General features: G+C 33.3%; 101 protein-coding genes (1 of these 101 only partly in view). 40 read left to right on the top strand and 61 right to left on the bottom strand.

What is annotated here, in order from left to right:
- Positions 1-654, top strand: the 3' portion of a protein-coding gene (locus ACEN2I_RS00805) for an N-acetylmuramoyl-L-alanine amidase (RefSeq protein ID WP_441764217.1). Its footprint begins 252 nt before the window's first position; 654 of the gene's 906 nt are visible here — the last part of the coding sequence; its start codon lies off the left edge, out of view; the stop codon is at positions 652-654.
- Between the two features lie 586 nt (positions 655-1,240).
- Here ACEN2I_RS00805 and ACEN2I_RS00800 read toward each other — a convergent pair.
- The 7 genes from ACEN2I_RS00800 to ACEN2I_RS00770 all read right to left on the bottom strand — a co-directional run bounded on the left by ACEN2I_RS00800 (position 1,241) and on the right by ACEN2I_RS00770 (position 12,192).
- Entirely contained in the window at positions 1,241-2,266 is a 1,026-nt protein-coding gene (locus ACEN2I_RS00800) for an outer membrane beta-barrel protein (RefSeq protein WP_441764216.1), read from the bottom strand.
- A 563-nt stretch (positions 2,267-2,829) separates the two neighbouring features.
- Positions 2,830-3,795 (bottom strand): glycoside hydrolase family 5 protein, encoded by a 966-nt coding sequence (locus ACEN2I_RS00795; protein WP_441764215.1) that lies wholly within the window; start codon positions 3,793-3,795, stop codon positions 2,830-2,832.
- 11 nt (positions 3,796-3,806) lie between these two features.
- The gene (locus tag ACEN2I_RS00790; RefSeq protein WP_441764214.1) at positions 3,807-5,039 is read right to left on the bottom strand and encodes a glycoside hydrolase family 27 protein; all 1,233 of its coding nucleotides are present in this window, start codon (positions 5,037-5,039) and stop codon (positions 3,807-3,809) included.
- 83 nt (positions 5,040-5,122) lie between these two features.
- Positions 5,123-6,178, bottom strand: a complete 1,056-nt coding sequence (locus tag ACEN2I_RS00785; protein WP_441764213.1) for an IPT/TIG domain-containing protein — start codon at positions 6,176-6,178, stop codon at positions 5,123-5,125.
- 17 nt (positions 6,179-6,195) lie between these two features.
- Complete coding sequence (locus ACEN2I_RS00780; RefSeq protein ID WP_441764212.1) at positions 6,196-7,794, bottom strand: RagB/SusD family nutrient uptake outer membrane protein; 1,599 nt, start codon at positions 7,792-7,794, stop codon at positions 6,196-6,198.
- A gap of 11 nt (positions 7,795-7,805) precedes the next feature.
- Complete coding sequence (locus ACEN2I_RS00775; RefSeq protein WP_441764211.1) at positions 7,806-11,000, bottom strand: SusC/RagA family TonB-linked outer membrane protein; 3,195 nt, start codon at positions 10,998-11,000, stop codon at positions 7,806-7,808.
- A gap of 313 nt (positions 11,001-11,313) precedes the next feature.
- Positions 11,314-12,192 (bottom strand): AraC family transcriptional regulator, encoded by an 879-nt coding sequence (locus tag ACEN2I_RS00770; RefSeq protein ID WP_441764210.1) that lies wholly within the window; start codon positions 12,190-12,192, stop codon positions 11,314-11,316.
- Positions 12,193-12,557: 365 nt separating this feature from the next.
- Between ACEN2I_RS00770 and ACEN2I_RS00765 the strand changes: the two genes are divergently transcribed.
- The 6 genes from ACEN2I_RS00765 to ACEN2I_RS00740 all read left to right on the top strand — a co-directional run bounded on the left by ACEN2I_RS00765 (position 12,558) and on the right by ACEN2I_RS00740 (position 20,985).
- Positions 12,558-13,631, top strand: a complete 1,074-nt coding sequence (locus tag ACEN2I_RS00765) for a glycoside hydrolase family 26 protein (RefSeq protein ID WP_441764209.1) — start codon at positions 12,558-12,560, stop codon at positions 13,629-13,631.
- Positions 13,632-13,665: 34 nt separating this feature from the next.
- The gene (locus tag ACEN2I_RS00760; protein WP_441764208.1) at positions 13,666-15,057 is read left to right on the top strand and encodes an MFS transporter; all 1,392 of its coding nucleotides are present in this window, start codon (positions 13,666-13,668) and stop codon (positions 15,055-15,057) included.
- Between the two features lie 28 nt (positions 15,058-15,085).
- A complete protein-coding gene (locus ACEN2I_RS00755) occupies positions 15,086-16,276 on the top strand; it encodes a glycoside hydrolase family 130 protein (RefSeq protein ID WP_441764207.1) in 1,191 nt (396 codons plus the stop codon).
- Positions 16,277-16,282: 6 nt separating this feature from the next.
- Positions 16,283-17,494 carry an AGE family epimerase/isomerase gene (locus tag ACEN2I_RS00750; RefSeq protein ID WP_441764206.1) on the top strand — a complete coding sequence of 404 codons (1,212 nt, stop codon included), beginning with the start codon at positions 16,283-16,285 and terminating at the stop codon, positions 17,492-17,494.
- Between the two features lie 126 nt (positions 17,495-17,620).
- Positions 17,621-18,910: a glycoside hydrolase 5 family protein gene (locus tag ACEN2I_RS00745; protein ID WP_441764205.1), complete on the top strand. Its 1,290-nt coding sequence runs from the start codon at positions 17,621-17,623 to the stop codon at positions 18,908-18,910.
- A 95-nt stretch (positions 18,911-19,005) separates the two neighbouring features.
- Complete coding sequence (locus ACEN2I_RS00740; protein WP_441764204.1) at positions 19,006-20,985, top strand: glycoside hydrolase family 97 protein; 1,980 nt, start codon at positions 19,006-19,008, stop codon at positions 20,983-20,985.
- A 27-nt stretch (positions 20,986-21,012) separates the two neighbouring features.
- On the opposite strand, the gene ACEN2I_RS00735 is transcribed toward ACEN2I_RS00740, so the two are convergent.
- Positions 21,013-21,969, bottom strand: a complete 957-nt coding sequence (locus tag ACEN2I_RS00735) for an aldo/keto reductase (protein ID WP_441764203.1) — start codon at positions 21,967-21,969, stop codon at positions 21,013-21,015.
- Between the two features lie 110 nt (positions 21,970-22,079).
- Between ACEN2I_RS00735 and ACEN2I_RS00730 the strand changes: the two genes are divergently transcribed.
- A complete protein-coding gene (locus tag ACEN2I_RS00730; RefSeq protein ID WP_441764202.1) occupies positions 22,080-22,310 on the top strand; it encodes a DUF433 domain-containing protein in 231 nt (76 codons plus the stop codon).
- Positions 22,310-22,645, top strand: a complete 336-nt coding sequence (locus ACEN2I_RS00725; RefSeq protein WP_441764201.1) for a DUF5615 family PIN-like protein — start codon at positions 22,310-22,312, stop codon at positions 22,643-22,645. Before ACEN2I_RS00730 ends, ACEN2I_RS00725 begins: the two co-directional genes overlap by 1 nt.
- Before the next feature lie 65 nt (positions 22,646-22,710).
- On the opposite strand, the gene bglX is transcribed toward ACEN2I_RS00725, so the two are convergent.
- The 3 genes from bglX to ACEN2I_RS00710 form a co-directional block, all read right to left on the bottom strand.
- Positions 22,711-25,005: a beta-glucosidase BglX gene (gene bglX / locus ACEN2I_RS00720; protein ID WP_441764431.1), complete on the bottom strand. Its 2,295-nt coding sequence runs from the start codon at positions 25,003-25,005 to the stop codon at positions 22,711-22,713.
- Between the two features lie 388 nt (positions 25,006-25,393).
- Positions 25,394-26,770 (bottom strand): sialate O-acetylesterase, encoded by a 1,377-nt coding sequence (locus ACEN2I_RS00715; RefSeq protein WP_441764200.1) that lies wholly within the window; start codon positions 26,768-26,770, stop codon positions 25,394-25,396.
- Positions 26,760-27,854 (bottom strand): GDSL-type esterase/lipase family protein, encoded by a 1,095-nt coding sequence (locus ACEN2I_RS00710; RefSeq protein ID WP_441764199.1) that lies wholly within the window; start codon positions 27,852-27,854, stop codon positions 26,760-26,762. Before ACEN2I_RS00710 ends, ACEN2I_RS00715 begins: the two co-directional genes overlap by 11 nt.
- 220 nt (positions 27,855-28,074) lie before the next feature.
- Here ACEN2I_RS00710 and ACEN2I_RS00705 point away from each other — a divergent pair, with 220 nt between their 5' ends.
- The gene (locus tag ACEN2I_RS00705) at positions 28,075-28,584 is read left to right on the top strand and encodes a C40 family peptidase (RefSeq protein ID WP_441764198.1); all 510 of its coding nucleotides are present in this window, start codon (positions 28,075-28,077) and stop codon (positions 28,582-28,584) included.
- 10 nt (positions 28,585-28,594) lie between these two features.
- On the opposite strand, the gene ACEN2I_RS00700 is transcribed toward ACEN2I_RS00705, so the two are convergent.
- Both ACEN2I_RS00700 and ACEN2I_RS00695 read right to left on the bottom strand, forming a co-directional pair.
- On the bottom strand, positions 28,595-30,172 hold the full coding sequence (locus ACEN2I_RS00700; protein ID WP_441764197.1) for a L,D-transpeptidase family protein: 1,578 nt from the start codon (positions 30,170-30,172) through the stop codon (positions 28,595-28,597).
- A gap of 172 nt (positions 30,173-30,344) precedes the next feature.
- Positions 30,345-30,758: a DUF1573 domain-containing protein gene (locus tag ACEN2I_RS00695; RefSeq protein WP_441764196.1), complete on the bottom strand. Its 414-nt coding sequence runs from the start codon at positions 30,756-30,758 to the stop codon at positions 30,345-30,347.
- A 164-nt stretch (positions 30,759-30,922) separates the two neighbouring features.
- On the opposite strand from ACEN2I_RS00695, the gene ACEN2I_RS00690 reads away from it, so the two are divergent.
- On the top strand, positions 30,923-32,191 hold the full coding sequence (locus ACEN2I_RS00690; RefSeq protein ID WP_441764195.1) for a sensor histidine kinase: 1,269 nt from the start codon (positions 30,923-30,925) through the stop codon (positions 32,189-32,191).
- On the top strand, positions 32,178-32,870 hold the full coding sequence (locus ACEN2I_RS00685; protein ID WP_441764194.1) for a response regulator transcription factor: 693 nt from the start codon (positions 32,178-32,180) through the stop codon (positions 32,868-32,870). The genes ACEN2I_RS00690 and ACEN2I_RS00685 overlap by 14 nt, the downstream gene beginning before the upstream one ends.
- Here ACEN2I_RS00685 and ACEN2I_RS00680 read toward each other — a convergent pair.
- The 5 genes from ACEN2I_RS00680 to ACEN2I_RS00660 form a co-directional block, all read right to left on the bottom strand.
- Positions 32,865-35,051, bottom strand: a complete 2,187-nt coding sequence (locus tag ACEN2I_RS00680; RefSeq protein WP_441764193.1) for a B12-binding domain-containing radical SAM protein — start codon at positions 35,049-35,051, stop codon at positions 32,865-32,867. The two genes, ACEN2I_RS00685 and ACEN2I_RS00680, sit on opposite strands and share 6 nt — an antisense overlap.
- A gap of 118 nt (positions 35,052-35,169) precedes the next feature.
- Positions 35,170-35,694: a hypothetical protein gene (locus ACEN2I_RS00675; RefSeq protein WP_441764192.1), complete on the bottom strand. Its 525-nt coding sequence runs from the start codon at positions 35,692-35,694 to the stop codon at positions 35,170-35,172.
- 32 nt (positions 35,695-35,726) lie between these two features.
- Complete coding sequence (gene prfH / locus ACEN2I_RS00670) at positions 35,727-36,416, bottom strand: peptide chain release factor H (protein WP_441764191.1); 690 nt, start codon at positions 36,414-36,416, stop codon at positions 35,727-35,729.
- A gap of 2 nt (positions 36,417-36,418) precedes the next feature.
- Positions 36,419-37,810, bottom strand: coding sequence for an RtcB family protein (locus ACEN2I_RS00665; protein WP_441764190.1), 1,392 nt, complete (start codon positions 37,808-37,810; stop codon positions 36,419-36,421).
- A 773-nt stretch (positions 37,811-38,583) separates the two neighbouring features.
- Positions 38,584-39,861 carry an MFS transporter gene (locus ACEN2I_RS00660; protein ID WP_441764189.1) on the bottom strand — a complete coding sequence of 426 codons (1,278 nt, stop codon included), beginning with the start codon at positions 39,859-39,861 and terminating at the stop codon, positions 38,584-38,586.
- A 263-nt stretch (positions 39,862-40,124) separates the two neighbouring features.
- On the opposite strand from ACEN2I_RS00660, the gene bshC reads away from it, so the two are divergent.
- The 3 genes from bshC (at position 40,125) to ACEN2I_RS00645 (ending at position 43,752) form a co-directional block, all read left to right on the top strand.
- Complete coding sequence (bshC, locus tag ACEN2I_RS00655; protein WP_441764188.1) at positions 40,125-41,714, top strand: bacillithiol biosynthesis cysteine-adding enzyme BshC; 1,590 nt, start codon at positions 40,125-40,127, stop codon at positions 41,712-41,714.
- Positions 41,715-41,826: 112 nt separating this feature from the next.
- Positions 41,827-43,098, top strand: a complete 1,272-nt coding sequence (locus ACEN2I_RS00650; protein ID WP_441764187.1) for an acyltransferase family protein — start codon at positions 41,827-41,829, stop codon at positions 43,096-43,098.
- Between the two features lie 234 nt (positions 43,099-43,332).
- Positions 43,333-43,752: a nucleoside-diphosphate kinase gene (locus ACEN2I_RS00645; protein WP_035640013.1), complete on the top strand. Its 420-nt coding sequence runs from the start codon at positions 43,333-43,335 to the stop codon at positions 43,750-43,752.
- Positions 43,753-43,921: 169 nt separating this feature from the next.
- On the opposite strand, the gene ACEN2I_RS00640 is transcribed toward ACEN2I_RS00645, so the two are convergent.
- Both ACEN2I_RS00640 and ACEN2I_RS00635 read right to left on the bottom strand, forming a co-directional pair.
- Positions 43,922-44,218, bottom strand: coding sequence for a DUF721 domain-containing protein (locus ACEN2I_RS00640; RefSeq protein ID WP_441764186.1), 297 nt, complete (start codon positions 44,216-44,218; stop codon positions 43,922-43,924).
- Positions 44,199-44,639, bottom strand: coding sequence for a hypothetical protein (locus ACEN2I_RS00635; protein WP_441764185.1), 441 nt, complete (start codon positions 44,637-44,639; stop codon positions 44,199-44,201). Before ACEN2I_RS00635 ends, ACEN2I_RS00640 begins: the two co-directional genes overlap by 20 nt.
- Before the next feature lie 225 nt (positions 44,640-44,864).
- On the opposite strand from ACEN2I_RS00635, the gene ACEN2I_RS00630 reads away from it, so the two are divergent.
- The gene (locus ACEN2I_RS00630; RefSeq protein WP_441764184.1) at positions 44,865-45,932 is read left to right on the top strand and encodes a serine hydrolase domain-containing protein; all 1,068 of its coding nucleotides are present in this window, start codon (positions 44,865-44,867) and stop codon (positions 45,930-45,932) included.
- Between the two features lie 297 nt (positions 45,933-46,229).
- On the opposite strand, the gene ftsY is transcribed toward ACEN2I_RS00630, so the two are convergent.
- The 11 genes from ftsY to ACEN2I_RS00575 form a co-directional block, all read right to left on the bottom strand.
- Positions 46,230-47,183: a signal recognition particle-docking protein FtsY gene (gene ftsY, locus ACEN2I_RS00625; protein WP_441764183.1), complete on the bottom strand. Its 954-nt coding sequence runs from the start codon at positions 47,181-47,183 to the stop codon at positions 46,230-46,232.
- Between the two features lie 266 nt (positions 47,184-47,449).
- Complete coding sequence (locus ACEN2I_RS00620; protein WP_072961632.1) at positions 47,450-47,602, bottom strand: DUF4295 domain-containing protein; 153 nt, start codon at positions 47,600-47,602, stop codon at positions 47,450-47,452.
- A gap of 70 nt (positions 47,603-47,672) precedes the next feature.
- Positions 47,673-47,855: a 50S ribosomal protein L33 gene (rpmG, locus tag ACEN2I_RS00615; RefSeq protein WP_007805817.1), complete on the bottom strand. Its 183-nt coding sequence runs from the start codon at positions 47,853-47,855 to the stop codon at positions 47,673-47,675.
- A 27-nt stretch (positions 47,856-47,882) separates the two neighbouring features.
- Positions 47,883-48,119, bottom strand: coding sequence for a 50S ribosomal protein L28 (gene rpmB / locus ACEN2I_RS00610; RefSeq protein WP_007805815.1), 237 nt, complete (start codon positions 48,117-48,119; stop codon positions 47,883-47,885).
- Positions 48,120-48,190: 71 nt separating this feature from the next.
- Positions 48,191-49,444: a CinA family nicotinamide mononucleotide deamidase-related protein gene (locus ACEN2I_RS00605; protein ID WP_441764182.1), complete on the bottom strand. Its 1,254-nt coding sequence runs from the start codon at positions 49,442-49,444 to the stop codon at positions 48,191-48,193.
- A 210-nt stretch (positions 49,445-49,654) separates the two neighbouring features.
- Positions 49,655-50,002, bottom strand: a complete 348-nt coding sequence (locus tag ACEN2I_RS00600) for an Hpt domain-containing protein (RefSeq protein WP_441764181.1) — start codon at positions 50,000-50,002, stop codon at positions 49,655-49,657.
- Entirely contained in the window at positions 50,002-50,613 is a 612-nt protein-coding gene (locus ACEN2I_RS00595; RefSeq protein ID WP_441764180.1) for a fumarylacetoacetate hydrolase family protein, read from the bottom strand. Before ACEN2I_RS00595 ends, ACEN2I_RS00600 begins: the two co-directional genes overlap by 1 nt.
- 63 nt (positions 50,614-50,676) lie before the next feature.
- Positions 50,677-51,447 carry an exonuclease domain-containing protein gene (locus tag ACEN2I_RS00590; RefSeq protein ID WP_441764179.1) on the bottom strand — a complete coding sequence of 257 codons (771 nt, stop codon included), beginning with the start codon at positions 51,445-51,447 and terminating at the stop codon, positions 50,677-50,679.
- Positions 51,448-51,615: 168 nt separating this feature from the next.
- The gene (locus ACEN2I_RS00585; protein ID WP_441764178.1) at positions 51,616-52,938 is read right to left on the bottom strand and encodes a dihydrolipoamide acetyltransferase family protein; all 1,323 of its coding nucleotides are present in this window, start codon (positions 52,936-52,938) and stop codon (positions 51,616-51,618) included.
- Between the two features lie 83 nt (positions 52,939-53,021).
- Positions 53,022-54,185 carry a glycosyltransferase family 2 protein gene (locus ACEN2I_RS00580; protein WP_441764177.1) on the bottom strand — a complete coding sequence of 388 codons (1,164 nt, stop codon included), beginning with the start codon at positions 54,183-54,185 and terminating at the stop codon, positions 53,022-53,024.
- Between the two features lie 30 nt (positions 54,186-54,215).
- Positions 54,216-55,400: a hypothetical protein gene (locus ACEN2I_RS00575; protein ID WP_441764176.1), complete on the bottom strand. Its 1,185-nt coding sequence runs from the start codon at positions 55,398-55,400 to the stop codon at positions 54,216-54,218.
- Between the two features lie 178 nt (positions 55,401-55,578).
- Between ACEN2I_RS00575 and ACEN2I_RS00570 the strand changes: the two genes are divergently transcribed.
- Positions 55,579-56,316 (top strand): tyrosine-protein phosphatase, encoded by a 738-nt coding sequence (locus ACEN2I_RS00570; RefSeq protein ID WP_441764175.1) that lies wholly within the window; start codon positions 55,579-55,581, stop codon positions 56,314-56,316.
- A gap of 87 nt (positions 56,317-56,403) precedes the next feature.
- Here ACEN2I_RS00570 and ACEN2I_RS00565 read toward each other — a convergent pair whose 3' ends face one another.
- The 21 genes from ACEN2I_RS00565 to ACEN2I_RS00465 form a co-directional block, all read right to left on the bottom strand.
- Positions 56,404-58,791, bottom strand: coding sequence for a GumC family protein (locus tag ACEN2I_RS00565; RefSeq protein WP_441764174.1), 2,388 nt, complete (start codon positions 58,789-58,791; stop codon positions 56,404-56,406).
- 24 nt (positions 58,792-58,815) lie between these two features.
- Positions 58,816-59,607 (bottom strand): polysaccharide biosynthesis/export family protein, encoded by a 792-nt coding sequence (locus ACEN2I_RS00560; RefSeq protein ID WP_441764173.1) that lies wholly within the window; start codon positions 59,605-59,607, stop codon positions 58,816-58,818.
- A 148-nt stretch (positions 59,608-59,755) separates the two neighbouring features.
- Positions 59,756-61,174: an undecaprenyl-phosphate glucose phosphotransferase gene (locus tag ACEN2I_RS00555; protein WP_441764172.1), complete on the bottom strand. Its 1,419-nt coding sequence runs from the start codon at positions 61,172-61,174 to the stop codon at positions 59,756-59,758.
- Positions 61,175-61,215: 41 nt separating this feature from the next.
- Positions 61,216-61,962 carry a glycosyltransferase family 2 protein gene (locus ACEN2I_RS00550; protein ID WP_441764171.1) on the bottom strand — a complete coding sequence of 249 codons (747 nt, stop codon included), beginning with the start codon at positions 61,960-61,962 and terminating at the stop codon, positions 61,216-61,218.
- 22 nt (positions 61,963-61,984) lie between these two features.
- A complete protein-coding gene (locus ACEN2I_RS00545) occupies positions 61,985-62,818 on the bottom strand; it encodes a glycosyltransferase family 2 protein (protein ID WP_441764170.1) in 834 nt (277 codons plus the stop codon).
- Between the two features lie 36 nt (positions 62,819-62,854).
- Positions 62,855-63,400, bottom strand: a complete 546-nt coding sequence (locus tag ACEN2I_RS00540; RefSeq protein WP_441764169.1) for a putative colanic acid biosynthesis acetyltransferase — start codon at positions 63,398-63,400, stop codon at positions 62,855-62,857.
- A gap of 44 nt (positions 63,401-63,444) precedes the next feature.
- Entirely contained in the window at positions 63,445-64,017 is a 573-nt protein-coding gene (locus ACEN2I_RS00535) for a CatB-related O-acetyltransferase (protein WP_441764168.1), read from the bottom strand.
- Positions 64,018-65,193: a glycosyltransferase family 4 protein gene (locus tag ACEN2I_RS00530; protein WP_441764167.1), complete on the bottom strand. Its 1,176-nt coding sequence runs from the start codon at positions 65,191-65,193 to the stop codon at positions 64,018-64,020. It lies immediately after the preceding gene.
- Positions 65,194-65,287: 94 nt separating this feature from the next.
- Positions 65,288-66,505 carry a hypothetical protein gene (locus ACEN2I_RS00525; RefSeq protein WP_441764166.1) on the bottom strand — a complete coding sequence of 406 codons (1,218 nt, stop codon included), beginning with the start codon at positions 66,503-66,505 and terminating at the stop codon, positions 65,288-65,290.
- A gap of 8 nt (positions 66,506-66,513) precedes the next feature.
- Positions 66,514-67,671 (bottom strand): glycosyltransferase, encoded by a 1,158-nt coding sequence (locus ACEN2I_RS00520; RefSeq protein ID WP_441764165.1) that lies wholly within the window; start codon positions 67,669-67,671, stop codon positions 66,514-66,516.
- Entirely contained in the window at positions 67,664-68,221 is a 558-nt protein-coding gene (locus ACEN2I_RS00515) for an acyltransferase (RefSeq protein WP_441764164.1), read from the bottom strand. Before ACEN2I_RS00515 ends, ACEN2I_RS00520 begins: the two co-directional genes overlap by 8 nt.
- A gap of 34 nt (positions 68,222-68,255) precedes the next feature.
- On the bottom strand, positions 68,256-68,936 hold the full coding sequence (locus ACEN2I_RS00510) for a CatB-related O-acetyltransferase (RefSeq protein WP_441764163.1): 681 nt from the start codon (positions 68,934-68,936) through the stop codon (positions 68,256-68,258).
- Between the two features lie 225 nt (positions 68,937-69,161).
- Complete coding sequence (locus ACEN2I_RS00505; protein WP_441764162.1) at positions 69,162-70,352, bottom strand: hypothetical protein; 1,191 nt, start codon at positions 70,350-70,352, stop codon at positions 69,162-69,164.
- A 15-nt stretch (positions 70,353-70,367) separates the two neighbouring features.
- Complete coding sequence (locus ACEN2I_RS00500; protein WP_441764161.1) at positions 70,368-71,486, bottom strand: polysaccharide pyruvyl transferase family protein; 1,119 nt, start codon at positions 71,484-71,486, stop codon at positions 70,368-70,370.
- A 10-nt stretch (positions 71,487-71,496) separates the two neighbouring features.
- Entirely contained in the window at positions 71,497-73,020 is a 1,524-nt protein-coding gene (locus ACEN2I_RS00495) for a lipopolysaccharide biosynthesis protein (protein ID WP_441764160.1), read from the bottom strand.
- 133 nt (positions 73,021-73,153) lie between these two features.
- Complete coding sequence (locus ACEN2I_RS00490; protein WP_441764159.1) at positions 73,154-74,119, bottom strand: hypothetical protein; 966 nt, start codon at positions 74,117-74,119, stop codon at positions 73,154-73,156.
- Positions 74,120-74,124: 5 nt separating this feature from the next.
- Positions 74,125-75,252: an MBOAT family O-acyltransferase gene (locus ACEN2I_RS00485; protein ID WP_441764158.1), complete on the bottom strand. Its 1,128-nt coding sequence runs from the start codon at positions 75,250-75,252 to the stop codon at positions 74,125-74,127.
- Positions 75,253-75,851: 599 nt separating this feature from the next.
- Positions 75,852-76,934 (bottom strand): GDP-mannose 4,6-dehydratase, encoded by a 1,083-nt coding sequence (gmd, locus tag ACEN2I_RS00480; protein ID WP_441764157.1) that lies wholly within the window; start codon positions 76,932-76,934, stop codon positions 75,852-75,854.
- A gap of 82 nt (positions 76,935-77,016) precedes the next feature.
- Positions 77,017-77,967: a GDP-L-fucose synthase family protein gene (locus tag ACEN2I_RS00475; protein WP_441764156.1), complete on the bottom strand. Its 951-nt coding sequence runs from the start codon at positions 77,965-77,967 to the stop codon at positions 77,017-77,019.
- A gap of 144 nt (positions 77,968-78,111) precedes the next feature.
- Entirely contained in the window at positions 78,112-78,537 is a 426-nt protein-coding gene (locus ACEN2I_RS00470) for an adenylyltransferase/cytidyltransferase family protein (protein ID WP_441764155.1), read from the bottom strand.
- A gap of 223 nt (positions 78,538-78,760) precedes the next feature.
- Positions 78,761-79,378 carry a hypothetical protein gene (locus ACEN2I_RS00465; protein WP_441764154.1) on the bottom strand — a complete coding sequence of 206 codons (618 nt, stop codon included), beginning with the start codon at positions 79,376-79,378 and terminating at the stop codon, positions 78,761-78,763.
- 655 nt (positions 79,379-80,033) lie between these two features.
- On the opposite strand from ACEN2I_RS00465, the gene ACEN2I_RS00460 reads away from it, so the two are divergent.
- Positions 80,034-80,999, top strand: coding sequence for a T9SS C-terminal target domain-containing protein (locus tag ACEN2I_RS00460; protein ID WP_441764153.1), 966 nt, complete (start codon positions 80,034-80,036; stop codon positions 80,997-80,999).
- A gap of 669 nt (positions 81,000-81,668) precedes the next feature.
- On the opposite strand, the gene ACEN2I_RS00455 is transcribed toward ACEN2I_RS00460, so the two are convergent.
- From ACEN2I_RS00455 to ACEN2I_RS00445, 3 genes are all read right to left on the bottom strand, one after another.
- A complete protein-coding gene (locus ACEN2I_RS00455; RefSeq protein WP_441764152.1) occupies positions 81,669-81,848 on the bottom strand; it encodes a hypothetical protein in 180 nt (59 codons plus the stop codon).
- A 585-nt stretch (positions 81,849-82,433) separates the two neighbouring features.
- On the bottom strand, positions 82,434-83,228 hold the full coding sequence (locus ACEN2I_RS00450; protein ID WP_441764151.1) for a DUF7003 family protein: 795 nt from the start codon (positions 83,226-83,228) through the stop codon (positions 82,434-82,436).
- 250 nt (positions 83,229-83,478) lie between these two features.
- Positions 83,479-84,039, bottom strand: coding sequence for a hypothetical protein (locus ACEN2I_RS00445; protein ID WP_441764150.1), 561 nt, complete (start codon positions 84,037-84,039; stop codon positions 83,479-83,481).
- 720 nt (positions 84,040-84,759) lie between these two features.
- Here ACEN2I_RS00445 and ACEN2I_RS00440 point away from each other — a divergent pair.
- The 3 genes from ACEN2I_RS00440 (at position 84,760) to ACEN2I_RS00430 (ending at position 88,326) form a co-directional block, all read left to right on the top strand.
- Positions 84,760-86,622 (top strand): ABC-F family ATP-binding cassette domain-containing protein, encoded by a 1,863-nt coding sequence (locus ACEN2I_RS00440; RefSeq protein WP_441764149.1) that lies wholly within the window; start codon positions 84,760-84,762, stop codon positions 86,620-86,622.
- Positions 86,623-86,826: 204 nt separating this feature from the next.
- Positions 86,827-87,369 carry a hypothetical protein gene (locus ACEN2I_RS00435; RefSeq protein ID WP_441764148.1) on the top strand — a complete coding sequence of 181 codons (543 nt, stop codon included), beginning with the start codon at positions 86,827-86,829 and terminating at the stop codon, positions 87,367-87,369.
- A 177-nt stretch (positions 87,370-87,546) separates the two neighbouring features.
- Positions 87,547-88,326, top strand: a complete 780-nt coding sequence (locus ACEN2I_RS00430) for an O-methyltransferase (protein WP_441764147.1) — start codon at positions 87,547-87,549, stop codon at positions 88,324-88,326.
- A gap of 53 nt (positions 88,327-88,379) precedes the next feature.
- Here ACEN2I_RS00430 and ACEN2I_RS00425 read toward each other — a convergent pair whose 3' ends face one another.
- A complete protein-coding gene (locus tag ACEN2I_RS00425; protein WP_441764146.1) occupies positions 88,380-89,030 on the bottom strand; it encodes a DUF6565 domain-containing protein in 651 nt (216 codons plus the stop codon).
- Between the two features lie 289 nt (positions 89,031-89,319).
- Between ACEN2I_RS00425 and ACEN2I_RS00420 the strand changes: the two genes are divergently transcribed.
- From ACEN2I_RS00420 to ACEN2I_RS00370, 11 genes are all read left to right on the top strand, one after another.
- Positions 89,320-90,006, top strand: coding sequence for an ABC transporter ATP-binding protein (locus tag ACEN2I_RS00420; protein ID WP_441764145.1), 687 nt, complete (start codon positions 89,320-89,322; stop codon positions 90,004-90,006).
- Positions 90,007-90,087: 81 nt separating this feature from the next.
- A complete protein-coding gene (locus tag ACEN2I_RS00415; RefSeq protein WP_441764144.1) occupies positions 90,088-90,657 on the top strand; it encodes a cob(I)yrinic acid a,c-diamide adenosyltransferase in 570 nt (189 codons plus the stop codon).
- 247 nt (positions 90,658-90,904) lie between these two features.
- Positions 90,905-91,126 carry a DUF2795 domain-containing protein gene (locus ACEN2I_RS00410; RefSeq protein WP_007138072.1) on the top strand — a complete coding sequence of 74 codons (222 nt, stop codon included), beginning with the start codon at positions 90,905-90,907 and terminating at the stop codon, positions 91,124-91,126.
- 89 nt (positions 91,127-91,215) lie between these two features.
- Positions 91,216-94,557, top strand: coding sequence for a preprotein translocase subunit SecA (gene secA, locus ACEN2I_RS00405; protein WP_441764143.1), 3,342 nt, complete (start codon positions 91,216-91,218; stop codon positions 94,555-94,557).
- A 273-nt stretch (positions 94,558-94,830) separates the two neighbouring features.
- On the top strand, positions 94,831-95,208 hold the full coding sequence (locus tag ACEN2I_RS00400) for a hypothetical protein (RefSeq protein ID WP_441764142.1): 378 nt from the start codon (positions 94,831-94,833) through the stop codon (positions 95,206-95,208).
- Between the two features lie 114 nt (positions 95,209-95,322).
- On the top strand, positions 95,323-96,126 hold the full coding sequence (locus ACEN2I_RS00395; protein WP_441764141.1) for an MbnP family protein: 804 nt from the start codon (positions 95,323-95,325) through the stop codon (positions 96,124-96,126).
- A 150-nt stretch (positions 96,127-96,276) separates the two neighbouring features.
- On the top strand, positions 96,277-97,317 hold the full coding sequence (locus ACEN2I_RS00390) for a cytochrome-c peroxidase (RefSeq protein WP_441764140.1): 1,041 nt from the start codon (positions 96,277-96,279) through the stop codon (positions 97,315-97,317).
- 130 nt (positions 97,318-97,447) lie between these two features.
- A complete protein-coding gene (locus ACEN2I_RS00385; protein ID WP_441764139.1) occupies positions 97,448-98,407 on the top strand; it encodes a transporter in 960 nt (319 codons plus the stop codon).
- 73 nt (positions 98,408-98,480) lie between these two features.
- Positions 98,481-98,825, top strand: coding sequence for a hypothetical protein (locus ACEN2I_RS00380; RefSeq protein WP_441764138.1), 345 nt, complete (start codon positions 98,481-98,483; stop codon positions 98,823-98,825).
- Positions 98,826-98,917: 92 nt separating this feature from the next.
- Positions 98,918-101,077, top strand: coding sequence for a TonB-dependent receptor (locus tag ACEN2I_RS00375; protein ID WP_441764137.1), 2,160 nt, complete (start codon positions 98,918-98,920; stop codon positions 101,075-101,077).
- A gap of 93 nt (positions 101,078-101,170) precedes the next feature.
- Positions 101,171-102,766: a PepSY domain-containing protein gene (locus ACEN2I_RS00370; RefSeq protein WP_441764136.1), complete on the top strand. Its 1,596-nt coding sequence runs from the start codon at positions 101,171-101,173 to the stop codon at positions 102,764-102,766.
- A 75-nt stretch (positions 102,767-102,841) separates the two neighbouring features.
- Here ACEN2I_RS00370 and ACEN2I_RS00365 read toward each other — a convergent pair whose 3' ends face one another.
- From ACEN2I_RS00365 to ACEN2I_RS00355, 3 genes are all read right to left on the bottom strand, one after another.
- Positions 102,842-103,507, bottom strand: a complete 666-nt coding sequence (locus ACEN2I_RS00365; RefSeq protein WP_441764135.1) for a TrmH family RNA methyltransferase — start codon at positions 103,505-103,507, stop codon at positions 102,842-102,844.
- Positions 103,508-103,596: 89 nt separating this feature from the next.
- Positions 103,597-104,040 (bottom strand): hypothetical protein, encoded by a 444-nt coding sequence (locus tag ACEN2I_RS00360; protein WP_441764134.1) that lies wholly within the window; start codon positions 104,038-104,040, stop codon positions 103,597-103,599.
- Between the two features lie 3 nt (positions 104,041-104,043).
- Entirely contained in the window at positions 104,044-104,679 is a 636-nt protein-coding gene (locus tag ACEN2I_RS00355; RefSeq protein WP_441764133.1) for a hypothetical protein, read from the bottom strand.
- 201 nt (positions 104,680-104,880) lie between these two features.
- On the opposite strand from ACEN2I_RS00355, the gene ACEN2I_RS00350 reads away from it, so the two are divergent.
- The 4 genes from ACEN2I_RS00350 (at position 104,881) to ACEN2I_RS00335 (ending at position 111,020) form a co-directional block, all read left to right on the top strand.
- Positions 104,881-106,191 carry a BNR repeat-containing protein gene (locus tag ACEN2I_RS00350; RefSeq protein WP_441764132.1) on the top strand — a complete coding sequence of 437 codons (1,311 nt, stop codon included), beginning with the start codon at positions 104,881-104,883 and terminating at the stop codon, positions 106,189-106,191.
- Positions 106,192-106,294: 103 nt separating this feature from the next.
- A complete protein-coding gene (locus ACEN2I_RS00345) occupies positions 106,295-106,993 on the top strand; it encodes an SIR2 family NAD-dependent protein deacylase (RefSeq protein WP_441764131.1) in 699 nt (232 codons plus the stop codon).
- Between the two features lie 210 nt (positions 106,994-107,203).
- Positions 107,204-108,550, top strand: coding sequence for an adenylosuccinate lyase (purB, locus tag ACEN2I_RS00340; RefSeq protein ID WP_441764130.1), 1,347 nt, complete (start codon positions 107,204-107,206; stop codon positions 108,548-108,550).
- Positions 108,551-108,782: 232 nt separating this feature from the next.
- Positions 108,783-111,020, top strand: a complete 2,238-nt coding sequence (locus ACEN2I_RS00335; protein WP_441764430.1) for a cation:proton antiporter domain-containing protein — start codon at positions 108,783-108,785, stop codon at positions 111,018-111,020.
- An 82-nt stretch (positions 111,021-111,102) separates the two neighbouring features.
- Here the strand turns inward: ACEN2I_RS00335 and ACEN2I_RS00330 are convergent, their stop codons facing one another.
- Both ACEN2I_RS00330 and ACEN2I_RS00325 read right to left on the bottom strand, forming a co-directional pair.
- Positions 111,103-111,741, bottom strand: a complete 639-nt coding sequence (locus tag ACEN2I_RS00330; RefSeq protein WP_441764129.1) for a peroxiredoxin — start codon at positions 111,739-111,741, stop codon at positions 111,103-111,105.
- 109 nt (positions 111,742-111,850) lie between these two features.
- The gene (locus ACEN2I_RS00325; RefSeq protein WP_441764128.1) at positions 111,851-112,762 is read right to left on the bottom strand and encodes an AEC family transporter; all 912 of its coding nucleotides are present in this window, start codon (positions 112,760-112,762) and stop codon (positions 111,851-111,853) included.
- Between the two features lie 105 nt (positions 112,763-112,867).
- Between ACEN2I_RS00325 and ACEN2I_RS00320 the strand changes: the two genes are divergently transcribed.
- The 4 genes from ACEN2I_RS00320 to ACEN2I_RS00305 all read left to right on the top strand — a co-directional run bounded on the left by ACEN2I_RS00320 (position 112,868) and on the right by ACEN2I_RS00305 (position 115,216).
- Positions 112,868-113,434 (top strand): Crp/Fnr family transcriptional regulator, encoded by a 567-nt coding sequence (locus tag ACEN2I_RS00320; RefSeq protein ID WP_441764127.1) that lies wholly within the window; start codon positions 112,868-112,870, stop codon positions 113,432-113,434.
- A gap of 61 nt (positions 113,435-113,495) precedes the next feature.
- Positions 113,496-113,969 carry a DoxX family protein gene (locus ACEN2I_RS00315; RefSeq protein WP_441764126.1) on the top strand — a complete coding sequence of 158 codons (474 nt, stop codon included), beginning with the start codon at positions 113,496-113,498 and terminating at the stop codon, positions 113,967-113,969.
- Between the two features lie 107 nt (positions 113,970-114,076).
- The gene (locus tag ACEN2I_RS00310; RefSeq protein WP_441764125.1) at positions 114,077-114,517 is read left to right on the top strand and encodes an RrF2 family transcriptional regulator; all 441 of its coding nucleotides are present in this window, start codon (positions 114,077-114,079) and stop codon (positions 114,515-114,517) included.
- Between the two features lie 57 nt (positions 114,518-114,574).
- Positions 114,575-115,216 carry an NAD(P)-dependent oxidoreductase gene (locus tag ACEN2I_RS00305; protein ID WP_441764124.1) on the top strand — a complete coding sequence of 214 codons (642 nt, stop codon included), beginning with the start codon at positions 114,575-114,577 and terminating at the stop codon, positions 115,214-115,216.
- Positions 115,217-115,343 lie beyond the last annotated feature (127 nt).

Genomic DNA, 115,343 nt, shown 5'->3' with positions numbered 1-115,343 from the left:
AGTACAGAATGGATAGGAACGGTCAATTTTAATTTAAGAAAGCCCAGCTTTATCATTATTCATCACACTGCACAAGATTCCTTACAGCAAACCATTAATACCTTTACAAAAAGCAGAACACAGGTAAGTGCTCATTATATAATTTCTGAAAACGGAAAAGTAGTTCAGATGTTAAATGATTACTTAAGAGCCTGGCATGCCGGGGCATCTACCTGGGGAAAAAATACAGATTTAAATTCTTCATCAATAGGAATTGAGCTTGATAACAATGGTTTCAAGCCTTTTACTGAAGCTCAAATTGGAAGTTTAATTGCTCTTTTGACCAAATTGAAAAAAGAGTATAATATTCCAATGCAAAACATATTAGGACATGCTGATATTGCTCCGGGCAGAAAACAGGACCCGAGCGCTTTATTTCCATGGAAGACATTAGCTCAAAAAGGATTTGGAATATGGCCTGATGAAATTTTAGAAGAAGCTCCTTTTGATTTTAGAATTGAGCCTGCCTTGCGAATCATTGGCTACAATACCAAAAATCTTTCAGCAGCCATAATCGCTTTTAAATTACATTATATTCAAACTGATGTTACTGCTATTTTAGATCGAAAAACAATAGATACCATTTATTCAATTTACAAAAAGCAACTTCAATAACAAACAATACCATAGAAATATTAAAAAATGCATTCCTAATAAGTTTAGAGAATGCCTTTTTTTAAGTCTATTCTATATTTCTAACCAACCTATAGACATTTGATTGGTACATATAGAGTTTAAAGCCCTTGAAATAACTAAAAACAACCACAATCGTATAATAATATGTTATTATATCATATCATTAAACTTAAATCAGTAAGTAATAGTTTTTCGTTTGTAAATTTTAGTTGTTAACATAAAAGCTACGCTATTTTTCAGAAACTGAATAAAGCCTTCAATTAAATTTATAGACATTCCGCAATTTAAATTGTTTAATTTCAATACTGTTCTTAGATGTAAAAAATCATTCTCAATTTACTGTAGTGATATTAGATCTTCATTTAAACTTAGAAACATTCACATTCAAAAGAACGAGATTTTCATTTGGAATTATTTTAACCAATAAAAAAGCTGCCAAAAATTTCACAATTTTTGACAGCTTCCAAAAAAAAAAAAAAAATATCAATCTTTATCTCTAAAAAGAGTATGTTGTAGTAATTAATCCAAAGAATAACTCTTCGATTAGAGCATTGTATTGTAAATTTTAGAACCCGTAAACTAATGCTATAAGAACTTGAGAAGCAGATTTAGCAGGAGCTAAATCAGAATCTACGAAAAGAACTTCATCTGAATTAGAATCTAGTCTAAACTCTGGAATAATAGTCAATCCATTTATTTTGTAATTTCCTGACAAAGTAAAAGCAGTAACACCTGTATCTCCAGAACCTTCTTTAAATTTAAAATATTCTCCGCGCAATCCTAAAGCAAAAGCATCACTGATCGCATAAGATGGGTATAAAGCCGCTCCTGAATAACCAACATCGCCTTCGTTTGAAAAATCAGCAGCATTTAAACCCAATTTGAATTTGTCAGTTAATTGAAAAGTTGCAGTCAAGTCAACAATAGTACCACTTACAGAACCATCCATAAAATTCAAATAAGCACTTGCTTTATCAGTTACAAAAGACAATTGACCTCCTACGGCATTTAATCCTTTTACTGGATCAGCATTATAGTAATTCCAAGAGTCATTAAAAACACCTACCATTGCACCAAATTTCTCCGTTATAGCATAATTCGCTTTTACACCTGCATTTTGGAATGGTCCGTATGAAAACAAATAAGAAGTAGAGTAGTGAAAATTAGCTACAGGAGAGATTACCTCATACCCAATAAATGTACCCATGTAACCCGCAGTCATATTAAATTTATCAGTAAACGCATAAGTCGCATACAAATTTTGGATGTGGAATGAATTCTCCTCATTTGCAGCAGCTCCATCACCATTTGGTATTGATTGGTATTGCCCTCTTGGCCCAAAAGAAAGTTCACCTACAAAAGACACATTTTTTATTGTTTTCTTCAATGCAATATCTAACATGCCTAAAGAAACAGAATTCTGATCTGTTGCGAAACTTGTTGGGATATTAGACACTTTAGCAAAATCATATTTGTAATATACATCTCCTGAACCTGAAATTTCTAAAGGAGTAGTTTCTGGTGCATCATCTTGTGCAAATGCAAAACTTGTTGTTAAGGCTAATGATAAAATACATAATACTTTTTTCATGTGTAAATTGGTTTTAGTTATTAATTGATTCTGGTTAGTTAAATTTTTATCTCTATTTATATATACGATTTCATATTTTGAACTTCAAATCCCGTCTAAATCATCATCATTTTCTTCAGCGAATTTATTAACTTTTGTATGAGTAGAATAATCGAAATCTATTTTTTTGATGTTTTTGAAGCAGAATTATGGATTACAAAAATTAAATTAAAAAAAATCGTTATTTCACATTTATGCGGATTGGTTTTTAAAAATACAATAATGATTTTTACTCTTTTGAACAAAAAAAATAGGGGTGTAAAAAATAAAAACAAACAAAAATACTATATTTAACGCATTTTTAATTAAAAAAAACAAAACACTCTATTAAAAAAAGGGGTGCGTTAAAAATAAAAATAAAAATTACCAGAAAGCATTTTTGTTAAGCACAAATTGACAACTACCTTAATTCCTACAAAAAAAACAATCAAAACTACACAGAAAAGTGAATCTGTAAGACTGATTGAAACGCAGAAAGCCTGCTCAAAGCAAGCAGGCTTTCATAATAGAAGAATAGACAGAACTTACTCCTGACTATTGTATTTTCTTAAAAAATCACGAACTTTAATTCCAGATTCTTTTAAATCTTTTTCTTTCCAACTGCCTTCTGATTTAGCTGATTTTTGCAAAATAGAGCAGGTTTCATCTTTATCAGAAACTGACCATGTAATCCAGCTTAATTTTCGGGACTCCATCCAATCTATATATTCCTGCCATGCTTTCATATTCAGAGGTCCGTTTCCCGAAGCTTCCATACCGGCTGATTCTGAAACAAAAATTGGCAAACCGCTTCTTATTGCATTATCAGTTCTGTCTCTTAATTCTTTTCCATGTGTAGCTGCATAAAAATGCATGGTGTACATTAAATTATAATATCCACTGATTGGATCAGCAGCAGGGAGATCAACATCCTGATCCCAATGAGGACATCCAACTAAAATAATATTATCTGGATCATTTTCCCGAATTACCTTTATTACTTCTTCTGCATACGATTTAACTTCCCACCAAGTTTCATGATCGGGCTCATTAAATATCTCATATATAATATTTGGATGTTTACCATATTTTTTAGATATCTCCCCAAAAAAAGCTTTTGCTTCTTCTAAATTTATATTGTGGCTATGCCAGTCTATAATTACATAAATATCCGATTTTATTGCCCCTTTTATGACTGATTCAATTCTCTCTTTTGAAAACTGCGGTTCCTTTATATAAGACATCTCTCCTAATTCAATTCCCATAGCAGCACGAACTACGTTACAGTTAAAATCTTTTTTTAACCAGTTAACCGCTTTTTCATTGTAAAATCTTGGCCACATACTATGCCAGCCAAAACTCATTCCGCGCAAGACTACCGGGTTATTATTTTTATCTACCAATTGAGTCCCCAGGACACTTAACTGACCATGTTTATTTACAAATTGGGCATTTGCAAAACAAAATATTAATAATAAGGTTACGACAAAAAGTTTATTTTTTGATTTCATACTAATGAATGCTATGGAATTAATCTGAGTGTAATCACATCATGAGAAGCAATATCGGCTATAAAATTCTTTTTTGTGCTTCCTGCTTCTTTATTCTTCCAAAGATCCTTTAACTTGAAAACCTTCTTATTAAAATCGGCTTCATAACCAAAATCTGCATCTTTGATTAGGTGTTTTTTCCAATCAAAATTGATTTTTTTAGTTACATCACTTCTATTTAAAAAAGTAACTGCCCAATTTCCATCTGATAAAGGCTTCACCCAGACTTCCAATCCATCTTCTGCCAGATATTTAAAACCCTGAACACCTAGCTTATCCTGATTTACTTCAATTAATTGTTTGTTGGTTAAAATTGCCAATGTTTCTTTTGACATTTTTCTGTAATCATTTCCGCTAAATAAGGGTGATGCCAGCATGCACCATAAGCTAAAATGCGCCTTATCTTCGGTATCATTCATTTCATTCCCTACTTCCATCATATCAAAATCATTCCAATGGTCAGGACCTGAATATTTACGAATGTCTTTACGTATGTCTGCAATTTTCATGAATCCCCATGACGACCAATTTTCCGGATGTTTGAATTCGCAATCAAAGCACGGATAAATATCCCCTGAAATTCTCCAAAGATTCCCAACAGGTTTCCCCCACTCCCATGGTTGGTTATCGCCCCATTCGCAAAGACTAAAAACGATTGGTCTGCCGGCAGTTTTTAATGCATTGCTCATTGTTGTATAAGCTTCGGGTGCCGTAATTCCTTTTGTGTTACACCAGTCGTATTTAAGAAAATCGATTCCAAGCCTGGCATAAAAGCGCGCATCCTGATATTCATAACCCCGGGTTCCGGGATATCCGGCACAAGTTTGAGTTCCGGCACAATTGTACAAGCCAAATTTCAAGCCTTTGCTGTGCACATAATCTACGACAGCTTTCATTCCGTTAGGAAATTTAACCGGATCAGGAACTAAATCGCCATTCGCATCTCGTTCTTTAGCCATCCAGCCATCGTCTAATACTATATAATTGTAACCTGCTGCAGCCATTCCTGATGAAACCATAATATCAGCGGTTTCTTTTACTAATTTCTCATCGATATTGGTTGCGAATGTATTCCATGAATTCCATCCCATTGGCGGGGTCATTGCCAGACCTTCAAATTTTCCAGCTGTTTGATTGTGTGTATTTCCCTGACTGAAAGCTAAAATGGATATACTTAGAGCAAATACTAAAATTATTTTTTTCATTCTTTTAATTTTTAACTACTTTATAAAAAATGTTCCCTAATTTTTAAACCAGGGAACATTTTAGACTAATTCAAATTAAACTTTTATTTTAATACAAAACCTATATCATCAAATAGAACAGTATTTCCACCGTCACCATTAGATTCCTGGAATGTCAGCATCGAAATATTGGTAGGATTTCCTAATTCAGTAAATGGAATTTCCATATAAACCCAGCTAGTAGTTACATTCAGCACATAATTAGCGCCTCCATTTATATTAAAATTAACCCTTCCGTTTTTACTTCCCTTAATAGCTATTCTCATGGCTTTGTATGGAGTCACATCAATATTAAAACCCCAGTTTCCACCATCCCATTGTCCAAATTCCCACTGCCATGATTTTTCACCTTGATAAGCATCACCTGTAAAAGCAAAATTCACACCTTTACCAGCCCAGGGACCACCCCATTGTACCCCATACAATTCTTCATCATACAATGCGGTACCTATTGCTTCAACAGCAGTAGCAGAACCCGAAATATTAGCTACTGATAAATATCTTCTGTTAGCATTAGCCGGTATTTTGACAACAATTTGCTCTAAAGTTGAAGACATTACAGTAACAGGAACAGCTGGAAGTGTAGCTGTTTTAGCAAGGGTCACAACTGGATTCAGAAAATATTTCCCTTTAATAGTTACTAAATCTCCTTCAGCAGCATTGATGCGATTAAAACTGGTAAAGGTAGGAACCGGAGGAGCAATCATAAAATCAAATTCTGCAGTTCCTTTTTGGGTTACAACTTTTAATTTATTCGAGGCATCCGCATAAGGCGTATCTTCATCAATTAATACAACAATATCAGTATCAGTTACAAAAGTCGGTCTAAAATAAGTATCAAAATCATTAAAATAGATTTTTGTAGTAGTAGATAATCCCTTACCATGAATGATGTAGTAATTTTTAGGATCTCCAATCGTAGCAGGTGTAGAAGGTAAAAGATTACCGGCTTCATCATAACCTGATTTTGATACCGTTTCAATAACCGGAGCGCCTGAATAAACTGACTCACTATCATCATTGGAGCATGAAGTAAAAAACATTAGAGATAACATCCATACCATACATGCTGCTAACGAAACAATTTTTATATTTTTCATATTTTTATTTTTAAAAATTATTTAAAAGTATAAGGTGCTACTTCTGTCAATTTTGGATTTTTAATCAAGTCGTCAGACGGATAAGGCAATAAGAGACTAGTGGCAGAAATAGTGATGTGTTTCACATTATCTTTATCTCCTCTGTTTTGTGCTTCTAATATGGCTTTCGCTTTAGCAAACGGCAAACGTCCTAAATCGAAGTAATAATCTCCTTCACAAGCTAACTCCGCACGTCTTTCTTTAAAAACATCATCAAAAGTGATAATCGTTTTTTCAGAAACTCCAGCTCTTCTGCGTACCGCATTAAAAGATTTAAGTGCATTGGCATCCGTAGTGCTTCCGGTCTGCGAACCTATAATTGCTTCTGCATGTATTAATAATAATTCAGCATAACGCATCATATAACTATTCATACTGCTTTCGCCATTAAAAGGCGGATTAAAAGGTCCTGTTATAGGTAAATTTTCTTTACCTATAACGTATTTTTTTAAGCCTGCTCCTGAATTTTGCGCTTGATTTTCCAATTCAAATGTATAACCTAAAGCTTTTGGAGATCCTGTATCCAAAGTTAAAGCATACGTTAAATTAGGATAAAAATCGCCTGGCAGCATAAAAGTTTCTGATCTTCTCCTGTCACCGTTTTCATAAACATTGTAAATTAAATCCTGTGATGGCGCAATCTGACCTGAATAAGTGGTCTCAACCAATCTATTTTCAGGAGCAAATAAAGTATTGGAAAAGTTACCTTCAAAGTAAGTTCCTGCTCCTGTCCATTGCCATGAAAAAATAGACTCTTCGTTATTATTATTTTTTTGTAGCCACAAATCAGCAAAAGATTTTGAAGGTAATGCATCACCTCCTAATAATTTAAACTCACCGCTATTAATCACTTCCTCAGCCATTTGTTTAGCTAGATCATATTTTTTTTGATATAAATATACTTTTGCAAGTAAAGCTTTTGCAGAACCGCTTGATACGTGGGCATTTGCTTCGTAATCTCCACCTCTGTTCTTTATTTTTAAATTATCAATCGCAAATTTTAAATCATTCTCGATAAATTTATAAACATCTTCTGTTGGATTACTTGGAATAACAAAGTTTTTAGAGTAATCGGCATTATTTTCAATAATAGGCACATTACCCCATAATCTTACTAAAAAGAAATAAGAAAAAGCTCTGATAAAGTGCATTTCTCCTAAAGCATTGTTTAAAGATTCTTTACTCACATTTGGACCAACACTCTGTGGCAGCGTATTAATAAAAGAGTTACAGTTAGCCACAGCACCATAACAAGATCTCCAGGAATCAGAGATAAAAGACTGTGTATTAGTAAAACTTAAATCGGTGAATTTCCCAAACTCATTATAGGGACCGGCATACATATTTCCGGAAATAACATCTGTGATACCATAAAACCCATCTTTATTCATATTAAACCATACAATACCATATAAACCGTTACTAGCATTATCAACTTTTACATCAGAATCATAATAGTTACCAATGGTAGGAACACCTTCTGCCGGCACATCTAAGAAATCTTGAGAACAAGACGATGACATCAAAAACACGATTGCTATCGCAAGAATACCGCTTCTATTTATTATATTTTTCATATTACTACGTATTAAAATTCAACATTAAAACCAAAAGTGATCTGTCTAGGCACTGGGTAGCGGCCATTATCTACACCCGATAACAGAGCATCCTGATTATAAGAACCAACCTCTGGATCATATCCTTTGTATTTGGTAAAAGTGAACAGGTTTTGACCCGAAGCATAAAGCCTCAACCTTGATAAACTTAGTTTTGAAATCATATCTGCTGGAAAAGAATATCCTAATGTTACATTCTGAACTCTTAAATAGGAACCATCTTCAATAAAACGAGTAGACACCGCGTTATTAATATCGTTATATGCTGATGGTCTTGGCAAATTACCGTCTAAATTGGAAGTAGAGTAAAAATCAGCAGCTTCGGTCAAATAATTTGTTCCTAAACCACTGTTCAAGGTACCAGACATACGAGTTAAATTCATCAGTTTATTTCCTGCAGTACCCTGAACGAAAATAGACAAGTCCACATTTTTATATTTGAAATTATTTGTAAATCCGTAAGTTAATTTTGGATTTGGATTTCCAATGGTTACCACATCTTTTAAATCGATTACCCCATCATTATTTTGATCTTTATAAATCACATCTCCTTTTTGAAAGTTAGGAAGCAGCGAGTTCGTTCCGTTTTTCAAAACCACTCTATTACCAGCAGCATCAGTATGTCCATAAGCCGTAAGATCTTCATCTGTCCTGTAAATACCTATAGCCTGGTACCCTATAAAAGAACCTATCGGCAAACCTTCTTCAGTTCTTGAAACCGTTACAGTATTATAAGCTAAAGTTCCCATTGTTTTAACTATATTTAAACCTGCCATATTGGTAACCTCATTTTCATACTTAGTCAAATTCAGACTACTGTTCCATGAAAAATTTTCTGAAAATTTCTCTGTATAACCTAGTGTAAATTCAACACCTTGATTTTTCATACTTCCAAGGTTAAAAGTAGGAGGATTTACACCACCTTCGTAATCTCCACCACCAGAAAGGAAATTTGGCAATGGGATTTGATATAAGAAATCTTTAGAAATTTTTCTGTACAAATCTAGTGACGCAGTAAGTTTAGATTTAAACATAGTAAAATCCAATCCTAAATTCGTTTGATCCTGAGTCTCCCATTTCAAAGCTGTATTGGCACTATTTGAAGGTAAATAAGAAGTTCCCATAGAGCTGTTAATCAAATGCAAATTAGAATCATATAAATTATTACCAATTTGATTGTTTCCTGTTTGTCCCCATCCCACTCTTATCTTTATATCATCTACATATTTTTTAGTATTTTCCATAAATGCCTCATTTGAAAGTTTCCATGAACCACTTACAGAACTAAATACACCCCATTTATTTCCATAGAAAAATTTTGAAGATCCATCAGTTCTTATAGACCCCGAAAGTCCATATCGGTCTCCGTAATCATACACAACCCTTCCTAAATAAGAAGCCAAAGTCTGTGTTCCTGAATACACACCGCTAGTTACTGCCTTTGGTAAATCAGATGCGGCTAAAGATTTGTCATTATTATCTTTATATCCTTTACCCATTATATTGTATCCTTCCCAATGTGCTCTGTTGGATTCCTGCACAGCCAGAATAGTAAAATTATGTTTTCCAATAGTATTTCTATAAGTAAGCATATTTTTTAAGTTCCAGGAATTACCACTAGAAGGATTGTATGACAATGTCGCATAATCTTTTACAGCATTTCCTAATGAATACATAGGATCAAAATTTTGTCCTAAATTATCATACAGATAACCACCTGCTTCAAAGCGATATTCCAAACCTTTAAAAAGATCAATTTGAGTATAAAAATTCCCGGAATAGTTTTTTCTAACTAATGTATTTGAACCTAATAATGAAGTCGCTACCGGGTTTACAAAGGAAGTAGCACCACCAGAAGGAGGTCCTGAAAAAGCTCCTGATAATTCTCTAACAGCTACATCAGGAGTAGCTAATAATGAGGTTGCAACAACACCATTAAACTGACCGTTCAACGTCAATTTTTCATCTGTTATAGCACCACTAATGTTAACACCAACTTTAATAAATTTATTAACTTTAGCATCAATATTAGATCTGAAGTTATATCTTTTGAAACCAGATTCGATTACAATACCTTGCTGGTCTAAAACCCCTCCGGAAATATAATAATTGATCCCCTCTTTACCACCTGAAAAAGACAATTGATTGGATTTCATCACACCGGTTTCATAAATTGCATCTTGCCAGTCGGTTCCATTTCCTAAAACTTCTGGATAAGCAAATTCAGGACGTTTGTTAACAAGATAGGCATCTGATAAGGCATTTTGATGTGTAGCATACTGCTGCAAATTCATTGAATCCAGTTTTTTAGGAAGATTACTGAAAGAATAAGAATTTTCAAAAGTTAATTTACCTGTTCCTTTTTTACCAGATTTAGTCGTTACGATCACAACACCATTTGCACCACGAGAACCGTAAATAGCTGTAGCAGAAGCATCTTTTAGAATATCAATAGACTCAATGTCATTAGGATTAATAAGTGCTAAAGGACTTAAAGTAATATTACCATTGTTTGAAAAATTAGTATTTCCAGATGCATTTCTTCCTGAAGTAGAAGAGTTTCTTGCATCCCCAGAAATTGGTACACCATCAATAACATATAAAGGCTCATTTGTACCCGTTAAAGATGAGACCCCTCTAATTCGAACCGAAACATTGCTTCCAGGCTCACCAGAGTTACTATTAACTACTACACCAGCCGCTTTACCCTGCATCATTTGATCAAAAGATACCACTTTTAAATTTTCAATATCTTTAGATGCGATACTCGAAATAGCGCTGTTTACATCTTTTCTTTTCTGAGTTCCATACCCAATTACAACCACATCTTTTAGATCTTCAGCACTTGATTTTAAAACAACATTAATTGAAGTCTTACCAGCTACAGCCACCTTTTGAGTACTAAATCCAATAAAGGAAAACTGTAGTGTGGCATTTGCAGGAACATCAATAGCATATTTCCCATCAAAATCAGTAGACACCGAAACCTTTGATCCTACAACCAAAATATTTGCACCCGGTATAGAAAGACCTTTGTCATCAGAAACTACTCCTGATACCTTAACCTGAGCTGTAATAAAATTACTTGTCAGTAACAAAAATAATATCAAAGGAGCGGCTCTGTGGTTAGCCTTCCAATGAATGAAGCTAGTCATTAGTTTTTTCATAATAAATGTTTGGTTAGTTTAAGTTTAATACTTCTAAAACACAGTAAAATCAAGTTCGATTTTTTTGATGTTTTATTTTAACAAATCTATAACAGAAGTTCATATGAAGTTAATAGTATTATATCATTTAATGATAATATTTTAACTTTGCTAATTTAAAAAAACATATAGTGAAATAATAATATAGTTTTTTTGAATTATTCGTAAAAGATATCTATATAAACCTAACAACTAATAAATATTAATTAAGGAATATCTGAAATTTAAAACTATTTCGTTAAAAATAATACTTATTGATGACAAAAAAGTATCATTATAAAATACGTTTTAATCCAGAAAAATCTTCCCTATACTGACTAGGCGTACAGTTTTTAATAGCTTTAAAACTACGATTAAAATTGGCAATATTATTAAAGCCAGATTTAAAAGCCACTTCAGAAACACTCATATCCTTTTCAACAAGCCAACGAGCAGCATACCCAATTCGGATATCATTAATATAGTTTACAAAAGTTTTTCCGGTCCGTTTTTTTATAAATCGGTTAAATGAAATTATAGACATATTTGCCACATTTGCCACATCCTCTAAAGTTATTTTATCAGCAAAATGCTTCTGAACATATTCATATACCGTTTTCATTTTATCGTAATCATCGAAAGTATCATAATCAACTGTATAAGTAGAAAGTAAACGCTGATTTCTAGAGTTTGCTAAATCATACAATAAAGAAGTTATTTCTAAAAAATAATCCATTCCGTCTAATTTTGAGAGACTTACCAATCTTGGAGTTAACTGTTCGGCTACTTTTTTAGAAAATAAAATTCCGTGTATCGATCTATTAAACATATCCCGAATAGGATTCATAATACGCCTTGACAATAAAGATTCATGAAACAAATCATTATGAAATTGTATTGTGATCTCATGTATTTTTTTACTTGTACACTTATTTAGCTCCCATCCGTGATATAAATTTGGCCCAATTAAAACCAATTCAACATTATCAATTTCTTCAATATTATCACCCACAACACGTTTCACACCTTTTCCATTTAAGATAAAATTAATCTCAAATTCCGGATGATAATGTACCGGAAAATCAAAATTATCTTTTACCCTATCAAAGACCAAAAAACTATCACCACTTGATAAAGGTGCAATTTCTCTATAAAAATTTTTAGCTGTGCTCATCTTATTTTATACTTTTAAGAATATGAAACAATAAATTTATTTGCAATAATATGATATATAATTGATAAAATAATATTAATTACGCGATAAACATCTATTTATCTTTGAAAAAATAATTAGCATTTTTTCAAAAACAACTCTAATAATAAACATTAATCGTTTTAAATCTAAAGTCTTTTTATAGTTTTGACAATTTAAAACCAAAAACAGTATATAATAGAATTCTATAAAGCACATTGTTAATTTAGAAATTATACTTTATATTTTGGAGAAAAATAAGCTCATAATAATATAAATAAATTATGAAAAACACGCATATAATCCTTATTTTAGTTGGCTTTGTTGAACTTTCATGCTCCACAAAAATGAAAATAATTGATACAAATTTGTCACTTTCGGATAAAAAATCGACAATTGAAACTATTATTCTCTATAAAAAACTACAAAAACTGACTCAAAAGGGATTTCTTTTTGGGCATCAGGATGACTTAGCCTACGGTGTAAACTGGAAATACGAAGATCATCGCAGCGACATAAAAGATATTGTTGGAGATTATCCTGCTATATATGGATGGGATATTGCCGGTATTGAAAACGACAAATCCAATAATATTGACGGAGTTCCTTTTGATAAGATGAAACAATATATTAAAGAAGCAAACGAACGAGGCGGCATTTCGACCATAAGCTGGCATTTTGACAATCCTGCAACCGGAAAAAATGCCTGGGATAACGCTCCAAATTCTTTAAAAACAATTTTACCAGGTGAAAAAAATAATGAAAAATTTACTTCCTGGCTTGATAAAGCGGCAAATTTCTTTTTGTCTTTAAAGGATAAAAAAGGAAAAAATATTCCGATTCTTTTCAGGCCTTATCATGAACTTACAGGCGGATGGTTTTGGTGGGGAAAAGGAAACGGAACACAAGAAGAATTTAAAGCTGCATGGAAATTCACCTTCGACTATCTGCAGAAAAAAGGAGTTCATAATTTAATTTATATCTATAACACCAGTAGTTTCAGTTCGAAGGAAGATTATTTAGCCAATTATCCGGGTGATAATTATGTCGATATTTTAAGTTTTGATTCCTATCAAAATGGCGATGATAAAAGTGGTGAAAAATTTATAGCCGAAGTTCAGCATCAGCTTAAAATTATTAATGAAATTGCTATTGAAAAACATAAATTAATTGCCGTTGCCGAAGCCGGATACGAAGCCATTCCGGACTCCAAATGGTGGACAGGAACTTTGACAAAAGCGATAGGCGATTCTAAAATATCCTATGTTTTACTTTGGAGAAATCATGGCTGGCAGGAAAAAGAACAAAAGATGCATTATTATGTTCCTTATTCAGGTCAGATGAGCGAGAAAGATTTCATTGATTTTTATAATCTTGACAAGACTTTATTCGAAAAAGACATTAAAAAAGAATTAAATTAACTAACTAAACCTAACAATCTTAAAAAGAATTTAAATGCACGACAAAATCAGTTTAAAAGAAAAAATAGGATATGGACTTGGAGATGCGGCTTCTTCTATGTTCTGGAAAATTTTCAGCATGTATCTTCTATTTTTCTATACCGATGTTTTCGGACTGGCGCCTGCAATAGTAGGAACCATGTTTTTAATTACCCGAATCTGGGATTCCTGTTTCGATCCAATCGTTGGGATTATCGCAGACAGAACCAAAACGAAATGGGGAAAATTCAGACCATATTTACTTTGGGTTGCTGTTCCATTTGCTGTCATTGGGGTTTTAACTTTTTATACACCTGATTTTGATGAAAAAGGGAAAATAATTTATGCCTACGTAACCTATTCGGCTATGATGATGATTTATTCCTTAATCAATGTACCTTATGCTTCTCTTTTGGGCGTAATGTCTTCTGACAGAAAAGAAAGAACAACTTTATCATCTTACCGCATGGTTTTTGCATTTGGCGGAAGTCTTCTGGCCCTTTGGTTAATTGAGCCTTTGGTAAATTATTTCGGCGGAAGTCTTAACTCTAAAACAGGCTGGCTGGCAACAATCGCTGTATTTGGAGTCATAACTACTGCTTTTTTCTGGGCATGCTTCTTTTGGACAAAAGAAAGAGTAAAACCAATCGACGATGAACAGACAAATTTAAAAGAGGATCTAAAAGACTTATTAAAAAACAAACCCTGGTGGATTTTACTAGGAGCCGGAATTGGCGCTTTAGTTTTCAACTCTATTCGTGACGGAGCAGCAGTTTATTACTTTAAATATTATGTAAGCAGTAGTGTGAATTTTGATTTCACCCTTTTTGGGACCGATTTTCATATGACACCAACTTCTATTTATTTGGTTTTAGGGCAAGCGGCAAATATCATAGGAGTTATTATTGCAACGCCAATTGCGAATAAAATTGGTAAAAAGAAAACCTTTTTTGGCGCTATGGCTTTAGCTGCCATTTTGAGCCTGATTTTCTATTTCTTTGGAAAAGAAGATGTTTTCCTAATTATGAGTTTTCAGCTTTTAATCAGTATTTGTGCCGGATGCATCTTCCCGTTAATATGGTCAATGTATGCTGACAGTGCTGATTACTCTGAATGGAAACAAGGACGCAGAGCAACAGGATTAGTGTTTTCAGCATCATCTATGTCTCAAAAATTTGGATGGACTATTGGGGGCGCAGGCGCAGGATGGCTTTTAGGTTACTACGGTTTTCAGGCCAATGTCGAGCAAACTGCCACAACTCAAAATGGAATTCAATTAATGTTAAGCATACTGCCTGCAATCGCTGCAGCAATATCCGTAGCTTTTATAGCATTCTATCCTTTATCTGAAGAAAAATTACAAACGATAGAACAGGATTTAAACGAAAAAAGAGCCCCGATAAATTAGAAAATTACAGATTTAGAAATCGATTCATATGACAACAATAGCGACTTCAACTACATTTCAGGATAGAAAAGTAGCATTAGAAAAAGAACATAAAACGCTTACAGAGCAAAAAAACGAACTTCAAAATACAGTCGGAAACGGTATTTACCAACGTTACAAAAATCCGGTGGTTACAGCTGCACATGTCCCTTTGAACTGGCGTTACGATCTAAGCGAAGAAACGAATCCCTTTTTGCAGGAACGTATTGGAATAAATGCTGCCTTTAATGCCGGTGCCATCAAATGGAAAGATAAATATGTATTAGCTGTTCGAGTAGAAGGAATTGACCGCAAATCTTTTTTTGCCATTGCCGAAAGCCCAAACGGGATTGATAATTTTAAATTTTGGGTAAAACCATGCATAATTCCACAAGCCGAAGAACCAGATACTAACGTGTACGATATGCGTTTGATTCATCATGAAGACGGTTGGGTTTATGGAATTTTTTGTACAGAAAGAAAAGATCCGAAATCGCCTAAAGGCGATACAAGTTCGGCTGTAGCAAATGCAGGAATTGTCCGCACCAAAGATTTGATAAATTGGGAAAGACTTCCTGACTTAATTTCGAATACAGGTCAGCAACGAAATGTTGTTTTACATCCTGAATTTGTAAACGGAAAATACGCTTTATACACGCGTCCGCAAGACGGTTTTATTGATGTTGGAGCCGGTGGCGGAATTGGTTTGGGTTATGTTGATGATATGTTAAATCCGGTTGTAAAAGAAGAGAGGATTATTTTTGGAAAACAGTACCACACTGTTTATGAATTAAAAAATGGTCTTGGACCCGCTCCCATTAAAACAGAAAGAGGCTGGCTGCATCTGGCACACGGCGTTCGCAATACGGCTGCAGGCTTGCGATATACGCTTTACATGTTCATGACAGATTTGAATGATATCACCAAAGTAACTCACGTTCCTGCTGGTCATTTTATGGGTCCGGAAGGCATTGAGAGAGTTGGTGACGTTTCGAATGTGTTGTTTTCTAACGGATGGATTGAAGACACTGATGGAACTGTTTATATCTATTACGCTTCATCTGATACGAGAATGCATGTGGCTGTTTCATCGGTAGCGAAATTAGTAGATTATGTAACGAATACGCCTGCTGATACTTTTATCTCTGCTGGATCTGTAAAAACGATTATCAGTCAAATCGAAAAAAATAACGCAATATAATTCATCGTGTCTCCAAAACTACAACAACTTAAAACCGAATTATCAACCGAACTTAACTCTATTTTAGAGTATTGGACAAAAAACACAATCGATTTTGAAAATGGTGGTTTTGTTGGTCAGATTGACTCTAATGATGAAGTAATTTCAAATGCTGACAAGGGTTCCGTATTAAACGCCCGAATTTTATGGTCATTTTCTGCAAGTTATCAGGTTACGAAAGAGGAATCTCATAAAGAAACTGCCAAAAGAGCTTTTCAATATCTTTCAGAATATTTTTATGACCCTGAATTTGGCGGTTTGTTTTGGAGTATCGCAGGAGATAAAACTCCAAAGGATACCAAAAACCAAATATACGCTTTAGCTTTTGCTATTTATGGCTTATCTGAATATTATATTATTTCAAAAGATGAAAAAGCACTAGCCATAGCCATTAATTTATATTTAAGAATACAAAAACACAGTTACGATCCGGTAAACAAAGGTTATTTAGAAGCTTTTACACGCGATTGGCAGCCTGTTGAAGATTTACGTTTGAGCAGCAAAGATGCCAACGAAAAGAAAACCATGAACACACATTTGCATATTGTTGAGGCGTATGCAAATTTATTCAGGATCTGGAAAGATCCTAAACTGAAAAACGACATTATCGAATTATTACAAACAATTGAGAAGCATTTTATCAATACCAAAACGGGTCATTTGCATTTATTTTTTGATGAAAACTGGATTGAAAAACCGGATGTTATCTCCTACGGACATGATATTGAAGCGGCCTGGCTTTTATTACAATGTGCCGAAATTTCAGAAGACGGAAATTTGATTGCCAATTACAAAAAACATGCGATTCAAATAGCAGAAGCTACTCAGGAAGGTTTAGATAGTGACGGAGGTTTGTGGTATGAATTTGACCCAAAAACAAACGAACTGGCAGCAGAAAAACATTGGTGGGTTCAAGCCGAAGCTTTAATTGGTTTTTACAATACGTATCAATTAACCGACGATGAAAAATATTTAGAACTTGTATTGAAAAACTGGAGATTTATAAAAACTCATATTATAGATCAACAAAACGGAGAATGGTTTTGGGGAATTTATAAGGATTACAGCGTTATTGAAAAAGATAAGGCTGGCTTTTGGAAATGTCCTTATCACAACAGCCGCGCCTGTCTGGAACTTATACAAAGAATAAATCTCTGTCGAGATGACAAGATTATATAAAACTGAACAAAAGCTTCTTATAAAAACCTACAGCCCTAGCCCTGATAGAAGCGGCATCCTTTTGTTTTTTTCTTTAAAAAACAAAAGATACAGCGGATAGCAGGAAACAGCTTCTAAAAATATACTATGAAAAACAGACTTTTAAAAACACTTGGATTAGCTTTAATTTTTTCAACCTTTTCTTGCCAGGCGCAGGAAAGAATCACGGTAAAAGGAACGCAATTTTATAAGGGTGATAAACCTTACGCCTACATTGGGACCAATTATTGGTATGGAAGTTTATTAGCTTCTAAAAAAGTGGGGGACCGCAAAAGATTGCTTCGCGAACTGGATCTGATGCAAAAAAGTGGAATCGATAATTTGAGGATTTTAGTTGGCGCCGATGGCGGAAAGTATGATTTTACCGTTCGTCCAGCATTGCAATATGAGCAGGGCAACTATGATGAAGATTTGCTTGATGGCTTGGATTTCCTGATGAATGAAATGAGAAAACGAAACATGTATGCGGTTTTGTATTTGACTAACAACTGGGAATGGTCGGGTGGCATGTCGCAATATCTGGAGTGGAATGGCAAGGGAGCGATTCCAATTCCGAATATCACTCCCAATACATGGCCGCAGTTTATGGACTATACGCAGCAATTTTACAGCTGTGCCCCTTGTATGGAAGGTTTGGAAAATCATGTTAAGTTTATCATGACACGTACAAATACTTATTCGAAAAAGAAATATTCTGAAGACAATACAATCATGGCGTGGCAAGTTGGCAATGAGCCAAGACTTTTTGCCGTAGAAAATGAAGAAAAATTCACTATTTGGCTTAACAACATTGTTAATTTAATGGATAGTTTAGATAAAAATCATTTGATTTCTACCGGTTCTGAAGGATTAAACAGTTCGAATGATATCATAGAAATTTTTGAAAGAACACATCAAAATACAAATATTGATTACTTGACGATGCACATCTGGCCAAAAAACTGGAACTGGTTTAAGGCTGATGATACTGAAAAAACATTGCCGATTGCAATAGAAAATGCCGGAAAATATATTGACAAACATATTGCGGTTGCCAATCATTTAAATCGCCCCATTATTATTGAAGAATTTGGTTTGCCAAGAGAGAACGAAAGTCTTTTAAGCACTTCATCTGTTGCAAACAGAGATGCTTTTTATAATTATATTTTTGACAGAGTTGCTCAAAGTGTTACCAATAATGGTCCTTTGCAGGCAGCTAATTTTTGGGGATTTGGCGGTGAAGGAAAACCTGTAAATGAAACAGGAAAATGGAAACCCGGAGATCCTTTAACAACTGATCCACCGCAGGAACCACAAGGATTGAATTCGGTTTTTTCTAGTGACAAATCGACTTTGGAGATTGTAAAAAAATACAATTTAGAGTTGAAGAAAAAATAATTTATTTTACCATATAAGTGATTATAAGTTCATTTAACAAACTAATTCTAAAGTTTGACGGAACCTAATCACTTATATGTTTTAAAAAAATAAAAATGAAAACACTATTTACTGCCTTTTTGATTTTACTTTTTAACTCTTCTTTTTCGCAAAAGGTTCAGGACTTTACTTTGGAATCTCCAAACCGAAAAATTAAAATCAGCATTGTAATTAATGAAAAAATAAGCTGGTCGGTTACACATGAAAAGGATTTGATTCTTGCTCCATCGGCTGTTTCGTTAACCTTAGATCAGAAAGAAGTTTTAGGAAAAAAACCTTTGCTATTGAATTCAAAAAGAGAAAAAGTAAATCAGATATTTGACGCTCCTTTGTACAAAAAAAGTTTCGTAAAAAACCAGTATAATCTTTTGGTTCTGAATTTCAAAAATGATTTCAGTATTGAATATCGTGCTTTTGATGATGGTGTCGGGTACAGATTCATCACTAAAAAGAAAAAAGATATTACGGTAAAGTCTGAGGAAGTCAATTTAAATTTTGATCAGGATTACTGCACTTTAATGCCTTATGTCCGCGATTTAAGAAATCCAAAAGATCCTTATATTTCTTCATTTGAGGCACATTATGAAAATAAAAAAATTAGTGAATTTGCAAAAGACACACTTGCTTTTTTACCCTTTTTGATTGATTTTAAAAACCATAAAAAAGCGGTTTTTCTAGAAGCCAATTTAGCAGATTATCCGGGATTATTTGTAACAAATAATCATTCAAAAACAGGTTTTGAATCTCGTTTTTCAAAATATCCCTTACAGGAAAAAAATGGCGGATTCAATAATATCAACCGATTGATTACAGAACGGGCAGATTATTTAGTCAAGACAAAAGGAACAAGAAATTTTCCGTGGAGGATTCTGGTAATCTCTGAAAATGATGCCGATTTGGCTAATAATGATATGGTTCAGAAATTATCAGAACCTTCAAAAATTAAAGATATATCCTGGATAAAACCCGGAAAAGTAGCCTGGGACTGGTGGAATGACTGGAATATTTATAATGTCGATTTTAAAGCCGGAATCAATACGAAAACCTATAAATATTACATTGATTTTGCATCCAAAAACAACGTTGAATATGTAGTTTTGGATGAAGGCTGGAGTCTGGAAAATGACATTATGAAGCACAATCCAAATGTAGATCTGGAAGCTTTGATTGCTTACGGAAAAGAACATAATGTTGGTATTATTTTGTGGAGTTCCTGGATGGCTTTGACAAAAAACACAGCCGGAATTTTTAAAAATTATGCCGATTTGGGAATCAAAGGCTTTAAAGTTGATTTTCTCGATCGTGATGATGCTAAAATGGTAAATTCGGTCTACGATATTGCCCAAAAAGCGGCTTATCATAAATTGCTTTTGGACTTTCATGGTATGTACAAACCGACCGGAATTCAAAGAACTTTTCCGAATATCCTCAATTTTGAAGGTGTAAAGGGATTAGAAAATAATAAATGGACGCCTAATGATGATGTTCCTTTGTATGATTGTACAATTCCGTTTATACGGATGTTGGCCGGACCAATGGATTACACTCCTGGCGCCATGCGAAATGCTACAAAAAGCGAATTCAAACCAAGTCACTCCAATCCGTTTAGTCAGGGAACGAGATCTCACCAACTGGCACTTTACACGATTTTTGAAGCACCATTGCAAATGATGGCCGATAGTCCGACTGCTTATATGAAAGAACAGGAAAGCACTGATTTCATTACTAAAATCCCAACTGTTTTTGATGAAACCGTGGCTTTGGATGGTGAAGTTGGAAAATTTGTTTCAATTGCCCGCAGAGAAGCAAATACCTGGTACTTAGGCGCAATTACAAACTGGGATTCCAGAGACATAACAATTGACTTTTCTTTCCTTGAAAAAGGCAAAAAATTCGAGGCGGAGATTTTCTCTGATGGCCTAAATGCAGATAAAGCTCCGAATGATTATAAAAGAGAAGTTATTATTGTCGATTCAAATACCAAATTAAAATATAGATTGGCAAGTGGTGGTGGAGTGTCCATGATTATAAAATAAAAAATGGGACAAATTGTCCCATTTTTTTTATGCTAAAATCTTCTCAATTGCATTCAGTTCATCTTGCGTAAAATCTAAACCTTGCAGACATTCTATATTATTATTCAACTGTCTTACTGAACTTGCTCCAATCAAAACCGATGTAATTCGTTTGTCTTTTTGCAGCCAGGCCAATGCCATTTGTGCTAAAGACTGGTTTCTGTTTTTGGCAATTTCATTCAGCTGCACTAACTTCTGAATTCTTTCAACTGTAACCTCATCTTCCTTTAAATGCCCGTTTGGATTGTGAGCACGTGAGTTTTCCGGGATTCCGTTTAGATATTTATCCGTTAATAGTCCTTGCGCCAAAGGTGAAAACGCTATACAGCCTACTCCTTTTTCCTCCAAAACATCCAATAAACCTTCTTCAACCCAGCGTACCAACATGGAATATTTAGCCTGATGAATCAAACATGGCGTTCCTAATTGTTTTAAAACATCAACCGCAACTCTGGTTTGTTCTGCCGAATAATTACTGATTCCAACATACAGTGCTTTTCCACTTCGAACAGCGTAATCAAGCGCCATCATCGTTTCTTCAATGGGCGTTTCAGGATCAGGACGATGTGAATAAAAAATATCAACGTAATCCACCTTCATTCTTTTCAAACTTTGGTCTAAGCTCGATAATAAATATTTTCGGGAACCCCAATCACCATAAGGTCCATCCCACATGGTGTAACCCGCTTTTGTAGAAATGATAATTTCATCACGCAGATTTCCCTGAAAATTATGCCATAATATTTTTCCGAAATTGGTTTCTGCAGAACCCGGAACCGGTCCGTAATTGTTAGCCAGATCAAAATGGGTAATTCCCTTGTCGAAAGCCTCTACAGCTATGCTTTCTGCATTTTCAAAATCATCTACTGATCCGAAATTATGCCATAATCCTAAAGAAATTTCAGGTAATAATAGTCCGCTTTTGCCACATCTGTTATATTTCATTATTTTTATTTAAAGGTTGAAGATTTAAAGTTTTTAAAGATAAAAACAAACCTATTATTTTAAAACCAAATAGTATTTAATTTTTGTAAATTTGTTAAAATAATAAAATTATGGAAAATAACTGGCAAAATTTAATTTCGATAAATCCAGACATCCGATTTGGTAAACCTGTTATTGCTGAGACAAGAATTTGTGTTTCGGATATTTTATCATGGCTTGCAACGGGAATGTCTTTTGACGAAATCTTAGAAGATTTTCCTGAATTAAAAAAAGAGCATATTCTGGCAGCATTAGCTTTTGCAGCTAACAGAGAGAATATTACAAAAATAATTGCTGCGTAATGAAATTACTTTTGGATGCTAATATTTCATGGAGAATTATAAAATTAGTTGAAAATGATTTTTCAGATTGTCTGCATACGAAAGATATTAAGATTACCCAACCAGCAAAAGATCTTGAAATTTGGGAATTTGCAAAACAAAACAACTTCACCATACTTACTCACGATGATGATTTTGAAAAATTATTACTTTTAAAAGGAGCTCCTCCTAAAGTCATCATCTTAAAAACATTCAATAAGAATACAAAGCAGATTGCTGAACTGCTGATTTCAAAAAGAGAAATAATAGAATCATTTATTTCCAATCAAGATTTAATGATTTTAGAAATTTATTGATTGTTCAAAAACAAACCCGATAGATTTTAAATTTATCGGGTTTGTTTTTTGAATACTATTGGATTCTACTTCAACTCAAAACTACCTTCCAAACCTTTATCTGAGCTTCCTCCTACTTTAAGTTGAAAAGTTCCTGGCTCCACTAAATAGTTTCCGTTGTTATCATAAAAACCAAGTTCCTTGTTTGTTAAGGTAAAAGTTATCGTTTTGGTTTCTCCTTTTTTAAGGTGCACCAATTCAAAACCTTTTAATTCGGCAACCGGCCTTGCTATACTGGCAAAATCATCGTGAATATACAACTGAACTACTTCTTTTCCGTCATAATTTCCGGAGTTGGTAACCTCAACAGTTACTTCTACAGGATCATTTTTAGCAAACGATGTTTTATTTATTTTCAGGTTTTTATATTCGAAAGAAGTATAACTTAAACCAAAACCAAAAGGAAACTGAGGTGTTTTTTCAACATCTGAATAATGTGACCAGAATACGTTTTTATCTGCATTTATTGGTCTTCCTGTACTATAATTGTTATAATAAATCGGAACCTGTCCTACGTTTCTTGGAAAAGAAATAGGCAGTTTACCACTTGGATTATAATCTCCGTATAAAACCTGTGCTACCGCATTTCCGGTTTGCGTACCTAAATGCCAGGCCTCAACAATCGTCGGAATATGTTCTGCTGCCCACGGTATAGTTAACGGACGTCCATTATTTAAAACCAATACAATATTTGGATTCACTTTATAAATTTCTTCAAGTAATTCCTGCTGCAATCCCGGTAGATCCAGATTCGTTCTGCTTCGTCCTTCCCCACTCTGAAAACCATGCTCTCCTAAAACCATTACGACAACATCAGCATTTTCTGCGGCCATTTTAGCCGCTTCAAATCCGCTTCTGTCGGTTGTATTAAAAACAATTTCATCTATAAAAGCAGCTTTTCCAACAATCAAATCAGCTCCTTTTTCAAAAACCAGCTGATTGTCTTTGTATTGCTGCATGCCTTCCAAAACTGAAACCGCAGTGTTATCATCTGAAGCAATTCTCCAGCTTCCCAAAGGACTGTTTTTGTCGTTTGCCAAAGCTCCGATCAAAGCAATTTTTTGTCCGGATTTTTTTAGCGGAAGCAAATTTTTATCATTCTTTAATAAAACGATTGACTTCTTTGCCATATCCAGAACACCATCATTATTAGCTTTATTTCCAATTGTGGCTTTCTCGCGTTTTTCATCGCAGTATTTATACGGATCATCGAATAATCCCAATTCAAATTTTACACGCAAAATTCTGCGGACAGCGTCATCTATCAAAGTTTCTTTTACTTTTCCTTCCTTAACTAATTTAGCCAATTCGGTAACATACAAATGTGATTCCATATCCATATCAGAACCTGCCGTAACCGCTTTTAAAGTGGCATCTGCACCGTCTTTCGCATAACCATGCGCAATCATTTCACGAACTGAGGCCCAGTCAGAAACTACAAATCCATCAAAGTTCCATTTACCTTTCAAAATATCTCTTTGCAGAAAAACATTTCCCGTTGCCGGAATTCCATTCACTAAATTAAACGAATTCATAAACGTTCTCACACCTGCATTTTTTGCCCCTTCAAAAGGAGGTAAAACAGTATTGAATAATTTCGAATTGCTGATATCTACCAAATTATAATCACGTCCTGATTCTACATAACCATATGCAGCAAAGTGTTTGGCACAGGCTGCAATAGTATTTATTTTAGCCAAATCTTCCTTAGCGTCTCCCTGAAAACCTGTTACTCTCGCAACAGCAATTTTGCTTCCCAAATACGGATCTTCTCCTGCGCCTTCCATCACTCTTCCCCAGCGGGCATCGTTGCTGATATCTACATTCGGCCCAAAGGTCCAGTTAATTCCGGATGCCGATGCTTCATCTGCCGCAATGGCTGCTGATTTTTTTATCGCTTCCAAATCCCAACTCGCTGCTTCTGCCAACGGAATCGGGCTTAACGTCTTATAACCGTGAATTACATCAAAACCAATAATCAGCGGAATTCCCAAACGCGTTTCTTCAACTGCAATTTTCTGTACAGTACGAACCTCTTTCACACCCCGAACCGTCAGCATACTTCCCACCCATCCTTTTCGTAAATGTTCGTATTTTAACTCGGCATTACCCCCTTTTGGAGCAGGACCTGTAACATCCCAAAAACCATTGTATTGGTTCATTTGCCCCACTTTTTCCTCCAAAGTCATTAAGGGCAAGAGCAAGTCAATTCGCTGTTCAATCGTTTTATTTTTATCCAGATATGGTTTCTTCTGTGCATTCATATTTCCAAAAGTAAACAGGGCAAAAAACCCCATAATTAGTATTTTTTTATTTTTCATAGTGGTTAATAGTTTCATGTTTTGGGCGTGTCCCTCCGGGTCGGGCTATCCGTTTCAAGTCCTCGCACTTCCTTCGTCAGGCTGTGGGCTTTCCTCTTCTATCCCTCACGTGATTTACGGTAACGAGAAGTTCTTCGGTTTTTTCACAATATTGTCATTCGACGGAGGAGACAACAGACGAAGTAAATCATATTACGCTATACAGTTCGTTGCTGTCCGGATGAGATTTACTTCGTCTGTTCGCTATCGCTGGGGTCTCCTCCGTCGAAATGACAAAAAAAAGCGGCAGTCTTTGCGGGACTTCGACTTCGCTCAGCCTGACAAAAAAATCTGCAAAAAAAATCTAAAGTCTAAAATCTTTACTCTTTGTTCTTTCTTCTTTATCCTCTCACTCCGAAATAAAACAAGAAGCCGGCAAATTTACCTTATTAAACAAATCAGACTGAATCGTATTTCCCCACGCAAATCTCACTTTCGCAGGATTGACTACTTTTTTACTCGTTAAAATCACCTGATTGTTTTTTATCGAAGCCTCAGCAGGGTAAAACGTTCCGTCTACACCAGCCACTTCAAATTGATTCGAAGTTTTAGTTGCAAAATGCAATCCGTCAGCATAATCAAAAGAAACGATTACTTTATTTTTATCAACTTTAACTTCTTTAAAAAGCGGACCATTAACCAAATTGGGATTGTTTTTGTACGTATTTGCCAACGCCAGATTTGCTAAACGAATTCCAACCGATTTTTTATCTTTTGGATGAATATCGATTGTATCCGAAACGTCGCTAATCACAACCATCCCGGTATTATTGACTTGCTTTAAAACTTTTCGTTGCGAATTTCGAACCGTAACATTAGAGAAGTTGTTGCTTCCGGTTTTATAAGGTGCAATCTGTACAAAATAAAATGGAAATTCATCCTGCCAGACTTTCCTCCAAGAAGTAATCAAAGCCGATAATGTTTTATCATAAACGGCTGAACCCACATTCGATTCCCCCTGATACCAAAGAGCGCCTGCAATTTTAAAACCAACAATAGGATAAATCATGGCATTATAAGCTCGTCCGGGCTGTCTTGGTCCGTATTCCTGCTCGTTTAGTTTTTTGGCATTTTCTAATAAAACAGCATCATTCTGAACTACTTCTTCGGGCATCCAGATTTCTGCTGGAGTTCCACCCCAGTTTGAAGAAATTAATCCTATGGGAACATTTTTTAAATCCTCCTGTAAATGTTTGGCAAAAAAGTAACCAACGGCGCTAAAGTTCTTCATCGTTTCAGGAGTCGATTCGACCCAGTTTCCCAATAGATTATTTTGAGGTGTTGTTGCCGTTAATTTTGGAACGGTAAAAAAACGAATATTAGGATTTGTAGCCTTTTTAGCTTCCTCCTCCCCATTATCGATTCCCCAGCTTACTGACATTTCCATATTAGATTGGCCTGAACAAATCCAGACTTCCCCAATCAAGATGTTTTTCAGCAAAACTTCGTTGTATCCTTTTATAGAAATCGTATAAGGACCTCCAGCTTCAGGCGTCTTGATGTTGAGTTCCCATTGCGCCTGATTGTTTGCGGTAACTTTATATTCCTGATTGTTCCAGCTGGAAACTAATTTAATTTCCTCTTTTGGATTCGCCCATCCCCAAATCTTGACTTCAGCATTACGCTGCAATACCATATTATCTCCAAATATATTCGGAAGGGAAACATTTGCCATCATAGTACCAGAAATCAGAATGAAAACAAACTTAAAAATATTATTTTTCATTTAGCAGATTTTTTAAAAAAGGACCATATTCAGCAGCCATGACTTTATGTTCAGCAATATTTGGATGTCCCAAACATCCGCTTGGTGCCATAGGCTTAAACTTAAAAATAAGGATAGGCTTATGTGTTTTATCAGCATCAAATTCGGCTTTGATCTTATTTAGGCATTCTTCAAAAACAATAGCTTTTTCCCCATTTACCATCGGGCTGTTGGTCAAAACCACCTGAGCATTTGGATTATGCTGATATAACATTTTAATGAAGTTGATGTAATTTGAAACGTACTTTTCAGGACTAAAAGGCAAGCGTTCTTTTGTTCCATCTCCATTCGAAAAATCATTGGTTCCAATAGCTATACTGATAATATCGGGCTGAAAAGCAAAATCATATTTAGGCTTTGAAATATCTTTTGTGAGGTACAAATTTTCATAAACGGCGGGCATAATTGGAACCTCAGGGCCTTGATCATTCCAATTGCGATAGATTCCGATTCCGGAAACAGAACTTAACAAATAGTGTACATCAATATTTCTGGAAATAATAGGGCCATACGCAAAATAGCCATTATGATGATCAAAATATTCGCCTTGATCACACGGAATCGTTGACGGATCATTTGCTGCACCACTGGTTATAGAATCTCCAATATATTCGATTTTCTTTTTCTTTACAGAAGTTATAGTCATCAATTTTGCCGTTGTTCCGGTAAACAACACATTTCCCATAGTAGCTTCTGTACCTTTATAAATAGTTAGTGTATGCACTTTTTGATTAGAAGGAACTTTAATATTAAAAGATTGGACAGGACCTTTTTCTACTCTGACTTTACCCATGTATTGCCCGTCTAATTCTAAAACTACATAGTTATGATGTTCCCAGGAGTCAATGCTCTGCAAAGAAATTGCACATTTTTTTCCAGAAAAATTGAATGACACTGACGCAGCAGTTCCTATTAAAACAACATGATCATTCTGCAAAACATCTACTCTTCCTGCATACAAAAAAGTTTTTGTCGTATTTTGCGAGATTGAAACAATCGAAATCAGTAAAAATAAAATTAAAAGCGGTATTTTTTTTAGAAACATAATTTATGTGTTAAAATATAAATGCAATTCACAAATATATTTGAATCGACTTATAAATAAAGATACTAAAATGTCAAAAAGCAATAAAAAAACACCACAAAAACACATCTACATTTATACTTTTTACTTTATTCGTAAAAGTCATCTTACTACTCTTTCTTTGAAATTCAAAATCAACAGCCTATCTTTATAAATTAAACATCCTCAAATGCTTCATAAAATGAAATCAAGTCTCTATATTTTATTTATATCCGCTATTTCATGTCTGTCTTTTACTTGTAAAAAAGAACATCCAAAAGATATTAATCTAATTCAGAAAACACAAGCAGAAACAGAGCGTGATGCTATTATCACTTATGCGAAACAATATTTGGGAACACCTTATTTATATGCAGGAAATAATCCTGCTAAAGGATTTGACTGTTCTGGATTTGTGAGTTACGTTTTTCATCATTTTGATGTTAGCTTACCCAGAAGTTCCGGCCAGTATAAAAACATCGGCATTGAATTAAGTCCTGAAGATTTTAAAGTGGGAGATATTTTAGTTTTTTACGGTTACAAAGACAAAACAATTATTGGTCATCTAGGCATCATCTGCGAAGCCAATGGTATGCAGTCTAAGTTCATACATGCTTCTTCAGGCAAAGTAAATAGTGTTACTATTACCTCACTGGATACAAAGCATTATACCAATCGTTTTTATAAATGTATTGATGTTTTATCGAAATAGTTTTTAAATTCTACTCTTCTGTCAATAATTTTATCAAACTTTCATCTCTTTGGTAAATATCTTTAAAGAAATTTAGTTGGCCATCTCTATCTACCCAAGCGGTAAAATAGCCAATATAAACGGGAACTTTTTTCTTCAATGTATACCAATTCTCTTTTCCGGCATGCATGGCTTTATCAATTCTTTCAGGTGTCCATTTAGGGTCGACTTTTAATAATTCAATTGCTAATTCGCGAGGTTTTGCAACTCTCACACACCCATGACTGAAAGCCCTGCTTTCCCTTTCGAACAAACTTTTTGAAGGCGTATCATGTAAATAGATATTACTTGAGTTTGGAAATAAAAACTTAACCAATCCCAGGGAGTTGTTTTTTCCCGGAAGCTGTCTGACCGCTCCGTTATTCCATTCCAGATTTTTCTTTGCCAGATAGTTTTTATCTTTTGCCATCCCTGGTTTAATTTCGCTCTTGATAATACTTGGCGGAACATTCCAATACGGACTAAACACAATATTATTCATCATCCCACTGAAAACAACGGTTTTCGTCATAGCTCTTCCAACAACAACCGGAGAAGTAAAAGCAATTTCACCATCTTCAATTAAGTACAATTTAAATTCCGGAATATTGACTTCGATGTATTTTTTACCTTTTTCCAAGTCAGGATCAATCCATCGGCAGCGTTCCATGTTGGCAATAATTGTTTTTATCCTGTCTGAAACGGGAATATTCAAGTCGTTAATATGCTCTAATAAAATGTTGTTTTTTTGCGTGTAGCCATGACGCAATTCGTAATTTTTAACTGATTTCATTAAAACCGAATCACAAATCGCACTTTTATTATCTTCCTTAATATCTCCGGTTACAAAAAGCCTTTCCCTGATTTGGGCTATTATTGCTGAAGAATCTCCTAACTTTAGACTTTTATAATCTTCACTAATTTCAATTGTTTTCCAGCCTCCCTTTTTTTCAATCTCCCTATATTGATGAAGTGCATCGCGAAGTTTATAATATTGACTAAACATTTTACTCTTCTTATCGTCACTTATAGTTGATTTTTTAAAAATAGAATCCGTTAAAACCTGATAGTTCAGTTTTTTTCGGGGAAGCAGCCATTCTAATGAAATAGATGTTTTTTCATCAAATCCTCGGTATACTTTCTCTGCATAATAGAAATACAGGTTGGTTATCATCAAATCAGTATTGACTTTTGAAAGCTTATTTATCGCATTATTCTCGAAAATCGAATTGATTTCCTTGTACGGAAAGTTAGCTTTCAAACCTTCATTTTCCAAGCCTTTGTATTTATCATACAACGTATTTCCAAACTCAACAATTCCTTTATTATCAAGCCATAATTGGGTAGATTGTTTTTTATTGTACAAGACAGAAACCTTATCTTCAAAATTTTTAAGTTTTGGATAATTTTTATAAAATCCTGCAATCTCTAAACTATCAATTGAAAGTTTAAGTTCTGGTATAACAGCTTTTGCTTTCTTTTGGTCTTCTTCTTTTTTATTTCCTTTCGAGTTACATGAAACAAGAATAAAAAGAAGCATAATAACAGCTAACCGGCAACAAATTTTCATAATAATATTTTTAATAAAAATAAAAAAGTTTTACTGAAAACAAGCTCTTTTAAATAGAATAATATTGAATTTAAAATCGTAATTTTTTCTGTGTTTTTGAAAATTTTTAAAAAAAACTCCGGTCACATAACACGACCGGAGTTTTTCACCTTTATATAATCAACCTTTTATTTTAGATAACAGTTCCTTTTAAAGTAAGTATTTTAGGAGTCGTTTCTGCACTTGTTGTAACCGTTACTGTTTTTGAAAAAGCACCTTTATTCGCTGCGTTATAAGTTGCTGTTACTTTTGCAGACTTTCCCGGAAGAATTGGTTCTTTGGTATAATCTGTTGCTGTACATCCACATGAACCTTGTACATTTGTAATTACGACAGCCGTTTTTCCTGTATTTTTAAATTCATAAACAATCGCTTTTGGAGTTCCTTGTGGAATTTCTCCCACATCGATACTTTCCGTTTTCCACACAATAGTAGAAGCTGAAAACTCAGCTACGGGTTCTGAAACAATTGCTTTTATGGGCACAATTGCAGAAAATGACATTAAAGCCATGGCTGATGCCAACATTGAAATTTTAATAATCTTCATAATATAGTTATTTAACTGGTGAATGGTTTAATTTTATATTTCAAATGTAATCCGCATAAAAACAATTCGCTGTTAAGCGGTTTCAAATGTTTGTTAATGACTTGTTAAGTGGTGTTTTTAATTTAAAATTTGATTAATATTACATTTTCTTAAAGCAAATTTTCTTGAAAATAAACAAACTCAACAGTATTATAATTCTGGGACTGATAGCCATCGTAGGCATATTAGTCGCACAATTGCTGTGGACAAAAGAAGCTTTTACTTTAGAACAAAAAAAATTAAGTCAAAAAACACATATCGCTTTACTTGAAGTTGCCAAAAAACTGTACGAAGGCACCAATCACGAATTGCCAGCACAAAATCCTGTGCAGAAAATTGCCAATGATTACTACATCGTAAACATTGATAACGATTTTGAACCTGATATTCTGGAGTTTTATTTGAAAACTGAATTCAAAAAAATGAATATCACCACAGATTTTGAATATGCCATGTACAATTGTCAAAGTGATGAAATGATTTACGGAAATTACATTTCCTTATCTGAAAAAGGAAAAGCAAAGCAATCTGTTTATTTTCCGAAACATAAAAATCTGGTTTATTATTTTGCTGTCCGCTTTCCCAATGAAACCAGTTATTTATTTAGTTCGATGCGTTTTTGGTTTGTACTTTCCATAGTTCTGATTTTTATTTTACTCATTTATGTTTATTCGATTTTTACTCTTTTGCAACAAAAAAAGTATTCCGAATTGCAGCGGGATTTCATCAATAATATGACGCATGAGTTCAAAACACCCTTGTCTTCTATTTTAATTGCGTCAAAATATTTAAGCGAGCAGAATTTAATTAAAGAGGATAAAAAACTCCACACTTATACCAATATTATTGTCAATCAGGGTCATAAGCTAAATAGTCATATTGAAAAAATCCTAAACATTGCCAAATCTGATTATACCACAATAGAATTAAAAAAAGACTACATTTCAATTAATCTTCTGATTGAGGAAACAATTGAAAATATTGCATTGAAATATCCTGAGGCTAAAATTGAAATCATAACCTTAGAAGATTATAAAATTGAAACAGATGCTTTCCATTTTACCAATCTGATTTATAATTTACTGGATAATGCCGTAAAATATTGTGATGTCAACCCAGAAATAACAATTACAATAAAGGTCGAAAATTCTATTTTAAAATTGGAATTTACCGATAACGGAATTGGAATCTCTCCGAAAAATATCTCTTTTATTTTTGACAAATTCTATCGTATTCAAAACGAAAAGAGTAATGAAGTCAATGGTTTCGGACTCGGCTTGTATTATGTGAAAAAGATTTGCGAACTGCAAAACTGGAAAATTTCAGCTAAAAATAACTTAGACAAAGGCACCACAATAACCTTGTCAATTCCTTATAAAAATGATAAAAAGTAAAATTCTTTATACCGAAGATGATGAAACTTTGGCATTTTTAACCAAAGATAATCTGGAGCAAAATAATTATGAAGTAATTCACTGTTCTGATGGGAAATCAGGATTAGATCTTTTTAAAAACGAAGATTTTGACATTTGTATTCTCGACATCATGATGCCAAAAATGGATGGTTTTGAACTTGCTACTGAAATCAGAAAAACCAATACCGATATCCCGATTATTTTTCTTTCGGCTAAAACCTTAAAAGAAGATCGTTTAAAAGGATTGCGTTTGGGTGCCGATGATTATTTGGTGAAACCTTTTAGTATAGAAGAATTACTTTTGAAGATTGAAATTTTCCTTAAGCGTTCTCAAAAAAATACGGTAACACAAAAAACAATTTACGAAGTTGGAAAGTATCAATTCGATACTCAAAACTTCTTTCTCTTTAATCAAAATGAAAAAATTGGCCTCACGCAACGTGAAGCTGAACTTTTAAAATTATTTCTGGATAATAAAAACTCCGTTTTAAAAAGAGAACAAATCTTAACATCACTTTGGGGAACTGATGATTATTTTATGGGTCGTAGTCTTGATGTTTTTATTTCCAGACTACGTAAAATTCTGGTCAACGAAAAAGGAATTTCAATTGAAAATTTACACGGAATTGGTTTTAGGTTTGCAATTGTAGAATCATAAAACTAATAATCCAAATTCACGCAAAGTATTGATTGGTTTAGAATACCAGAACAATTCAAAATCATCTAAACTGATTTCAAAATCATTTTTCACTTCCTGAAAAGTATAGTTTTTTGCATTTGAAATAGTGATTTTTTTTAAAATTTCGATAAGCCATTCGCCTTCATTTTTATTGGTCTGAATATTGAAACTTTCTTTTTTGTCATGAAAAGTAAAAGCCATCATTTCCCAGGTTTGTCCTTTTTTGGATTTTGTAAAATATTCAACTGAAGGTTTCCTTCCTAACCAAACTATTTTTGCATTTGGTTTCGTATTGAAATCATTACCTTCTTCAAGTGCATTAAAAATAAAATCAGGATGGATTTTCGTTTTCGGAATTTTAAAGTCAAACCAATCCTGCAGTTCGTAATCAAAACAGATTCCGTGCATGAAATTAAAAAGCGACTTCTTTAATCCGAAACTGAATTTATCGTGATCGATTCCGGTCGAATCCGTATAATCGATGTCGTTATTAGCAAAAGTTCCACTATTTTCAGTCACTTTTTTTACACCAAATTTCTCCGGATACAAACCAACCGGACTGTGAGCTGTCATTGCAAACTGATGCCAAAAACCCGATTGTAAAACACCCGCTTCAAATAATTGACGCACCATTTCGAGGCTGTCTACCGTTTCCTGATTGGTCTGTGTTGGATATCCGTACATCAAATACGCATGAACCATGATGCCGGCTTCGGTGAAATTGCTGGTTACTTTTGCCACTTGCTCTACCGTTACTCCTTTGTCAATTAATTTCAATAATCGGTCAGAAGCTACTTCCAATCCTCCTGAAACCGCAATACAGCCGGAAGCTTTTAAAAGCAAACATAAATCTTTCGAAAAGCTTTTCTCAAAACGAATATTGGTCCACCATGTAACGGCCAATTTTCGACGTAAAATTTCTAATGCCAAAGCTCGCATCAAGGCAGGAGGCGCTGCTTCATCAACAAAATGAAATCCATTCTGACCCGTTTGCAGCATCATATCTTCCATTCGGTCGCACAGTAAATTGGCAGCTACAGGTTCGTAAACCTTTATATAGTCTAATGAAATATCGCAAAAAGTACATTTTCCCCAATAACAGCCATGTGCCATTGTGAGTTTATTCCAGCGTCCATCGCTCCACATTCGATGCATCGGATTTACTATTTCTATAACCGAAATATATTTATCCAAAGGCAAATCAGAGTAATCAGGCGTTCCAACAAATGCTTGTTTATAATCGTGTTTTAAAGAATTGTTTTTATAAACAACTTCTCCATTTTCTAATAAAAATGTTCTTTTGTAAGAATTGTAATCTGGATTTTCAATATTGGCAATTAACTCCTCGATTGGCACTTCGCCATCGTCTAAAGTGATAAAATCAAAGAACTCAAAAACACGTGTATCAGAAAGAGAACGTAATTCGGTATTTGGGAAACCGCCACCCATAGAAATTTTTATTTCGGGATGATTTTTTTTGACCCATTGCGCACATCGAAAAGCACTGTACAAGTTTCCCGGAAAAGGAACAGAAATTAAAAAGAATGTCGGTTCTACTGCTTCAATTTTAGCTTTTAAAAGTGAAATTAAAATTGCATCAATATAAGTTGGCTGCTGCTGTAAAGCCTCATACAATTCGTCAAAAGAATTCGCACTTCGTCCTAAACGTTCTGCATAACGGCTAAAGCCAAAATTCTCGTCGACACATTCTACAATAAAATCTGAAATATCTTCAAGATATAAGGTTGCTAAATGTTTCGCTTTGTCCTGTGTTCCCATTGTTCCAAAAGCCCAGTCGAGTTCTTCTAACTGAGCAAAACGAGAAGCTTCGGGCAGGAAATCTTCCTGACAGATTTGTAAGGCCAAAGTTGGATTTTTTCCCTGCAGAAACTGAATGACAGCATCTATAGTTTTGATGTATTCGTCCTGCAAAGCAAAAATTCTTTTACAGTTGTCAGTTGTTGGTTGTTTGTTGCCAGATTGAAATAAATCCTGCAAACCTTTCTTCGAAAACAACTCCAAAATCACATCAATACCCAAATCTGCCTGAACCGATTCGATGTTTTTGGTATTCAGAAAACCTTTTATATACGCTGTTGCCGGATACGGGGTATTCAGTTGGGTAAAGGGCGGTGTGATTACAAAAAGTTTTGTTTTCAAGGTGACATTATTTTCTGCAAAAATACGGGATATTTATTTTCTTTTCAGGAAAAGATTTATTGTCTTTCTATTGCAATTTTGAAACAAAAAAGGATGCCGTAATGACATCCGTTCTTTTTTACTTGTTCTTCTTTTTCTTCCTGGTCTGCTTCTCTTTTTTAGAATCACCATTGCATTTTTTGTTCAGTCTTTTTTCAGTTTCTTCTATAGTGTAATCATACGAAGTATTAATCGTTGAAAGTTTTACTTTTTTTATGACCTTCAAAGCTTTCTTAAACTCTTGCTGACTTTCTAAAAGCAGTACTTTCTTCAAAAGAATTTCTGTTTTATTGATTCCTTTAATGGTCAATGCAAAATCAATAAGTTTTGTTGCTTCCTCATAATCTTCATTTAAAATTAGCGTATGAATATAAAAAGGATACACTTCTAAAGCATAAATATTAATTGAAAGCGCCTTTTGAAAATACTCTTTAGCTTCTTCATATTTTAATAACTGATCTGAAAAAACCTGGCCATATAAACATAATGCCATGGTATTTTTATGATCATAAGACAAGGCATAATCCAATGATTCGATGGTTTCTTCCAGCGAATAAGGATAACTGTCTAATGCCTGAAAAAGATATTTATCTACTGTTTTCATAACTTATTTTGTTTGGGACTCAAAGCCAGGAATTATTCATTGTCGAAATAATCTTCCCGTTTTAATCTTTGCCGTTCCTGTTTGTAATTTTTTACTTGTTTTTGCTTTTTAAAATCTGAACCCTGAAAAACCCGAATCGGATTGCCTCTTTGAATCTGCAGTTGATTCATCCATTGTGACTGAAATTCGGCTTTGAATTGTTTAACGGTTTCATCCTTAAATTTTTGCAATAATCTTTCGGCAGCCAGCTTTTTATTCTGATGCTGGGAACGTGAATCCATAGCAACTACACTAATTCCGGTAGGAAGATGAGTCGCCCTGACTGCCGAACTGACTTTGTTTACATGCTGACCTCCCGCTCCGGAACTGCGCATCGCCTGATACTGAATATCCTTTTCTGCGATTTCGGTCCTTGTCGTTTTATCAACTTCAAAAATGCCGATAAACCAGTTTTTACGTTTATGAAATTTTCTAAACTGACTCTGCCCAATCCACTGAATTGTACCGACCCAGGAGTTGACAAATTCGTTTAAATCATTACTCTCCAATAAAATGGTAGCCGTTTCTACGGTTCCATTTTCGATTCCTTTTTCACGCTGAAGCAAAGTCGTTTTTATATTTTTAGCATTTGCTTCTTCCAGAAAAATTTTCAGCACCTGAGCCACAACCCAGCTGCATTCTGCCGGGCCGCGACCTGATGTTATTTGAATTATTTTTTCCATAATTATCTGTCCATTCTAACGATTTTTGGTGTAAATGTGCCTAAAACATCCACCAGCTCCGTTTGGTTTGCCATTACTTTATTAATGTCTTTATACGCCATTGGTGCTTCATCTATATTACCGCCAATCAAAGTCACTTCGTTTGCTTTCAGGACTTTTTTGATCTCGCTTTGAGTGAAGGATTCTTTGCATTTTCTACGAGAGAACAATCTGCCGGCACCATGCGAAGCGGAGTTTAAGCTTTCTGCATTTCCTTTGCCTTGCACAATAAATCCGGGAGCCGTCATCGAACCCGGAATGATACCCAATTCGCCTTCATTTGCAGGAGTTGCTCCCTTTCGATGTACAATTGCTTCCTTGCCGTTCACCATTTCTTTCCAGGCAAAATTGTGGTGATTTTCGATTGTTACTACTACCCTTTTGCCAATGGCTTTTGCGATACGACGATGAATATCATCATGACAGGCTTTTGCATAATCACCGGCTAAGTTCATAGCCAGCCAGTATTCCTGACCATCGTGTGTATTGAGATCCAGCCAGGCCAGATGCTGTACATTTTTAGGCAACGGACATTGTTTGGTGGCGAGATACGTATAATGTTTTGCAATATTGGCACCAAAGCCTCGTGAACCGCTATGGGAAAGGACTGCAAAATAGTCGCCCACACCAATTTTCCATTCGTTAAGCGGATTCGTGATTTTTGCAATTCCGAATTCTACAAAGTGATTGCCTCCACCAGAGGTTCCCAATTGTTTGTATGCTTTTCCTAAAAGATTTTTTAAAAGCGGAATGTCCTGAAACTCACTTCGGCTGAACAATTCATGATCAGCTTTTATGGTGTGTGTTTCATACATTCCAAACTTGGTATTGTCTTTTAAAATAGCTTCCAGCTGATGGTCTTTTCCTTTAAAAAAAGAAGCCGGAATATCAAAAATTGACAAACTCATTCGGCAACCGATATCTACCCCAACGCCATACGGAATTACAGCATTTTCTGTTGCCAAAACCCCTCCGATTGGTAAACCATAACCTGAGTGCGCATCGGGCATCAAAGCACCGGCAATCGAAATTGGTAATTTTAAGGCATCATACAATTGATACTTCGCCTGTTCATCAATTTCATTTTCTCCGAATATCGAGAAAGGCGCTCGTGTATTATTAAGCTGATGCATTCTCACCTGTACCGGATTTACTAGTCCTTCAGCCACTTTTCCCCATGTTCCGTGTCCCGTAAATTTTTCCGGTGTCAGCAAAACTTCTTTGGCTTCGGTTAATATACTTTCTTTTTTTTCTCGTTTTCTGTATCGGTTTATCTGCCCTAAAGCAATATTGATACTATTATTTTTTGGAAAGCCTATTTTAATCAGGTCTTTTCCGGATAATTTATTTCCCATTTTATTTTTAATATTGATATTCTATCCAAAATCAATATTGCCTGATTTTTTGTCCCCAAAAATGAAATACAAAACATCCTAAATCAGTAAAGAAATAAGAATATCGAGTAAAGCATATTGCAGATTTACAGCAATAAGATTTTGATAAACATTTTATCTGAAAAAGATAAATTTAGTTCGGGTATCGGGAATTTTTGAAGTGTCTAGAATAAAAAAAGCCCGAAAGTTAGTTTCCTTCGGGCTTGTTCATATCTTTAAAATTGATTTGCTATGATTGAGAAAAGCCACGAAGACACATGCCAACAGAATCTGATTCTGATGCGATGTTTTGAGAGGTAAGGTTTAATACAAACATTGTCTTCGTTATTAATAGTTAATTATTATTTTCTGATGCAAATTTTGTGAAATATTTTTTTAATAAACAAATTAAATCATAAAATTTTCTTAAAATAATTTTTAATTTATTTAATATCAACTACTTAATGTGTAAAATAATAATGGTTATCTGAAAGTTATTGGTACTTAAAACCTGAACTGGTTTAGTTAAAGCTAAAGTAATGTGTTATGATTTTTTTGATAGTAACAAAAAAACGAAATTTTCCCATTTAGCCCCGATTGAAGTGGAAATCCTTTTGTGCCGGGGTTCGGCATAAAAGATTGCAACGGAAAGCGGGACGATGTTTACTGAAAACCTAATTTTTTCTGCTTCTAAATCAATCAATAAAAAGAGGCAACGAATATTTCCACTGCCTCCATAAAATTACTTGTTGATATCAAAACTGATGTACTTTCTTAGAAATTACTATAAAGGAAACCAAAGAAATTATAGCAGCACCAGTCAGATAAAAACCAACATAACTTAGACCATACGTACTGGCCAGGTAAATTGCAATCATAGGTGCAAATGCAGCACCTAAAATTCCTGCCAAATTAAATGTTAAGGAAGCTCCCGAATAGCGAACAGTCGTTGGAAACAACTCCGATAAAAAAGTTCCAAGCGGTCCATAGGTAAATCCCATCAAAGACATTCCGATACAAATAAAAGCGGTTACTAAAAACGGACTTCCGGAATTAAGGAATAACGAAAAGAAAAATCCAAAAAAAGCAATAGCTATTGTAGTAAAAATTAATATTTTCCGACGGCCAATTTTATCGGCCACCAATGCTGAAATAGGAATAAAAGCTGCAAAAAACAATACCGAAAATAATTGAATCAATAAAGCATCCCGTTTTACATAACCTAAATCTGAAGTAACCCAGCTCAAAGTAAACACAGTCATTAAATAGAATACTAAAAAGGTCGTAACAGCACCTAATGTGCCAAAAATCAATTGATTTTTATAGGATTTAACCAAAGTTAAAAACGGAACTTTTACTTCTTCGTGCGCCTTTTTAGAATTTTCAAACGATGGTGTTTCTGTGATTTTTGTTCGGATATAAAACCCAACTATTACTAAAAGTGAACTGGCAATGAACGGAATTCGCCATCCATAATTCATAAAATCTTCATTGCTCATTGAATCGGTCAACAACAAAAAAGTCCCTCCTGAAAGCAACAATCCAATTGGAGCACCCAATTGCGGAAACATGCCATACCAGGCACGTTTATGTGGAGGTGCATTTTCTATTGCAAGCAAAACAGCTCCTCCCCATTCACCTCCCAGTCCAACTCCTTGCCCAAATCTACATAACATTAACAATAACGGTGCAGCAACACCAATACTGGCAAAACCTGGCAAAAATCCAATAGCAACAGTAGAAATACCCATAGTCAGCAAAGCAGCAACCAAGGTAAATTTACGCCCGATTTTATCTCCATAATGCCCAAAAAAAGCGGAACCCAATGGACGTGATAAAAAAGCAATCGAAAAAGTAGCTAACGACTCTAAGGTCGCCATAGTAGCATCGGAACCCGGAAAAAACAATTGTGGAAAAACCAACACGGCTGCATTGGCATAAATATAAAAGTCAAAAAATTCGATTGTGGTACCAATTAAAGATCCAAAAAGAACATGCTTTAAGGAGTTTTTTTTACTAGGGTTGTTTTTCATATTAATGTGATATAACTTTTTTTATCTGCAAAAATAGAATTTCATTACTTATAATTTAGTTTTAGATTAATTAGTTTCACAACACTATTGTTTTTTAACAAATTTAGTACGTTTTTAATGTTACGCAACTTTTTAAAACTAAAAACCTGATTACAAAGTTTTTAAAACTAAAATTAAAAATCAAATCATAAGCAATCGTTAAAACCGCTTTTAACTATATATTTTCATTAAATTTACAGCTGTCAAAAATAAATCTAAAAATTATGCCAACCGACTGTATCAGCTACCAAAACTCAGGATATTTCTCTAAATTGATACACGATTATTTAGATCAAAAAATCGAATTACAGTCACTATACAATTATTTTCCAACCTCAGAAAATTTCGAAAAACAAATCATTGAAAAACAAACTAATTTCGATAATAACATCCGAATCCCATTGGTTGAAACTTTAAAAAAACAATACCAGAACATCGAAATTTCTGATTCAACCAAACAAAACATTACCCTTTTAGCACTTCAAAATACGTTTACCATTACAACCGGACATCAATTAAACTTGTTTACCGGTCCTTTGTATTTTTTATATAAAATTATTTCCACCATTAATCTGACCAAAGAATTAAAATTAAAATATCCAGCCTGCAATTTTGTTCCAATTTACTGGATGGCGACTGAAGATCATGATTTTGAGGAAATTAATTATTTTAATTTTAAAGGAAAAAAATTCAGATGGAACAAGGAAAGTACCGGTCCGGTTGGAAGACTCTCAACAGAAGGTTTAGCGGAATTCTTTGAAATTTATTCTAAAGAATTAGGATTAAGTACAAATGCGGACTTCATAAGAAAACTATTTCAAGAAGCTTATTTAAAACATGAAAAGCTGGCTGATGCAACTCGTTTTTTAGCAAACAGCTTATTTGCTGATTATGGCTTGGTCATTTTAGATGCAGACGACACGGATTTAAAACGTGCTTTTATTCCATACATTAAAGAAGAATTAGAACTTCAAACTTCTTTTAAAACTGTTGAAAAAACAATTGAACAACTCAAAAATTACACCGTTCAGGTAAATCCGCGTGAAATCAATTTGTTTTATATAGAAGACAATCTGCGTGAGAGAATCATTTTTGAAAAGGATAAATACTTCGTAAACAACAGCAGGATTTCATTTACAAAAGAAGAAATTCTGAAATTATTGGAAAATAATCCTGAAAAATTCAGCCCAAACGTGATTATGCGACCGCTTTATCAGGAAGTTATTTTGCCTAACCTATGCTATATTGGCGGAGGAGGAGAAATTGCGTACTGGTTGGAATTAAAAGCATTATTTGATGCTGTAAATGTTACTTTTCCAATGCTTTTAGTTCGAAATTCTGTACTTTTAAACACTGAAAAGCAAGCAAAAAAAGCGGATAAACTAGGTTTAAGCTGGGCTGATTTATTTACAAAACCGGATGATTTAGTGAATACAATTACACATAAACTATCGGCTTTTCCAATTGATTTAACGCCACAAAAGGAAACATTAGAAAAACAATTTGAATACCTTTACGAACTGGCTCAGCAAACCGACAAATCATTTAGCGGCGCAGTAAAAGCACAGGAAGTTAAACAGAAAAAAGGATTGGATAACCTTGAAAAAAGATTATTAAAAGCCCAAAAACGAAAATTGGATAATGAACTGCAGCGTGTTACCGATTTACAGTCCGAATTATTTCCGAATAAAAGTCTGCAGGAACGTCAGTCAAATTTTTCAGAATTTTATTTAGAAAAAGGCGAACAATTAATTCCGCTTTTGATCCAAAAATTAAAACCATTAGAAACTAATTTTAATATTATCACGATATAAAACAAAAACAATAAAGTAATAGTCTTCAGAAATAAATAACCACTCGCTTCTGAAATTATTGCTTCTCAAACCAAATAGAAAATTTAAAAACTAACCTATTTACAAAAAACTAATGGTAAGAGAACGTTTAATTTCGCTTGATGTCTTTCGTGGACTCACTATTTTATTAATGACAGTTGTAAACAACCCGGGAGACTGGGGAAATGTTTACTCACCTTTACTACATGCCGATTGGCACGGCTGTACGCCAACTGATCTGGTTTTTCCTTTCTTTATTTTCATTATGGGAGTTGCTGTACCATTAGCAATGCCTCAGAAATTGTATGACAGTACTACTTTTAATAAAATTTTAGTTCGTTCTTTACGAATGCTGTGTTTGGGGATTTTCTTCAATTTTTTTGGAAAAATTCAATTGTTTGGACTTGAAGGAATTCCACTTTTAATTGGACGTTTAGCTATTACCATAGTAGTTGGATATGCATTAATGGGGAGTTTCAGCCCAAAAGTCAAAAATATTCTGGCTCTTTCAATTCTTTTTAGCTATCTCTTTTTAGCTTACAGTGGTATCCAAGCCTATCACGATGTAAGACTTCCGGGAGTTTTACAACGAATTGCTGTTGTATATTTTGTCGTTTCCCTTTTATATTTAAAGACTCCTCAAAAAACGCAGATCGTTACAGGAGTGGTACTTTTATTAGGATATTGGGGATTAATGACACTAATTCCTGTTCCGGGAATTGGAGCTCCCAATTTGGAAAAAGGGACAAATCTGGCATCGTGGCTGGATAGTATTTTGCTGAAAGGACATATGTACTCAGCAACCAAAACCTGGGATCCGGAAGGGATTCTAAGCACTATTCCATCAATTGTAAACGGTATCATTGGTTTATTAGTCGGTCAAATATTACTTAGGGAAATAGCTAAAAATCAAAAAGCCATGAAAATGACAATAATTGGTGTCGCACTAATTGTAGCAGGTTTATTTTTGAATATAATTTTCCCGATCAATAAATCACTTTGGACAAGCAGTTATGTTTTGTATACCACAGGATTAGCCACTACATTTTTATCAATCTTATATTATGTCATTGATATTGCTGATTATAAAAAAGGTTTCAAACCCTTTTTAATTTGGGGAATAAACCCGATGATTGTCTTTTTTACTTCACAAATTATTCCGCAGGCATTAGTGATGATTCAGTTTAAAAACCCGCATAATACTGAGCAGCAAATCAATCTTTTAGACTATTTGTACAGTTTTGGAATTGCACCTTTTTTTAACAATCCAAAGGCTGCTTCTCTAGCCGGAGCTTTGGTATATGTTGCCATTTGGACATTTATTTTATGGATATTCTACAAAAACAAATTAATATTCAAGGTCTAAGAAATAGTATACCATTAATGTAGAGAAGACGCACAGCAGTGCGTCTTTTTTTTTGCATTTTGTTAGTTGCACTGCAGCGCATCTCTACAATTTGCATGAACTTACACCACTCATACGTTTAAAAAAAAGATTTTCTTATTTAAAACATCATTCTACCATGTTTTAATTATGAATTTATTAAAATCAATTCATGAAAAAGTTCTATTTTTGCATCAAATTTAAAAAAACACAAAAATGGCTACAAATAGAACTTTTACAATGATTAAGCCGGATGCAGTTGCAAACGGACACATCGGGAACATCTTGGCAATGATTACAAACGGAGGTTTCAAAATCGTTTCATTAAAATTAACGCAATTAACTGTAGCTGACGCTCAGGCATTTTATGCTGTTCATGCGGCAAGACCTTTCTACGGAGAATTAGTTGAATTCATGTCACGCGGACCAATCGTAGCTGCTATTTTAGAAAAAGAAAACGCAGTAGAAGATTTCAGAACTTTAATTGGAGCTACAAATCCAGCTGAGGCTGCTGAAGGAACTATTCGTAAAGCATACGCAACTTCTATTGGAGAAAATGCAGTTCACGGTTCTGACAGCGACGAAAATGCTGCTATAGAAAGCGCATTTCACTTTGCTGGTAGAGAGCAGTTTTAATTTTAGACTTCTTAGATTATTTGATTTTAGACTTACTTAGATTTCTTAAAATCTCATAAAGCAAAACCCACTTCAGCTGAAGTGGGTTTTGCTTTATTTAATTATTTGTGTGTGTTTTTTATCAATCCAAGAATCTAAAATCTAAGTCAGTCTAAAAACATAAGAAGCCTTAACGCAAAACCACATCCTTCACCACTTCCCTCCCCAATTCTTCATTAATCATTTTAACGATTTTAGATTTTCCGTGGCTTAATTCTTCACGTAAAACAGCTGATCCCAGTTCTACATACAGCGTACTTCCTTTCAAAACAACGTTTTTAGTATATGTCTTTACACCATTCCCCATTAAGTTTCCCCAAGCGTCTTTTACATCAATTTGGTCCATGCCGGGCTGCAATTTATTTACCTGAATAATCTGCTGCAAAACAGCCCCAATCGTACTTTGATTATTTAGTCTCTTTGCCATCGTTTAAAATATTTATTGGTCCTGCTTTTATATAATGATATTCCTTATTCTGATTGTTTTTCACCACAAATGTTTCATCCGAAATCGAAATCAATTCCTCGCTCCATTTGGCATAATCGGTTTTATAATCCAGAAAAGTCCCTTTGTCTGTAAATCGAACCGAAACATTTTCAAAGGTATCGGTGGTCAGGAAAGTTCCGTCAAGCTGCGCCATAACCTTCGTTCGCGTTCCTATAGTCCCTTTAATCTGAAAATAATCAAAATTCTCATTCATTCCGTATACCTTGTCCTCTCCTTTATCAAAAACTACTTTTTCAATTTCCCAATAACCATTCAGTTTTGCAATATCAGCAGGTTTAATCTCTTGCTTACAGCTCATAAACAAAAGCGATAAAACCAAAATCATAAAAGTATTTTTCATAATGTACATTTTAATAAGAAGCTGTTTCCTGCTGTCCGCTATATCTTTTATGGCAAACACTGCCACAAAAGGATGCCGCTTCCATCAGGGCTAGGACTCCTGTTTTCAAAAAAAATTAGAGAATACAAAGTTAAGTTTATAAAATTTAAAAGAAGTAAAAATCTGTATCACAGTTTAAACTATTTTACATATTTTTGGTCAAACCCCAAACCAAAAACAGCAGTCATGACCAAAACAATTTGTAAAATCCTGATCCTATTATTTTTTATCAGTTGCAGTGATAATAACACTTCTGACACTGATCCTAATCCAACTCAAGCTATGTATTTCCCTCCCTTAACCGGTAATACTTGGGAAACAACATCAATTTCAGATTTAAAATGGAATCAAAGTGCCGTAAAGCCACTTTTGGATTACTTAGAACTCAAAAATTCTAAATCTTTTATCGTCTTAGTTAATGGCCGAATCGTTTTAGAAAATTATTTCAACGGACATTCCACAAGTACAAATTGGTACTGGGCAAGTGCCGGAAAAACATTAACTTCAACCATGACCGGAATTGCGCAACAAGAAGGCTTACTTAATATAAACAATAAGGTTTCACAATATATAGGCGCAGGATGGACAAGCGAAACTCTGGCGAAAGAAAATCTGATAACCTGCAAGCACTTACTTACCATGACATCAGGTTTAGACGACAGCACAGACGAAGTCGATCCTGCAAGTCTTATCTACAAAGCCGATGCAGGTTCACGCTGGGCATATCACAACATATACGTAAAATTGCAGGATGTTGTTGCAGCTGCAGGCAACCAAACCTGGGGAACTTATTTCAATACCAAATTAAGGGATAAAATTGGCATGAATGGTACTTGGGTTCAGCTTGGCGTAAATAGCGTTTACACCAGTACTACAAGAAGCATGGCACGATTTGGACTTTTAATGCTTAATAAAGGAAAGTGGGAAAACAACACAATTTTAAACGAAACGTATTTTTCTGAAGCAACAACTACATCACAAAACATCAATTTAGGATATGGCTATTTGTGGTGGCTTAACGGTAAAGCAAATTACCATTTACCGCAATCTCAATTCACATTTCCGGGAAGCATTATCCCAACTGCACCAAACGATATGTTTATGGCATTAGGTAAAAATGATCAGAAAATCTATGTAGTTCCAAGCAAAAATATGGTTATTATCAGAATGGGCGAAGCAGCAGACGATGTTAACTTGGCCTTATCTGATTTTGATGAAACCTTATGGAAGAAAATTAGTGCTTTGTATCAATAGTTTTGCTTATTTCTCATAAAAAATCCCAAATTCCAATTTTAATAGTTAGAATTTGGGATTTAAAAATTGAATCTTTTTAGTAAGATCCCATAGTTTTAATTTTATTTTTTAGTACGCATTCTTTTTAACATACCTGCAAAAAAGAATCCTAAACCTAAAATTAATAAAACGTAATAAAAAGAAAGGCTCTTGTCTTTTAGAACATTTGCCAGAACGAAACATACAACGCTTGCAAAATAAAAAGTAACAGGCGTTAGATTTTTTAAAGAAGAAAAACTCATTGAATTATCTAAAAAATTATTTGAAAAAACTGTCTACGAATTCATATTTATTAAAGACTTGCAAGTCTTCAATTCCTTCACCGACACCAATATATTTTACAGGAATCTGAAACTGATCTGAAATACCAATAACCACGCCGCCTTTTGCGGTTCCGTCTAATTTAGTTACAGCAAGAGAAGTTACTTCGGTTGCCGCTGTAAATTGCTTAGCCTGTTCAAAAGCATTCTGACCTGTAGAACCATCCAAAACCAAAAGAACATCGTGAGGGGCATCTGTAACTACTTTTTGCATCACGCGTTTTACTTTGGTCAACTCGTTCATTAAATTAATTTTATTATGAAGACGTCCTGCAGTATCAATAATAACAACATCAGCATTTTGAGCAACAGCTGATTGCAACGTATCAAAAGCAACAGAAGCCGGATCGCTACCCATATTTTGTCTAACGATTGGAACATCAACACGATCAGCCCAAACCTGTAATTGGTCGATTGCTGCGGCTCGAAAAGTATCGGCTGCTCCTAAAACCACTTTGTAACCTGCTTTTTTAAACTGATAAGCCAATTTACCAATAGTAGTTGTTTTACCTACCCCATTAACACCAACAACCATTAGAACATATGGTTTTTTATCCTTCGGAATTTCGAATTCTGTTGCCTCACCAGTATTAGTTTCAGACAATAAAGCACCTATTTCATCACGAAGGATCTGATTTAACTCGTCAGTTCCTAAATATTTATCTTCAGCAACACGCTTTTCAATTCGGGTAATGATTTTCAGGGTAGTATTTACTCCAACATCTGATGCAACCAGAATTTCTTCAAGATTGTCCAAAACATCATCGTCGACTTTAGATTTTCCTGCAACAGCTTTGCTTAACTTTGAGAAAAAAGTAGTTTTAGATTTTTCAAGACTTTTATCTAACGTCTCTTTTTTATCTGTAGAGAATAATTTTTTAAAAAAACTCATTTTTTGTAGGTTATTAGATTTGTAGATCTCCAGATTATTAAACAGTCTGAAATCCTGATCTTTAAAGAAAGTAAAATTGCTTTTAATTAGCCCCGATTATAACGAAAATCCTTTTATTCTGGAGTTCAGAATAAAAGATTGGCGGAAAGCAGGAAACCCTAATTAAAAAAAGCTAATTGTTATGCTCCTTCAAATTTTAAACAAATATAAAAATAAAAAAGCTACTTTCGAGATGAAAGTAGCTTTTCTATATGCTGTGATTGTTACTATTTCTTTTTCAAGAAAGTATCAACTTCTTCAGGAGCCATAATAGATTCTACGAATGTATATGCACCAGTTTTTGGAGATTTTACCATTTTGATGGCTTTTGATAATCTCTTAGAAGCTGTTTGTAACGATGCTACGGTTTTCTTTGCCATGATTCAAATGTTATTGAAATTAATAAAATTTCAAATGTTACCATCTGAGATTTTATCAAACCTCTAATTATTACTTAATTTCTTTGTGAACAGTTACTCTTTTCAAGATTGGATTAAATTTTTTAATCTCTAATCTGTCAGGAGTGTTTTTTTTGTTCTTTGTTGTGATGTATCTTGAAGTCCCTGCAACACCAGTAGTCTTGTGCTCAGTACATTCTAAAATTACCTGGATTCTATTACCTTTCTTTGCCATCTTGCTATATATTTATTTAGGAAAAGATTATTTGATAAATCCTTCTGACTGCGCTTTTTTCAAAACTGCAGAAATTCCATTTTTATTAATTGTTTTTATCGTAGATGCTGCTACTCTAAGAGTAATCCATCTATCTTCTTCTGGAAGATAAAAACGCTTTTTAACTAAGTTTACAGAAAATTTTCTCTTAGTTTTGTTCATAGCGTGAGAAACGTTATTTCCTACCATCGCTCTTTTACCTGTAAGGTCACAAACTCTTGACATTATACTTATCTTTTATCGTTATTCAAAATCAGGGTGCAAAGAAAAGAAAAATAAACCATTGTAGCAAAAAATTAATGCACATTTTTTAAAATTTCTTTCTGCACTATTTCCAAACTCTTAATCACAGCTCTATCTACCACTTTTTCACGTGGTTGACCAAAGTTAAATTCCTCCACAACAACTTCAGTGGGAGTCGCCAAAGCGATAAAAACAGTGCCAATTTCAGCATCTGAATCTCCTTTTGTTGGTCCGGCATTACCGGTTGTAGCAATTGCATAGTCTGTTTTTAGTAGCTGTTTCACATTCAAAGCCATAGCCTTTGCTAGCTGTGCACTAACTACCGAATATTCGTCTACTAAATCTTGTGAGACACCAAGAACATTCACTTTCACATCTGTTGCATACGAAACTACACTGCCTTTAAAATAATGAGATGCTCCTGGCACAGCTGATAAAAGAGAAGCTATTTTCCCTCCTGTAAAACTTTCCGCAGTAGAAATGGTTTTATTTTGTTTTGCCAGTATTTTCCCAACAGCTACTTCGATCGTTTCATCATCATCAAAGCCAACAATAATATCATGAATAATAGCATCTAACGATTTTACGTTTTCCCCGATTGCTGATTCAAGCATCTCTTTATCAGTTCCTCTGGCTGTTAATCGCAAACGTACTCTGCCGGGATTTGGCAAATACGCTAATTTAATAAAATCAGGTAAGTTATTTTCCCAATTTTCGATACGTTCTGCCACTAGACTCTCGCCCTGACCGTACGTTAAGATAGTTTTATGAATAATATAGGGACGCTTGTATTCGCGCATTATTTTAGGAATTATCTCTTCTTCCACTAAATATTTCATTTCATAAGGAACTCCCGGAAGTGAAATAAACACAGTATTTTCTTTCTTCATCCACATTCCCGGTGCTGTACCAACCTGATTATGCAGAATTATACAAGTTGACGGAACAAGAGCCTGATCTTTGTTCATTTGAGTGATTGGCCGTTTAAAATAACCTTCTATCAACTGCGTTACATGTGCCAATACTTCAGGATTAACTACAAGTTCATCATCAAAATATTCGCAAAAAGTTTTCTTAGTAACATCATCTTTTGTCGGACCTAAACCTCCGGTAACAATTACTACATCAACCTTATTCTGCAACTTTGCAAAAGTCTCTAAAATATGCTTTTTATCATCGCTTATAGAAATCATCTCGGTAACTTCGACTCCTATTCTATCAAGTGATTTTGCAATGAATCCTGAATTTGTATCTACAATCTGACCAATTAAAATTTCATCTCCAATTGTTATTATGGTTGCTTTCATGCTAGTAGAATATTTCACTTACAAACAGTAAGTTTTTTATTTAGAAAGTAGTTTTTTGTCGCAGCGATTAGCGTGAGGGGTAGAAACGGCATCCTTTTGTGACAGGAAAAACATATAATTAACCGAAAATTTTCCGGAACAAAAGATATAGTGGATGACCCGACCCTGTTTTTGACCAAATTTAAAAAAGGGCAAAAATTGGGTCACGCCTTAATTAAGATCAAAGTCTTTTTTTATTTCTTTAACAGCATCATTTACCTGCTTTTTGATACTTTTAAAAGTTTCGATGATATCTTTCTTTTTTCCTTCTGCCTTTGTCCAGGCTTCTACTTGTAAAATCTCTTCAAAGGCAACATTTAACCCCATTAAATCAAGAGTAGGCTTTATTTTATGTGCATAAGAATAGGCGTGTTTGTGGTCTTTTTTCTTAATACCTTCTTTTATTTGCTGTAAATCCTCCGGTACTTCAGTAACAAACAGCCTTAGAATTTCATTTACAAACTCCGAATCATTGTCTGAAAGTGCGTATACTTTTGATAAATTGTATTTTAATGCCATTATTTTACTTGTATTCTGAATAATTTTTTACTTTCCAAAAAGCCTTCTAAAACATCATTTGGCTTAACTGCCGCAACTCCTGCCGGTGTTCCGGTAAAAATAATATCTCCTATTTTTAATGTAAAATACTGTGATACATACGAAATGAGCTCGTCTATTTTCCACAACATGAGACTTGTATTGCCTTTTTGAACTGTTTTAGCATTATTTGTCAGCTCAAAAGTAATATTTTCAACGGAACTAAAAAGTGTCTTTGGCAAAAAATCCCCAATAACTGCTGATCCGTCAAATGCTTTTGCTTTTTCCCACGGCAATCCTTTTTCCTTTAGTTTTGTCTGTAAATCCCTAGCTGTAAAATCAATACCTACGCTTATTTCGTCATAATATTTGTGTGCGAATTTTGGTTCAATGTACTTCCCTACCTTGTTAATTTTTACAATAATCTCAATTTCATGATGAATATCTTCTGAAAATTCAGGAATTACAAATGGATGCTGTTTTAATAAAACCGCCGAATCCGGCTTCATAAAAATAACAGGCTCCGTTGGTCTTTCATTTTTTAGTTCCTCAATATGATTGGTGTAATTTCTACCGATACAGATTATTTTCATTCTTTTGGTTGTTGGTTATGAGTTGTTGGCTGCTAATAAAAACATCAATAAACAACGATCAGCTTATTTCGTATTTAGTTTTCTTAATTTAATACCGGTCAGGACTTTTTTGGTATACAAAGGAAAATCGGCATTCTGGATCCAGCTGAAATAACCGGGTTCTGTTTCCAGGATTTTATCTACTTTAGCACCTTTGTGTTTTCCGAAGGCAAAAATTTCTTCGTTATCTTTATCAAAAGCAATCATTCCTGCAAAATCAGCAATTTTTTTACGAGTTGTAAACTCTGACAACACTTTCATATCATTTTCTAATTCCGGATAACGATCTAATTGTGCTTTTAAAATCTCATAAGTTGCCATTGTATCAGCTTCTGCAGAATGTGCATTTTCAAGACTTTTACCACAATAAAATTTCAAAGCAGCACTTAAAGTACGCTCTTCCATTTTATGAAAAATAGTCTGAACATCAACAGAAACCTTGTTTTTCATGTCAAAATCAACACCCGCGCGAAGCAATTCTTCTGCCAATAACGGTATATCAAAACGATCTGAGTTAAAACCTCCCAAATCACTATCTTTAATCATATTATACACCTGTGGTGCCAACTCATTAAATGTTGGCTCATTTGCTACTTTTTCATCTGTAATTCCATGCACCTCGGTTGTCTCTGGTGGAATTGGGATTGTTGGATTCACTAACCAGGTTTTACTTTCTTTATTTCCGTTTGGAAAAACTTTAAATATTGAAATTTCTACGATTCTGTCTTTTCCGATATCAATTCCTGTGGTTTCTAAATCGAAAAAGCAGATTGGTCTGCTGAGTTTGAGTTCCATTTTTTTGTTTTTGAATTTTACAAATGTAATTTTTAAAGACGACTTATCACAAATTTATTTAGGGTAAACAATTGTTAAAATTACTTTTTAACAAGTTATAACGGATAAAAAACGAAAATCCGACAAAATTTAAAATTCTGTCGGATCTAATATTGCTAATGCCTTTATTTAGAAATCCCTATCTACATCAAAAGCCTCTAAATACTCTGCTACACGCTTCACAAAGCTTCCTCCTAAAGCACCATCCACCACTCTGTGGTCATATGAATGCGATAAAAACATCTTCTGACGAATTCCGATAAAATCACCTTCCGGTGTTTCAATAACTGCTGGTACTTTACGAATTGCTCCTAAGGCCAGTATTCCAACTTGTGGCTGATTGATAATTGGTGTCCCAAAAACACTTCCAAAAGTACCAACATTCGTGACAGTGTACGTTCCTCCCTGAGTATCATCTGGTTTCAGTTTTCCGGTTTTGGCGCGATTTGCCAAATCATTTACCGCTTTTGCCATCCCAACAAGGTTTAACTGATCTGCATTTTTAATAACAGGAACAATTAAGTTTCCATTTGGCAGAGCAGCAGCCATTCCTAAATTTATATTTTTCTTTTTAATGATATAGTCGCCTTCAACAGAAATATTGATTCCTGGAAAATCTTTTATTGCTTTTGCAACGGCTTCCATAAAAATTGGAGTATAGGTAAGTTTTTCACCTTCTCTTTTTTCGAAAGCTGTTTTAATCTTGTCTCTCCATTTTACAATATTTGTTACATCAACCTCGATAAACGACTGAACGTGTGCAGAAGTTTGAAGCGAAGCTACCATATACCCTGAGATCAGCTTGCGCATTCTGTCCATTTCAACGATTTCATTTTCTCCGTTTACAGAAACAGGAACTGCTTGCTGGCTTTTTTGAACCTCGGCTACCTGTTCTGACCCCTTTGGTGTTTGAACAACTGCTTGTGAAACTTCATCAGCACCTGATTGGCGATTATCAACATATGTTAAGATGTCTTCTTTTGTAACACGTCCCTCTTTTCCCGAACCTGCAATACTTTCTAATTCAGTAAGAGAAATCCCTTCTTCTTTAGCTATGTTTTTCACTAGGGGAGAAAAGAATTTATCCGAATTAGAGAAATCCTGCGGAGCTGTAACGGTTTCTTTTGCTGCTTCTATTGTTTTTTCAATTTCAGCCACCTCTGCAGGGGCTGCAATTTCTTCAGGAGATTTAACCTCTGACACATCAGCTCCTTCTGTTTCAATAATCGCTATAACTTGTCCAACCTGAACCAGATCATCTTTGCTAAATAATTGTTGAACCAAAACTCCTGACACTTCACTTGGCACTTCACTATCAACTTTATCAGTTGCAATTTCAAGTACTGCTTCGTCAGCTTCAATTTTGTCTCCCACTTCTTTCAACCAGTTTGTAATGGTTGCTTCAGCTACACTTTCTCCCATTTTTGGAAGTCTCAATTCAAATCTTGCCATATTATTAACCTAAAAGGTGATTTTGATTTTCAGATTGCGAAATTACTGAATATTTTATAAATAAATTACATAAAATATAATTTTTACTTAATTTTTACCATTTTACCACGTTCATTTTTAGAATCACTTCCAATAATAAAATGGGTACTTTTTGGTAAAATTTTAAAAGTAACACGCTTATGCTTTAAAGTTTCTAAGATTTCGATACATTTTTTAAAAGAAATATATTGATTATCCAAAATAACCTCAACTCTTTTATTCTTTGAAACGAGGCACGAATTTACCATTTTTTCTTTTTTTAAATCTAAAAAAGCAACTTTATTTTTTAAAACGGAACACAATTGTTCACACAAAATTTCATTTGAAGAAAAGAAAATATAGCTTTCAGGTAATGGATTTGCTTTGGGTTTCCCCTGTAACATTTTTACAACCGAAAAAAAGAGAATCCCGATTTTGATAACAACCAAAAAAAACAATGATTTCCTAAAATGCTTTTCATAAAAAAATTCCATTGCTTCCTGAAATCTTTTCATATATCTCCCATCCTTAACTGTACTTTCGCCTTTGTAATGTATGACTGAAGTTTCATGAAAATAATAGTTGTTCTTTTGTTTCTGCAAAACAGAATACGATAAATCAATATCATCAGCATACATAAAACAATCTTCATCAAAACCACCTATTTCTAAATACAAATCACGTTTCATTACCATAAAAGCACCTACCAGAATATCAACTTTTCCTGTTTGGTTTTCTTTTAGATGCTGTGCATAATACTGATTGAAAAGTCTTTGGTTTGGGAAAACTTTATACAATCCAAAAATTTTGGTAAAAGCTACCCATGGCGTAGGAATACCGCGTTTGCTTTCCGGCAAAAAATTACCTGTCCCGTCAATAAGTTTACAGCCTATAATTCCAAGATTGTCTTGTTTTTCGGCGAAAGCCAAAATTTTAGAAAATGTATCTTCTGAAACCACTGTATCCGGATTAAGAATGCAGATATACTTTCCTTTAGCTTGCTCTACTCCTAAATTATTTCCCTTAGGAAACCCTGAGTTTTCTTTATTTTGAATCAGCTTAACCTCCGGAAATCTGTTTTTCATCATCTGACAACTATCATCATCCGAATTATTATCAACTACAATAACTTCTCCATCAATTGCAGCAAGTGCTTCCTGAACACTTAACACACACTGTTCCAAAAAGTAACGTACATTATAATTAAGAATAATAACCGATAAATGCATGACTATTAAGTTGAAATATTTTTGGGGAAGTTAAAAATTTTCGATCAAACCTAAACGTAATGACCAATCGTTTTTACTGACACCAAAATCCAATGCCAAATTACTGTCGTTTTTTTTATTCCATTTAATGCGTATACCAGTTCCTACTGCCGGATGCCATTTGTTAAACTGATAGGTATCTAATTTAGAAACAGACAAAATATTGGTAAAAAAAACAGCACCAAAAAAACCATTCTTAGAAATATCGGTTCTATATTCTGTTTCAAAATACATGAGAGCATTACTTCTAAATCTATTTCGTGTAAAACCTCTCCCGGTTCTCCCATCACGATCCCATCCAATACTTGGTAAATCCAAATAATGAGGCTTACCATCAAAGGCTGACCAGTAAAAAGCCCTGTATGCAAAAACCTTATGTCTGGTTTTGCTAAATGAATGATATTTTCTCGCATCAAAGTAAATAGATTTCCATTTCTTATTTTCTACTCCGCTCGTATTGAATCTAAAATCTGTTTCAACATACAGTCCCTCCTCAGGATTTATATTGCTTTTTCTGGAATCAAATAAAGCCTGAACTGCAATTCCAAAGGAACTGGCATCAGTAAAATCACCGTTCATATATTTTGAATAATCAGTTTCAGTAACACTAGATGACTCTTCCCTTATATTTTGATAATTATCGAATAAAAAACCTAATCCTATTTGAAGGTTACCTTTTATTTTTCTGGTAACAAACTGATAAAAACGCCATTGCTGGTAATTCAATATTGACATTTCTTCATCAGTTGAATGATTTCCCAATCCATACGTGGGCTGTGGATAAATTAAAAATCGATAATCTCCAATAAAGTTCCATTCGTTATCTTTAGTATAAATATAGGACAGAACAGGAAATACATACTGATTGGTAAAACTAAAATAAGGAGCAAAGGAAACCTGAGACATTTTTGTGGTTTCAGACCCGCCTAAATAAAAGGTAGTTAAAAATGAAATCACTAATCCTGAATTAGAATTTACATTCGCCGGCGCAGGCAATAAGGAAAATGCAATTTTTTTATCTCCGCCTGTTTTTAGTGTATCTTTTTTATGATAGATTTTATAAATTACATCTAAAATATCCTCTTTTTCTACCTGAAAATTCTCATTCTGAGCATAACAAAAAGGCATTAAAAAGAAAAAAATCCAAATTTTAGAAAATTCATAAAGTAATTTCATGGGTTTGTAGTATATCTTCTTACAAATTTAAAGCTTTATAGACAATAACACCTTAACTACTAGTTAATTAAAAAAATACAAACCTAAAATCAAAAATGTATTATTCAAACAAAAATATTTTAAATCTTTTTGAAGCATTGCCAGCAATATTTCTGTCAATTTCTTTATTTTTGTCGTTATGTTATCATTCTTAAAACAAAAGCCTTACTTAAAAGATCTTTTATCCGGCGATTATATCGATATTCATTCTCATCTACTACCCGGAATTGACGATGGCGCAAAAACCATATCAGATACTGAAAGACTAATAAAATCATTTGAAAAAATAGGTGTTTCACAATTTATAACCACCCCACATATTAGTCATTATATTTGGAATAATTCGCCTCAGGCAATTCTGGACAAACATTCTGAAACCACTATATTATTATCTGAAAACAACATTCAAAAACCTTTTCAGGCCGCTGCAGAATACTTTATGGACGATTGGTTTGAAAAACACTTTAAAACTGAAAAACTTCTTACCTTAAAAGACAATTATGTATTAGTCGAAATGTCATATATAAATGCTCCTATACAATTACATAAAATTTTATTTGATCTGCAGGTTGCCGGATACATTCCGGTTTTAGCGCATCCGGAAAGATATTTGTTTTATCACAAAAATTTCACTGAATATGAAAGATTAAAAAAAGCAGGATGCCTGTTTCAGTTAAATTTATTGGCAGTTGTAGGTTATTATGGTGAAGAAATCACTAAAATTGCCGAAGAGCTTCTAAAAAAAGGAATGTATGATTTTGTGGGTACCGATGTACATCATGATAACCACATCTCAGCATTTGAAAAAAGAATAAAAGTAACTACAACTGATGCGCTAAAAAAAATAATAACTAACAATCAGTTTTTTAAATTCTAGTACTTAATTCTCGAAATATAATCTCATAAAAAAAGGTCCAAATTAATGTTGGACCTTTTGTTTTTATAAAAAATTGATTTATTTAACTTAGTTTTTTTTGAATTTATTAAACCAGGATTTTTTCTCTACTTTAACTCCATAACCATATCCATAACCATATCCTTTAGTCGAATCTGTATCATTAAGTACCAAACACATATTTGGTAATTTCTTCTCCCTGTAAAAAGTATTCGCAATAGCCAGCATACGCTTTTCTAAAACATTCGCACGCATTACGTACACAAAGGTATCCGCATTTTTAGCTATCAATACTGTATCTGCAACCAAACTTACTGGAGCAGTATCCACAATAATATAGTCATATTCCTTTTTTAATGTTTCAAAAAGTGTATCTACCTTTTTACTCATCAACAATTCAGCAGGATTTGGCGGAATTATGCCTGAAGGCAAAATGTAGAAATTTTCATAATCTTTATGCTTAATAATGTATTGGTTTATATCAGTATCATTTGATGACAGATAATTAGTTAATCCAACATTTGGCATCGCAAAATAATCCAAAAATTTTGGATTTCTAATATCCATTCCTATTAATAAAACTTTTCTCCCGGACAATGCGAATGTAGCCGCCAAATTTACAGATACCAATGTTTTTCCTTCAGCAGGAAAAGTAGAGGTCACAAAAATAGTTTTAGCCCTTCCGTCCGGAACACTTGTCAGCATAAATTCCAGATTCGTCCTGACAATCCGTATCGCTTCGGCAGAACTTGTCCTACTGTCTGTTTTAATTAATTCGTTAGCATTTTCAGATGTTGGAATATCTCCAATAAAAGGGATTTGGGTTTTACCTTCCAGATCCAGTCTGCTTTTGATTTTGGTATCCAATACATCATGTCCGTAAATAATTCCAAAGGGAATTAAAAGCCCCAACAACAATCCGGCAAGATAAATCATTTTTTTCTTTGGGCTGACCGGATTTTTATTTGCTTTTGCCGCATCTATAACCCTTGCATTGGGTTCAGTCGCTGCCAATGAAATAGCGGTTTCTTCCCGCTTTTGCAATAGATACAAATATAGTTCTTCTTTTACTTTTTGCTGTCTGGCAATTACCCTAAACTGGCGTTCCTGCACCGGAATTTTACCAATTTTGCTATTCAGCATATTTTCCTGACTTTTTAGATCACGGTTTTGAATTTGTAAAGTCGACTGCATTCTTTTTAGACTTGCGGCTACATTTGCCTTTAAAGAGGAGATTTGCTGGTCTAATTTTATTACCGAAGGATTCTCCGTAGTAGCCGATTTTAAAATCCGGTTGCGGTCCAGAACCAACTGATTATAAGTAGTAATCAAGCCTCCTGCATCTCCTGCATCAGCTATAATGTTGGTTGGCAATAAATCGGCATTGGTACTTTTTTTAATAAAATCCAGCAAAGACGAGACTACATTTAATTGAATTTCGGTTTCAACCCCTTTTTTATCATATTCGTTTGATCCTTCAATAAAAAGCCTAGCTTCTGATTCAATATCTGTTAACTGATTTGATTTTTTAAAACTTTCCACGTCCTGCTCTACGCCGTCTAATTCCTGAGTAATTAATGCCAGACGTTCAGCAATAAATTTAGACGTATTTTCAGAAATAAAATTTTTATCCTCAGCCGCATCTTGATTGTAAATTTGAATCATCTTATCCAGAAAATCTTCGGCCTTTTTTTGAACAGGATCTATTATAGATACATTAACGACACTACTGGTTTTACTTATAGGCTCTACTTTTAACCTGTTTCTAAAATTAGCCGTTACATACTCCAGAGGTTTGATTATAATCCTAATTGGTTTGTCTTTCCCAAAGTTATTTTTTTTGTAAAACGCTGTCTTTCCTATAATTAGCATCCCTAGACTTGTTGGTATTTTTTCGCCAAACTTGAATTGCTTTTTAGCAGATAAAATGACATTTTCAACAGCACCTTCATCAATTATTTCACTAGTTAAAGAGAAATTATCATTCGCTACTAAATCTAACCTTAAAGTTACATCAGCCTCATCAAATAACTCCGATTTATTTAAAAAATAAACATTCACAGGAGATCCTTCATAAATATCCCGATCTACTACATTTCCTTCAACTATCAGATTGACATTCAAATTGAGTTGTTTTACCGTAGACTCTATTAAGGTTCTTGATTTTAAAATTTCGATCTCATTATCCACATTATTTACAGAGCCCCCACCTATTCCTAAGTCAGAAAAGGCGGATAATTCTGACAGCATCCCTCCTTTTTTTTCATCTTTTACCAAAATTGAAGTACTCGCTTCATAACTTGGTGTCGTGTATCGTAAATACAAAAAAGCTAATACCAAACAAAGCACAACACTTAATGTAAACCATTTCCAGTGAATTATATATTTATCCAGCTGCTCCCGAAGATTCAATTCTTTTATCTCATCTTCTACTACCTCATTATAAAAATCCTGCATTTTTTTGTGTATAGTTTATAAGTTTTATTTAAAAAGTAAGACTGAAATTGTTATCAAAAGAGAAACAGCGGAAATAATAACAGACGTATTAGGTCCCACTGCCGATGCATTTACTTTTACATTATTAGGCTGTACATATACCACATCATTTTGTGCCAGGTAATAAAACGGGGAGTTTATAAAATCTGCCTTTGTTATATCTACTCTATTGTATGATTTAACACCATTCATCTCCCTTATAATCAAAATATTGTGTCTTTTACCGTAAATCGTTAAATCCTTAGCCATACTTAAAGCTTCGATTAACGTTACCCTTTCTGAAGCTACAGAATAGGTTCCAGGAACATTTACCTCACCTTGTAGCGAAATCTTAAAATTCGTAATTCGGAGGTTTATTATTGGGTTTTTAATATAAACTCCAACTTTATCTTTCAATAACTGGAGTACTTCTGTTCTGCTTAAGCCACCAACCTGGAGTTTTCCTAATACTGGAAATTCAATATTTCCACTTCTATCCACTAAATAAGACTGAATAGTCTGTTGGCCTGTGGCCAATTGCAAATTTGATGAATTTTGAGTTGAAATAGTACTCAAATTAAAAGGAATTGCAATTTCAGGATCTTCCGCAGAGACTATAATCATTAATAAATCATCCGGCTGAATTTTCACTTCATAGGAAGCTATATTTTGTGAGGTATTAATTGCATCAATATTCTGATAGTAGACAATATCTTTTTTAGAGGCACAGGAAAAAAATAAACCTAAAACTATAAAAAGTATGCTTTTATTTAAAAAACTGTAAGGGTTGAAATTCATTAGAATTGTTGATTTATGTCGCAAATATAAAGCAATAGCTTTAATATTTTATCCAATTAATTAATTCAGATTACACAACTAAACTAATTTTAGTTATTTGTAAGGTTAAATTACTACTTTTAAAATAAAATTACAAACTAAAAATAAATTAATAAGCATTTTCTTCTCCCTTAAATATATTGAGAACCGTTTTTATAATTATTTTTATATCTAATAAAATACTCCAATTTTCAATATACCAAATATCATACTCTACCCTGTTCTGCATATCGATTAACTCTCTCGTTTCGCCACGATATCCATTAACCTGAGCCCAGCCTGTAATGCCAGGTTTGGTATATTGTCGTACCAGATAATTGCTAATCAAATCCGTATATTGTTTCGTATGATTGACCATGTGCGGTCTTGGTCCCACTACTGACATATCCCCTAAAAAAACATTAATAAACTGGGGTAATTCGTCTATACTCGTTTTACGCATAAAGGCTCCAAACTTCGTAATGCGCTGATCCCCTTTGCCGGCCTGTACTTTGTCAGCTTGTTTGTTCACCCGCATGCTCCTGAATTTCCAACAAAAAAATGACTCGTTATCACGTCCTGAACGCTCCTGCTTAAAAAAAACAGGACCCTGAGATTCTATTTTAATTAAAATCATTATTATGGGAAACAACCATGGAAAAATTAATAACATCACACCAAGAGAGAATAAAATATCAAATGCTTTTTTTGATAATCTATTCACTGTGTATTCTAATGGTTCTGTTCGAAACATTAATACGGGTGTATTTTCATAAAATGAAATTTCGACCTTGCTTGACTTTGTATATAACTGAAAATCGGGAATAAACTTAATACGCACCATGTGGTGTTCGCAAATTTTTATCAATTTACTGATTACATCCACATTATCAATATGCAATGCCACATACATTTCATCTACTGCATGAGTAATGACATACTTTTCTACATCCTCAAACCCACCCAGTACCGGCGATGAAATAAAGGCAAAAGGATCCACTTTTTCATCAAAAAAACCCAAAAAACGATAGCCATAGGTTAAATCTTTTGACAATGTCTTACGAATTCTTTCTCCTGCATCGTTAGCCCCCACTATAATCACATTTTTAAAATTATATCCTTTTGCCCTAATGTATTTTAAAAGTTCCATGGATAAAAACCGCGAAAGCATTAACAAGCTAAAAAAACAGGCATAAAAATAAAGCAAACGTAGTCTCGATATTTGCGAATATTTTAAAAAAAGTACAAAAAAAGCAATTATCGCAATATGAAAAATAAATTTTTTAGTGGTACGTTTTAAAATAGATTCCAAAGGCTCAACTCGTACTATGCGATAGGAATCGTTACGAAGCAGCAGTACAATCCAAATTAAATTGGATAAAAAAGAAACCGTCTGTACTTCTTTTAGAAATAGTTTATCTAAATTGCCAAATCGTAGCCAGGCTGATAAAACTATAGAAAAATTTAAAAGTGTTACATCCCATACCACAAACAAAAGTTTAAAGTAACGGGAAAAACGATGACGTGATAAGGCATCTAAAATCTTCATAAAATTAAAAAAGTTTTTTTATTGTCTACCATTCGTTTTATTTATTTGTTTATATATTGCAGCAGAGCCAGTATTTTTTTTTGAAATACTACTTTTGCTCCTGATAATTGATGAAACTTATAGATGTTATAATCCTCAAGCAAAACTTCAAAAGCCCTTTTATAATTGGTACTCAAACCTCCCATTCTCATTTTTACGATATACGTATTGAGATAGGCTATATTTATTTTGTATTTGTATAAATATCTTAGTAGAAATTCCGTATCTGAAGCAATTTTAAAATCTAAATTATAGTTTCCATATTTTTCTATTATTGATTTTTTAATGTAAACTGTAGGATGCAAAGGCAGCCAGCCTGCTTTTATTCTTTTTAAACCATATTCGCCACCAATTCTGTTACGCACTATTTTTTGTTCTGCATCATTGGTCACATAAAGACCATCTCCATAAATAGCATCTGCATCAGGATTTTTGTGAAAAGCCTCCACTATTTTAGAAACTACTTTTGTGTCATAAAACACATCATCAGAATGCATTAAACCCACTATATCTCCTGTTGCCCGGCTTAATCCTTTGTTGATAGCATCGTACATGCCTTTATCGGGTTCTGAAATGTAGTTGGCAATTTTATCAGCATACGATTTAATGATATCCTTAGTCCCATCAGATGAATTGCCATCAATAACTATATATTCTATATCCGGATAATCCTGATCTAAAACACTATTTATTGATTGCTCAATAGTGTCTTTTCGATTGTAACAAACAGTAATAACGGAAACTTTCATAAATTATGATTTGCTAAGAAAATTATTTTATTTTATTTTTTTGACTCAGTAATTCTTTGCTTTTCAAAACAATAAAATACTCGTAAATCGATTGTAAAGTAGCATAAGTCAAGCCTGCACTTCCATCTAAAAATGCCCTTCTTACTATTACCATATATAACCATTTTATTAAAGGACGTCCCGGTAATTTGTAAAACAATCCTTTTTGATGGAATCTTTTTTCTGTAAAATCTTTACTAAACAGTGCTTTTCTAAAAGAAAAAGTGACACCGCTATCCAAATCTTTTACTCTTGTTAAAGCTTCCATATCGGCATAACTTAAATGACGCTGTATCCAAAATTTAAATCCCTTACTGAAAGGGTAATGATCTAAAAACCCTTCAATTTTATTAATTGGGCCATCAGGAATCGAAACCGGATTTACTAATCGTTCATATCTCATTTTATCCGGGCGAAAAAGCCGTAAATAAAAAGGAGACATTTGGGCATGTTTTAGCCATTTTCCATTCCATGCAAAATCTCTTCTCCTAAGTTCATAGGCAACAAATTCAGAGTCAACACCTGGCTTGAGTGCTTTTATTGCATTCAATAAAGATTCTGAAACCCTTTCATCTGCATCAATATAAAGTACCCAAGGGTATTTAAATTTTATATTAGCCAAACCCCAATTTTGATGTGCTGACCAATTATCAAAAACACGCTGTGTAACTGTAGCACCTACACTTTTAGCTATTACAACCGTTTGGTCATCACTAAAAGAATCGAAAACATGTATATCATCACTCCAAGCTATTGATGCTAGGCAATCTGGTAAATCTTGTTCTTCATTTTTAGTGAGTATTAGAATTGAAATCATAATTATGCAATATATAGATAATTTAAAAGAAATAATTTAACTAGTCAATATCCTGTTTTTAATAGATTTAGCGGGGTTTCCTGCAACAATTGTCCAAGGCTCGACATTTTTTACAACAACCGCTCTTGCGCCAACGATGGCTCCTTCGCAAATTACCGTGTTAGTCATTACAAATGCTTCTGCAGCAATCCATACAAAATCTTCTAAAATAATCTCTCCTGCCACAAAAGGAACATTTAATGAAGTTGTTTCGTGTGTTGCACTACATAAATATGCCCTTTGTGAAACTGTTACTTTATTCCCTATACGAGTTTTTCCCAAATGTAATTGTACTTGCGGACCTAATGTAGAATGTATTCCCATAACTAAATTCCTTGGGGATGGAATATAAGCAGATGCATATATGTTACAATATTTTCCAATTTTTGCTCCGAACACTTTTAATAAAAAGACCCTCCAGCCATTAAAAAAAGGCAGAGAAAAAGGTTTAAATAAAAATAAGGAAGTAATACGCCAAAGTAATCTATAAGCCTTATCAGATTTAGGTATTGTGTCAATATATTTTGGAATTTGATATTTCATAAATTATACTCATTGATTACAACAATTAATTGAAACATAAAGAATCAATTACTTGTTATTGGTTTGTTACGTACATTTTTTAAAACCTTACCGTTTAACATCTTTAAATGCAAAAACTCATCGTTAATAGATTCAAAACGCTTTCTCATAAAATTAGCAGGAACTCCTCCAACTATAATAAATGAATCTACATTTTTTGTAACAATAGAACCCGCAGCAATAATACTTCCATCTCCAATTTTTATTCCTGCCATAATAATACTATTTGCACCAACCCAAACATCCCTACCAATTATAGTTTTTTTTAAATTTGGTCTCCCCGAAAAAGTTGATGGTACACCTGGTATATTATAATTATGATCAGCTCCTATTATTTGTACATTTTGCGCCAACATAGTATATCTCCCTATTGAAACTCCAGGATAAATCAAACAATTATTTCCGACATAAGAATATTCTCCCGCCTCAAAATCTTTACTTATTTTACATTTCCCACCAATATTAAATGTTTTATGTACTTTTTTTAAACCATATACATATCTAATAAAGAGCCTTTTAAAAAACCTATATATTAGGGCTAATTCATTACTTTGTTTTAATTTAAAAATAATATTCATTTATATATTTTTAGCATTACACAACACTGATTCAAAAATTTTCAACTGGTAATCTGGGTTATAATAATCATCAATTACCTTATAACAATTAGAGACTAATGATTGGTCTTTAATAGGTTTTATTAACAACCAATTTTCAATCACACTTGCCAAATCTTCTAAATTATTATACTTATATAAGTCTCCATTTACTCCTCTACAAATAGATTCTACTTCTGGCATTTGTAAATTTAGATTGTCATGAGAAATAACAGGAGTACCATATGCTAAACTATGAATAGCTGTTAAGCCAATTTCTCCAGGAGTAACGCAAAGATCTGCGTACATCAACGCTTCACTATTAATTTTTTCGTCATATATAGCTCCTAAAAAAGAGACATTTTTTCTTAAATTATTATGATCAACGAGCATTTCAAGTCTTTGTCTTTCTTCACCATCGCCAATTATAAGAGTATTAAAAAAGTTTTTATTGTGTTTTAATTTAAGATAACTCTGCGCTTCAATTATCATGTCTAAGCGCTTAATAGAATTTAATCTTCCTATAAAAACAATTACTGGAGTATCCTTATCGTTAAAATATTTAAGTCTGTAATCACAAATGTCTTTTTTAGTAATAAGTTTTCTAAATTCAAGACTCTTTTCATAATCCAACGAATTATAGATTATATGAATATTCTCTTTAGGCTTAACCTTATACCGATTCAATACATTGTAAGCTCTTCTTCCGTATAAAAAAAAACCATTAGCTATTTTATAAAAGACAAATAATTTAAAGTAATCAACAAAAGTAATTCTATCCTTATAGACTCCGTGCATCCAATAATATACTCTTTTTCTTCTTAATCTTGCCACTATAGCAGCGAACCATGTAGAAATATGATATGGAGATCCTAAAAAAATGACAGAATCATAATCGCTCTTAAGCATTAAAGTAATTAATCCGGATTGCCAAAGCAGTTTTTTTTTAAAAAACCATGTGTTATTTAAAAAAAACCAGCGTAATCCGTTATTGTTTATTTTTTTTGAAGAAAAACTGGTGTCAATTTTCTTTATTTCAATTTCACTCACCGTTCCTGAATACAAAGAAAATTCGATTTTCTTCGATTTCATAAGTTTCGTAAAGACAGGTTGTCTGTAAGATGCCAAATAATGATAAACAATTATTGTTTTATCCATTGAAATTTTATGGTTTTAATTCAAAACAAAGAACTATATTCATTATAATTCTGATCTTTAATTGTTCTTATAATAAAATTTTAACTCTCTGATTTCAGTTTTTTGAAAAACTCTTTTTTGTAGTTTTTTTTTGTAAATTCAGTACAAAAGCTAAAAAAACTATAGGAACGTGTTTTATATATGCGTACGGGTTTCCAGAGCTAATAGATGACATAAAGTTGTATACACAAAGTAGAATTGCAAAAAGTACAACTATCGTATTTACCTTAAGATAACTTTTTATAGGAAAAACAAATATTAACAATATATAGAAAAACAAACCAAAAATACCCATATCTAAATAAGACTGCAAAAGAGGGTTATCAATCCATCGGGTCATATATCCAGCACCAAAAATATAATTAAAAAAACTGAAATTATTTTCAATATAATTATATGTCCATTCCCTGCTTCTATATCTGGAAATTGCAGATCCTGTAGTATCACTTATATCGGTATTCCCCAATATGTTAAGCACACCACTATAGGATTCATATATAAATTTATCGATTGTTGTTTGTAAAGCCTCAACATTCATATATGCCACAATAAAAACAATGAACATCAATACCAGAATCTTAAAATATTTAAGAACTAAAAATTTATTAACAGAGCCAGTTCTATATAAATACAAAATTACTACAAGTATCGCAACTAATACTGGTGTTCTTTTAGTAGACATAAACAAAACATATATATCTAATACAAGGACAACCCATAATAAAATCTTAAGAAATCTATTTTTGAAACGTAAGCATACAGCACTCGAAAAATTAACTATTGCTCCATTTGATATTGTAAAGGCTTCAAGCGCATAGTCTTCCTGGTCCTGTCTTAATTGCCAAGCATCTTGTCCTGTTACAAGGCCTTTCCAGATAAAATAAGCCCCAAGACAAGTACATAAAGCCGAAATAAAAAAAGTAAATAAAATAATTTTTTCATAAGGAATGTCTTTTTGATTACTAGCTAACGCAAAAGTTAATGAAATAATATAAACATGAAAGCTTAAAAGTTGAGAAGTAAACCTATCCGAAAACAATCCATAAAACAGCATTAATAATTGGAAGGCAATCACTAGTGTAAACCATTTATTATATGATGGTAACTTCCCAAAAAATAAATTTTCATATGACACTATCAAAATTATCGATAAAAACATAAAAATAGGAGACCACTTAATAAAAGGAAATAGATAATTAAAATACATTCCTAACGGTACTCCAATAAGTGATAACGAAATACCTAAATATCTAAAAAATTCTATTTTTGTCATTAAAAAAATTAATTCAATAAATAAGAACAAAAAACTTCAACTGTATGCTGAGAAATAAATTTTGAGGATAATAACTCGTCATTAGTGTAATCTCCTATTTCTTCAATTCCCTTTGCAATATATAATGGAGTTGGCCTTTCTATTAGAACACCTAATTTATATTTTTTTATTATCTCTCCAATTAATCCTGATTCTGGCGCCAGTACACATTTATTAACAATAGCTGCATGCCCCATTATACCACTCGAAGCCTCAACATTTTTATATGGCATTAAAACTGCATATGATTGTAAAAAAAGTGATTTTAATCTTTCGTTTGAAACAAATGTATTATCAAAAACAATAGTAAAATGTTTGTTTTTTAAAACACTTACTTTTGATTTTATGCTATTTTCAATATTAGGTTTAGCTTTACCTACTATCAATATTGCATATTCTTTTATTTCTTTTTCTTTCAAAAAATCAATTGAATCAATAATCTCATATGTGCCTTTACGAGGATCTATAGATCCCGGATGTAATAATATTTTTTTATCTGTAGGAATATTATAATAATTATAAATCTGAAAACCTTCATCCTCTTTGTAAACGGGAATAGGATCTGGAAGCATTTTAAATATGCTCTTTTTAAATTCAAGATTCAAATAATTGACCGTCTTTTCATCATTTAAAATGAAAATAGTTGCTATTTTTGGATTGTAACCGTAATATTTAGTTGTTAAATATTTACGATAATATTTTATTTTATCTTTAAAAGTTGTTCTTTCCATCCTTAAAAACTGTAAAAACAAAATACCTTTTATTGTAAAAGATGGTCTTTTAAAAATTAATGCAAATTGAAAAATATTAAAATATAACAACCAAACATCTTTAACATTAAGTTTCCTTGCATATTCTTCTACCAGTGCCAACTCAAAAAAAGACCTTTTGACGAAGGACAACTTATTAATATAATTTACTTTTTCTTTTGGAATAAACTCCCAAATAATTGCGTCACATCCTTTGGCTTTATCAATAATTTCTGGAAACTCAATATTAAGCTGGTCGGAAACTATAAAATAAAAGATATCCTCAGAATTTAAACCCACTATATAGTCAACAAGATGTGAAATATATTCTGAGTGATGGCCAGAGATAGCGGAATCATATAATATCTTATTAATCATTTATGATTTTCTTTATAAATTTAGCAGGATTCCCTCCCCAAATTTCATCCTGAGGTATCGATTTTACGAGTACACTGCCAGATGCTACAATTGAACGTTTACCAATAGTAACTCCTTTAGAAATAATACTTCTGGTGCCAATAAAAACATCATCTTCTATAATTATTTCTGACGACTTTGCATTTATAGCATCTGTTGAAGGTTTTCTCCTTTTAACAAAATCTAAGGAATGCATGTCTGAATCAAATAATAAACAATCTGCACCTATTTTTACATTATTGCCAATCCTAATATTTGTCTTGGCCCAAAGTGACACATTGCTCATACCAACATTATTTCCTATTGTTATTTGGGCATCTTTATCAACCCTTATAGAAGATGATATATTTCTACCTAATGGATTCAACATAAGCCCACTAACAACCCTTAAATCATCTCCTAAAAAAAGCTTTCCATTTTTTTTTATTTGTATTGATATTGGACCGACTAATCTAACTTTACCAGTAGTTTCTATTCTCTTATTAAATCTACAAAATAATATATTATACATAATATAAAATTTATATCTAATTGATGAAATAAACTTAAACATGATAAACATCGTTAATTAATTTTTTAATATCGTGAAACTGCAGATAATTTTTTTTTAAAAAATCAATATCTTTATCCCACCACTTATATTTTTTTAAAAACATAACCTCATTCTCATTAAATCTAGATTTTATTTCTTTTGCAGGCACGCCACCAACTATAGAAAATGCTGCAACATCCTTTGTTACTACAGATCCAGAAGCAACTATTGCACCATCACCAATTATAACTCCACCGCGGATAATAACATTTGCTCCAATCCAGACATCATTACCTATTTCTGAGTGATGATATTCTTGAAAATGAGATTCTTTACTAAACAAGTATCCTAATCTGGAAGTATCACTATAAAACACAGGATGAACTGAAACAAAATCTTTTACTGGGTGCTCTCCTAATCCAATTTGAACATTTGGGCCAATGCAACAAAATTTTCCAACTTCACAATTATTAATATAACTATTTTTTGCAACATAAGAATAATCTCCAAAATTAGAATTTGTCACTATTGCATTTAATAGAAAATTATAATTCCCAAATTTACAGTTACTAATTTTTACATCTCCTGACAACTTTAAAGTTGGGTATTTTTTCTTTACTTTATAATTAATTATTTCATTTTTTATATTTAAGAATAAATTTTTAAACATAAATTTCAATACATCAAAAAACATATATTATTTTATTAAGATTTAATCTTTATAGTTGAATTTTTAATATAAAAAAGGAATTATTACATAACACCTATAATTTATAAAGGAATTGTATTCAAAAAATAGTCATAGATAATTTTATATATAGTCCACTTACAATACAATTATTTAAACTAACAACCCAAATTTCAAACATCTAAAACTAATTTCGAGACAAAGCAACTCATTATATCCTTATGCAATAACCTACTTGAATTTTAACAAATTACTAAAACCTGATTTGATTCTTCTTATCAGTTTCATTTTTAATAAAATTATAAGTTTTTTCATTGTGATATTATAATCATAATTAACCAAGGTATTTAATTCCTTATTTACCGATACATTTCGAGCTATGCTAGTATCGTATAAGAAAATATCACTCCCTGAATTCTCTAACAATATATTAACATCATGAGGCCTTAGATTGAGTCCATACTGTTCGATAACTCCAAAAGGTAAAGACTTTGTTGTTAACCAATATTTATTATTATTAAAATTTTTCTTGGTTCCATATAAATCCACACATAAATCTGTTACCCATTTTTTTTTTGAATTACTTAGATAACTTTCAATTTTTTGAAGTTCAAAATAAGAATCGTAACATACTGCTTCTTTTAACACTGGAAATCTTCCAATATTATCAGACATAATGTCAAGATTTACTTGATAGTCGTTATTTGAAAAATCTTTATTATGTGTTCCAACATCATTAAAATTAGTTGAAAAAGAGTGATAAGGATAAACAAAATACTTATTTGTTTCAGACAAATACTTGATGAAATACTTCAACCATGAACTCTTTGGCCAGCCTAATACAAATGATGGTAAATCAACTTCTTCATCTTTATCCCAAACTGATTTATCTTCATACCACTTCATAAAACCAAACCACATATCTTTTGACCAGCATTGTCCCCAAGATTGGGCAAATTGCAAAAAGAAAACATCAAAATTATTATGCAAAGGTTGAAACGGTCTATTATTATTAGGGTTTTTCTCGTGTTTGTAGAGAGATATTCCACCTATATAATCCTTATTTGCATAAAATGCTAAAGAGTTAACCGAATAATTATAATATTGTGGAGAAACGTATATATCATCTTCCAACATAATAATTGAATCATAATGGTTCACTAAATTTCCACAACTAATTACATGTTTCCTTAAACCTAAATTTTCTTTGTGTTCAATAATTTTTTTTTCTCCAAAAGGCCATTTAAATTCATTAGCTATTTTTACAACCTCTGTATGGTTGTCAGAATTCTGATAATCAATACTAATTACTAAAATTACATTTTCATTTTCATTATAACAGCCTTTACTAAGAGATGATAAAACTCGACTTAAAGAACGAGGTCTGTTAAATGTTATTACTACTATAGCAGGTTTTATCATTTGAAAATCTTTTATTTATAAAAACAATGAATCAACTTTTTTAGAAATATATTCAGAATTTTCCCGTTTTTTTTCGTTGAATTTTTTTAACCAAAATTCATTTTCATTAAATATCTTATTTAGTCTTTCAATATTTTTTTCAGATGGAAGCTGCCTGTCTAGAACAAGACCCTCTAAATCATTGTCTTCTAATATATTCCAAATTTTTTTATTATCAATTTTATCAATTACTGGTATTGCTAATGTATCTGTCAATAATGCTAACATAAACACATGTAATCTATTTGTTATTACAATTTTCGCATTGAAATACAAGTCAGGAGCTTCTTCAATATTTAAATTTTTATCAATAAATTCAATGTCAAACTCATCTTTAAAATAGTTAAAAATATATTCACTTGCGCTTCTGTCATATTCTACCTGATAAGATACATAAATCTTATAATCTTTCAGGTCACTATTTAATAGAATATCTTTTAGACTTTTTGTGATTTTTTCTATATACGCAGTATCATGATATTTTCCTGATGCATTAGAACGAAAGCTTAAAACAACGTAATCCTTTTTTTTAGATGCTATTTTGGGTTTATCCTTCCAACAGTAAGTCCATGCCAAGTCAGGAAAATAATTCAAATTACTGAAATTATAATTTTCAGCAATTTTTAAAGATTTTTTATCCCTAACCGCATAATAGAAATAAATCCATGAATTAAAAGACTCTACATAGCCATTAAAAAAATCAAAATTTCCCAGAGAAACGCCTAATCTCAACACCTTAGCACCTCTTTTTTTTAGAGGAATTAATCTTTTTAAGGCGTACAAAGAAGATTTTATTGCCATCTTAATACCTACTTTGGAAAGATCACCAGGAACAAGAATTAGAAAATAACTATCTTTTCGTTTTTTATCAGTTAATCTCTCATCAAGATAATCAATAACATTTGATTTAGTAGAAACTGTAGATAATTGAACTACATTCTTGTCTAATAATTGATCTATAAAATCTTGCGGTTTATTAGCATCTTCTATATATACAACACCTTTACTTGATAATAAATTAATAAGTGCTTTATTGATTAATAAATCGCCTGTATTTTCGAATTGTGTATTTAAACTGTAAAAAAAATAGTTCATAAGTTTTTATTTAAAATCTTTCAATAATTAAATTTTTGAGTTTTGTAAATTCATTTTTATTTAACCCAATAAAAATTATTAGTGCAATAATTGAAAAGCCCATATATAGCAAACTAATAAAGTTGTATATCATTGAGTCATAATGATCAAAAATTATATTATTCCAAATAAAATAAAAAGAAGTACTTAAACTAACTATAATAATTGGTTTAAGTAATACTTTTTTTAACCAAAACAAAATTGAAAGATTAATCATCTTTTTAACAAATAAAAGTTTTACAACATTTGTTAGTATTGTAATAAAAATAAGACTTATAAATATAGAATAAAAGGGATAATTATATTTTAAAAGTGTATATGCAATTGGGATATTCAACATAAACATTGTACCTATTATTATCTGGTAATTTCTAATTCTCCCTGTAGCCTGAACAACTGTAATTAATGGATTTGTAAGTAATGAAAGTATTAAATTAACAATTACTAATCTTGCAATTATTATAGTCTCTACGGGATAAGTATGCAACCAAAAATCTAATATAAACTTTAACTTAAAGAAAATAGGTAAGCAAACTAACAATGCAACATAATTGCTATATCTTGAACTCAGGACAGTTAATTCACGCGTTCGTTCATAATCCTTTTTTCCATAAGACTGCACTATTTGGGGAGCAAAGGGCTTAAGTATGGTATCTGCTAAAGATTGAAATTGAGTAGAGATTTGGTTTGCTATTCCGTTAGCCGCATTCATTACAGGTCCAAAAAAAATGTTTAATAAAATTGATATTCCTTGAGTTCTACAAATCCCTCCAAAAATTCCAAATAAAGTCCAACCTGCAAAACCAGTTAGCTCCTTGTATAAGACTTTGTCTATTTTTCCTTTTTTTATACTTGTCTCTTTGTATGTTTTCTTGCAATAAAAAAAATAGGAAATGTTTAAAAAAAAATACAGTAAAAACATTAAAAATGAGTACAATATCAGTTTGTCAAAAAAAGTTGTGTAAAAAATAATTAATGCTACAAAAAGCTTTAATAAACTTTCTACAATTCCCCTAGTTGCCACCACATGCATATCTTCCTTTGCGTTAATCATGGCTTGAAATGGTACACTAAGTATATCTAAAATCAAAATAAAAACAACTGCCTGAAAAACCCAAATTGCAGCATAGTATCGATCAGATGGTATTTTAAGTTCACTCTTTAAGAAATACAAAACTATAGTTTCGCTAATTATAAAAACTATAAAACACATTACTATATGTATCCTCAAACTTGCATTAAAGACATCATTTACACTTTCAATACTACCTCTACCCATCTCATAAGACAAGTGTCTCTGACTACTTGACGTCATAGCATTCGTGAAGAAAGCAAAAAATGCAACCACACCCCCAACAACATTAAAGATACCAAAATCTTCAATACCTAAAGCGCTTAAAATTAATCTTGTAGAAAAAAATGATATTAATATCGAAAACATCATTCTGAAAGTAAGAAACAAAGTATTCTTATATATTTTTTTATTATTTTCCATTAAAACAAAAAATTATCAACATCATCAAATTGTTTAAAATAATTCTGACAAAATAAAATATTATGAAAATTGGCATTAGCGTTATTGGCTATAAAAAAAGCATTTTTAAAATTTTATTATTTGAATTCACTATTTATAAGAGCTGTAAATTAGAAGAAATACCTACTGATTTAAGTTTCTTAATAACATATTCATTGTATAATTTTACACCCTTTGAATTGATATGAGAATCATCAAAGAAACAATCATTTGGCAAAAATCCTTCAGCATTAAAATTATAATATGTTCCTATTTCTTCAAACTCACTATCTATTTCGTTGTTATTTGTTATACTTTGATATTTTTCTTTAAGTATAGGAGCCTGAAAGAAAATAATCTTTATACCCTTTTCTTTAGCATATTTTACGATTTCCTCATACTGTAATCTTGTACTTTCAGAAAAATTAATCTTATTTTTTTGATATTTTTTTGTAAAAAAACCTATTGAGTCATTCTTAACATACCCTGCTTTAATATAACTTTCTTTAGGCTTGTTAGATTTAGCTAGGTTTTTTACAAAATTATTATTGTTAACGATGTTAATCTCTTTAAAGATTATTGTATTATAAAGTCTAACATTATTAACATCAAAGGCTATTTTGACCATAGGTAAATCAACATTAAAATAAGAAACTAAATTAATAGTTGATTCAACACCGTCATTTTCTAATAAAGACGGGTAAACATCAACAATTAAATATTTTGGATGAAATTTGTCTACATATTTTTCAATTAAGTATTTAGTGTTAGATATTGACTGAGCTGAACTTCCTAAATTAAAAGTTTTTCCAAATCCTTCTTTTTCAAAATTTCTTGGATCATAACCACGATAAGCATGTGAGGAGCCAATAATTAACAAATCAACCTTTTTTACGGTGTCTGCCTCCGAAAATCTAAAAAAGGAGTAATCGTATGTAGAAAAAATTTTAGTACCTGCATTTTTCGGCAAATTACCTCTTAACGCCCCAGGAATAATATGACCATAAATAAATATTGCTCCTATATAAAACAAACAGGAAAAGCAAATAAAATAAATTAGATTTTTTATGAATTTGGTCATAGAAATTAAAATTGAAAATAAATAAATTCACTTGATTTTACCTGCATATACATTCCAATCAAAAAAAGAATAAATGCATAAAAACTCCATCTTATAAACCTTGAATTTTTAGATCCAATATTTTCAATTGCATAATTACTTTCTCTACCAATCCATTCAATTAATATAAAAAACAATACTAATAATATTGTAGAAAACGATTTGTTTATAATTGAAGGTATACTAAACAAAGAAGAATCAAAAATATTAGCTATATAGCTAAAAGAACTGGAGATAGAATCTGATCGAAAAAAAATCCAGCAAAATACTACAATAGTAAAAGTGGTAATTAACTTTATAAAATCTGGAAAACTAGGCAATAATCTACCCTGAGCAACAACATCAACATAGTTTCTATTCGTGCGCATTAACATTGAAGGAAGAATGAATAAAGCATTTAGACCACCCCATAAAACAAAAGTCCAGTTTGCACCGTGCCAAAATCCACTAATTAAAAATATAATAAAAGTATTTCTTATTGTCATCCATTTTCCTCCTTTACTTCCTCCTAAAGGAATATAAAGATAATCCTTAAACCACGAAGAAAGGGAGATATGCCATCTTCTCCAAAACTCAGCAATATCTCTTGAAAAATAAGGAAAATTAAAATTCTTAAGTAATTCAAATCCAAGTAATCTTGCGCTTCCTAAAGCAATATCAGAATATCCTGAAAAATCTCCATAAATTTGGAATGTAAAAAACAGTGCTCCTAACAATAAGTTACTGCCAGATTGCCCATCAGTATTATTGAACATTTCATTTGCATAAAGAGCACAATTATCTGCAATTACAACTTTTTTAAATATCCCCCATAAAATTTGTCTAAGACCATCTACTGCCTTACTATATGAGAACTCTCTCTTTTTTTCAATTTGTGGCAACAAATGTGTTGCTCTCTCAATTGGGCCAGCAACTAATAAGGGAAAAAAAGAAACAAATAATGTATAATTAACTAAATTATAAGTAGGCTTTATCTTAGTATTATAAATATCCAACACGTATGACAAACCGTGAAATGTATAAAAAGAGATACCTACAGGTAAAATAATTTTTAAAGTGGTATAATGAGGTTGCCAGCCCCAAAGTTTTACCATATCAGCAAAAGATTCAATAAAAAAATTATAATATTTAAAAAAGCCCAGAAACCCTAAATTAATACCTATGCTCAGAATTAACCAAAACTTCTTTTTAACATCTGATTTTGCTTCATAAATAGTAATGCCCGCTAAATAATCTAAACCCGTAGAAAAAACTAATAAAAATAAAAATCTCCAATCCCAACAGCTATAAAAAAAATAACTGACAATTAGTAATATTATATTTTGCCATCTTAACGATTTATTTGCAACAAACCAATATAAACAAAAAACTAATAAAAAAAAGAAGAGATAATTTTGTGAGTTAAAGAGCATTCATGATTTTTTTAATTTTTATTAAAGTACTTATTAGCTTAAAAAAAAAGGAAATTTATTCCAGTTAAAATATCTATTTTATTTGGTTTCTCAGGAGAATTAAAATTAATTTCTGAAATTTGGTTTTCGATTTCTAAAAAATCATTATAAATTAATCAATACTACCTTAATATTTTTTAATAAAAGAGGATTCACTAATTCTATAAAATTAAACTTCCATTTAAAATAAAATCCATTTCAATAATTTAGTTCCTTCTTATAATCCTTTTGCAAATTACTCTCTAATACAACTTCAAATCACTCTCTACCATTTCTTTAACCAAAGCAGCCAAATCGTATTGTGGCTTCCAACCTAGTTGTGTCTTAGATTTTGTAGGATCTCCAATTAGCAAATCTACTTCTGTAGGACGGTAATATTCTGGATCTACCCTCACCACCACTTTACCTATTTCTAATTGGTATAACGGGTTGTTGCAGGCTGCCACTTTCGCTACTTCGCTTTCGTTTTCTCCTTCGAAAGTCAATGTAACTCCTATTTCTGCAAAAGCCATGATTACAAAATCCCTAATGTAAGTAGTTACTCCTGTCGCTATTACATAATCTTCCGGTACATCCTGTTGCAAGATCCTCCACATTGCTTCCACATAATCTTTGGCGTGTCCCCAGTCTCTTTGTGAGTTTAGGTTACCTAAATAAAGGCAATCTTGTTTTCCTTTTGCAATAGCAGCCGTTGCCATGGTAATTTTACGGGTAACAAAAGTTTCACCGCGTCTTGGCGACTCATGGTTGAACAAGATACCATTACAAGCAAACATATTGTAAGCTTCCCGATAATTTTTAGTAATCCAAAAACCATAAATCTTAGCGGCACCATACGGAGAACGAGGATAGAATGGTGAGTTTTCATCATAAAAACCTTTTTCGTTTTTATTTTCTGTCATCCCTCCATAAAGTTCAGAAGTAGAAGCCTGATAAACTCTGGTTTTTTCACATAATCCCAAAATCCTTACCGCTTCTAATATTCTTAAAGTCCCTATTCCATCTACATTAGCTACATATTCAGGAGAATCAAAAGATACCTTTACATGAGACATCGCACCCAAATTATAAATCTCATCCGGCTGTACTTCCTGAATTATCCTGATGATATTAGTAGAATCCGTCAAGTCACCATAATGTAATTTAAAATTAACATGTACTTCATGCTGATCCTGATAGATATGATCAATTCGCTGTGTATTAAAAGAAGAGGCACGCCTTTTAACCCCGTGTACCTGGTACCCTTTTTCTAATAATAATTCGGCTAAATATGATCCGTCCTGACCCGTGATTCCTGTTATAAGTGCTACTTTTTGTGTGCTCATATATATTATATTTTAACTGCTTAATCGCGATTATTTAATGAATGGTTAAAGCCTCAAGCTTTTAACTACTTTATTTTTTTTATTACATTTTTACCTGTTTGAACGCATCACTATTTTCTAAAAACCAATTGTATGTCTTTTGGATTCCTTCGTGAAGTTCAATTTTGTGTTTCCAGCCTAAATTATGCATTTTGGATACATCCATCAGCTTTCTTGGCGTACCATCAGGCTTAGTAGCATCCCAGATAATTTCTCCCTGGTGCCCAGTAATTTCCTGAATCGTTTCTGCCAAATGCTTAATCGTTAAATCTTCACCTGTTCCTACATTATATAAATAATCAGGCAATTTGTTTTCTAAAGCAAAAACTACCGCCTGAGCCATGTCATCTACAAATAAAAACTCACGCATCGGAGTTCCGCTACCCCATAGCGTTACAGGAGCATGATTATTTTCTTTAGCTTCATGGAATTTTCGAATCATTGCCGGTAAAACATGTGATGTATTTAAATCAAAATTATCATGTGTTCCGTATAAATTTGTTGGCATCAGACTGACATAATCTTTTCCAAACTGATTCCTGATTGCCTGACAGGTTTTTACACCGGTAATTTTGGCAATCGCATACCATTCATTTGTCGGCTCTAAAGTATCAGTTAGTAAGTGCTCTTCTTTTAGAGGCTGTGGCGCTAATTTTGGATAAATACAAGAACTTCCCAGGAAAATAAACTTTTCAATATTATTTTGTAAAGCGGAATCAATTAAGTTATTCTGAATTTGCATATTTTCCATAATAAACTGATATGGATAATCATTGTTGGCTAATATTCCTCCAACTCTTGCCGCAGCATCAATAATAACTTCCGGTTTTTCTTTAGCAATAAAATCACGAACTGCCTGTTGATTCCGAAGATCCAGATCTTTACTTGAAACCCCTATCAAATTTGTAAATCCTTTCTCTTCAAGTGTTCTCCAGATCGCACTTCCAACCATGCCTCTATGACCTGCGATGTATATTTTGGCGTTACTTTTCATCTTTTTTCTATGATATGATTAACAGGTTAATTGTTATTTGATTAACATGTAAATGACCTAATTTAAAACGATCAATTGATTTTTTTAGAATCCTTTAATTTTTCAAAAAAATTATCAGTCTAACAAATAAGTCATTTAACTCACCTAAATTACTTTTAATGCTTCTTTTTCTGCTACTACTTTTCTTAGACCGCTGCTTGAAAAACGATGGTCCCGTGTATTAAAATAGAGTTGAATTCCTTTTGACTCACAATATTCACGTCCTGTAAAATTCTTTTCCCGGTATTCATCCCCTAAAATCCGGACATCAAGTTTAAAAGATTTTAAAATGTCTTCCAAATCCTGTTCTGTTGCATAGGGTACAATCTCATCTACAAATTTACAGCCTTTTAATTGGATGTAGCGTTCGACAACAGTCTGAGTCGGCCTGTTTTTTTCAGGACGGTCTAATGTTGGGTCTGTCTGTAATGCGCAAATTAAATAATCACATTGACGTTTTGCTTCTTCGAGCATTGTAATGTGCCCTGCATGAAGCAAATCAAAGGCACTAAAAGTAATTCCTATTTTCATTATTATTTTTTAAAGAGTTATATGGTTAGACAACATGAATTAAAAACATAAACTTGTAAAAAAATGCTCTTTATTTTATCTTATTAAAAAAAGGCATGCTGAATAGACAACAATTTATTACTATAAAAAAATAGAAAAAATTTGTAACATCAATTGTTCCGTCATAGATTGTAACTATAATCTGTTATTTATAACTTAAAATACTTTTGAATATTTTTTTAGCTTAATAAGCTGAATCTGCGTGGAAACGATTTTGACCCAAAGCAACTATAAAACCAAAAGTAAGTCCCAGATTGCTTCCTGTAATATCTTTTCCAACTAAATTTCCGTTATAATATATTTTTTGACTCAACGTTGATTTATAAGTTAAGTCTGCATAAAAGGAAACTTTTTCATTTATCGCAACAAAGGGTTTTGCCCCTATCATTAAGGCTCCTATTTTATCACGATTGAAAAATTTGCTGGACATCACTCCAACTCCTGCTCCGCCATGTACCAATAATCCAAATTGCCCTCCGGAATTTCTTGATAATTCAATAAGATTCCCCAAATTATAACAAAGCTCTAAACTTGCAATCATCTGATCGCTTTTTTGGTTTCCTTTATTAAACTGATCATAGCTTAAAGATCCTAAAACACCCACATTTTCGTCAAACATATAGCGTAATCCACCCTGGCCATGCACTAATGCTATTGGTCTGTTTTCTCCAGAAGGTGAAACCAGAGACAAAGGTATTGCCATTCCAATTCCGGCTTCCATAAAAAGTTTATCATATCTTATCCTGTATTGGGCTTGTGAGACTGCAGTAATCAATAATAAAGCAAAAAACATTTTTTTCATACGTAGGTATTTTTTTTGGGGTTGTTATATATTTAATAAATTAATTAATCTCAGTTTTTTCAAAAAAACAAACATACAAACGTCAATGAAATTTAAATGTTTTATTTTTGAAAAAAATTTATTTTTTTCAAAAAGTATTGATAATCAATATTCTTTCAAACAAAATCTTTTTTCTTTAAAAAATGTTAAAATTACATTACAATCCCAACACTTAATAACAGTATTTTTCTCTATAAATTCATCGGTCAATAGTATTAAAACACAGCTTCGCTACTCTAACTCCCTTTTACAGAAAAATTAGAAATAAATAAAATTTATGCAAATGTATTGACAATTTTTAGATTATATACTTAAAAATATCACAGGACAATGAATAAAGCTTATACAAAAATACACTAATCTCATTATCAAATACATATACTTCAATACAAATTATAGCCAATTTATAAATTTTAATAAAAAAATGGTTTTAACTTAATTTAGCAATATTAAAAAAACGATAATCATTTTTTTAATGTTAAATTTCTGACTTTTAATAATTGCCCTAAAAAAAAATTTAAACCCGATTATGAATTATTTTATAAATTGCATCTAACATTTCAAATTAAATGTCTAAAACATAACTTTTAAAATTTTAGTTTATTGCCTTTTAATTATGAAAGAATTTTTTCTGCTTCTCTTTTTTTCTACCACTATTACTTACAGCCAGATTTCAGGATGTACAGATTGTTTATCAAAAAATTATAATTCAAATGCAACTTTAAACGATGGAAGCTGTTTGTACCAAACAATTAAACTAAAACCAGAGTATTCAAAAGTATTAAGTGATTCTGTCAAAGAAACTTCAGGAATCATTTCTTTTAAAGGTTTATTATGGACCCATAATGACGATCATGATCAAACGATATATGGGTTAGATTCTTTAGGTAGAATTCAAAAAAAGGTTGTTTTGAACAAGGCAATCAATCACGATTGGGAAGAAATTTCACAAGACAGCTCTTATGTCTATATTGGAGACTTTGGAAATAATTATACCGGAAACCGAACTGATTTAAAAATATTAAAAATTGAAAAAAGATCATTTTTAGAAGGTAATCCAGTCCCTGAAACTATTACTTTTAGCTATTGTGACCAAACCGATTTTTCTCCCAAAAAACCAAATACCACCAATTTTGACTGTGAAGCTTTTATTGTTACAAAAGACAGTATTTATTTATTTACTAAACAATGGAAGTCATCCAAAACCAGTATTTATGCTATACCAAACAAATCCGGCAATCACATAGCACAACTAAAAGAAACATTTGATATAAAAGGTTTGGTTACAGGTGCTACTTATTTAGCATCCAAAAAATTAATTGCTTTATGCGGCTATTCCACAAAAGGAAAACCTTTTCTTTATCTTTTATATGATTTTAAAAATCATGATTTCCTATCCGGAAACAAGCGCAGAATTAGCCTTAAGCTGTCGTTTCATCAGACAGAAGGAATCGCAACCGAAGATGGTTTGCATTATTATTTAACCAACGAAGCCTTAATCAGAAAACCTATTTTGAATGTCCGGCAACAAATCCATTATTTTGATTTAAGTCCCATACTGAATTCCAGTATTCCTAAATAATTCGCAAATCGTGCTATACTAGTTTGCTTTTGCAAGAAAGTTATTTTTAGCAGAAGTCAATGCTGGGATTTTACCACAATAACACCCTTTAGATTTATACATTATGCCAATTGCCAGTTCGCGCAAAGTTGCGAACTATTGTTGCCTCTCGACTCCGCCCGGTGTGACAGCATACTTACCAGACTAATTCATATAGCTGAATGGTAAAATCAAATTTTAAGTTTCTATTTTCATTAGAGACTGCATTCTAAACTTATTTTTACCAAAAGAGGCCAATCCCCTTAAAAAAAAATCGTTCTGTCATTATCGTCCTATCTATTACGGCTGACCATTCATCAGACTAAATATTGAACCTGTTCTGTTTTTTTTCAGAGGCTTAACAGCTTATTTTCTGCTCTTTTATCCCAATATGCAACGCACTACATGTTCTATTTTAAGGCCCGAATATTCACAAAACTCCTCTATTGAAATAAGCTGATGCGCTTCTTTATTAAGATGTTTTTTAATCTTTAATAAATATAATCTCGCCTGCGGATATTCTTTGCCCATAATGCATTGCACATCTTTGGGATATATACATACCCTTGTCCCTCTTGGTATCACTTTTTGCTTTTTAAGTTCTTTATTCTTTTTTTTTTCGATGGCTAATACTTACTCTAGTACATTGCTCTATTCTTTTAATACCTTTGAATTCTTTTTTGTTACAGTAGTCGTGTCGCTGTTTGTTACCGTGGAATCAAGACTTTTTCCGTCACTGCCAACTCCCGCACTTATATTATTTTTACATGAAAATAGCAATTGAGTAAACAACAGGAGAAGTATAAATTTTGAATTTAAGTCCGTTTTCATAATTTAAATTATTTAGATAATTTGAAAATTATCAGTTTAAATATTAAATTGACTTAAAGTTAGTGAAATATTTGATTCTATACAACGAATCCTGTCTTCGTTAACCTTTAACTTTATTCGGTTCGTTATTTAAAGTCGGAAGACTTTAAGAGGTCTTGAATTTACAACAGTATAAAAAAATTGCGCAAAGTCGCAGAAGCTTGCACAATTTTTCATGAGGACACTTCTGAGAGGATCCTTGCGGTATGCAGTATCAAGTTTGCGGGCACGGATTCCAAATCTACCCGATCGCTTTAATTAAACCGCGTTGTAAACGCTACCTATTTTCTGTCAATTTAAGTTAGGTACTCGTTGCAAACGAGCACCAGTGGGGTATTTATGCCTAAAAGTGAAGCAAAACACGATAAAACCAAGCAGAAACTACTTCCAAAAAAAAGAGGCACAATAGCCTCTTGCAATTCTTATAAATTATTTATCGAAAAACCCATAGTTGCGGAATCTCAGCGGTTCCGTTCAACACGAGTTTCATTGTTCGTGCTACGCACGCAACGAAACTCTTGCTGTTAGCTGTGGTTGTTCTTTTTGTTATAAGTTCCCTGATTCCCAATTTTTCCAGCTGTTATTTGGTTTTTGTGTCGGTTTCCAATTTATAGTGTCTCGTGTTACCAAAACTTTTGCAAGTAGTTTATATGTTTCCTGTTGGCTTGGTGGATTTGTCTTTTCGTATGCACTTACAAAATGAAACTCGTCAATTGTCATAAGCTTCGGAATATTCTTGGGAATATGTTTTCGTATCTCGTTTTCTGTGGCACTTATTAATGTCGGATTTGTTTCGTGTAAATATCTTACCAAGTCACCAAAACCAATTAACTTCTTAGGATTGTCGTAATCTCGAATTTGAATTCCAACTTTTTCATAGTTCTGATAGTTGTTGTCAAACGGGACAAATTTGTCTCGGATTTTAATCTCTTTAATCTCTTGACTGATTAACTCAAACGTTTCCATTTCGGCACCAACTTTATTTTCAATTCTTTCAAATTCTGTCGGGTCAATTAGAATTACACTGCTTGAATTAGTGATGTAGTTACTTTCAGGAAATTGGTCAACTGGATAGTCAATGCAATTTCCGACATAATTCAATTCTATTTCCGCAGAAGTTCTTCTATTTTGATAACCACTTTTTTCAAAAACGATAACCCATCTTGTTGAGTCAGCATACAAATGAATTCGGCTTCCTGCTGTCTCACAATAACCGTGTTCAAGGTCAAGGAAAAAGTTGTATTTAATATCTTCCGGTCGTCCTGCTGGATAATATTTACTTGGTGTTTCGTTAAAAGCCAAGTCCAATTGTTCTAATATTTCTGTTTCAGTAAATGTCATTTGTTTTGCTTCGCTAAAGTTGTTATTCACTGTCCCCGAACAAGAGAGTAAAAAGAGTAATGTTATTATTGGTAGTCGTCTCATACAATCACAGCTAACGTCTTGGCACTACAGCGGGTTTGGGACTAAATTAAGCCCAATATTCGGATTTGCCAAATCATCCCAAATACAAAACCATCTTTCCATTAAGCCAAATGCCCAAATCCGTTGTAGTGGCTGTTACCAGCTGGGCTTTTTCTCGGCAGTTTTTTCATCTCAGTTTTATTCCTTGTGTTTCAAGTTGGTTTGCTCCCGATAAAACTCCAAAACTTCCGATTTTTCTTATCGCAAGTTTGTTATGGATTTGATATTTTAATTTTCTCGAAGTTGTTTGAATTTCTGCCCAATCCCAAGAACTAACAAGTCCATTTGCATTATTAATGTCTTCCCATTTTAATGCTCCCTTTTCGTTAAAATGTCCGATGTGCGAATGTCTAAGTTCGTTGTTTTTTAGTCCACCCAAATACAACTGAATAAGTCCCCAACCATCAGTTGAATAACGAAACGTATGTCCGTTACAACGTTTTGGGTCAAGGTCAACTTTTCTAAAAATTGGTTTGCCTCTATGTCTTGGTGTCCAGAGTTGAAATGTTGTTCCGAATTCGTCTATTTCAAGGTCAAACTTTGATGATATTTCGTCAACAGTTTTGTATTGGCAAATTTCTTGACAATAAGGGGAGCCTAGGTCGTAAACTTGCAAGTCAGTTTCGTTGAAAATAAAATCAAGAACTTTTAATTTGTCTGTCTTGTCTGCAAAAAAGTCGTAAGTCATTTTCTTATGTAGTTTGTCATTTTAGCCTTGCTGGTAACTTATTTATATACGCTACAAAGTAGCGCCAATCTACCCAAAATTGGGTGTATATACGAATGTTCGTTTCGTTTTATATATTTTCAAAAATAACCAAAAAAGATTACAAAATACCAAAAGAATATTTAGTTGCTTCTGCCCTATTTAATAAAACCAAATTGTATAAACCAATTATTTAAAGTCGGGAGACTTTAAAAAGTTTTGAATTTACAAGAGTATAAAAATTGCGCAAAGTCGCAGACGCTTGCACAATTTTTCATGAGGACCACTTCGGAGAGGATCCTTGCGGTATGCAGTATCAAGTTTGTGGGCACGGATTGCAAATCTACCCGATCGCTTTAATTAAACCGCGTTGTAAACGCTACCTATTTTCTGTCAATTTAAGTTAGGTACTCGTTGCAAACGAGCGCCAGTGGGGTTTCTGTCAATTTAAGTTAGGCACTCGTTGCAAACGAGCACCAGTGGGGTTAATGTACCTTTCTTTATTTACCCTATCCTTTCCTGAATTTAAATTAAAACGAATACCGTGTAAAGATTTACAGTAAATAGTCTCTACCTTTTTTTGTTTGATTCAAAAAACTATCTTTGCCCTGTTTATATTTGCACCTCTTAATCATTAGAGACCCAATTAGAGACCTCTTTGATTTTAAAAACATAAAGCCCTTTGTTAGGGAACAAATTACAATGAATTACTTATCTGTAGAAAATATATCAAAATCATTTGGCGAGAGAACGCTTTTTGACAACATCTCCTTCGGAATCAACAAAGACCAAAAAATTGCTTTTATCGCTAAAAACGGTTCTGGAAAAACTACCATTATGAGCATCATAAATGGTTTGGATGAACCCGATACGGGACAGGTTGTGTTGAGAAAAGGAATCCGAATGGCTTTCCTTTCCCAAGATAATAATCTGCAGGAGGAGTTAACCATTGAAGAGAGCATTTTTGCTTCAGACAATGAGACTCTTAAAGTAATTGAAGCCTACGAAAAAGCGCTTGAAAATCCGGATGATGAAGAGGCCTATCAAAAAGCTTTTGACGGCATGGACCAGCATAATGCCTGGGATTTTGAAACGCAATACAAACAGATTTTGTTCAAATTAAAACTGGAAGACTTTAAATTAAAAGTAAAAAATCTTTCAGGTGGACAGAAAAAACGTCTATCCCTGGCCATTATTTTAATTAATCGTCCTGATTTATTGATTCTGGATGAGCCAACCAATCACTTAGATCTGGAGATGATTGAATGGCTGGAGAGTTATTTTGCTAAAGAAAATATTACACTATTTATGGTAACGCACGACCGTTTCTTTCTGGAGCGTGTTTGTAACGAAATCATAGAATTGGACAACGGAAAATTATACCAATACAAAGGAAATTACTCCTATTATTTAGAGAAAAAAGAAGAACGGATTACGTCTGAAAATGCCAGCGTTGACAAAGCTAAAAACTTATTTGTAAAAGAATTGGAATGGATGCGCCGTCAGCCAAAAGCGAGAACTACAAAATCAAAATCGCGTCAGGATGATTTTTACTTAATTAAAGAAAAAGCACAAAGCCGTCGTCAGGAAAATAAAGTTGAACTTGAAATAAATATGGAACGTATGGGAAGCAAGATCATCGAGCTTCATAAAATTTCTAAAAAATTCAAAGATCATGTAATTCTTGATGATTTTAGTTTTGATTTCCAGCGTGGAGCCCGCATTGGAATCATTGGTAAAAACGGAACCGGAAAATCTACTTTTTTGAATCTTCTTACCGGAACGCTACCTCTTGATAGCGGGCGTGTTGTAAAAGGGGATACGATTAAAATAGGATATTACACGCAAAGCGGCATTAACCCGAAACCCAATCAGCGTGTCATTGACATCATTAAAGAATACGGCGAATTTATTCCGCTTGCAAAAGGCCGAATGATTTCGGCTTCACAATTACTGGAGCGTTTTCTTTTTGATGCTAAAAAACAATATGATTTTGTTGAAAAATTAAGCGGAGGCGAATTAAAACGCTTGTATTTATGTACAGTTTTGATTCAGAATCCGAACTTTTTGATTCTGGATGAGCCTACCAACGATTTGGATATTGTAACGCTAAATGTTCTGGAAAGTTTCCTTTTAGATTATCCGGGATGTTTATTGGTAGTTTCGCACGATCGCTACTTTATGGATAAAATTGTCGATCATTTATTTGTTTTTAGAGGAAATGGTGAGATCGAAAATTTTCCAGGAAACTATTCTGATTTCAGAGCGTACGAAGACAGTGCCGACGTTGCTCAAAAAGAAGAAAACAAAGCCGAAAAGAAAGACTGGAAACAAAATAACCCAACCGGAAATCTGACTTTCAACGAGCAAAAAGAATATCAGAAACTGGAAAGAGAGATCAAAGATTTAGAAATCGAGAAGACGAAAATTGAACAATTATTCTCAGACGGAAAAGTGGCAGATGCAGACATCGAGAAAAAAGCAAATGAATTACAGAACATCATAACTAAAATAGATCAAAAAGAAGAGCGCTGGTTTGAGCTTTCTGCTAAGATCGAAGCGTAATTTTCTATATTATAGAATAATTCCCAAATTAGTTTTCGAGTTAATTTGGGATTTTTTATATAGAATAATTGAAAAGTGTGCAAGAAAAACACAAATGTTAAAATCACTATGTAAGAATTTGGAGTAATTATATAAATAAAAATTAAGAGGTTTGACGAGCTTTGTATAAGTGAAAACGAATTCACAATTTAAAAATTATATCAAATGGAAAATTTACATAATCCCGATGGAACTAAACGTGAAGTATTAACAGGAATGTTTTCAGATCGCGATAGCATAGAAAGAGCTTATGATACTCTAAGTGAGAGAGGATATACAAAAGATGAAATAAATCTTATTATGTCTGACGAAACCAGAAAAAAACACTATTCAGACAAAGAAGATCATTCTGAATTAGGCACAAAAGCAGCTGAAGGAGCAGGAACAGGTTCTGCAATTGGAGGTACTATCGGTGCTGTAGTAGGTGTAGTGGCCGCATTAGGCACAAGCCTTGTTATTCCAGGTTTGGGATTAATTATTGCCGGCCCCCTTGCTGCAGGATTAGCCGGAGCGGGAGCAGGTGGAATTACAGGAGGTCTGATTGGAGCTTTAGTTGGCTCCGGAATTCCGGAAGAAAGAGCCAAAGCTTACGAAACAGGCATAAAAGAAGGTAATGTTGTATTAGGAGTTCATCCTCGTAACAATGAAGATGCTGAATACTTTGAACAAGTCTGGAAATCAAACAACGGATACAATATCTACAGATAATTATTCCCTATTATTATGCTAAAAGCCTAATCTTTTTCTAAGATTAGGCTTTTAACACTTTTTATATTTAGCGATACTAACTTAAAAAAACACGCAATGATAATTTAATCGAGTTAAAAATAATTCCCGAGTGACAATTAATTTCTGATTTGTATCTTCGTACTTTCAGATATTGCTATGTTATTTCAAATAAAATCATATTTAAAATTCCTTTGGAACTCCAAGAATGAACATGGTGTACATTCTCCATTTGTTTTTAATTTAGTAACGAAATGCTTTTATTATAAAAAATCAAAACCAGAATACTCGATTCTTAATAATTATAGAAAATCGCTTTATGAAAATAAAAATTTCATTGAAGTAACTGATTTTGGTGCCGGCTCAAAGATTTTCAAATCGAATAAAAGGGAGATTTCTAAAATTGCAAAAACTGCGGGAATTTCTGAAAAAAGGGCGGAATTATTATTTCGCATAACAAAGTATTTTCAGCCAAAAAACATTCTTGAAATTGGAACATCATTAGGATTAGCTACCTCTGCAATGGCTTTAGGAAATCCAAAAGCAAGACTAATTACGCTCGAAGGCTGTCCTGAAACTGCAAATCAATGTCAATTGCAATTACAAAAATTCAATTTTAATAATGTTGAAAATATAATTTCGAAATTTGAATCTTTTTTAATTTCAGAAAATCTGCAATCTACAATTTACGACCTGATTTATTTTGACGGAAATCATTCGAAAAAAGCAACTCTGACTTATTTTGATCTTTTATTACCAACTATTGATAACGATTCTGTCTGGATTTTTGATGATATTCATTGGTCTTCAGAAATGGATGAAGCCTGGAAAGTGATCAAAAGCCATCCAAAAGTAACTGTCACTATTGATACTTTTCAATGGGGATTTGTGTTCTTCAGACGCGAGCAGGAAAAAGAACATTTTGTAATTCGAACATAAAAAAATGACAACCATTTCTGATTGTCATTTTTTACTAAATAAACCTAACTAACCTATTTCTTTGCTTCTGCATTTTCTTCAGATTTCGCACCCATTCTGTTTACAGTATACATAGGCGCAAATTTGATTTTTAAACCTGCAATTTTTCTATTATCTTCAGCTGTAAGTCCTTCTTTTTCAACCGTATTTTTACGACTGTCAAGTGCTTCATACATCATTTTAATTTCATCCCAGTCTTCACGGGAATAACTATCTTTATTGTTTTCTACCGTACTTACAAATTGTTGGTACACACTATGAATATTTTGAGCATTTACCCATGCAAAATTCATATCATCACCAATTTTTCCTTCTCCAAATAAAGCATTACGCAATTGTTGTTTCGGGCTTGGAGCAAGAGTAGTTGCCATTTCATTTTTAAATTCTTCGTATTTAATTTTGCTCGTATTTACTCTTTCAGTCTCTGCATCATTGTCTTTAAGATCTGCAAGTGCCATTTGTGCATTTTCAGCTCTTCTGTCATATTCAGCTTCAACAACTGCCCAATCTGCTTTCAAATCGTCTGCTGCTACATTTTTTACTGAATCTACATACATTACATATGAGTCGATCGTTTTTTTAGCCTGTTCTTGTTTTTCGTCTTTACACGATGTAAAACCTAATGCGATTAATGCGATACCTGAGAAAATTTGTATACTCTTCATAATTTTGATTTTAAATTAATATTATTCAAATGTACTTCATAACAAACCTAAATAAATTACATTATTATCATGTTTTAAAAATTAAAAACATTTTAAAAGTATAAAATGCATAGAAAAATGATAATTATGTAACTTAAATAAAAAATGATATAACAATTCCGTTTGAAATGCACTTTTGAATACTAGCTTATTTATAAAACAGAGAATGTAACAAAATCCGATTCTTTACTACTTATACTTTTTATTGAAAAGTGTTTTGTACTTTTAAATCCAAAAATTGTAAAACAAAATGGCAAATCCATTAATTAAAATAACTAACATAAAACGAAATTTTGTACTTGGTAATGAAATTGTTTATGTATTAAAAGGAATAGATTTAGAAATCAAGAAAGGCGAATATGTTGCTTTAATGGGACCTTCTGGATCCGGAAAATCTACATTAATGAATTTATTAGGCTGTTTAGACACCCCAACTTCCGGGCATTATGTTTTGAACGGAAAAGATGTGAGTCAAATGAAAGATGATGAATTGGCCGGCATTCGAAATAAAGAAATTGGATTTGTATTTCAGACTTTTAACCTTTTGCCCAGAACTACAGCCTTAGACAATGTTGCTTTACCCATGATTTACGCCGGACATTCTAAATCAGAACGCACTAGAAGAGCAAAAGAAGTGCTGGATCAGGTTAATTTGTCAGACAGAATGGACCACCAGCCCAACCAGCTTTCTGGAGGGCAACGCCAGCGTGTGGCAATTGCCCGCGCATTAGTTAATAAACCTTCTATTATATTAGCCGATGAACCAACAGGAAATCTGGACAGCAAAACATCTGTAGAAATCATGAAACTTTTTGGCGACATTCACGCACAGGGAAACACTGTAATACTGGTTACTCACGAAGAAGATATTGCCGCTTACGCACATCGGGTTATTCGTTTACGAGATGGCCTGATTGAAAGTGATACTACGAAATAGCCTAACTTTTTATGGGTTACTCGTTTAATCGTAAATAAACTTTAGTTTCTAATCAGATTAGGGACTAAGCACATCAAAAAAATGAAAGTATATACCAAAACAGGAGATAAAGGAACCACGGCTCTTTTTGGAGGCACGCGCGTTCCTAAAGATCACATAAGAATTGACAGTTACGGAACTGTTGATGAATTGAACTCTTATATAGGCCTTATTCGGGATCAGGAAATCGATTCGCATTATAAAACGATTTTAATAGAAATTCAGGATCGCCTTTTTACAGTAGGGGCTATTTTGGCGACTCCACAGGAAAAAGAAGTTTTAAAAAACGGTGAGCTTAGATTAAAAAATCTCGGAATAATTGATTCTGATATAACACTACTTGAAAACGAAATTGATATAATGGAAGAAAGTCTTCCGCAAATGACTCATTTTGTATTACCCGGAGGTCACCAAACCGTGTCATATTGTCATATTGCACGTTGTGTATGCCGCCGTGCTGAGCGTTTAGCAGTGCATTTAAACCATAATGAGCATGTTCCTCAAATTGCAATTATGTACTTAAACCGACTTTCTGACTACCTTTTTGTCTTGGCACGGAAGTTGTCGAAAGACTTAAAAGCGGATGAGGTTAAATGGATTCCCAGAAAATAAATTTTCTGTAAATACTAATTTTGAAATACCAAATTCCAAAGAAAAAAATAAATTCTTTCGAATTTTATATAAAAAATTACCAACATTGAAATTTAAATCAATGCTATTTCAAAGCCTTTTACTGGGATTTGGAATTTAAATATTGGAATTTAACAAGAGACGTTCTTAAATTTTATTAAAATAAATCAATTTTTACTTGTCTTTTTCAGTAAAAAATTTATTTTTGCACAAACTAAATCGACAAAAGATGTATTGGACATTAGAATTAGCATCCTATTTAAGTGATGCGCCATGGCCTGCTAACAAAGACGAACTTATTGACTACGCTATTAGAGCAGGGGCTCCATTAGAAGTAGTGGAAAACCTACAGTCGATTGAAGACGAAGGCGAGATATATGAATCAATGGAAGAAATTTGGCCTGATTATCCAACAGACGAAGATTATCTTTGGAATGAGGATGAATATTAAAAAATAAACCAAAGGAAAAAGTCTCATCACAGAGGCTTTTTTTTTGGTTCAAAATACAACATTTACATATAATAGAAATACAATAAATCATGAGTTTCATAAACAGTATTATTAAAGTCTTTGTAGGTGATAAATCACAGAAAGATGTTAAAGCTCTACAACCCTATTTAAATAAAATTAAAACATTCGAAACCAGCTTAATGAGTTTGTCTCACGACGAATTGAGAGCCAGAACCGAATATTTTAAACAAAAAATAAAAGAAGCAAGAGCCGATAAAGATGCCAAAATCGCTTCGCTTAAAGCTGAAGTAGAAAACATCGAAGATATTGACAAAAGAGAAGATCTTTATGATGCTATTGATGCTCTTGAAAAAGAAGCTTATGAAATTTCTGAAAAAACTTTATTGGAAATTCTTCCTGAAGCATTTTCTGTTGTTAAAGAAACAGCACGTCGTTTTAAAGACAATTCTTTTATTGAAGTTACTGCAACTCCAAAAGACCGCGAATTTTCAGCAACAAAAACATACGTTACTATTGAAGGGGACAAAGCTACCTGGGCTAACAAATGGAATGCCGCGGGTAAAGAAATTACCTGGGACATGATTCATTATGATGTTCAGTTAATTGGCGGAATGGTTTTGCATGAAGGTAAAGTTGCCGAAATGCAAACAGGTGAAGGTAAAACTTTGGTTGCTACGCTTCCACTTTACTTAAATGCCTTGACAGGAAACGGTGTTCATTTAGTAACCGTGAATGATTATTTGGCAAAACGTGACAGCACCTGGAAAGCGCCATTATTCGAATTTCATGGTTTAACTGTTGATTGTATCGATAATCACCAGCCAAGTACTGAACAAAGAAAAAAAGCATACGACGCTGATATCACTTATGGAACCAATAACGAATTTGGTTTTGACTACTTAAGAGATAACATGGCACATTCGCCAAGCGATCTAGTACAAAGAAAGCACAACTATGCTATTGTGGATGAGGTAGATTCTGTATTAATTGATGACGCCAGAACACCGCTTATTATTTCAGGACCGGTTCCGCAGGGAGATCGCCATGAATTTAACGAGCTGAAACCAAAAATCGAAAACTTAGTATCGCAACAACGCCAGTTAGCAAATGGTTTCTTAGCTGAAGCTAAAAAATTAATCAAAGAAGGAAATACTAAAGAAGGCGGATTCTTATTGTTAAGAGCTTACAGAAGTTTACCCAAAAACAAAGCCTTAATTAAATTTTTGAGTGAAGAAGGAATCAAACAATTGCTTCAAAAAACCGAAAATCAATATATGCAGGATAACAATCGCGAAATGCATAAAGTAGATGAAGCTTTGTATTTTGTAATTGAAGAAAAAAACAATCAGGTTGAGTTAACTGACAACGGTATCCAATACCTTTCTGGAGATACAGATTCTGATTTCTTTGTTTTACCAGACATTGGAACTGAAATTGCAGCAATCGAAAAACAAAAGCTTGACAAAGATGCTGAAGCAGAAGCTAAAGAAAGATTATTCCAGGATTTTGGTGTAAAAAGCGAGCGTATCCATACTCTAACGCAGCTTTTAAAAGCATATGCCCTTTTTGAAAAAGATGTAGAATATGTGATCATGGACAACAAAATTATGATTGTCGATGAGCAAACCGGTCGTATTATGGATGGCCGTCGTTATTCTGACGGTTTACACCAGGCGATAGAGGCTAAAGAAAATGTAAAAATTGAAGCTGCTACACAAACTTTTGCAACTGTAACCTTACAGAATTATTTTAGAATGTACAGCAAGTTAGGTGGTATGACCGGTACGGCAGTAACAGAAGCCGGAGAGTTATGGCAGATTTATAAACTGGATGTTGTTGAAATTCCGACCAACCGCCCAATCGCAAGACAAGACAAAGAAGATTACATCTACAAAACTACGCGTGAGAAATTCAATGCTGTAATTGAAGATGTTACTGAATTATCAAAGGCAGGAAGACCAGTACTTATTGGAACAACTTCTGTAGAGATTTCAGAATTATTGAGCCGTATGTTAAAAATGAGAGGCGTTACACATAACGTTTTGAATGCTAAAATGCACAAACAAGAGGCGCAGATTGTAGAAGAAGCTGGTAAAGCCGGAGTGGTAACTATTGCAACCAATATGGCGGGTCGTGGTACCGATATTAAATTATCTCCAGAGGTAAAAGCTGCCGGAGGTTTAGCAATTGTGGGTACAGAGCGTCATGATTCCCGTCGTGTAGACAGACAGTTACGTGGTCGTGCGGGACGTCAGGGAGATCCGGGAAGCTCACAATTTTATGTTTCTTTGGAAGATAACCTAATGCGTTTATTTGGATCTGAAAGAGTTGCTAAAGTGATGGACAGAATGGGATTACAGGAAGGTGAAGTGATCCAGCATTCTATGATGACCAAATCTATCGAGCGAGCTCAGAAAAAAGTAGAAGAAAACAACTTTGGTGTTCGTAAACGTTTATTAGAATATGATGACGTTATGAATTCACAACGTGAAGTAGTGTACAAACGTCGTCGTCACGCTTTATTTGGCGAGCGCTTGAAACTGGATATTGCAAACATGCTTTATGATACCTGCGAATTGATTGTAGACCAAAATAAAGTTACAAACGATTTCAAAAATTTCGAGTTTGATTTAATTCGTTATTTCTCCATCACTTCCCCAATTTCAGAAGCTGAATTCGTCAAAGCGACAGAAATAGAGATTACAGGAAAAATATACAAAGAAACTTTAGCTTTCTATACTGAAAAAACAGAACGTAGTGCCAGAGAAGCTTTCCCAATTATTAAGGGAGTTTATGAAGAGCCAAACAATCATTTTGAGCGTATTGTAGTTCCATTTACTGACGGAATCAAAACTTTGAATGTGGTTACTGACCTGAAAAAAGCATACGAAAGCGAAGGTGCTCAGTTAATTGCTGATTTCGAAAAAAACATTACTTTATCTATTGTTGATGAGGCGTGGAAAAAACACTTGCGTAAAATGGACGAATTGAAACAATCGGTTCAATTGGCGGTTCACGAACAAAAAGATCCGTTGCTTATTTACAAATTGGAGGCATTTAATTTGTTTAGAGGAATGTTGGATAACGTTAACAAAGAAGTTATTTCATTCTTATTCAAAGGTGATTTACCTGCTCAAAACGTTCCTGAAATTCACGAAGCAAGAGAAGTTCGTCAAAAAGAAAACTTCAAATTAAGCAAAGACGAAATTCCAAACAGCGAGGATATCAATCGCGAAGCCGGAGAAACACAACAACGCCAGGTTACAGAAACGATTGTGAGAGATATGCCAAAAATCAACCGTAATGACACTGTTACAGTTCAGGAAGTGGCCACAGGTAAAACGGAAACAATGAAATTTAAAAAAGCAGAAACTTTAATTGCCAATGGCACTTGGGTTTTGGTTAAATAATATGCAGTTTTCAGTTTACAACTGAGACTAAAACTACATATAAGTCTCAAAACAGACTGATATTTTAAGTTATACAACAAACCCGACAGGTTTTAAAATCCTGTCGGGTTTTGCCTTTTAACAGCTCTTAGCTTTTTAAGCTAATCGTTTTTACCCTTTTATTCAGTGACTGAAAACTGAAACTTAAAACTTTTTTTTTTGAAAACTTAAAAATAAATTCTTTCTAAATCGAATAAACAGTACTTTTGCAACCATAAACAAAGAATATCACCCTTGAAGAAGTTTTTTATCATATTACTTTCCTGTATGCTCTTAGTGCCCTCTTTTGACAATTTCTTTGTTTACGCTTCATTCAAACTAAATCAGGACGAAATTTCAAAAACCATTTGTGTACAGCGAAAAATGATTTTCAATTCGTGTAACGGGCGATGTGAACTCCAAAAAAGCCTGAAGAAATACGCAGACAACGAAAAGAAAATGGAAAACAATCTGAAAGAAAAAGCAGAACTTGTTTACATCCAAAATACACCTGTAGCTACTTTCAAATTAATTAAACCGCTCGAATCAAAAGCAAAACTTTATGTTTTTTTCGATGAAAAACCTATTTCGGTTTCAATTGCTACTTTCCGTCCTCCATCCTATTTTATATAATTTTAATTCGCATTTCAATTTTTATCTGAAATGATTTTTCATTGTATCCAAAACAATGAAACTGTGTTTACGCACAAAATAAATTTAAAATTACTATTCTATAAAATTCATAAAATGAAAAATACTTTATACATAGCACTTTTTGCTATAGCACTTTCCATTACTTTAGTTTCATGTTCAAGCGACGATAGTAGTCATGATGTTTCTGGACAAGGAAAACTGACACTAGAATTTGATAATGCTTACGGAACAAATGATCTTATCTTAAATGCACAAAATACTAAAACATCAAACAACGAAGTTTTAAAAATCAGTTTGATTAAATACATTGTCAGTAATGTGGTATTAACAAAATCTGACGGAACCACTTTTACATATCCAAAAAGCAAAAGTTATTTCATAGCTGATGAATCTTCTGAAGAAGGCCGGGAGTTTAAACTTACTGATATCCCTGCCGGCGATTATGTAAAAGTAAAATTCGGAATTGGAGTTGATGAAGAGCAATGGAAATTAGGTGCTGCCGGACAAGGCGATTTTCTGGCTCAGGCGGATGCTGCAGGAATGATGTGGTCTTGGGCTGCAGGATATAAATTCCTTGCTTTTGAAGGAACTTTTACTTCACCAACTGTAACTACTGATACGCCTTTTATGATTCACACTGGTAAAACCGGAACGGATTACAACTATACTGAAGTAACCTTAGATTTACCAACAAAAGCACTAGTTCGTACTACTATTACACCAGAAGTTCACCTGATTACAGACCTTTCTAAAATCATTGACGGAACGAACAAAATCAACCTGTCTGACAACAACATGGGCGGAATGGGAGCTATGATTATGGGTGGTGCAAATTTACCTTTGATAACTACAAACGTTTCAACCATGTTTAGAGTTGATCACGTACACAACGACTAATAATATTTTCAGGAGCACAAAAATTTCGGTTTTACAGAAACAAAGTCCCGCTGTCCGTTATATCTTTTGCCGCGAACCCCGCGACAAAAGGATACCACTTCCATCGGGGCTAAACGACAACATTTGTACTTCTAACAAACATAAAAAATCATGCTGAAAATAAAATATTTTCTACTGTTGATGCTTCCGTTGTTATGGAGTTGCTCTAATCAGGAAGATGAATATGTCAATGTCCCATTAGCATTTAAAGTTCCTTCTAACTTTCCGGATCTTGCTTATAATATAGCCTTGAATCCGCCAACAGAAAAAGGATTTGAACTGGGCAAAAAACTATTTTACGACGGACGTTTAGCGTCTGACGGAGTTGTTTCTTGTGGCTTTTGTCACATTCAAGCCAATGCCTTTACGCATCACGGGCATACGGTGAGTCACGGTGTAGACAATGCACAGGGAACCAGAAATACACCATCGATTCAGAATCTCGCTTATCAAAGTATCTTTATGTACGATGGTGCCGCAGATCATTTAGACTTACAGCCTATAATTCCGTTAACGAGTATTATAGAAATGAACGGTGATTTGAATGCTATTTTAAAAATGATGAAAACCGATAAAGAATATCAAAAACTTTTCGGAGAAGCTTTTGATGACGGTGCCATCACTACGGAAAACATGCTTAAAGCACTTTCGCAATTTATGGTGATGATCGTTTCATCAAATTCAAAATTTGATAAATACCGACGAAATGAAGCCGGCGGAACATTCACTACTGATGAATTGGCAGGTTATGATTTGTTTAAATCAAAATGTGCTTCTTGTCACGCTACCGATTTACAGACCGATAATTCCTTCAGAAATAATGGTTTGGCAGTAAATCCGCTTGTAAATGATGTTGGCCGTTATAAAGTGACAGAATTGGCGAGTGATAATTATAAATTCAAAGTGCCAAGTTTACGAAATGTAGAGGTTTCAGCACCCTATATGCATGACGGGAGAATTGGAACGTTAGAAAGTGTTTTGGATCATTATGAAAGTGGCGTTGTAGCATCTGCAACCTTAGATCCTATTTTGAACCAGAACGGAAAATTAGGCATTACACTTTCTGAAACGGATAAAAAACAAATCATTGCTTTCTTAAAAACACTAACGGACAATCAATATTTGACCGATAAACGTTTTTCAGAATATTAAAATTTATAATAAAAACTGGAGTCCTAGCCCCGATAGAGGCGGTATCCTTTTTTGAGGCGATTTTTCTTAGCCTTAAAAAAGATATAGCCAAAAGCGGGATTAGCTTCTAAAAGAAATAATTAAAATTAAAATGAAAAAATTAATAGTTATCTGCACGTTATTTATTTGTTTATCTGCCTTTAGTTTTACCGTAAAAGACAGTATTTCATCTTTTACTTTTCAACGTTTGTCCATGATGGAAGACTTTGATTGCGATGCTTGCGGTTGTTCTGCAAGTGGCGGGAGTATGGGGTTTAGCTCTATGCTCAACAACAATTTTGTAGGAGTGCGTTATTTTAAGCAAAGTTATACCAGCCGCGACGGAATTTTTGACAATTCACCCTGGATTGATGAAAATTTCAATACGATTCAGGCTTGGGCGCGAATTCCGGTTACCGAAAAAATCCAGATTTCTGCTTTGCTTCCGTATCATTTTCACGAACGTGAATTAACGGCGGGAACGGAAAGCATTTCGGGATTGGGAGATATTACCGTTATGGGATTGTACAAAATTTTTGAAACAAAAAAAGACAGCGCCGTTTTTACGCATAAAGTACATATTGGTGCCGGAATAAAAATACCAACAGGTAAATTTACCGAAGCGAATAATTTAGGAAGCGTGAACCAAAGTTTTCAGTTGGGAACCGGAAGCTGGGATTATTCAGTGGTTTCAGAATATGTAATTAACCGAAAAGATTTGGGTTTAAATACAACGCTGAATTATATTTTTAAAACGGAGAACAAAAAAGAATATCAATACGGAGATCAGTTTAATTATGCTGCAACGCTATTTTATTTATTCGATTTGAGATCAGTACAAATTGTTCCGCAAGCTGGTCTGGCTGGCGAAGTTTATCAAACCAATAAACAACACGGACTTGATTTACCGAATACTTCGGGTGATATTTTGTTTGGAAAATTTGGTTTTGAAGCCGGAAAGGACAAATTTTCGATTGGTGTAAATGCGATGCTTCCTATCAACCAAAACTTATCAAACGGAAAAATGGAAGCCAATTACAGATGGAGCGTCAATTTGAATTATACGCTATAATCAGTTAAATGATAAGATTATCAAAACAACGAAATAAGCTTTGAAAAAAATTATAATCCTATTTCTCTCCTGTATGCTATTAGTACCTTCTTTTGGCAGTTTCTTTGTTTACACCTCATTCAAATTAAATCAGGAAGAAATTTCAAAGACAATTTGTGTACAGAGAAAAATGATTTTTAATTCGTGTAACGGCCGATGTGAACTTCAAAAAAGTTTGAAAAAATATGCCGATAACGAAAAGAAAATGCAAAACAACCTGAAAGAAAAAGCAGCAGTTGTTTACATTCAAAATACACCTGTAGCTATTTTTAAATTAGTAACTCCTATCGAATCAACACTACAGCTTTTTGCTTCTTTTGATGCGAAACCTATTTCGGTTTCAAATAGTACTTTCCACCCTCCATCCTACTTTATATAAATTCTGGTACGCTTTTCAATTCAAAACTGAAAAGATTTTTCTTGTCATAACGTCAGGAAACAACATGTTACTTTAAAATTTATATAATTTAAATGAAAAATATATACTTTACCCTATTCATCATAGGGCAATGTGTTCTTGCACAAAATGAAATGAAACAGGACACAACAAAATCTCAGGAATTAGAAAATGTCTTTATAACTGCCAATCGTACTGCTACTTTACGTAAAGAAACGCCTGTTGCCATTAGCAAATTAACTGCGAAAACAATCAATGAAACAAAAGCTACAGCCGTTTACGAAATTATAAACAAAACACCCGGTGTATTGATGGTGAATTTAGGAAACGAGCAGCATATGATGTCGATTCGCCAACCTATGACTACCAATGCTTACTATTTATATCTGGAAGACGGTTTGCCGATTCGACCAATGGGAATCTTCAATCACAATGCCTTATTAGAAATCAATCAGTTTAATTTGCAGAGTATTGAAGTAGTAAAAGGTCCCGTTTCTTCCTTGTACGGACCGGAAGCAGTTGGCGGAACAATCAATTTAATTTCGCTAAAACCACCTGTTAATCCCGAATTCAAATTTGGAGTTCAGGCTGATAATTATGGTTACAGAAGAATTCAGGCTGCAGGCGGTGCAACGATTGGAAAAGTTGGTTTTCATATTGCCGGAATTTCGAGTTTACAGGAAAACGGCTGGATGACGTATTCTGATTACAACAAAGACAATCTAAACGCCAGAATCGATTACAGTATCTCTTCTTCTACCCGATTGATCAGTAATACGATGTATGGGAAATATTATTCAGATATGAGCGGAAGTGTAAACGAAGAAGCCTTTAACAATAGAACCTATAAAAGTACAACTGATTTTACCTATAGAAAATCGGATGCTTTACGAACAAGATTGACTTTAGAACACGATTGGGACAGCAATTCAAGCAGTTACATTACAGGATATCTGCGTGATAATAAATTAGGTCAAAATCCTTCATACGGAATCAGATGGAGTCCGACTTTAAATCCAACCAAAGCTACTGGTGAAGTAAATTCTAATAACTTCAAAAGTTATGGTGCCATTGGCCAGCACACTCAAAAATTCGGGTTTTTAAATACAAAATTGGTTGCCGGAGCCTTATATGATTATTCACCTGTCACCTATTGGTCATATGTAATTGATTTAAAAGCCAATCTAAATCCGGGTGAACCAGGCAAACAAACCGTAGATTCTTATGAAATCGTAGCTGAACGACCTGACTCCAAATTAGCCGATTATAGTGCAGACATTTTTAATGCTGCCGGATATGCACAATTGAGTTTCAATCCAATCGAAAAATTAATCATCACTCTTGGTGGGCGTTACGACAACATGAAAGTGGATTACGAAAATGCTTTAGACAAATCTACCGGAAACAAAGTCTATGACAAAATGACTTTTAAGGCAGGTGCTAACTATAACCCTGTTGAATTTGCTGGTTTTTATGGCAATTATTCCCAAGGTTTTGCACCTCCTGGAATTACTTCAATTTTTAGAACAAAACCCGGAACCGGCGGAACAGCTGGTGTTCCTGCAGATTTTTATTATAATCTCGAACCTGCCACTTTTAACAATTACGAAGTGGGTGGCTGGCTTTCTTTCCTTCAAAATAAATTAAATTTTGATTACGCTTTCTACTATATGGAAGGAAAAAACGAACTTCTAAACATTAAACTTGCTGATAATTCAACAGATTATCGCTCGGCAGGAGAGACGCGTCATAAAGGAATTGAATTTGGAGCTTCCTATAAACCGTCACAACAATTCAGCTTTCGTCTGGGCGGAACTTACGCGCAGCATACCTATATCGATTTTAAACTTTCGGACAAACCATCAGATCCGGTTCAGAATTTAAACGGAAAAGAAATGCCGGCTGCCCCAAGATGGTCCGGAAATTCAGAGGTGAGTTATTACCCAAACTGGCTGCCTAATTTAAGGACTTCGATCGAATGGCAGCTTGTAGGCAGTTACTATCAGGATCAGATTAATACCGTAAAATATGGCGGTTACAATTTGTTCAATGCCAGAATTGGGTACCATTGGAAAAGCATTGAAGTTTATGGAAATGTCATGAACCTAACCGATAAATTATATGCTTACAATGTTTCGAGAGCCAATACCACAAATGCGCAACCTACCTATACAGCAGCAGCTCCAAGAACTTTTGTATTCGGAATACAATATAATTTATCATTAAAAAAATAAGTATTAGAAGCTAATCCCGCTCTACGCTATATCTTTTGTGGCGAACCCCGCCACAAAAGGATATCGCTTCGATCGGGGCTAAAAAACGGAACAATGAGCAAAGAAATAACAGCCAAAAAATCTAAAAAGAAAGATTCTAAAATCGTAAAGAAAATCAAGCAGCACATGTACAAATGGCATCGTGCTATTGGTTTAATCACCATTATTCCGGTAATCTTTTGGACATTATCAGGATTAATGCATCCGTTTATGGCGCATTTTTTTAAGCCAGAAATTGCCCATGAAAAACTGGAACAGCAAACTATTAATAAAAAGCAATTGCATTTTTCGATTCAGGAAGTTTTACAGAAAAATGAGCTAACGCATTTCAAAAATTTCAGAATCGTTACCTTCAACAATAAAACCTATTATCAGCTTAAAACAATAATTGGCGAGTTATGGTATTTTGATACGTCAACAGCTGAGAAACTTGACAACGGAGATCAAAAATATGCCGAATGGCTGTCCAGATATTTTTTGGATGATCAAAAAAGTGCCGTAACAAAAAGCGAAGTTGTTACCGAATTCACTTCGCAATATAAATATGTAAACCGTTATTTGCCGGTTTATAAACTGAGTTTTGACCGTCCTGACACAATGGAAGTTTATGTAGAAACCTCATCCGGTAAACTCGCAACTTATAATCCAACTTCAAGACAATGGTTTATTTGGTTTTTCGATACTTTCCATAATTGGTCTTTTATCGATGCTATTTCAAACAATAGTATCCGAATCATTACTATGATTTTCCTGTTATCCACTATTGGATTTTCTGCCCTGAGCGGCATCTTAATTTATGGTTTACTATGGAAACAATTCCAAAAAACAGATAGTTTAGCTCCTAAAAAAGGACTTCGAAAATACCACCGTCAAATTGGAATCTGGGTTTCGTTTTTCACTTTGACATTTGCTTTTAGCGGTGGGTATCATGCCACTATAAAATGGTCACCTTACACTTTATCGCAAATGGTTTATGAACCTACTTTTGAAACCAAAGAAATTCCTTTGACCAATACTACTTTGAATTTAAACTGGAGTCGTTTTCAAAACATCAGTCTTATTACTTTAAATGACACTATTTATTTCCGTTGTCAATTGCTTAAAAAAGAAAAGTTCAAAACTTCGAAAGTAGATTCTACTTCAAAATGGAATAAAAAAGACGATAAAAAATCAGAAGTGGTTTACATCAATGCAACAACAAATAAAGTTGTTCCAAACATCGATCTTCAGTATGCCGAATTCCTGGCATATTATTTTACAGACGGAGCACCCAAAGCTGCCTGCTGCGAAATGGTCGAAACTTCTGAAGAACCGGAACCTTCCTTAGAAAATGCAAAACTGTTAGAATCAAAAGTCATAACCGATTTTGAAAGCAGGGAATATGGCTTCGTAAATAAAAGATTGCCTGTTGTAAAATTAGCTTATGACACGCCAGAAAAAACTACTTATTTCATAGAAACTGCGACTTCCAGATTGGCAGCTAAAATAAAAAGCTCCGATATGGCTGAAGGTTATTCGTTTGCTATTCTCCACAAATTTTTATTTATGGATTGGGCAGGAAAAAATATTCGGGACCTGACAATGGTTTTGGCCGCATTGACCATTTTGATTGTTAGTATTCTTGGGTTTATTTTGTTTTTGAAAAAATAATAATATTGTCAAATCGAGTGGAGTCAGGATTCTTTTAAACTTACAAGAGTTTCACCTCCACTCTATTTGATAATCTTATTGTTTAATATTCTCTTCATAGTAACGAGCTTCAATCCTTTTAATATCTTTAATCGAATTTCTGGCCCAAGACAAACGTTTTTCTAAAATTTCTTGCTCAGATAACTGCCAATTGATGTCCGAATTCCTTAATCTGTTGGTTAAGTTCTGAATGATTATGGCTGCTGAAACCGAAATATTCAAACTTTCGGTAAAACCAACCATCGGAATCTTCAGAAAACCATCTGCTTTTTCCAAGATTTCTTCTGACAAACCGTCTCTTTCTGTTCCAAAAAATAAGGCACTTGGTTTAGAAATATCAAAATCTTCCAGCAAACAATCATTTTCATGAGGTGTCGTCGCAATAATTTGATAGCCTTTATTTTTTAAAGTCGAAATACAATTGGCAACCGAATCAAATTGATTGATGTCCACCCATTTTTGAGCGCCCATTGCGATTTCTTTATCTATCTTTTTTCCGTAACGCTGTTCGATTACATTCAGCTCCTGAATTCCAAAAACCTCACAGCTTCTCATCACGGCACTCGTGTTATGCATCTGAAAAACATCTTCAACGGCAATTGTAAAATGTTTGGTACGATTTCCCAGAACATTCAGAAATCTTTCTTTGCGGTTGTCTGTTAATATATTTTCGAGAAAAGCGAGGTAATCTAAATCAATCATTTTGGTTTTGTTTGGCGCAAAAATAATAAAAAAATCAGGTAAGAAGATTATGCTTTTTGAAGTTTTAGAAATCAACTTAAAACCATAAATCAGTGAAAGTTTTCATAAAATAAAGGCAAAAAACCTTTTATCGATTCGTTACTCGTAAAAAATGCAATTTCAGTTAGTTTCTTACGTGTATAATCAGCAAAAGTTTTTATTATCATTATATTTTTCTTTTCATCATAATAACCTACAAGGTTCTCCCAATTTTTTATTTTAGTTGGCTCAAAATTTCCAATAAATTCGTTTTTCAATTCTTCAAATTGGACATCAAAATATCCTTCACTTTTAACAAAATGAGCATCTAATAATAACGAATCTTTTTTTGAAAATGAAAAAAATGCAGTTTCTGAATCACTGATTAATTTCTTTTGAAAAAAAGTTTTATCTGTAATTGTTTCTCCAAATTTATTCTGAACTTTATAATAATTGACTTTCAACTGGCCAAAAGAAAAATTACAAACTATTAACAAAAAGCATATTGTCTTCATTTCTTATTTTATTTGACTATTTTTCATATTGATTACATTTTTAATCACTTCGTATAACACAAAAGTATTCCAATCCTCTTTATAGGAATAACCCCGATTAAAATCTAAAGAATTTTCCAACGAATAAATGGAAATGTATGTAGCATATTTTCTAATTCCAACATCATTCCAGATGACTAATTTCTCCTCTTGCTTTAAAAGTTTAGAAATTGAAATAACTACACCTTCAGAATTAACATTCACATCTCCAATATCAAAAGATTTTCCTTCTTCAAAATCTTTAAGAAACACAAGAACTTTTTGTTTAAAATATAAATTCCAAAGAGTGTTAATTATTTTAGCGTAGAGTTCATGATATTCATTCTTTTTTATTCCGAAATAACTTTTAAAATTAATTTTCAATATTTGATTATCGAAATTTCTAATATAAAGTTGAAATTCGCGTCCGAATACAATATCATATTGATATAAGGTTACGCCATAACGAAACTCTTTTATTTCACTTGTTTTAAAAGATGTAAAACCATTGTTAATTAAATCTTTATCATCAAATTTAATAAAATCAGGATGAAGATGTAAATCTCTCTCATAATTATCTAAAAAGCTTCTTTTAATTTTTACTTGTAATTCTTCTATCAATTTAAGGTGATTTAATATCGGCTAAAATAAGTATTTACTTCAAATTTTTATTAATATGTATGGACAGGTTTAATAAATAATTTTACCCAAAATAAATCTCAACGAACTCTTATGAAACTAAAAACTGGTATGGTTCAATTAGTAATACTATTAAAATCGGTTATTTTTACTAATTACTAACTACCTCATAAAACAACCTTAATGAACAAGCATTTTTATAAAAGCTTTTTTTGTGCTTTATGCCTGACTCTTTTTGCCTGTGCAACAAAATCTGTAAAAGAAATTCCTGTTGGGCCTGGCTGGAGCAATAATTCTATTAATACGGTTAAGTTTAGGAAAAATGCTTTAACTACTTTCAAAAACTTTCAGTTTACAGCCTATTATGATGCCGATGGGTCAGTAGTTTTGGGCAAAAGAAAATTAAAAACCAACAATTGGGAAATAGTAAAAACACCTTACACCGGAAATGTAAAGGATGCCCATAACAGTATTAGCATTGCAGTAGATGGTGACGGATATTTACACATAAGCTGGGACCATCACGACACCAAACTTAGATATGCAAAAAGCAAATTACCGTTAAGTTTAGATTTAGGAAATGAAGAATCAATGACCGGGATTGCCGAACAAAAACTAACCTATCCTGAATTTTATAATCTCCCTAACGGAAATTTATTGTTTTTCTATCGTTCAGGTTCTTCCGGAAGAGGAAATATGATTATTAATTCCTATTCTTTAAAAGACAGGAAATGGTCGCAACTCCAAAGTAATTTATTAAATGGTGAAGACAAAAGAAGCGCCTACTGGCAAGCCAAAGTTGACAAAAAAGGCGTAATTCATCTTTCATGGGTATGGAGAGAAAGCTGGGATGTATCAACCAACCACGATTTATGTTATGCTCGTTCTAAAGATGGCGGTGTCAGTTGGGAAAAATCTAACGGCGAAAAATACAGCCTGCCTATAACAGCAGCTTCGGCAGAATATGCCTGGAAGATACCGCAAAAATCGAGTTTAATCAATCAAACCTCGATGGCAACAGATGACAACGGCAATCCCTACATTGCCAGTTATTGGAGCGAAAATGAAATTCCACAATTTCAGATTGTCTATTTAGAAAATGGAATATGGAAAAAGACAAACTCTAATTTTCGACTTACCCCTTTTTATTTAGGAGGCGGGGGCACAAAAAAGATTCCAATTTCAAGACCTGATTTATTGATTAAGGCAGAAGGAAACAATCGCTATTTATATCTTCTTTTCAGAGATAAGGAAAAAGAAAATAAAGTATCACTGGCTTATACGAATTTAAGTAAAAACGCTCCCTGGAAAGTACTGAATCTGACCAAAGAATCAATAGGAGAATGGGAGCCGAATTATGATATTTCACTTTGGGAGAAGCAAAAAAAGCTTCATGTTTTTCTTCAAAATGTGAATCAGGTTGATGGTGAAGGTTTGGCTAAATCTGATCCTTCAATGGTACGAATATTAGAAGTAAATCAATTACCAAAATAACAAATAACCTGAAAATTAACCGATATGACTTAGCAAACTTAAACAAATTGACATAAATTCGTCTTGTAGTTTAATTTGCGAAAAATAATTCCAATACTAGAAAATGAAAAAGAAATTAGTGGTTTTAACCGGAGCCGGAATCAGTGCCGAAAGCGGTATCAAAACCTTTCGTGACAGCGATGGTTTGTGGGAAGGCCATGATGTTATGGAAGTTGCTACACCTGAAGGATGGCGTAAAAATCAGGAATTAGTACTTGACTTTTACAACAAAAGACGCAAGCAGCTTAAAGAAGTAGAACCCAATTTAGGACACATCATTTTAGCCGAATTAGAAAAAGATTTCGATATTCATATTATTACCCAGAATGTCGATGATTTACACGAACGCGCCGGTAGTACAAAAGTCCTGCATTTACATGGTGAATTATTAAAAGTAAGAAGTACACTAAACAGAAATCATATTTTAGACTGGCCTGAAGATTTGTTTACAGGAGATTTTGATGAAAACGGGCATCAATTACGCCCCCATATTGTTTGGTTTGGTGAAGATGTTCCGGCTCTTGAGGAAGCGATTGCAATTACGGAAACAGCAGATTATTTTGCCGTAATTGGCTCCTCATTACAAGTCTATCCTGCAGCCGGTTTAATATCCTATACGTATAGCATTACTCCGGTTTTTTATATTGATCCAAAGCCAATTTCAATTCCGAATATTCGAAATAAGGTTGAAGTCATCGCCAAACCCGCTTCTGAAGGAGTTGCTATTTTAAGAGAAAAACTATTCGAAATAGCAAAAATATGATATTCCAAAACTGATCACAAGTATTGTCTTCTGATACTTTTTTCATTATTCTAAAAATGTATTTCCTAATTTGTTTTTTACTTTACGATTTGGAACAAAATTTTAAAAATCGTTATTTAATTTCAAAGTTCAGGGATAATAACGCTTCAGTAATTTTCAGAAGTTTTAACAATACCTTATATTTGCACCTTTCGAAAAAACAACACAACAATGACTACTCTAAACGAATTGAATGCTATATCGCCAATTGACGGAAGATATAGAAGTAAAACCCAAAATTTAGCACCTTTTTTCTCTGAAGAGGCTTTGATAAAATATCGTGTATTAGTTGAGGTAGAATACTTTATTGCTTTATGCGAAATCCCATTACCACAGCTAAAAGACGTAAATTCAAATTTATTTGACAGTTTACGCAATATCTATAAAAATTTCTCTACCGAAGATGCACTATGGATCAAAGAAACAGAAAAAGTGACCAACCATGACGTAAAAGCGGTTGAATATTTCATTAAAGATGCTTTTGAAAAACTAGGTTTATCTCAGTATAAAGAATTCATTCACTTCGGATTAACATCTCAGGATATTAACAATACTGCGATTCCACTTTCTACAAAAGAAGCTTTTGAAAAGGTTTACATGCCTTCTTTAATTTCTTTGATTGCGAAATTAAAAGAATTAAGCACTGAATGGAAGGACATTCCAATGCTGGCACGCACACACGGGCAGCCCGCCTCTCCTACTCGTTTGGGTAAGGAAATATTGGTTTTTGTTGAGCGTCTGGAAGAGCAAATGCGTTTGTTGTTTAACATTCCGTTTGCTGCAAAGTTCGGTGGTGCAACCGGAAATTACAATGCACATCATGTAGCGTATCCACAAACAGACTGGGAAAAATTTGGCGGTAATTTTGTAGAAAATATTCTTGGTTTACACCATTCTTTCCCGACTACTCAAATAGAACATTACGATCATTTTGCTGCTTTTTTTGATGCTTTAAAAAGAATAAACAATATCATCATCGATTTAGACCGCGATATCTGGACATACGTTTCGATGGATTATTTTAAACAAAAAATCAAAGCCGGAGAAATTGGATCATCGGCAATGCCACATAAAGTTAACCCTATTGATTTTGAAAACTCTGAAGGAAATTTAGGAATTGCAAATGCTATTTTTGAGCACCTATCGGCTAAATTACCAATATCAAGATTACAGCGTGATTTAACAGACAGTACGGTTTTACGTAATATTGGAGTTCCGATGGGACATACTATTATTGCTTTTGAAGCTTCACTGAAAGGTTTAAACAAACTACTTTTAAACGAAGCCAAATTTGCGGAAGATTTAGAGAAAAACTGGGCAGTGGTGGCTGAAGCTATTCAGACGATTTTACGTCGTGAAGCATATCCAAATCCGTATGAGGCTTTGAAAGGTTTAACCAGAACTAATGAGGCTATTGATAAAAATGCAATTCACAGTTTTATTGCGACTTTAGAAGTTTCTGATGCCGTTAGAGCAGAATTATTGGCAATAACTCCTGCAAATTTCGTTGGAATCTAAAGAAAACGCAAAATATTTTACCAAAAAAAAGCTATCTTTATCGATAGCTTTTTTTATTGAATCCTATTGGAATTAGCCCGGATTGAAATGGAAAGCCTTTTGTAAAAAAAACTATATTTTTTTGCAGGGACAGAGCGACCAGAGGAAGCTCCTGAAACTGTTTTAAAAATATGTTTTTTTTTATAAAAGCTTGAAATGGAAAGCCGGAATAGCTCCTCAACAAAAAATATTTATGATTGCCTTAAACGCCGTTACCGAAACCACACACCATTTAAAACCTTTAATCAGTGATTTAGGGTTAATACTTATGACTGCCGGAATTGCCGTATTACTTTTTAAAAGAATGAAACAGCCCTTGGTTTTAGGGTATTTAATTGCCGGTTTTTTAGCAGGAAATCATTTTGATTTCTTTCCTTCAGTTTCAGACTTAAAAAGCGTTGAAGTATGGGCCGAAATTGGTGTAATTATTCTGCTTTTTAGCTTAGGGCTCGAATTTAGTTTTAAGAAATTAATGAAAGTTGGAGGAACTGCTTCTATAACAGCAATTACACAAATCATTTTTATGGTTGCTGTTGGTTATCTCGCCGGACAATGGATGGGCTGGTCTAAAATGGATAGTATCTTTTTAGGCGTTATTTTGTCTATTTCTTCTACGACTATCATTTTAAGAACCTTTGAAGAACTGGGTGTCAAAGCGCAAAAATTTGCCGGAATCGTTATTGGTTCTCTTATTGTTCAGGATATTGTCGCCATTTTGATGATGGTCTTGCTTTCTACTATAGCTGTGAGCCAGCAATTTTCGGGAAGTGAATTGCTAATGTCAGTATTAAAATTGATTTTCTTTTTGACTGTCTGGTTTGTTGGCGGAATCTTTTTTATCCCAACACTTCTTAAAAAAGCCAAGCATTTATTAACAGATGAAATGTTGCTTATTATTTCGCTTGCTCTATGTCTGACTATGGTAAGTTTTGCGGCAAATGTTGGCTTTTCTCCCGCTTTGGGAGCTTTTATTATGGGATCTATTATTGCTGAAACTACTCAGGCTGAACATATAGAACATTTAATAAAACCTGTAAAAGATTTATTTGGCGCTATATTCTTTGTATCTGTAGGGATGTTAATTGATCCTGAAATGCTTTATACACATGCTCTTCCTGTTGCTATTTTAACATTGGTCACTATTATTGGGCAATCTGTAAGTTCGACTATTGGAGCGCTGATATCCGGGCAGCCTTTAAAACAATCCGTTCAGACCGGTATGAGTTTGTCACAAATTGGTGAGTTTTCGTTCATCATTGCTACATTGGGAATGACGCTGAATGTCACAAGTTCATTTTTATATCCGGTAGTAGTTGCTGTTTCTGCCGTAACAACATTTACGACGCCGTTTATGGTAAAATATGCAGTTCCTTTTTCTGATTTTCTGGAAAGCAAATTACCGAGGAAATGGGTTAAAAACATCAACCGTTACAGTGTAAACGCACAAGCAATCAAATCGGTTAGTATTTGGCAAAAAGTTGTTAATGCCTATATTATACAAATTGTTTTACATACTATTATTATTGCTGCTGTAATTTTATTATCGGCGAGATTTGTAGCTCCTTTGGTTGCTGATACCAGATTTGGAAACACATTAGCAGCATTAATAACTTTAATCACAATAGCACCTTTTTTATGGGCGCTTTCTCTTAGACGTGTTGCTGATGAAGAAGTAGAACTGTTATGGGCAGAACGCAAATACAGAGGTGCCCTTTTAATGCTGATTTTGATCAGGATGAGCATTGGATTATTTTTTGTTGGTTTTTTATTGAATATTTTCTTTTCTCCTATAGTTGCTTTTGTGGCCTTGATTATCGCTATTGCAGCTTATCAAATATTTCCTAAAAGGCTAAACGAACAATATCATAAAATTGAAAATCATTTTTTAAAGAATTTAAACGATCGTGAAAATAAAAAAATAGACAGGCGTTATGCCAATTTAATGCCCTGGGATGGTCACATGTCTTTTTTCGATATTGGAAGAGAATCAAATTTAGCTGGGAAAACATTAGAAGAATTACGTATCCGTGAACAAATGGGAATTAATATTGCGTACATAAAACGAGGCGATGTTACCATTCCGATTCCTACTAAAAACGAAAGACTTTTCCCTGGTGATGAAATCTGCATAATTGGCACAGATGCCCAGGTTACTGAATTTACGAAATACCTGAATCAGAATGAAACTGATGATGCCAAAATTGTAGAAGAATCTCAAATTGTTTTGCGTCAATTAGAAGTTTTTGATGAACAGTTTATGCAAAAAAGCATTGGACAATTTAGAACCAAAACCAACGGGATGGTTGTGGGAATTGAAAGAAACGGTAATCGTATTTTAAACCCCGAATCGAATATAATATTAGAAAAAAATGATATTATATGGGTTGTAGGCGATAAAAAACGAATGAGTCAGTTAATGAAAAAAGGCTGATAAAAGTACTAAGGTCCTGATTTTCTAAACTATTAGTTTAACCTCTTATAAATTTTAGAAACTCAGAACCTTTATTTTAATCTTATTTGTTAGGCTGTGGTGTCATACGCAGATATGGTTTTATTGGCGTATGTCCTTTAGGGAATTTTGCAGGAATATCGCTATCCGGAACAGTCGGCGAAATTACTACATCTCCTCCATCTTTCCAGTTGGCAGGAGTAGCTACACTATAATTTGCTGTTAATTGCAAACTATCAATAACGCGAAGCAATTCGTCAAAATTTCTTCCTGTGGAAGCAGGATAGGTTAGTGTTAGTTTAATTTTTTTATCGGCACCAATAATAAAAACAGAGCGTACAGTAAATTTATCACTTGCATTTGGATGCAGCATATCGTATAAAGTTGCAATCTTTTTATCTTCGTCTGCGATAATTGGAAAATTGACAGTTGTATTTTGAGTTTCATTAATATCTTTAATCCACTCCAAATGCGAATCCAAACCATCTACACTTAAAGCAATAACTTTTGTGTTTCGTTTAGTAAATTCAGGAAGATAATTTGCTACTGTTCCCAATTCGGTTGTACAAACTGGTGTAAAATCTGAAGGATGCGAGAATAAAACACCCCATGAATCACCTAACCATTCATGAAAATGAATTGGACCTTGGGTGGTTTCTGCATAAAAATCCGGAGCTATATCGCCTAATCGTAATGTTGACATAATTGTATTTTTTAGTTTCATTAAAATTAACTAAAAAAAGGCTTGAGAAAACATTACAAAATCTAAAAAAAAGTTAATTTCTACTTTCTCTATATAATTACTTAATTGCCTAAATAAAGTTTAGAATAAGATACCAAAAGCTGAGGGTAATAAACGAAATTGGAATTCCAAAACCAATCATCATACTGCTTAGTTTTGGTTTTAGACCATAGGTCGAAGCTAAAATTGCACCTGTAATCATGGGTGCCATAGCAGTCTCCATTATTGTAATTTTTATAGGTTCTGAATGCTGTTTAAAAATAAAGACATATAAAACTAAAATTACAAATGGAACCAGAATAAGCTTAAAAAAAAGTCCGAGCCGTAAAAATTTCCAATGCTGGCTTTTTTTATCAAACTTCAATTGTAATCCAACAGAAAACAAGGCAAGTGGCGTTACGAAACTTCCGATTTTTAACAAAACAGATTGAATCTCCAAATCTAATTCATAATTATAAACATTCAGTAAGCAAGCTATAACAAACATTATAAACGGTGGAAATACAATTATTTTTTTAATAATACTAAAGGTATTTGGGCTTCCCTGAGAATAAAAAGCAGCAACAAAAACACCCAAAGTTGAAACCACCACAAAAGTACCCGGCTGATCAACCAAAACTGCCGTTTCTAAACCTTTTTTTCCAAATAAAGCTTCAATTATGGGATAACCCAAAAATGAGGAATTACTTAATCCGGCAGTTAAAATCAAGCATCCAATCAGTTTATTAGACCAGCCTAATTTTTTTCCTAAAAAATGAAAAAAAAGAAACGCCAGAATAAAAGTAATCCATCCAGCACCTATGGGGAATAACAATTCGTTGCTCCATTTTATTTTCGGAATATGATATAAAGTAATTGCCGGAAGACATAAATAAATGACAATTTTGTTTAAAAACTTATAAGCATTAGACGGAAATCCTTTTACTCTTTGCAAAAGCAATCCTAAAAATAAAAAAAAGAATATTAAAATAAAGTTGTTCATATCAATCCCTGAACACAAAAGTAGGGATTTATTAGCTGTTCAGGCAAACAAATTATAGCACTCCTTTAAGTTTTTTGTTACTTTTAATGTATAACTCTAAAAGTAATGCAACAAATAAGAGACAACTTTGAGCGAATGGCAAAAATTTCTGATGAAGACTGGAACACCTTTTCCTCAAAGCTCATCCGTCAGGAATTTTTAAAGAAAAATGCGATACTCAAAACCGGTGATGTTGAAAATTATCTTTCTTTTGTAGAAAAAGGAGTCGTTAGATTTTATGTCCCTTCAGAAAACAAAGACCTCACATTTACTTTTGGATTTGATGGCGAATTTGTAAGTGGTTATGATTCATTTATTACCAGATTCCCCGCAAACTATACTATTGAAGCTCTTGCAGACACAGTACTTTGGCGCATCTCTTACAATGATCTCGAAGAAATTTATGCGGTGACCGAAATTGGTAATAGAATTGGGAGGTTAGCTAGCGAGGGATTATTTCTAAAAAAATCAAAGAGAGAACTGTCACTACTGAACGAGTCAGCAGAACAACGATATCGTAATTTATTCACAGAACAGCCTCAATTAATTCAAAAAATACCTCAAAAATACCTTGCATCTTATATAGGGATTACTCCACAAGCTTTAAGCCGAATACGAAAGCGCATTTATTAACTTAGGTTCATTGTTTTAGGTTTCATTAATATGCAACTTTGTATAATAAATTAAAAAACATATGGAAACCTTAATTGTTCTCTTTGGTGCATTTACCCTTACATTACTTATTATTTGGCTTCTAACCAAACGTCTTGAGCTTAGATTTTCAGGCAGAGTTGCTATGGCAATCATGCTGGTATTTACAGCTGTAGGTCATTTTGTTTTTACCAAAGGAATGATAATGATGATTCCTTTTTTACTGTGCCCAAATATGATTGTTATTTTTACAGGCGTTATAGAGTTAATCGCAGCAATTGGGCTACTGCTCCCCAATACTAAAGTCCTAACCGGAAAATTGCTTATTTTATTTTTTATCTTATTGTTTCCTGCTAATGTTTATGCCGCAATCCACAACATTAACTTGCGAACTGCTGACTATACTGGCGAAGGCGTATCCTATTTATGGATTAGAATACCTATGCAGCTTCTTTTTATTGGCTGGGTATATTTTTCGACTACAAAGCAATCAAAAATCAAAATAGTCAACCAGTAAAATGCAAATCATTAAAATCAATGATATGCATTTTATTTTAATTTCATTTTTATAGCTTTTACTGTCCTAAATTAATTTTTAGTTAAAATTAATTTTTGTGCTAAAAAATGATTTATATTTGTAATATAATTTATTACAGTATGCTTTCAGGTAAATTTGCTATAACGATTCACATTCTTACTTTGCTGACTAAATTCCCGAATGATTATTTATCATCTGAGTTTATTGCGGGAAGTATTAATTTGAATCCGGTTTTGGTAAGAAAGGAAATTGCCAATTTAAAAGCACATCATATTGTAGAAAGTAAAGAAGGCAAAAACGGCGGAACAAGACTGGTCAAAAATGCGGCAAATATTACCTTAAAAGAAATATTTCAGATGACTTTTGATACAATTAATTTGGGATATGCAAAAAATGAGCCACATCCGGATTGTCCAGTCGGAAAAAAAATAAATCAAAATTTGGGTGTTTTATATGATGATCTCAACGAAAAAATAAGCATACAATTAGATACGATTACATTAGAAGATTTTTCAAATCAGTTTTGAAACTATTTTTTTATCCAAAACTGTAACATTTTTTATTACTAAATAAATTTATATATTATGAAAATCGCAATTATTGGAGCAACAGGTTTTGTTGGCTCAGCAATTTTAAACGAATTGACAGACAGAAAACATGACATTACAGCAATCGCAAGAACTCCAAAAGATACCGCAAATGCAACCTGGATTGCTGCAGATGTTTATGATGCTGATACTTTGGCAGAAACTTTAAAAGGCCATGATGTTGTAGTCAATGCTTTTAATCCGGGATGGACAAATCCAAACATATATGATGATTCTATCAGGGGTTCAAAAGCGATTCAGCAAGCAGTAAAACAATCTGGTATAAAACGTTTCATTACAATTGGCGGAGCCGGAAGTTTATTTGTTGCACCTGGTTTGCAAGCTATTGACACACCTGATTTTCCAAAGGATATTTATGATGGTGCAAATGCAGCAAGAGACTATCTCAATATCATTAAAGAAGAGAAAGAACTGGATTGGGCGTTTTTTAGTCCGGCTTTTGAAATGCATGCCGGAACCAAAACAGGAAGAACAGGAAAATACCGTTTAGGTTTGGAAAATCCTGTTTTTAATGACGAACAAAGAAGCATTTTATCTGTTGAAGATTTAGCAGTTGTTATTGCCGACGAAATAGAAACTCCGAAGCATCATCAGATTAGATTTACTGCAGGTTATTAAACAAACAAAAATTTCACTAATTTAAAGGTGAGATAATAATTGATGTTTTCACAAAAAACAGTTTCAAAGGCAATTTTCTACTTTTGAAACTGTTTTTGTTTTCAGTACTTTTACAGTACCAAAAAAA

Source organism: Flavobacterium sp. W22_SRS_FK3, assembly GCF_052113665.1.
In the GTDB taxonomy this organism is placed as follows: domain Bacteria; phylum Bacteroidota; class Bacteroidia; order Flavobacteriales; family Flavobacteriaceae; genus Flavobacterium.
Note: the sequence above shows the minus strand (reverse complement) of the source record. Positions and strands in the feature narration are given on the sequence as shown.

What these genes read in the sequence shown, in the direction of transcription:
- ACEN2I_RS00545 (WP_441764170.1), bottom strand. Translation starts at nt 62,818, where the DNA reads ATGATTTCAATTCTAATACTCACTAAAAATGAAGAACAAGATTTACCA.
- gmd (WP_441764157.1), bottom strand. Translation starts at nt 76,934, where the DNA reads ATGAGCACACAAAAAGTAGCACTTATAACAGGAATCACGGGTCAGGAC.
- secA (WP_441764143.1), top strand. Translation starts at nt 91,216, where the DNA reads ATGAGTTTCATAAACAGTATTATTAAAGTCTTTGTAGGTGATAAATCA.
- ACEN2I_RS00565 (WP_441764174.1), bottom strand. Translation starts at nt 58,791, where the DNA reads ATGCAGGATTTTTATAATGAGGTAGTAGAAGATGAGATAAAAGAATTG.
- ACEN2I_RS00385 (WP_441764139.1), top strand. Translation starts at nt 97,448, where the DNA reads ATGAAAAAATTAATAGTTATCTGCACGTTATTTATTTGTTTATCTGCC.
- ACEN2I_RS00730 (WP_441764202.1), top strand. Translation starts at nt 22,080, where the DNA reads ATGGAAAATAACTGGCAAAATTTAATTTCGATAAATCCAGACATCCGA.
- ACEN2I_RS00410 (WP_007138072.1), top strand. Translation starts at nt 90,905, where the DNA reads ATGTATTGGACATTAGAATTAGCATCCTATTTAAGTGATGCGCCATGG.
- ACEN2I_RS00735 (WP_441764203.1), bottom strand. Translation starts at nt 21,969, where the DNA reads ATGAAATATAACAGATGTGGCAAAAGCGGACTATTATTACCTGAAATT.
- bglX (WP_441764431.1), bottom strand. Translation starts at nt 25,005, where the DNA reads ATGAAAAATAAAAAAATACTAATTATGGGGTTTTTTGCCCTGTTTACT.
- ACEN2I_RS00650 (WP_441764187.1), top strand. Translation starts at nt 41,827, where the DNA reads ATGGTAAGAGAACGTTTAATTTCGCTTGATGTCTTTCGTGGACTCACT.
- ACEN2I_RS00635 (WP_441764185.1), bottom strand. Translation starts at nt 44,639, where the DNA reads ATGAAAAATACTTTTATGATTTTGGTTTTATCGCTTTTGTTTATGAGC.
- ACEN2I_RS00315 (WP_441764126.1), top strand. Translation starts at nt 113,496, where the DNA reads ATGGAAACCTTAATTGTTCTCTTTGGTGCATTTACCCTTACATTACTT.
- ACEN2I_RS00695 (WP_441764196.1), bottom strand. Translation starts at nt 30,758, where the DNA reads ATGAAGATTATTAAAATTTCAATGTTGGCATCAGCCATGGCTTTAATG.
- ACEN2I_RS00475 (WP_441764156.1), bottom strand. Translation starts at nt 77,967, where the DNA reads ATGAAAAGTAACGCCAAAATATACATCGCAGGTCATAGAGGCATGGTT.
- ACEN2I_RS00360 (WP_441764134.1), bottom strand. Translation starts at nt 104,040, where the DNA reads ATGAAGACAATATGCTTTTTGTTAATAGTTTGTAATTTTTCTTTTGGC.
- ACEN2I_RS00790 (WP_441764214.1), bottom strand. Translation starts at nt 5,039, where the DNA reads ATGAAAAAAATAATTTTAGTATTTGCTCTAAGTATATCCATTTTAGCT.
- ACEN2I_RS00460 (WP_441764153.1), top strand. Translation starts at nt 80,034, where the DNA reads ATGAAAGAATTTTTTCTGCTTCTCTTTTTTTCTACCACTATTACTTAC.
- ACEN2I_RS00500 (WP_441764161.1), bottom strand. Translation starts at nt 71,486, where the DNA reads ATGAACTATTTTTTTTACAGTTTAAATACACAATTCGAAAATACAGGC.
- ACEN2I_RS00325 (WP_441764128.1), bottom strand. Translation starts at nt 112,762, where the DNA reads ATGAACAACTTTATTTTAATATTCTTTTTTTTATTTTTAGGATTGCTT.
- ACEN2I_RS00420 (WP_441764145.1), top strand. Translation starts at nt 89,320, where the DNA reads ATGGCAAATCCATTAATTAAAATAACTAACATAAAACGAAATTTTGTA.
- ACEN2I_RS00605 (WP_441764182.1), bottom strand. Translation starts at nt 49,444, where the DNA reads ATGAAAGCAACCATAATAACAATTGGAGATGAAATTTTAATTGGTCAG.
- ACEN2I_RS00320 (WP_441764127.1), top strand. Translation starts at nt 112,868, where the DNA reads ATGCAACAAATAAGAGACAACTTTGAGCGAATGGCAAAAATTTCTGAT.
- ACEN2I_RS00775 (WP_441764211.1), bottom strand. Translation starts at nt 11,000, where the DNA reads ATGAAAAAACTAATGACTAGCTTCATTCATTGGAAGGCTAACCACAGA.
- ACEN2I_RS00755 (WP_441764207.1), top strand. Translation starts at nt 15,086, where the DNA reads ATGACAACAATAGCGACTTCAACTACATTTCAGGATAGAAAAGTAGCA.
- ACEN2I_RS00470 (WP_441764155.1), bottom strand. Translation starts at nt 78,537, where the DNA reads ATGAAAATAGGAATTACTTTTAGTGCCTTTGATTTGCTTCATGCAGGG.
- ACEN2I_RS00430 (WP_441764147.1), top strand. Translation starts at nt 87,547, where the DNA reads ATGTTATTTCAAATAAAATCATATTTAAAATTCCTTTGGAACTCCAAG.
- ACEN2I_RS00685 (WP_441764194.1), top strand. Translation starts at nt 32,178, where the DNA reads ATGATAAAAAGTAAAATTCTTTATACCGAAGATGATGAAACTTTGGCA.
- ACEN2I_RS00555 (WP_441764172.1), bottom strand. Translation starts at nt 61,174, where the DNA reads ATGAAGATTTTAGATGCCTTATCACGTCATCGTTTTTCCCGTTACTTT.
- ACEN2I_RS00370 (WP_441764136.1), top strand. Translation starts at nt 101,171, where the DNA reads ATGAGCAAAGAAATAACAGCCAAAAAATCTAAAAAGAAAGATTCTAAA.
- ACEN2I_RS00310 (WP_441764125.1), top strand. Translation starts at nt 114,077, where the DNA reads ATGATTTATATTTGTAATATAATTTATTACAGTATGCTTTCAGGTAAA.
- ACEN2I_RS00495 (WP_441764160.1), bottom strand. Translation starts at nt 73,020, where the DNA reads ATGGAAAATAATAAAAAAATATATAAGAATACTTTGTTTCTTACTTTC.
- ACEN2I_RS00490 (WP_441764159.1), bottom strand. Translation starts at nt 74,119, where the DNA reads ATGACCAAATTCATAAAAAATCTAATTTATTTTATTTGCTTTTCCTGT.
- ACEN2I_RS00595 (WP_441764180.1), bottom strand. Translation starts at nt 50,613, where the DNA reads ATGAAAATAATCTGTATCGGTAGAAATTACACCAATCATATTGAGGAA.
- ACEN2I_RS00740 (WP_441764204.1), top strand. Translation starts at nt 19,006, where the DNA reads ATGAAAACACTATTTACTGCCTTTTTGATTTTACTTTTTAACTCTTCT.
- ACEN2I_RS00700 (WP_441764197.1), bottom strand. Translation starts at nt 30,172, where the DNA reads ATGAAAATTTGTTGCCGGTTAGCTGTTATTATGCTTCTTTTTATTCTT.
- ACEN2I_RS00395 (WP_441764141.1), top strand. Translation starts at nt 95,323, where the DNA reads ATGAAAAATACTTTATACATAGCACTTTTTGCTATAGCACTTTCCATT.
- ACEN2I_RS00645 (WP_035640013.1), top strand. Translation starts at nt 43,333, where the DNA reads ATGGCTACAAATAGAACTTTTACAATGATTAAGCCGGATGCAGTTGCA.
- ACEN2I_RS00525 (WP_441764166.1), bottom strand. Translation starts at nt 66,505, where the DNA reads ATGACAAAAATAGAATTTTTTAGATATTTAGGTATTTCGTTATCACTT.
- ACEN2I_RS00550 (WP_441764171.1), bottom strand. Translation starts at nt 61,962, where the DNA reads ATGAAAGTTTCCGTTATTACTGTTTGTTACAATCGAAAAGACACTATT.
- ACEN2I_RS00760 (WP_441764208.1), top strand. Translation starts at nt 13,666, where the DNA reads ATGCACGACAAAATCAGTTTAAAAGAAAAAATAGGATATGGACTTGGA.
- ACEN2I_RS00350 (WP_441764132.1), top strand. Translation starts at nt 104,881, where the DNA reads ATGAACAAGCATTTTTATAAAAGCTTTTTTTGTGCTTTATGCCTGACT.
- ACEN2I_RS00305 (WP_441764124.1), top strand. Translation starts at nt 114,575, where the DNA reads ATGAAAATCGCAATTATTGGAGCAACAGGTTTTGTTGGCTCAGCAATT.
- ACEN2I_RS00465 (WP_441764154.1), bottom strand. Translation starts at nt 79,378, where the DNA reads ATGAAAAAAATGTTTTTTGCTTTATTATTGATTACTGCAGTCTCACAA.
- ACEN2I_RS00660 (WP_441764189.1), bottom strand. Translation starts at nt 39,861, where the DNA reads ATGAAAAACAACCCTAGTAAAAAAAACTCCTTAAAGCATGTTCTTTTT.
- ACEN2I_RS00435 (WP_441764148.1), top strand. Translation starts at nt 86,827, where the DNA reads ATGGAAAATTTACATAATCCCGATGGAACTAAACGTGAAGTATTAACA.
- ACEN2I_RS00570 (WP_441764175.1), top strand. Translation starts at nt 55,579, where the DNA reads ATGTTATCATTCTTAAAACAAAAGCCTTACTTAAAAGATCTTTTATCC.
- ACEN2I_RS00425 (WP_441764146.1), bottom strand. Translation starts at nt 89,030, where the DNA reads ATGAAGAGTATACAAATTTTCTCAGGTATCGCATTAATCGCATTAGGT.
- ACEN2I_RS00365 (WP_441764135.1), bottom strand. Translation starts at nt 103,507, where the DNA reads ATGATTGATTTAGATTACCTCGCTTTTCTCGAAAATATATTAACAGAC.
- ACEN2I_RS00745 (WP_441764205.1), top strand. Translation starts at nt 17,621, where the DNA reads ATGAAAAACAGACTTTTAAAAACACTTGGATTAGCTTTAATTTTTTCA.
- ACEN2I_RS00505 (WP_441764162.1), bottom strand. Translation starts at nt 70,352, where the DNA reads ATGATAAAACCTGCTATAGTAGTAATAACATTTAACAGACCTCGTTCT.
- ACEN2I_RS00585 (WP_441764178.1), bottom strand. Translation starts at nt 52,938, where the DNA reads ATGGCAAGATTTGAATTGAGACTTCCAAAAATGGGAGAAAGTGTAGCT.
- ACEN2I_RS00715 (WP_441764200.1), bottom strand. Translation starts at nt 26,770, where the DNA reads ATGAAAAATAATATTTTTAAGTTTGTTTTCATTCTGATTTCTGGTACT.
- ACEN2I_RS00710 (WP_441764199.1), bottom strand. Translation starts at nt 27,854, where the DNA reads ATGTTTCTAAAAAAAATACCGCTTTTAATTTTATTTTTACTGATTTCG.
- ACEN2I_RS00450 (WP_441764151.1), bottom strand. Translation starts at nt 83,228, where the DNA reads ATGACATTTACTGAAACAGAAATATTAGAACAATTGGACTTGGCTTTT.
- prfH (WP_441764191.1), bottom strand. Translation starts at nt 36,416, where the DNA reads ATGGAAAAAATAATTCAAATAACATCAGGTCGCGGCCCGGCAGAATGC.
- ACEN2I_RS00785 (WP_441764213.1), bottom strand. Translation starts at nt 6,178, where the DNA reads ATGAAAAATATAAAAATTGTTTCGTTAGCAGCATGTATGGTATGGATG.
- ACEN2I_RS00335 (WP_441764430.1), top strand. Translation starts at nt 108,783, where the DNA reads ATGATTGCCTTAAACGCCGTTACCGAAACCACACACCATTTAAAACCT.
- ACEN2I_RS00415 (WP_441764144.1), top strand. Translation starts at nt 90,088, where the DNA reads ATGAAAGTATATACCAAAACAGGAGATAAAGGAACCACGGCTCTTTTT.
- ACEN2I_RS00345 (WP_441764131.1), top strand. Translation starts at nt 106,295, where the DNA reads ATGAAAAAGAAATTAGTGGTTTTAACCGGAGCCGGAATCAGTGCCGAA.
- ACEN2I_RS00795 (WP_441764215.1), bottom strand. Translation starts at nt 3,795, where the DNA reads ATGAAATCAAAAAATAAACTTTTTGTCGTAACCTTATTATTAATATTT.
- purB (WP_441764130.1), top strand. Translation starts at nt 107,204, where the DNA reads ATGACTACTCTAAACGAATTGAATGCTATATCGCCAATTGACGGAAGA.
- ACEN2I_RS00510 (WP_441764163.1), bottom strand. Translation starts at nt 68,936, where the DNA reads ATGTTTTTTGATGTATTGAAATTTATGTTTAAAAATTTATTCTTAAAT.
- ACEN2I_RS00560 (WP_441764173.1), bottom strand. Translation starts at nt 59,607, where the DNA reads ATGAATTTCAACCCTTACAGTTTTTTAAATAAAAGCATACTTTTTATA.
- ACEN2I_RS00705 (WP_441764198.1), top strand. Translation starts at nt 28,075, where the DNA reads ATGAAATCAAGTCTCTATATTTTATTTATATCCGCTATTTCATGTCTG.
- ACEN2I_RS00770 (WP_441764210.1), bottom strand. Translation starts at nt 12,192, where the DNA reads ATGAGCACAGCTAAAAATTTTTATAGAGAAATTGCACCTTTATCAAGT.
- ACEN2I_RS00530 (WP_441764167.1), bottom strand. Translation starts at nt 65,193, where the DNA reads ATGGATAAAACAATAATTGTTTATCATTATTTGGCATCTTACAGACAA.
- ACEN2I_RS00330 (WP_441764129.1), bottom strand. Translation starts at nt 111,741, where the DNA reads ATGTCAACATTACGATTAGGCGATATAGCTCCGGATTTTTATGCAGAA.
- ACEN2I_RS00725 (WP_441764201.1), top strand. Translation starts at nt 22,310, where the DNA reads ATGAAATTACTTTTGGATGCTAATATTTCATGGAGAATTATAAAATTA.
- ACEN2I_RS00600 (WP_441764181.1), bottom strand. Translation starts at nt 50,002, where the DNA reads ATGGCATTAAAATACAATTTATCAAAAGTATACGCACTTTCAGACAAT.
- ACEN2I_RS00485 (WP_441764158.1), bottom strand. Translation starts at nt 75,252, where the DNA reads ATGGTAAAACTTTGGGGCTGGCAACCTCATTATACCACTTTAAAAATT.
- ACEN2I_RS00580 (WP_441764177.1), bottom strand. Translation starts at nt 54,185, where the DNA reads ATGCATTTATCGGTTATTATTCTTAATTATAATGTACGTTACTTTTTG.
- ACEN2I_RS00375 (WP_441764137.1), top strand. Translation starts at nt 98,918, where the DNA reads ATGAAAAATATATACTTTACCCTATTCATCATAGGGCAATGTGTTCTT.
- ACEN2I_RS00780 (WP_441764212.1), bottom strand. Translation starts at nt 7,794, where the DNA reads ATGAAAAATATAATAAATAGAAGCGGTATTCTTGCGATAGCAATCGTG.
- ACEN2I_RS00675 (WP_441764192.1), bottom strand. Translation starts at nt 35,694, where the DNA reads ATGAAAACAGTAGATAAATATCTTTTTCAGGCATTAGACAGTTATCCT.
- ACEN2I_RS00380 (WP_441764138.1), top strand. Translation starts at nt 98,481, where the DNA reads ATGCTATTAGTACCTTCTTTTGGCAGTTTCTTTGTTTACACCTCATTC.
- ACEN2I_RS00575 (WP_441764176.1), bottom strand. Translation starts at nt 55,400, where the DNA reads ATGAAATTACTTTATGAATTTTCTAAAATTTGGATTTTTTTCTTTTTA.
- ACEN2I_RS00640 (WP_441764186.1), bottom strand. Translation starts at nt 44,218, where the DNA reads ATGGCAAAGAGACTAAATAATCAAAGTACGATTGGGGCTGTTTTGCAG.
- ACEN2I_RS00540 (WP_441764169.1), bottom strand. Translation starts at nt 63,400, where the DNA reads ATGAAATATCAAATTCCAAAATATATTGACACAATACCTAAATCTGAT.
- bshC (WP_441764188.1), top strand. Translation starts at nt 40,125, where the DNA reads ATGCCAACCGACTGTATCAGCTACCAAAACTCAGGATATTTCTCTAAA.
- ACEN2I_RS00620 (WP_072961632.1), bottom strand. Translation starts at nt 47,602, where the DNA reads ATGGCAAAGAAAACCGTAGCATCGTTACAAACAGCTTCTAAGAGATTA.
- ACEN2I_RS00515 (WP_441764164.1), bottom strand. Translation starts at nt 68,221, where the DNA reads ATGTATAATATATTATTTTGTAGATTTAATAAGAGAATAGAAACTACT.
- ACEN2I_RS00455 (WP_441764152.1), bottom strand. Translation starts at nt 81,848, where the DNA reads ATGAAAACGGACTTAAATTCAAAATTTATACTTCTCCTGTTGTTTACT.
- ACEN2I_RS00535 (WP_441764168.1), bottom strand. Translation starts at nt 64,017, where the DNA reads ATGAATATTATTTTTAAATTAAAACAAAGTAATGAATTAGCCCTAATA.
- ACEN2I_RS00765 (WP_441764209.1), top strand. Translation starts at nt 12,558, where the DNA reads ATGAAAATAATTGATACAAATTTGTCACTTTCGGATAAAAAATCGACA.
- ACEN2I_RS00440 (WP_441764149.1), top strand. Translation starts at nt 84,760, where the DNA reads ATGAATTACTTATCTGTAGAAAATATATCAAAATCATTTGGCGAGAGA.
- rpmB (WP_007805815.1), bottom strand. Translation starts at nt 48,119, where the DNA reads ATGTCAAGAGTTTGTGACCTTACAGGTAAAAGAGCGATGGTAGGAAAT.
- ACEN2I_RS00390 (WP_441764140.1), top strand. Translation starts at nt 96,277, where the DNA reads ATGCTGAAAATAAAATATTTTCTACTGTTGATGCTTCCGTTGTTATGG.
- ACEN2I_RS00630 (WP_441764184.1), top strand. Translation starts at nt 44,865, where the DNA reads ATGACCAAAACAATTTGTAAAATCCTGATCCTATTATTTTTTATCAGT.
- ftsY (WP_441764183.1), bottom strand. Translation starts at nt 47,183, where the DNA reads ATGAGTTTTTTTAAAAAATTATTCTCTACAGATAAAAAAGAGACGTTA.
- ACEN2I_RS00445 (WP_441764150.1), bottom strand. Translation starts at nt 84,039, where the DNA reads ATGACTTACGACTTTTTTGCAGACAAGACAGACAAATTAAAAGTTCTT.
- ACEN2I_RS00665 (WP_441764190.1), bottom strand. Translation starts at nt 37,810, where the DNA reads ATGGGAAATAAATTATCCGGAAAAGACCTGATTAAAATAGGCTTTCCA.
- rpmG (WP_007805817.1), bottom strand. Translation starts at nt 47,855, where the DNA reads ATGGCAAAGAAAGGTAATAGAATCCAGGTAATTTTAGAATGTACTGAG.
- ACEN2I_RS00590 (WP_441764179.1), bottom strand. Translation starts at nt 51,447, where the DNA reads ATGGAACTCAAACTCAGCAGACCAATCTGCTTTTTCGATTTAGAAACC.
- ACEN2I_RS00520 (WP_441764165.1), bottom strand. Translation starts at nt 67,671, where the DNA reads ATGATTAATAAGATATTATATGATTCCGCTATCTCTGGCCATCACTCA.
- ACEN2I_RS00800 (WP_441764216.1), bottom strand. Translation starts at nt 2,266, where the DNA reads ATGAAAAAAGTATTATGTATTTTATCATTAGCCTTAACAACAAGTTTT.